Here is a 113,381-nt window from a genome sequence, read left to right as displayed (position 1 = left end):
GCGCCGTCGCCGGACGAGATGATGGTGCTCGGCCTGTCCGCCAAGGAACAGGTCGCGCGCGTCAGCCGGCTGCGCATCGCCGACGGCACACCGCTGGCGATCGAGCGTGCCTCGCTGTCGACGGCGGCTCTGCCCGATCCGATGGCGGTGGGCTCGTCGCTTTATGCCGCGCTGGAAAAGACCGGCAACAGGCCGGTGCGCGCCGTGCAGCGCATTTCGGCGGCCAATCTGGGATCGGTCGACGCGCGCCTGCTCGACGTGCCGACCGGGGTGGCCGGGCTTCATATCGAGCGGATATCCTATCTGGCGACAGGCAAGGTGGTGGAATTCACGCGTTCGATCTATCGCGGCGATACCTATGATTTCGTGGCCGAACTCAGGATCGGCGGTTCAGAAGATGGGGTGAGCCCATGAACGACATGACCCATATGCGCCGCGAGGTCCTGGAGATTCCGGATGCGGCGGCGCGGCTGCTCGACGGCAGCGGCAAGATCCTGGCCGAGGCCGGCGCCGACATCCGCCGCCGCAACCCGCATTTTGTCGTGACGGTGGCGCGCGGTTCGTCCGATCATGCGGCGTCTTTCCTCAAATACGCGATCGAGCTGACAGCCGGCATTCCGGTGGCGTCGGTCGGGCCGTCGATCGCCTCGATCTATGGCGCAAAACTGCGTCTCGCCGGCACGGTCTGCCTGTCGATCTCGCAATCCGGCAAGAGCCCGGACATCGTTGCGATGTCAAAGCAGGCCAGGGCCGGCGGGGCGCTGACGGTGGCGCTGACCAACACGCCGGACTCGCCGCTGGCAAGGTCGGCCGACTATGCGATCGACATCCTCGCCGGGCCGGAACGCAGCGTCGCGGCCACCAAGAGCTTTGTGAACTCGGCGGTGGCCGGACTGGCGCTGATGGCGCATTGCACGGAGGATGACGGGCTGCTGGCCGCGCTGATCCGCTTGCCGGAGCAGTTGCGCGAGGCGGTCGGCTGCGACTGGATGGAGATCGCCGAGGCGCTGGAGGACGAGCAGTCGCTGTTCATCCTCGGGCGCGGGCCTTCCTACGCCATCGCCAGCGAGGCGGCGCTGAAGTTCAAGGAGACCTGCGGCATGCATGCCGAGGCCTATAGCGCCGCGGAGGTCATGCACGGTCCATTGGCGCTGGTCGGACCGGGCTTTCCGGTGCTGGCGCTGGCGGCGCGCGACGCCTCCGAGGCGTCCGTCGCCGAGACGGCCGACGCGCTGGCGGGGAAGGGCGCGGCGACCTTCGCGACCTCGCTGCGCACCGGCCAGGCGCGGAAATTGCCGCATGTCGCGACCGGCCATCCGCTGACCGATCCGCTGCCGCTGATCGTGTCTTTCTACGCCTTCGTCGAAGCCTTCGCCCGCCATCGCGGCCTCAACCCCGACGAGCCGCGCAATTTGCGCAAGGTGACGGAAACCCGTTGATGCAACGCTTCGCGATTTCCGCCCCACGCATTTTCGACGGCGTGATCTGGCATCGCGATGCCGCCATACTGGTACGTGGCGACGGCATCGAGGCGATTGTCCCGAAGGGCGAAGTCCCGGCCGGAGTGACGATTGCAGAGCGGGACGGCATGCTGGTGCCGGGTTTCGTCGACCTGCAGGTCAATGGCGGGGCCGGCGTGATGCTCAACGACCGGCAGGACGTGGACGCCATCCGCACCATCTGTGCCGCGCACGCGCCCTTCGGCACGACTGCGCTGCTGCCGACGCTGATAACCGACACGCCGGAAATCACGGCGCGCACCGTCGAGGCAGGCGTCGCTGCGGCGGAGGCCAAGGTGCCGGGTTTCGCTGGCCTGCATCTGGAAGGGCCACACCTCTCGCTGGCCCGCAAGGGCGCGCACGATCCCAAACTGATCCGGCCGATGGAAGATGCCGACCAGGCATTCCTGATCGCCGCGCGGAAAAAGCTTCCCGCCCTGCTAAGCACGGTCGCGCCGGAATCGGTGACGGCGGCAAGGATGACGGCGCTGTCGGAGGCGGGCGTCGTCGTCAGCCTGGGTCATTCGGACACGAGTTTCGCCACCGCAACCGCCTGCGCCGCCGCCGGCGCCACGATGGCCACGCATCTGTTCAACGCCATGAGCCAGATCGGCAACCGCGAGGCGGGATTGGCCGGCGCGGTCATCGACAATGGCGGCCTGTGGGCCGGGCTGATAGCCGACGGCATCCATGTCGACCCGGCGACGATCGGCATCGCGCTCAGGGCCAAGACCGGGCCGGCGAAAATCTTCCTGGTCACCGACGCCATGTCGACGATTGGCACGGATATGAAGTCGTTCACGCTGAACGGCCGCACCATCCGCCGCGAGAATGGACGGCTGACTTTGGCCGACGGCACGCTCGCGGGAGCCGATCTCGACATGATCTCGGCAGTGCGTTTCATGCATCGCAAGATCGGTCTGGAACTCGGCGAGGCGCTGCGCATGGCCTCGCTCTATCCGGCAGACGCTATGCGCCTTGCCCGCCATGGCAGGCTGAGGGCAGGTTCGCGCGCCGACATGGTGGCGCTTTCCGACAATATCGAGGTGCGCCGCGCCTGGATCGGTGGGGAAGAGGTTTTCTCCGCCGTCGCGTAGTCGCTTCGCGGCTGTCCGGCTGCGAGCCAGGAGGGGGTGTTATGCCGCCTCGTCGGCCGTGCTGCGGATCGCCTCGATGTTGGCGCGGTAGGCCGCCTCGGTCCCGCCCTTGAACACGGCCGAGCCGGCAACCAGTACATTGGCGCCGGCTTTCACCACCAGCGGCGCGGTGTCCGGTGCGATGCCGCCGTCGACCTCGATGTGGATCGGCCGGCTCCCGACCAGCGCTTTCACCCTCGCGATCTTCTCCAGCATTTCCGGAATGAACGCCTGGCCGCCGAAGCCTGGATTGACGGTCATCACCAGGATCAGGTCCAACTGGTCGAGCACGTTCTCGATGGCTGCCACCGGCGTTGCCGGGTTGAGCGACACGCCCGCCTTCTTGCCGAGGTGCTTCACTGTCTGCAGCGAGCGGTGGAGATGCGGGCCGGCCTCGGCATGAACTGTGATGATGTCGGCGCCGGCCTCGGCGAAGGCGGCGAGATAGGGGTTGGCCGGGGAAATCATCAGGTGGCAGTCGAACACCTTGTCGGTGCGGTTGCGGATCGCCTTCACTATCGGAGGACCGAAGGTGATGTTGGGCACGAAATGGCCGTCCATCACGTCGAGATGCACCCAGTCGGCGCCAGCCTTGACGACCGTCTCGACCTCGTCGCCGAGCCGCGAGAAATCGGCCGAAAGAATTGACGGCGCGATGATGACATTGCCAACCAAACATATCTCCTTGCAGGTGCAGTGCACATTCTGGAAATGCGGGCAAAGTTTACCCGGTCGACCTGACAACCCGAAATCGGTGCGGGATGTTAGCGGCCGAGACGGTGCGATGCCGGGGACAGTTTACTTTCTTTCCGCAGAAAGGCTGAAGCGCGCCAGGATTGGTGCGAGCGGAAAAAAGTAAACTGTCCCCTGCACTTAACTCAGTCGATGTCGAACGACACGCCCTGCGCCAGCGGCAGGGCCTTCGAGTAGTTCACCGTGTTGGTGGCGCGGCGCATATAGGCCTTCCAGGCGTCCGAGCCGCTCTCGCGGCCGCCGCCGGTCTCCTTTTCGCCCCCGAACGCCCCGCCGATCTCGGCGCCCGAGGTGCCGATGTTGACGTTGGCGATGCCGCAATCCGAGCCTTCGACCGACAGGAAGCGCTCGGCCTCCATCAGGTCGAGCGTGAAGATCGAGGAGGACAGGCCGGCGCCGACGGCGTTGTGGTCGGCCACCGCCTGGTCGAAGTCGGAATATTTCATCACGTAGAGGATCGGCGCGAACGTCTCCTCCAGCACCGGCCCGCTCTGCTTCGGCATCTCGACCAGCGCCGGGCGCACGTAATACGCCTCGGCATGGCCGTTCTCGATGCGCACGCCGCCGGTGATCTGGCCGCCTTCGGCCTTCGCCGCGTCCAGCGCCTTGGTCATGCCGTCGAAGGCCGCCTTGTCGATCAGCGGGCCGACCAGCGCTGATGTCTCCAGCGGGCTGCCGACCCATACGCTCTCATAAGCCTTGCGCAGGCGCGGCACGAGCGTGTCGTAGACGCTTTCGTGCACGAACAGCCGGCGCAGCGACGTGCAGCGTTGGCCGGCGGTGCCCATGGCGCCGAAGGCGATGGCGCGCACGGCCATGTCGAGATCGGCGGAGGGGCAGACGATGCCGGCATTGTTGCCGCCGAGTTCAAGGATGGCTCGGGCAAAACGCTTGGCCAGCCGCGGGCCGACGTCGCGCCCCATGCGGGTCGAGCCGGTGGCCGAGACCAGGGGAACCTTCGGATGATCGACCAGCACCTCGCCGACGGCGCGGTCGCCGATCAGCACCTTGAGCAGCCCCTCCGGCGCGTCGCCGAACCGCGCCACGGCGCGGGCAAAGATCGCCTCGCAGGCGAGCGCCGTCAGCGGCGTTTTTTCCGAAGGCTTCCAGACGACCGAATTGCCACAGACGAAGGCCAGCGCGGCATTCCACGACCAGACGGCGACCGGGAAGTTAAAAGCTGAGATGACGCCGACGACGCCCAGCGGGTGCCAGGTCTCCATCATGCGGTGGCCGGGGCGCTCGGTGGCGATGGTGAGGCCGTAGAGTTGGCGCGACAGGCCGACGGCGAAGTCGCAAATGTCGATCATCTCCTGCACCTCGCCGAGGCCCTCGGACGGGATTTTTCCGACTTCGATGGAGACAAGCCGGCCGAGATCGGCCTTGTGGGCGCGCAGTTCCTCGCCGAGCAGGCGCACCAGTTCGCCGCGCTTCGGCGCCGGCACGTTGCGCCACGTCCGGAAAGCAGCGTCGGCCTGCTCGATGGCGTTGGCCGCGTCGGCAGCCGAAATGCTCTTCAGCGCCGCGATCTGTTCGCCGGTCACCGGGCTGCGGACGGCGAGGTCGCCGCCGGAGAGGCGCTCGGCGGCGACGCCCATGCGCCCGAGAAGTTCCTGCGTTTCCTGCCTGATGGTCATGATGGGTTCCTTTCCGGCTCTTGTTCTTGAGCGAGTGCGGTCAGGCGGTCGGGCCAAGGCACCGTCCCCCGCTTGCCGCGCGTTCCGATTGCGGCGGCTATATCGCGATAGCGGGCGCGGATTCCACCGGATTCGTCATCGTTCGCCCGCCCTCCCGGCGGATATTGCATGTGCCAGCCTGTGCCGCCGCGGCAGTCGCCCCGTGAGTGGCAACCTTGCGGTGCAATGTTTGGTGGCTTTCCGGGTCAGGGCCGCCGTGGTCTGCTCAGAGATCCGGCCCCACGGGTACGGCAAACCGCAAGGCCATGGGCCGTCCGGCGATCACCCCACCGAAACTTTCGGTGATCGGCAGCGGCAAGGTCTTGTCGAGGGCCTGCAGCACCGAAGCCACGAAGGCGCGGTCGAGGTCGCTGCCGCCTTGCAGCTTGGAATAGGTGGCGCGTGGCTTGCCGATCAGCGTTCCGTCGCGGCGGATGGAGAACGACAGCGTCAGTTCCTTGCCTTCGGTGCCCGCTGGAGGCGACCAGCAGGCGTAGAGCGCCGGCCAGAGTTCGGCCAGCGTGTTGATCGGCTCGCGGCTTGCGCAGGCGCGTTGCTGCGCTGGGGCGGCGGCAGTGCTGCAAAGCAGAGCCGCCAGCGCGGCGATGACAAGGGAGGCTTTGGATCCGTGCCCGATCACGGCACGATCAGCGTGCCGGCGCCGTGCTCGGTGAACAGTTCCAGCAGCACGGCATGCGGCGTCTTGCCGTTGAGGATGACGACGCCCTCGACGCCGCGCTCGATCGCCTCGATGCAGGTCTCGACCTTGGGGATCATGCCGCCGGAGATCGTGCCGTCCTTAATGAGGGCCTTGGCCTGCGCGACCGACAGTTCATCGATCAGCTTCTTGTCGGCGTCGAGCACGCCGGGAACGTCAGTCAGGAACAGCAGGCGTTTTGCTTCCAGCGCGCCGGCGATGGCGCCGGCGAAGGTGTCGGCGTTGATGTTGTAGGTATGGCCGTCGCGTCCGGGCGCGACAGGCGCCAGCACCGGGATCATCTCCGAGCGGGCGAGCAGGTCGAGCAAGGTGCGGTCGACCTCGACCGGTTCGCCGACGAAGCCGAGGTCGAGCACGCGCTCGATGTTGGAATCCGGGTCGATGACAGTCTTCTTCGCTTTCTCGGCGAACACCATGTTGCCGTCCTTGCCGCACAGCCCGATCGCCCATTCGCCCTCGGCGTTGATCAGCGCCACGATCTCCTTGTTGATGGAGCCGGCCAGCACCATCTCGACGATCTCGACGGTGCGCTGGTCGGTGACGCGCAGCCCGCCCTCGAATTTCGATTCGATGCCCATCTTCGCAAGCATGGCGCCGATCTGCGGCCCACCGCCATGCACGACGATCGGGTTGACGCCCGACTGCTTCAGCAGCGCGATGTCGCGGGCGAAGGCCTGGCCGAGCGCCGGGTTGCCCATGGCGTGGCCGCCATATTTCACTACGACGGTCTTGTTCTCATAGCGCTGCATGTAGGGCAGGGCAGCGGAAAGGAGGGCTGCCTGGGCGGCGGCGGTTTCGGCGATGTCCATGGTCTTGGCGGTTCCCGGGGAGCGATGGTTCGGCGGGCGTCTTAGCGGGAAAGCCGGGAGCGGGCAAATGCCGCGACCGCGCTTTGCCGCATCTTAGACAGAATGCCGGATTCAGGCCTTGTACCCGAGCGATGCTGTCAGGAAGATGACGGTTGCGATGAAGCCGAGCGCGGTACGTACGGCGTGCAGGCCGGCCCATTTTTTCAGCAGCGCGCGGCTTTCCGGCCCGGCTTCGTCGGGACCCGTCGCCATCAGCCTGTTGTTCGTCGGCAGGATGCCGAGCATCGTGTAGGGCCAGTTGGCGACGAGCACCACGGCGCCCGCCAGCCATAGCCAGCCGCCGGTCTGCCACCAGGCGAGAAGGCCGAGCAGGAAGCCGACGATCGCCAGCGACGCCTGCATGACGAAGCCTCTGGCGTAGGCGGGTTTCCACTGCGCGAGCGCCGCGCGGTCGTCGAGGCCGAGGCGGGCCGGCTGCTCGACGGCGTTGATGTAGACCGCCGCGCCGGCGAAGATGGCGGCGACGACAAGGGCGAGTTGGCCGGCAATCATCATGATGCACTCCCGTCCGGAGATGTCGTCTAGATGGCCCGCCGGGGCGCGCCGGGCAAGAAGGGCTCAGCCGGGAAAATGACGCCCGGGGAATTTTCCTCTTCGACCCTTGAGGTTTGAAATTCGTCCCGCGGCAAATCCGCGACGGCGTTTCCTGCGTATCCCGGTCATAAATGGTGGCCTGCCTGATCCGCTCCCTGGCGGAACATGCTGAAGGCTGCCCGATTTCGTGGTAGTCTCGCCCAAAGGCATGGAAACGAGCGCATCAGCCATTCCCAATGGCCGTCAGCCCCGGGCAGGGGCGCCGGGGCCGCAGGATATTACAAAACTGATCGTGCGCACCGCGATGAAGGATCGCGCGGCCTTCGACCTTCTCTACAGATATACCAGCGCGAAACTCTTCGGCGTCTGCCTGCGTGTCTTGAACGACCGGGCCGAGGCCGAGGAGGCTTTGCAGGAAGTGTTCGTCAAGATCTGGATGAAGGCCGACCGCTTCGCGATTTCCGACTTAAGCCCGATCTCGTGGCTGGTGGCGGTGGCGCGCAACCATGCGATCGACCGCATCCGCCAGCGCCGGCAGGCTTCGGTGGATATCGATGAGGCGCTCGACATCGCCGATCCGTCGCCAGGCCCTGAAGCCATGGTCGCGGCAAGCGGCGAGGCCCAGCGTATCCATTCGTGCCTCGATGAACTGGAGAAGGATCGGGCCGAGGCGGTGCGCGGCGCCTATCTGCGCGGCGAGAGTTATACCGAACTGGCGGAGCGCTACCGCGTGCCGCTGAATACGATGCGAACCTGGCTGCGCCGCAGCCTGCTGAAACTCAGGGAATGCCTGGAGCGATGAGCGTCGCCGACGACCCTGTGCCGGATGAAGGCGGAGACGATCTCGTCGCCGCCGAATTCGTGCTTGGCGTGCTGTCCGCCGAGGAGCGCGCGGTGGCCGCGCGCCGGGCCGAGACGGAACCGGATTTCGCCCGCGCCGTCGAGCGATGGGAGGGCCATTTCGCGCCGATGGCGTCGGCCTACGCGCCGGTGGAGCCGCCGGCCGCGGTGAAGGCGGCGATCGACCGGCGGCTGTTCGCGCAACCCCCCGCCGTGGCGACGCAATCAGCCGGCATTTGGGCGAGCCTCACCTTCTGGCGTGGCCTCGCGGCGGCTGCGGTCGCGGCCCTGCTGCTGGCGGTGGCGATGCCGTATCTGCGCCCGCCGATCGAGGCGCCGCAGTCGCGTCTGGTCGCTTCGCTCGCCGCCGACGGCAGCGATGTCCGCTACCTCGCGGTTTATGATGCGGCGACCGGAGATGTCGGCCTCAGCCATGTCTCGGGCGAAAGGGCGAGTGGCCACGATTTCGAACTGTGGATGATCGAGGGCAGCAAGCCGCCGGTGTCGATGGGCGTGATACCCGTCGGCAGTTCCACCCACGTAGCGATCTCCGCCGCCGTTCGCGAGAAACTGGCGCAAGGCGCGGTGCTGGCCGTCAGCCTCGAGCCGGCCGGGGGGTCGCCCACCGGACAGCCGACCGGACCGGTCGTTGCTGCGGGCGATCTGCGCGCGATCTGACGGCGCGCCATCCGCACCCGCGTCGATCACGGCCGAACCTTCCTTCCTGGTGCCCAAAGGTCTGATCTCCGAAGCGACGCCGGATCATGACAAGTGAATTTCGCGGGTGGTGAAACTCTCTTCCCGCCTCGCCCGTATCTGTCCTGATGCGCAGGTGGTCGCCGGGAAAAACTCAAAAAAATCTGAAACTTATGCATGATGGTCCGCGTGTCTTCTTCCGCCTCCCGAAACACGGGAACACCCAAGGAGAAACTGACATGCGCAAGTTCACTGCCGCTCTGTTCGCCGGCGCACTCGCTCTCTCGTCCGCCGCCACCGTTGCCTACGCCGACAATCCGATGGTCGGCGGCGCGCCGATGTATGCCGACAAGAACGTCGTCGAGAACGCCGTCAACTCGAAGGACCACACCACGCTGGTTGCCGCAGTCAAGGCCGCCGGCCTGGTCGAGACCTTGCAGGGCGCAGGGCCTTTCACCGTGCTCGCGCCGACCAACGAGGCCTTCGCCGCGCTGCCGGCCGGCACGGTCGAGACGCTGCTGAAGCCCGAGAACAAGGACAAGCTAACCAAGATCCTGACCTGCCACGTGGTTGCCGCCAAGGCGATGTCGGCCGACATCATGAAGATGGTCGACGACGACAAGGGCGCCCATCCGGTCAAGACCGTCGGCGGCTGCACCTGGACCGCAAAATACAAGGGCGACAAGATCATGATCGAGGACGAGAACGGCAACGTCGCCAACGTGACGATCGCCAATGTCGAGCAGTCGAACGGCGTGATCCACGTCATCGACAAGGTGCTTTTGCCGAAAATGTAAGACCGCATCCCGGCCCCCTGAGGCCGGGACCGGAGACCACGCCGTCTCAGGCTATCGGATGCGCGGACCGTTTCCGGCTTTTCACGTCCGCGCATCCATCGAGCGCTCCGCAGCCCAGGGCTGCGGAGCGTTTTCGTCGGGGAAGGGAAATCGCGCCGTCCCGGGCAGAGAGCAAACCAGGGCAGGCCTCTGCCGCTTGCGTTCCGGCGTGCGTGTCGGCTTCCGACTTGAGGCGAACGGAGCGGCGGCCGTCCGCTATGCGAATTCTTCGGCGATCTCTTCGGGTGTTTCACGGACGGCATAGATCTGCCGCCGGTCGCCACCGCCGGAGACGCAGGCAACCGTCGTCGCCACCGCCTTGGGAGTCCGGTAGACGGCAACGACGTGGTCCGAGTTTATGTAGATCGTCGTCGCCGCGGCGTCGTTCAGTGTGAGTTCCAGAAACATCTTGATCTCCTTCTTGGCGCCACCCTTTCATCAACCCCGTCGCCGGGCAAGCCATCCGTAGATAATGCGCGCGGGCGCAACTGCTCGCGGCGGTAATCTTGCGATCGATATTTCACCCTACGGATCGAACACGCCGGCGCTTGGCGAATGCACCTTGTCGAAGACGTCCCGGCCGGCGGCGATCTCCATCATCCCTTCGGACAGCACAGTCTCCGGGTCGGGGCGCAGGATCTTGCCGCCGGCCTCCTCGACGAGCAGCATTCCGGCCAGGCAGTCCCACGCGTTCATGTGCTCCTCGACATAGCCCAGCAGGCGTCCGGCGGCGACATAGGCCAGCATCAGCGCGCCGGATGCATTGCGATAGAAGATGCCGCCCTCGTCGAAGAGCCGGTCGATGATGCTGGTGACGTTGCGCATCTCGCGCCGGTTGGAGAAGCCGATGCCGACGGCGCCCTCCGACAGCGTCCTTAGAGGCCGGCAGTCGGCGCATGCTCCTCGCCGACGATGCCGTCGTCGGGATATGCTGCGGCAAGTTCGCGGCGCACGAACAGTTCAACCTCGCGATCGGCTTCCGAGACCATGTCCTGATGGCCCTTGCTCTCGATTGTCAGCGTGTCGAGGTCCCGGAAAAATCTCATTCCGAGGTCGCCCGCGCGCTGCACGAGATCGGTCGCGCAAATCGCTGCACATGTCCGCTCGCTCTGCGTCATTCCGGTGGCGGTGTCGTACGCCGGACAGGCGATGGAGTTCAATATGAGGCTCAACAAAGGCCTTCTTATTAGTCGGATAATCGGTCGTCCCGAAGACTGGTTGCCGTTACGGAAGGTCGCCCGCAGGAACGGCGCGTATTGTCAGGACGGTTGCGTTCGCCTTGCGAGCATTCGCTGCCAGGAGATTCTGCATTGTACGCCTGCCGGAATCATGCCGGCAAAATTGCATATCTAATTTGCTTGTCATGCAAAATATTCGTCGATAGAAATTCTGTCTCAGGGGCATTCGACTTCCTTCTATCGGGAGTTGAGTTCTGGCCACCGACGGGGTGACGGGCTTCGGCGTGGCCTAACAAAGTCCAACCAAGGATGGGATACCCTATGCCTGTAGAAAACCTCGAATGGATGAACATCGACCAGACGCCGGACAACCCGTTCGGCAAGAGTACTGACTATGAGGCGTTTCTCGACTATCTGGGGGCTCTCAACCGGGATTTGACACCGGAAATGGCCCAGAACCCGATCCGCGTGAACGTGTCGGAGCTGAACAATCATCCCGAATACAAGGCGGCCGCCATCGGCGCCCTGCAGCAATGGTCGGCGACGACGCCGTTGCAATTCGAGATCGTCGACGACCGGCCGTTCGACCCCGATCTGGACTATCTGGAAGTGGTGAGCCCGGAACTGGGCGAGGAAGACGACGGCAGCGCCTATTCGGCCAACCGCTACGTCAGCATCGGACAGCGCTTCCACGACACCGAGCCGAACAAGACCGATCCTGGCGGCTATGTCTTCAACGCCTTCGTCCACGAATTCGGCCACGAATGGGGTCTGAATCATCCGGGCGTGTACAATTACGGCGGGCCGGGCGGCGACCAGATCAATTTCTTCAACGGCGCGACCTGGATCTACGACCAGCAGCGCTATAGCGTCATGTCCTATTTCGACGGCATCGACGTCGGCGGAACGACGCGCTGGACCGCCACGACGCCGATGGTCGGCGACATCGAGGCGGTGATCCGCCATTATTTCTCGACCGTCGACGATGAGGGCGTGCGCACCTACCAGGACATCCAGCTCAACACCGGCGACGACCGCTACGGTTTCGGGAGCAGCAAGCTCGGCTATGCGCTGGAAGCGAATGGAACGGCGCACGACATCGGTTTCGTCATCCACGATACGGGCGGCACCGACACCGTCGACTTCTCCGGTTCGACCGCCGGCACGGTCCTCGACCTCCGCGCAGGCCGCTGGTCGAGCGTCAACGGGCACGAGAACAACGTCATGATCTTCGACGGGCACAACGCCGATGCGACCGAATATTACATCGAACGGGGCATCGGCAGCGCTTTCGCCGACATCATCATCGGCAATGACGGCGACAATTCCATCGTCGGCGGTGACGGCGCCGACAAGATCGCAGGGCTCGGCGGCGACGACAAGATCAACGGCGGCAACCAGACCGACGTGATCTATGGCGGCACCGGCGACGATTACATCATCGGCGGCCTCGACACGCTCGACAGCCGCGACCGCAACAACACGCTGCCACCCGTCACCGGGCCGGAGACCAAGGACGGCAACGACCGGCTCTACGGCGAGGAGGGCAACGACACGATCGACGCAGGCGCCGGCGACGACATACTGGATGGCGGCGACGGCAACGACATCCTGCGCGGCATGGCCGGCGTCGACGTGTTCAAGGGCGGCGCCGGTGTCGATACCGTCGACTTCAGCCGCGAGAGCCCGTTCCAGTTGCTGGTCAACCTCGAACTCAACATCGCCAGCGGCGGCACCGCGACCGGCGACACCTTCTACAGCATTGAGAACCTGATCGGTTCCGACGACCGCATCGACCGCTTCATCGGCACCAAGGACGCCAACTATTTCCGCGGCCTCGGCGGCGGCGACGTCTTCAACGGCGGCGACGGCAACGACGTGCTGGACGGCGCGCGCGATGGTGACGTGCTCTACGGCGAAGGCGGCAACGACAGGATCATCGGCGGCGCCGGACAGGACTACATCAACGGCGGCGCCGGCAGGGACACGGCGGACTATACCACCGGTTCCGACTCCAAGGCCATTTCCGGCGTGACGGTCAACCTTGCCACCGGAGAGGCCAGCGGCGGCGATGCCGAAGGCAACACCACCAATGGCGTGCAGGGCGACGTCCTCGTCTCGATCGAGAACCTGACCGGTTCGAAATTCGCCGACGTGCTGACCGGCGACGACGGCGTCAACATCATCCGTGGCGCGGGCGGCGACGATTCGCTCTCCGGCGGCGGCGGCAAGGACCTGCTCGACGGCGGCGCCGGCATGGACATGGTCGCCTTCTACGACAGCAAGGCCGGCGTGGTCGCCGACCTCACCCAACCCGGCGAGGACACACTGGTCTCGATCGAGGGTTTTGCCGGTTCGGCCTTCAACGACAAGCTGACGGGCGATGCCAACGCCAACGTTCTGGTCGGCCAGGGCGGAAACGACGTGCTGAAGGGCGGCGCCGGTAACGACGTGCTCGACGGCGACTTCACGGCGATCCCGCCCACCGGCATCGGCATCGGAAGCGGCTACGCCACGCTCGGCGCGGGCGCCAAGAACAACTCGCTGGCCGCCGCCTATGACATCACCAACAACTTCACCACGGTGGCCGACCCCGACATATTCGACTCCGACACGGTGCCGCACACCACGGTGAACGCCACCGGCAACGGCCAGTCTGGCTTCTACAAGATTGAGCTGACCAAGGGCGCGACGCTGACGGTCGATATCGACCACATCGCCGATCCCGACGTGCACGACAGCTGGATCCTGCTGATCCGCGACAATGGGGCCGGCGGCGTCCTCGTCGCCAACAATGACGACAATGGCGGCGATCCCGGCTCCGAATCCGGCCGCGACTCCGGTCTGGTCTATACGGTCACGCAGGACGGCATCTACTACGTCCAGGTCGGCGCCTGGGTCGACGGCGCGTCGCCGAGCGGCTTCTCGCCGACGGTGCCGGTCGGCTCCACCTATGAGATCAACGTCTCGGTGGCTCCCGCCGATGTCGGCATGCCCAATGTCGGACCCGCGGGCAACGATACGCTGTTCGGCGGCGACGGCAACGACACGCTGCTGGGCCGCGCCGGCGGCGACGTGCTGAATGGCGGCAATGGCGCGGACACCGCGTCCTATGCCGGTGCCCTGGCCGGCGTGACCGCGAGCCTGTTCAATGCCGCGATCAACACCGGCGATGCGGCAGGCGACAGCTACATCTCGGTCGAGCACCTGACCGGGTCGAGCTTCGACGACATCCTGCATGGGAATGACGGCCGCAACATCCTCATCGGTGGCGCCGGCGACGATGCCATCAAGGGCAATGGCGGCAATGACACGCTGGCCGGCGGCCTTGGGCAGGACACGCTGCACGGCGGTGCCGGGGCGGATTCGTTCCTCTTCGACACAATCCCCGCCGATCCGGGCAATGTCGACCGCATCCTCGACTTCAATGCCGCCGACGACGTGATCTGGCTGGACGACGCGGCCTATACCGCGCTGACCGCGCTGGGCAACCTCGCCGCGTCGGCGTTCAAGGATGTTGCTGCTGCTGCCAAGGATGCCGACGACCGCATCATCTACAATTCGGACACCGGCAATCTCTACTACGATGCTGACGGTTCCGGTGGTGCATTCGCCAACATCCGGATCGCCACATTGTCAGGCACGCCTTTGTTGACGGCGGCGGATTTCGTGGTGGTCTAGGTTTCCATCGATAAGGACCATCGCCCCGCCGGCTCACGCCGGCGGGGCCTTTCGTTCCGGAAAGTCTGGTCGTAATCCAGCCGGCGGCGCGGATGTCGGCGCCAGAGAGCCTTGCGGCAAGCCGCCGGTCACCGAACCTTACCCTTCGTATCGAAGCGGGTCCGTCCGAAGCGGAGCCAGCGCTTCGTCCGGTCGAATAATCCCATGCAACCGAACGGTGGATCGCGCGTTCTGGCGCGGTCAAAATGCTCTTTGGCCATTGGGAGGAATGCATGCAAGGAATCGGTTTCACGCAGCCGGTGTCGATCTTCGTCGGACTGGGGTTCCCCCATGACGTCGGTACGCCGACCGAGGCGTATCGCATCCTGAACGAATGGACGGGTTCGCGCGGGCCAACCCATGCAATGGCGCTCAATGTCTGTCGTCTGGCCATCGCCGGAGAGGTCGACGCCGATACGGCCAGGCTTGCTTTCGAGGCTTTTGCAAGGGTGCGGGGCATTCTGGCGCCCGATGCGATGGTCGAGGTCGCGCGCCGCGTATCCGACGAGTGGCTGGCCGCCTGAGGATTGCCGGATCGACCGGGGTCAGTCGGCGAGGTCGATGGCGTCATGCGGCCACCCGACGGCCTCGAACAGATAGTCCCGCGAGGCCTCGGCAGCGGCGCGCAGCCGCCGGAAGTCGACGTTCACCAGCCTGCCGCGCCATTTGCGGATGCGCCCGCCGATCATCACCGTGTCGACGGAATGGACGTCGGCGCCCTGGACGACGCTGCAGACCGCATTGTTGCGCGGGAAGAGGTGGATGTCGTCCGTGTTGATCATGACGATGTCCGCCTGCTTACCGGGCGTCAGCGAGCCGACCTTGTGGTCCAGCGCGCAGTTTTGGGCGCCGCGGATGGTCGCGGCCTCCAGCATGTCGCGCAGCGTCGCATAATGCGGCGTGGCCCCCTCGCCGCGCATCGCGTCCCGGTGGGCTTTCGCACGCTGGAAGGCGTAGAGCGTTTGCATCTCGCGGAACGTGTCGATGGCGTAGGTGGCGGGATCGTCATTGCTGATCGCCGGCTTGAGCCCGGCCTCGATCCAGGCCTGGTAGGGCACGTCGCCGAAGCGGAACTGCGTCTCGATGCGCGGGCAGACATTGACCGTCGCGCCATGGGCCACGACGGCCGCCATCTTCTCGGGTGAAATGAAGGTGCCGTGATTGATCGTCTCGCGGCCGTCGAGTTCACCGGATGCGTAGAGCTCGACCAGCGGATGGACGCCGATGCCGCTGTCGAAGGTGATCCAGCAGTCGAGCTCGCGCCGGACCTTCAGCACATGCCGCAGTTCGTCTTCCGGGTCGCGGCCCAGCATGAACACGCGCAGCGACGTCAACTGGTCGTCGGAGGAGAAGTAATGCCGTCGCAGCCGGCGCGCGTCTTCCGGGAACTGGCGGTCCCACGGGCCGAAGCGCGGGCGGCCGAACGCATGGATGCCGCGGATGCCGGAATCGACCAGTGCCTGGATCGATGCGTCGGAATGCGTGGCGGATCGCGAATTGTGGGCGTTGTCGCAGACCGTGGTGATGCCGCCATTGATCGCCGAAAGCATCGACATCAGCGTGCCGACATAGGTGTCCTCCGGCCGGTAGGCCGGGCCGAACGTATGATGGAACACCCAGCGGTAGTTACGGGTGCGCGTGGCGGGGTCGACCGTACCCTTCTTCTCGTCCTCGGCGGTGCTCGCGTGGTTGGGAATGATGCGCGGCAGGTTGCCCTGCCAGGCGTGGATGTGCGGATCGCAGAAGCCCGGAATGACGATCATCTCGGAAGCGTCGATGACCGCGGCGTCCGCTTCGATGTTCGGTGCGACCGCGGCGATCTTCGATCCTTCGATCAAAAGGTCGCCGCGTGCGAAGTCGCCAACGGCCGGGTCCATGCTGAGGATGGTGCCGCCCTTCAGAAGGATGCGCCTTCCCGCCTCGGCCGTGATCGGCGCCCTGGCGAAATCCGCCGAAAGCGCGGTCTCGGCGACGTCCGGCGTCTCCACGGCAGGGCCGGCGATGCCGGCGAAAATGCCGTCGAGGAAACCTTGCCGCCCGTCGCTGGCCTGGCATCCGCAGCCCGGTCCGCCGCACATATGTCCACTGCGCGTCATTTGTCGCGTCCTCAATACCCGTCGCCGAAAAGCGGGGCCTGAAGTCCCGATTTTTCGACGACCCGGTCGCGCGCCGCCTCGGCCAGCTGCCTGATATGGCCGACATCGAAATCCAGCAGCTGCCCGGCCCATTTGGCCAGCCTGCCGGCAATCATCACCGTCGAGACGTTGCGGCCGTCGGCGCCCGACACGATGGTGCCGATGGCGTTGTTGAGCGGCAGCGTGTTGATGGCGCCGGCCTCGATCAGGATCAGGTCGGCCTGCTTGCCGGGCGCGAACGAACCGATCCGGTGCTGCATACCCAGCGCCCGCGCGCCCTCGACCGTGGCGAAGCCCAAAACGTCGCGGACCGAAAGGCACGGTACGTCACGGCCGTCGCCGCGCATGCGCCGTTCGTTGGCGGCCGAGCGCTGCAAGGCGAGCATCGCCCGCATCTGGGTGAACATGTCGCCGGGCAACGAGACTTCCACATCGATGCTGAGGCTGGGTCTCAGGCCGAGGTCGAGCGCCCGCTGGATCGGCGGCAGGCCGCCCGCCACGCCCAGCTGCGCGACCGAGGTGGTGGCTATGGACAGGGTGGCGCCGCTGTCGCGGATATGGCTCCAGGCGAGATCGTCCAGCGCGGTGCAGTGGATATAGGTGGTGTCGTCCTTCATCAGCCCCTGGCGATGGATCTCGGCCATCAGTTCCGGCCGGCGCGCCGCGTGGGCGGTGATGCGCAGGCCGAGTTCGCGGGCGATCGGCCAGTGCTGGTGGCGGTCGATGTCGGCGGCGAGGCAGAGCGTCACCAGAGCGTCGTCCGACGGCAGCACGTCGCGCCGCAGCCGTCTGATGTCCTGCGGATACTGGCTGTTAGGATGGCTGCATCGCGACTGGCCAAAACCGTAGACGGCGCGGATGCCGGAGCGCTGCAGGCCTTCGATGGCGGCGTCGGAATGGTCGGGCGAGTTGGAGATGTGCGACCAGTCGAGCAGGGTTGTGACGCCGCTGTCGATGGCACCGAGGCAGGTGAGCAGATTGCCGATCAGCACATCCTCCGGGCTGTAGACGAGTGCCGCCTGATCTGAGGTCTCGCGGTATTTGAGCCAGAGGATGTTGGGGGCGAAGCGGCGAAAAACGTTCTGCCAGCAGTGCCGGTGCGTGTCGATGAAACCGGGGCAGGCGATCATGCCTCGCGCATCGATCGCCTCGCAGTCGGCGTCGATGGACGGGGCGATGGCGGCGATCCGGCTGCCTTCGACGAGGATGTCGCCTCTCGGCAGATCGGTAACATTCGAATCCATGCTGACGATGCAGGCGCCGCGGATGAGCAGGCGTCTCCGCTCGCCGGCGGCGTTGAGGCGGCCTACCCATTCCGGCGTCCGCAGCACGGCACGCGCGGCTGAGCGATCCGGCGAAGGCAGCGGCCCGGCGGGAGCGAAAGACGCCGTCGGCGCACCGGCGGAAAGCGGCATGCAGCCGGGGCAGCGGCAGCCGCCCGGCCCTCCCGCGTCGGCGAAATAGGGTGTGCTGGGGGTCACGGGCATGTCGCGAAACTGCTCTGCGGGAGATTCCATCTCTCTATAGCCTGAGGGCACGCATCGTTACCGGCCGTTTTGGAAATTCTCCTTTGCGTTCCGAAGCCGGCTTGCTGAAAAGATGAATTTCCGAAAAGGCCGATTGTCCGGCGTCCAGCCGGAAGCCAAGGAAGGCAAGCGGACTGGCGCGGCGGAGGGGGGATGACTTTCCGCGCCGGCTCGGATTGTCCACAGGCGAGGCTTTCATGCGACTTCCCGAGATCGACATCGAGGCGATGGACGCCGCTCAGAAGGCGGTCTACGACCACATTGCCGGCGGCGCGCGCGGCAGGGTCGCCGGGCCGTTCCTGGCACTTCTCCACAGCCCGGAACTCGCGGCGCGCGTCGAGCAACTCGGCGTCTTTGTGCGGTTCGAATGCGCGGTGCCGCAGCGCCAGCGGGAACTGGCTATCCTGGCCGTCGCCCGCCACTGGCGGGCCGACTACGAATGGTTCGTCCATGCGCCCATCGCCGAGAAGCAGGGGCTGCCTCGCGATGCGATCGACACACTCGGCATGGGCGGCACGCCGCAATGGCCGACCGAAGAAGATCGTGTCGTCGCGGATTTCTGCGGCGAACTGCTCCGCTCGACACAGGTTTCGGACGCGACCTACGGGCGCGCGACAGAGTTGTTCGGCGTGCGCGGAACCACCGATCTCACCGGCCTGATCGGTTACTATTCGCTGCTGGCGCTGACCATCAACGCGCACCAGGTCGGGGTGCCCGCGGATGCCGACATTCCCTGGAAGCGTGTTCGGATGGCTGATGCCGCGGAGCGCCGGCCGTGAAGGCGACGCTGCCGGATGCACGCACGCTGAGCTACCGGATCGAGGGGCCGCGCGAGGCGCCTTGCATCATGCTGGCGCATGGTGTGGCGCTGGACCTCCGGGTCTGGGATGGCTTCGCCGGCGTAATGGCCAGCGACTATCGCGTGCTTCGATACGACAGCCGTGGCCATGGTGGGTCGCCGGCTGGGTCGGGATCCTTCACCCTGGACGATCTGGCGGACGACGCGGTCGCGCTGATGGATACGGTCGGCCTGGCGAAGGTGCATTTCGTCGGCCTGTCGCTGGGTGGCATGGTCGGCATGGGGCTGGCGCTGGACCACCGCGAGCGGCTGGAGAGCGTCGCCTTCTGCAACGCCCGCGCATCGGCCACGCCGGATTATAGAAAGAACTGGGAGGAGCGTCTCGAGCGCGTCCGGCAGGGCGGCATGGAAGCAATCGCCGACGCCACCGTCAGCCGCTGGTTCACGCCGGAGTTTCCCGTCCGCGATCCACGGGCGATCGCAGCGATCAGGCAGATGGTTCTGGCCACGTCTGTGGACGGATATTGCGCCAGCGCCGAGGCGCTGAAGGGCCTGGACTACGAACGGCGCCTCGAGGGCAGCAGCGTCCGCTCCCTGTTCCTCGCCGGCGAGAAGGACGGCGGCGCGCCGCCTTCCGTCCTGCGCGACCATCAGCGGAAGACGCCGAGTTCGCGCTATGCGGAGCTGCCGGACACCGGCCATATCTCCGTCATCGAAAATCCTGAAGGTTTTGCGGCGGCGATTTTAGGCTTTATCCGTGAAGACGCATAACCCCTCGACACCCGATCGGCGGTCAGTGAGCCGGCTGAAGGGCAGGTGCGGCGATCGACGGCAGTTCCTCGTTCTTCGCCAGCGAGATCAGGAAGTCGATGAATATCCGCACCTTTCTGGGCAGGTGCTTCTTGCCGAGATAGAGCACGGAGATCGGCGCGCCGTCGAGGCTGTAGTCGGAAAGCAGCGGCACGAGCTTTCCCTGGCTCAGATCCTTGCGGACCAGCCAGAGCGTGCCCTGCATGATGCCGAGGCCGGCCACCGCCGCCTCGCGCAGCGCGTCGCCGCTGTTGATGACGGCATTGCCCCGCACCCGCACCATCTTGTTGTGGCCGTTGGAACCGCGGAACTCCCAATTGGGTCCGAAGCGTCCGACGAGGCAGTTGTGATCCTGGAGGTCCTCGGGCGTCCGCGGCTCGCCATGCCTGGCGACATAATCTGGCGAGGCCACCACCAGTTGCGGGCCGCGCGTCAGCAGGCGGATGGTGAGACGCGAATCGCTGACCTGCCCTGTCCGCACGGCCACGTCGAAACCTTCGGCGATCAGGTCGACAGGGCCGTCACTGAAGGCGAGGTCCAACTCGATGTCGGGATAGCGGGCGAAGAAGTCGGGCAGTTCGGGAACCAGCGTCACCCTGCCGAAGGAGATCGGCACGACGGCGCGTACCCGCCCGCGCGCCGTGGCGTTGCGGTTGCGTAACTGGGTTTCGGCATCCTCCAGGTCGGTGAGGATCTGGACGCTGCGTTCGTAGAACTCCTGGCCGTAGTCGGTGGTGCTCAATTGGCGCGTGGTGCGGTGGAAGAGCTGGGTGCCCAGATCGTCCTCCAGCCGGGCGATCGCCTTGGTGACCGCCGACACCGACATGCCGAGCTTGCGGGCGGCGGCCGTGAAGCCGCCGCTCTCGGCCACCTTGGTGAATATGGTCAAGGCCATGAATTTGTTCATGGTGCCTCCTTTCCGGAAGGGAAAGAATGTATTTCATATTTAGGACATTTTCAACATGAGTGCCCGGCTCCTATCTTGCCGCCAGCATGTGCAGGCAAGAGGATCGCCATGAACCAGTGCGTCGATAGCTTTGCCGGCGAGCGGGTCGACCCGCAGGCGTTCCGCGCCGCGATCGGCGCCTTCGCAACCGGCGTGGCCGTCGTCACGGCCAGCGACGCCGGCGCCTGGTTCGGCATGACGATGAACTCGCTTACGTCGGTCTCGCTGGATCCCTGCCTGCTGCTCATCTGCCCGAAAAAGGGCAGCGCCACCGGCAGCGCCATGAAAGCGTCGGGCCAGTTCGGCGTGAGCCTGCTCAACAATTCGCAGAAGGAACTGGCCGGCCGGTTCGTCGGCAGGGCCGCCAGCATGGCCGAACGCTTCGACGGGCTGAACATCGACATCGGCCAGCGCGGCCTGCCGCTGCTGCGCGACGCGCTGTCCAGCTTCGAATGCGTGGTGCGGGATATCCACTCCGGTGGCGACCACGACATCGTGATCGGCGAGGTGATCTCGTGCCGGCGTCTCGACGGCGAGCCGCTCGTCTTCTTTCGCGGCGGTTTTGGCAAATACCAGCACGGTCACTGACGGCCGGTCCCGGCCAATGCGTTGGGGACGAAAGAGGCGGCCGTCACGCGACGGCCGCCTCTTTCGTTTTTCAGAATGCCGAAACGGGTGTGGCCGCTAAGCCTCGACGCTCAGCTTCTCGCGGCGCTGCTTGCGGATGAAGGAGGAGCCGACCAGCAGTAGCATGATGACAGCCAGCGACAGCATGACGGCGGACACCGGCCGCTCGAAAAAGAACATCAGGTCGCCCTTCGACAGGATCATCGCGCGGCGGAAATGCTCCTCCAGCATCGGCCCGAGCACGAAGCCGAGCATGAGAGGCAGCGGGTCGCATTCGAGCTTGCGGAAGATATAGCCGACGAAGCCGAAGACCACGACGAGCACGACGTCGAAAGTCGAGGACTGCACCGAATAGACGCCGACGCAGCAGAACATCAGGATCGCCGGGAAAAGGATCTTGTAGGGAACCTTCAGCAGCCGCACCCACAGGCCGATCAGCGGCAGGTTGAGGATGACCAGCATCAAATTGCCGATCCACATCGACACGATCAGCCCCCAGAACAGGTCCGGGTTCTGGGTCATGACCTGCGGGCCGGGCTGGATGTTGTGGATCATCATCGCGCCGAGCAGCATCGCCATGCTCCCGGTCCCTGGAATGCCCAGGGTCAGCGTTGGGATGAAGGCGGTCTGCGCGGCGGCGTTGTTGGCCGCCTCCGGGCCGGCGACGCCTTCCAGCGCGCCATGCCCCAGTTCGTCGGCGTGGCGGGAGAATTTTCGCTCCAGCGTATAGGCCATGAAGGAGGCGAGCGCCGCGCCGGCGCCGGGCAGGATGCCGACAAGGCTGCCGAGCGCCGTGCCTCGGAACATCGACGGCGTCATGCGCCTGAACTCTGCGCGCGTCGGCCACAGGTTCGAGACCTTCGAAGTTATGCTCTTGGGGCCTTCGGCGTGGGTGAGATTGGCGACGATTTCCGCCGCAGCGAACATGCCGACCGCGACGACGACGAAATCGATGCCATCCCAGAGATCGGAGATCCCGAAAGTGAAGCGGGTGACACCGGAACTCACATCCGTGCCGATCATGCCGAGAAGCACGCCGACTACCAGCATGCACAGCGACAGGATCAGCGAACTCGGCGTCAGCACCACGGCGCCGACAAGGCCGAGCATGAGCAGCGAGAAATATTCGGCCGGTCCGAAGGACAGCGCCACCCTGGTCAGCGGAATGGCGAAAGCCGCCAGGATCAGCGTGCCGACGCAGCCGGCGACGAACGAGCTTATGGCGGCGGTTGCCAGCGCCGTGCCGGCGCGGCCGTCCTGGGCCATCTTGTGGCCGTCGATGACCGTCACCACCGACGAGGTCTCGCCGGGCAGGTTGAGAAGGATCGCCGTGGTCGACCCGCCATATTGCGAGCCGTAGTAGATGCCGGCCAGCATGATCAGCGCCGCGGTCGGATCGAGGCCATATGTGAACGGCAGCAGGATCGCGATGGTGGCGAGGGGGCCGAGGCCCGGCAGGATGCCGATCAGCGTTCCCAGCAGGCAGCCCACGAAGGCGTAGAAAAGGTTCTGCAGCGTGAAGGCCACGCTGGCGCCGAGCGCCAGATGCGAAAGAAGTTCCATGTCAGCGTACCAGGTGCAACAGAGCCTGCGGCGCAAGCGGGATCGGCAAGCCGAGCGCGAAGTCGAAGATCAGATAGGCGAGCACCGCCAGCCCGACGGCGACGGCAATCCGTTCCGTCATCCTGAATTCCGAACTGGCGAAACTTGCCACCAGCGTCATGACCACGACCGACAGGATCATCCCGAGCGGCTTGAGCAGCAGGGCGAAGCAGAGGACCGAGCCGAGCACGAACAGCAACTGCCTCGGCTCGATGCGCGGCCGCCGCTCGTCCGCGGCGGCGAGCAAGGCCTGGACGGCCGCGACGACGCCGAGCCCCGCCAGCAGCAGGCCGAGCCAGAACGGCAGGAAGCCGGGGCCCATATTGTGCAGCGTTCCCATCTTGTAGCGCAGCGACATGATGGTGACGCTCGCGCCCATCAGGGCGAACAGCAGCCCCGCGATAAGGTGTTTCCTCGCCACTAAGGTACTCAAAGCCGCCTCCCGCTCCGCCAAAGTTGATGTCCCATGGCGACCCGCCCGCAGGCCGAGTCCTTCCGCGCCACGGATTTGCACCCATCCTTTATCGCGGGAAGTCGCCAAAGATAGAGACCATTGGGAAATGCTGCTTTTCCGAATCGGACTGTTTCGTCGGGAATGGCGGTCCGGGTCCTCGAAATTCCGGCGCAAACGGAAAAGATTAATTTCCTTTCCGCCCGCTAACCCCGGCCGACGCATCTCCGTAAGTTGGCGCCGCTGCGGACCGGAGACGGCTCGCGCTCAAAAATGCGTTCGCATCGGGCGAATGCCTCGAAATTCCGGCGGCCAAGGCCGTCGAAATCTGCAGGGAGGGAATAGCAGTGCGCAAACTGATAGCGGGAATCGCCCTGGCGGCGGCGTTCTGGGCGGGCAGCCTTGCCGCCGCGTCGGCACAGGCCGCCACCGACTGGCCGACGCAGCCGATAAAGTTCGTCGTGTCCGCCAGCGCCGGTGGCACGTCGGACGGTATCGCACGCTACCTCGCCCAGAAGCTGTCCCAGAAGCTGGGCCAGCCGGTTGTGGTCGAGAACGTTCCGGGCGCGGGCAGCGTCGCGGGCACCAACACTGCCGCCCAGTCCCAGCCGGACGGCTACACGATGGTCATTACTACCAATGCCGCGGTCGCCATCGCGCCGCTGCTGCGCGACGACATGCCCTACACCATGGACGACCTCGCCGCCGTGACGCAGACCAACCAGCAGGTGAACCTCTTGGTGATCAATCCCGACAAGTTCGCCGCGCGCGACCTTGCCGGCGTGCTGAAGGAGATCAAGGACAACCCCGGCAAGTTCAGCTACGGCTCGTCCGGCGTCGGCGCGACCAACCATTTGGCGATGGAATTGCTAAAGTCGGCGGCCGGGCTCGACATAACCCATGTGCCGTTCAAGAGCAGCGGCGACACGATGAACGCCCTTCTCGGCGGCCATATCGACATCGCGCTGGACGGCGCGCCGTCCGTGCTGCCGCATGTCAAGTCGGGCGCGTTGATACCGCTCGCCGTCAGCACGCCGAAGCGCTGGGATGGCATGCCGGAACTGCCGGCGCTGGACGAGACGCTTCCGGGCGTCGAACTCGTCATCTGGCACGGCATCTACGTCAAGGGCGGCACGCCCAAGCCGATCATCGACAAGCTCGGCAACGCGCTGCGTGAGATCATCCACACGCCTGAGACGGTCGCCTTCCTCAAGGAACGTGGCGTCCAGGCCGTCGGTTCGACGCCCGAGGAACTCGAAGACCTCGTCCGCCGCGAGGCGGAAAAGTGGAAGAAGGTGATCGCCGACGCCAAGATCAGCATCGAATAATGCTTGCCTTCACGGCAATGACCATCGGGCTGCCGGGCCTCCCGGCAGCCGCACCCGGCGCGGCATGCGCACCGCAAATTCTTGCAAGGACAAAAATAGAATGAGCCGAGGCATCTGGGCAACCTGGTACGACGTGGCGGACGCCGACCGCGACGTCTTCGCCGAATGGGAACGCACGGTGTACCTGCCGGCGCTGGCCGCCGAGCCCGGCTACAATTGGGTGGCGCGCTACGCCTCCAAGTCGGGCGAGGGGATCGAGACGGGCGTGTTCGGCGAGACGGTGGTCGACGCGGCGAAGGAAGGCATAGGTTCGGCAAGCGAATACCTCGTCCTGGTCGGCGCGGACTCCCCGCACAGGTTTCTCAATCCGCTCGTCCTCGACCGCAACGATGCGCCCTATCCCAGTGCGTCCGAAATGCTCGGCAAGCGCATCAATGCACGCCATGCCGTGCTGCTGGAGGAGGAAAGCGTCATCGGGCCGGACGCGCCTCCGGAGGGACCCGACGTGCCGGCGCTGGCGATCCGCTGCGGCAATTTCTCCATGCGCACGCCGCAGGAGGATTTCGACGCCGGCCGCTGGTATGCGCAGCGTCGCCTCGCAGAAATGGCCGCGAGCCCGGGCTGCGTGCGGACGCGCAAGCTGATGTGCGTTGCCGGCTGGGGCAAACACTGCATCCTCTACGAGTTCACCTCGCCGGAAGCGCGCGCCGACCTGTGGAAGGGTTTCCAGGAGCAGCGCCGGACAGATCCGGCGACGTTCTGGACGATCGGGCCGCAGACGCTGCATGCGCCGGGGTCGCCTTTCCTCGGCCAGAGGACCTGGTCTTCCGTCTAGATTTCTAGCGAATAACCGCGGCGGTTGAGCGAAGACGCGCCACCTACCGCGGTCGATATGCAGAACACCAAAATACCGCCGAAGCAACTCCGGGATGGATTCGCTTCGAACGGGAAATTTATGTCCAAAACTCCGAGACAATATTTCCTTTTGCCCGGCCTGATTTCGGACATGATGTAAACGAGGTTTTTCTACCTTCGGATATTCCTGTCGCAACCCTGCGGTGCGAATATCCGGCAACAGCAAATGACGGTTGTCGGAGCGCATTTTCGCCGAACATCGGCGCCCGGCGCATCCCGACACGAACATGACGAACTTTCTTCGGAGACGATGATGCGACTCGGATATTTCACCATGCCGGTGCATGGCATGCACAGGAACTGGACGCAGACGCTGAAGGAGGATCGCGAGACCGTCATCCTTGCCGACAAGCTCGGTTTCCACGACGCCTTCATCGGCGAGCACCTGACCGACCGGTCGGAGACCATCACCAGCAGCATGCTGTTCCTGGCCACGCTGGTCAGCGACACCAGGACGATAAAGCTGGCGACGGGAACCTCCAACCTCTCGCACGCGCATCCGGTGCTGATCGCCTCGCACGCGGCGATGCTCGACCATATCGCCGAGGGCCGTTTCATTTTCGGCATCAGCCCCGGTGCGCTGACCTCCGACGCCGAGGCGCTGGGCATCCTCGACCAGGACCGCAACAAGATGTTCGCGGAGGCGATCGACGTCATCCTCGAAATCTGGAAGCGCGACGCGCCCTACGACATCGACCTGCCGGACAACCGCTTCAAGGTGTCGACGGCGCGCACCAGCGCCCCCGAACTTGGCGTCGGCCATCTGGCGAAACCCTACCAGTCGCCCCGCCCCGAAATTGTCGGCACGGTGCTGGCGCCGTTCTCGCAAGGCGTGGTGGCGATGGGAAAGCGCGACTTCCATCCGCTTTCCGCCAACTTCCTGCTGTCCAAATGGCTGCCGAGCCATTGGGCGAATTATGCCGAGGGCAAGGCGTCCGTCGGCGAGGTCGCCGATCCGAAAGACTGGCGCGTTGCACGGACCATATTCGTGGCCGACGACGACAAGACGGCTGCCAGCTACGGCCGGCACGACGCCAACAGCCCTTATCTCGCCTATTATCGCCAGATCCTGGCGAAGCTGCACCGCAGCAAGCGGCTCTTCGTCATGAAGGAGGACAAGGACCAGCCGGACAGCGAAGTGACGCTGGACGGCGTCATGGACCAACTCGTCATCCACGGCACGGTCGACAGCGTCGTCGACCAGATCCTGGCGCTGCGCGAGACGACCGGAGACTTCGGCGAGATCGTCTATGCCGGGATGGACTGGGTGGATGGCGACCTCGCCAAACGCTCGATGGTGCTGATGGCCGAGCAGGTCATGCCGAAGGTCCGCGCGGCGATCGGAAAGTCCTGATACAGGTTGCCAAGTCGCAGACCCTCCGGCACTGACCGTCATGACGGCCACGGACCCCACGGCCGGCCGGCCGGCCTCGTGGGCAGTGGCGGCCCGCCGATTGGCCCCGGTTGGCCGCGCGCGCGACAGTTCTGGTCGCATTGTCGGGGCCGCGTCTGCGCCCGGGCGGCGAGACTGGCCCGGTTGAGCGCCGGGGCAGACATTTCCCCGCGACGGCGATAGGCTTCGCCGAACCAAGGGGAACCGCCGATGAAGACCGTCACCCAGTTTCCGCGAAAGATCGTCGAGAACCCGGATGTCGGCATCGAGATGCCGGACGGCTGCGTGCTCTCGGCGCGCATCTGGCTGCCTGCGGATGCGGAAAACGATCCGGTTCCAGCGATCCTCGAACATCTGCCCTATCGCAAGCGCGACGGCACGACGGCGCGCGATTCGCTCACCCATCCCTATTTCGCCGGCCACGGCTACGCCTCGATCCGCGTCGACATGCGGGGAAACGGCGATTCCGAAGGGCTGATGGAGGACGAATATACCGAGCAGGAACTGGAAGACGCGGTGGCCGTCATCGCCTGGGCGGCCTCGCAGCCCTGGTGCAACGGCAAGGTCGGCATGATGGGCATTTCCTGGGGCGGGTTCAACGCGCTGCAGGTGGCGGCCAAGCAGCCGGAGGCGCTGAAGGCGATCATCACGCTCTGCTCCACCGACGACCGCTACGCCGACGACATCCACTACAAGGGCGGCCTGCTGCTCAACGAGAATCTCGGCTGGGGCTCGACAATGCTGTCCTACTCCTCGCGCTCGCCCGATCCGGCGATCGTCGGCGATAGCTGGAAGGAGATGTGGCTGGAACGGCTGGAGAACGAGCCGTTCCTGCCGGCAGTATGGCTGCGCCACCAGCGGCGTGACGACTACTGGAAGCGCGGTTCGGTCTGCGAGGATTTTTCAAAAATCAAGGCGGCGACGCTGGCCGTCGGCGGTTGGGGCGACGGTTACAAGAACGCGGTGGCGCGCCTCGTCGAGGGCATAGGCGGGCCGACCAAAGGAATCATTGGCCCGTGGATCCACAAATATCCGCATTTCGCCGTACCGAAGCCGGCGATCGGCTTCCTGCAGGAAGCATTGCGCTGGTGGGATTTCTGGCTGAAGGGGAAAGAAACCGGCGTCGAGAACGATCCCGCGATGCGGCTCTATTTGATGGATTCTGTGCCGCCGCGCGACTGGTACGAGGAGCGGCCCGGTCGCTGGATCGCCGAACACCAATGGCCGTCGCCCGGCATCGCAACCCGGACGTTCAGCCTCGCTGCCGGTGGAAAACTTTCGGAGGGACCGGCCAAGGTTGTCAACGCGAAAATCAAATCGCCACAGGATTGCGGCATGGATGGCGGCGAATATTGCGCGATCTGGCTCGGGCCGGAGATGCCGGGCAACCAGCGTGAAGACGACGCGAAATCCGCCTGCTTCGACCTGCGGCTCGACGCTTCCATCGACATCGTCGGTGCGCCGGTGGTGCGGCTCACGCTGTTCGCCGACAGGCCGGCCGCCATGGTGGTGGTGCGGCTCTGCGACGTCCATCCGGACGCATCGTCGACGCGCATCACCTATGGCGTCTTCAATCTCTGCCACCGCGACGGGCACGACACGCCAAAGCCGATCAACCCGACGCTGCCGATGACCGTCGCCTTCAAGCTCGACGATATCGCTTATCAGGTCCCGGCCGGCCATACGCTGCGTGTCGCGGTGTCCTCCAGCTATTGGCCGTTGGTATGGCCCTCGCCGGTGCCCGTGACGCTGAACATTCTGACGGGCAGCATAGACATGCCCGAGCGGCAGAGCGGCAACGGTGACGAGGCACGGTTCGAGGAACCCGAAGCGGCGCGGCCATGGAACACGCAGACCATCCGGCCGTCGAGCAACAGCCGCAACGTCGAGCGCGACGACAAGACGGGCGCGGTGACGCTGGCCATCGTCGATGATTTCGGCGAGACCCGTGACGCCGACCACGGGCTGATCCATGGCGGCGTCGCGCGCGAGCGATGGACCATCCATCCGGCCGACCCGCTGTCGGCGCGCGGCGTGACGCACTGGACCGCCGTTCACAAGCGCGACGGCTGGTCGCTGCGCACCGAAACCTTCTCAGCCATGCGCTCGGACGCCACGAGCTTCCACCTGACCGGCCGGATCGAAGCGTATGAGGATGATGTGCTGGTGTATGAAAAGGATTTTCGCGAGGAGGTGCCGCGCGATCACATTTAAACCGATTTGCGCTTTGGGCCAGCGGTGTATTGCAATTTACGCCACGTCATGTCGCAAATCGTCTTGTCCCTTTCCGTCGCATGCGGTCATATCCTCACAACGAAAATTATAAAAACCACGGTCGAACCAGCCGAGTGAGGAACACTGAATGTCGAATGAACTGGACTTCCTGAGCCGCACAGTCATTGGCGGAAAACTTAGCCGGCGCGATTTTCTGGGCCGGGCTGCAGCGCTTGGCGTCACCGCGACCTTCGCGAATTCGCTGCTGTCGTCCGCCGCCAAGGCGCAGACGCCGGTCAAGGGCGGTGTGCTCAAGGCCGGCATGCAGGGCGGTGCTGCCACCGACAGCCTCGACCCGGCGAGCTGGTCCAGTCAGGTGCCGTATTTCTTTGGCCGCCAGTGGGGCGAGCAGCTCGTGCAGATCGACGCCACCGGCGTGCTGCAGCCGGCGCTCGCAACCGAATGGGGCGCCTCCGACGACGGTAAGAAATGGACCTTCAAGATCCGCAAGGGCGTGCAGTTCCACAACGGCAAGGAAATGGCGCCTGCCGACGTGGTCGCCACGATGGAGCGGCATTCGGATGCCAACTCCAAGTCTGGCGCGCTCGGCCTCATGGGCGGCATCGACAACGTCAAGGCCGACGGCGACACGGTGGTGTTCACGCTGAAGGAAGCCAATGCCGACCTGCCGTTCCTGATGGACGACTATCACCTGATGATCCAGCCGAACGGCGGCAAGGACAACCCGACCGAAGGCATCGGCACCGGGCCGTACAAGGTGGCGACCAACGAGCCCGGCGTGCGGCTCGGCGGCGAGAAATTCGCCGGATACTGGCGCGACGACCGCGGCTTCGCCGACCAGATCGAGATCATCGTCATCAACGACCCGACCGCCCGAACCGCCGCCCTTCAGGGCGGACAGGTCAACATGATCAACCGCGTCGAGCCGAAGATCGTCGATCTGATCAAGCGCGTGCCCGGCGTCACCATCCAGAACGTTGCGGGCAAGGGCCATTATGTCTTCATCGCCCATTGCAACGCCGCGCCGTTCGACAACAACGACCTCAGGCTGGCGCTGAAATACGCGCTCGACCGCGAGGAACTGGTGCAGAAAATCCTGTTCGGCTTCGGCTCGGTCGGCGACGACACGCCGATCAACAAGGCTTATCCGCTGTACACCGAGATGGAACAGCGCAAGTTCGATCCGGAAAAGGCGGCCGAGCACTACAAGAAGTCGGGCCACAGCGGCTCGGTGCTGCTGCGTACCTCGGACGTCGCCTTCCCCGGCGCGGTGGACGCCGCTCAGCTCTACCAGCAGAGCGCGGCCAAATGCGGCATCACGCTGGAGATCAAGCGCGAGCCGGGCGACGGCTACTGGTCGGAAGTGTGGAACAAGCAGCCCTTCTCCGCCTCCTACTGGGGCGGGCGGCCGACGCAGGACCAGATGTATTCCACTGCCTACTATTCCAAGGCCGACTGGAACGACACCCGCTTCCAGCGCGAGGACTTCGACAAGATGCTCTTCGCCGCCCGCGGCGAGCTGGACACCGAGAAGCGCAAGAAGATCTATGCCGACATGGGCACGATGGTGAACATGGAAGGCGGCGTGATCACGCCGATGTTCAACGATTTCATCGACGCCACCGGCCCGAATGTCGGCGGCTGGATGCCTGATGGAAACCAGGAGATGATGGGCGGCTACGCGCTGTCCAAGTGCTGGCTGAACGCTTGAGTTCGGCCTTGCGGAGATGTCCTCACCCATCGTGAAGCTTATTGCCCAGCGCGTCGCGCTGGGCATCCTTCTGCTTTTGGCCGTTTCGGTCCTGATCTTCGCCGGCACGCAGATCCTGCCCGGCGACGTCGCGCAATCCATCCTGGGCCAGTCGGCGACGCCCGAGGCGCTTGAGAACCTCCGGCAATCGCTCGGCCTCAACGACCCGGCCTATATCAGATATTTCCGCTGGCTGGGCGGCGTGCTGACCGGCGATCTCGGCACCGCACTATCGAGCGGACAGGATATCGGCACCTCGATCTGGCCGCGCCTCAAGAACACGCTGTTCCTCGCTCTCTGCGCCGCAATCGTCTCGGTGCCGCTCGCCATCATCCTCGGCCTGACGGCTGTCCGCTATCGCAACGGTTTTGTCGACAAGCTGATCTCCGGCATTGCGCTGGCGTCGACGTCGTTTCCGGAATTCTTCATCGGCTACGTGCTGGTGTTCGTCTTCGCCGTGAAGCTGCAATGGTTCCCCGGCATCTCCACCGTCTATGACGGCATGCCTTTCATGGACCGGCTGCAGGCAGTGGTGCTGCCCGCCGCTTCGCTGACCCTCGTTGTGCTGGCGCATATGATGCGGATGACGCGGGCGGCGATCCTCAACGTCATGCAGTCGCCCTATATCGAGACGGCCGAGCTCAAGGGGCTGGGCGCGTTCGAGATCATCCGCAAGCACGCTTTTCCGAACGCAATCGCGCCGGTGATCAACGTGGTCATGCTGAACCTCGCCTATCTGGTGGTCGGCGTCGTCGTCATCGAGATCATCTTCGTTTATCCCGGCATGGGCCAGTATCTGGTCGACCACGTCACCAAGCGCGACGTTCCGGTCGTGCAGGCCGTCGGCCTGATCTTCGCGGCGGTCTACATCAGCCTGAACATCATCGCCGACATCGCCGGCATACTCGCCAATCCCCGTCTGCGGCATCCGAAGTGAGGCGACCATGTTGAGAAACATTCCCTTCACTGCGCTGCTCGGACTGGTCCTCACCGGGATTTTCCTGTTCGCGGCGGCATTCGCTCCGTGGATTTCCCCCTACTCGAACACCGAGATCGTCGGGCAGGTCTGGGAGCCTTCCTCCGCGGCCCATTGGCTCGGCACCGACAACATTGGCCGCGACCTGCTGACCCGTGTGATCTTCGGCGCGCGTACCACCATCATTATCGCCATTCTGGCCACGGCGCTGTCTTTCACGCTGGGTTCCGTGCTCGGCTTCATGGCGGCGGTGCTGGGCGGCTGGTTCGACACGGTCGTCTCGCGCTTCGTCGACCTGCTGATGGCGATCCCCACCCTGATCTTCGCGCTCGTGGTCCTGTCGGTTCTTCCCCGCACGGTCGCCGTGCTGATCCTGGTCATGGGCATCCTGGACGCCACCCGCGTCTATCGCCTGGCGCGTGCCGTCGCCGTCGACATCAACATCATGGACTATGTCGAGGCGGCGCGGCTGCGCGGCGAAGGCACCCGCTGGATCGTGCTCAGGGAAATCCTGCCCAACGCGCTGTCGCCGCTGATCTCGGAACTCGGGCTGCGCTTCATCTACGCGGTGCTGTTCCTGTCGGCGCTGTCGTTCCTCGGCCTCGGCGTGCAGCCGCCGGAATCGGATTGGGGCGGCATGGTCAAGGACAACAAGGACGGCATCGTCTTCGGGATCGGTGCCGCACTGATCCCCGCCGCCGCGATCGCCATCCTGGCCATCTCGGTCAATCTGGTGGCCGACTGGGTGCTGAACCGTACTTCCAGTCTCAAGGGAGGGCGCAGCTAATGGCCGTGGCTGCGAAGACCGCGAAGTCGGACACGCTGCTCGACATCCGCAACCTGCGGATCGAGGCAAAGGTGTTTCCGCCCGGCGAACCGCCGAAGACAATCACGCTGGTGCATGACGTTTCGCTGACGTTGCAGCGCGGCAAGGTGCTGGGGCTGATCGGCGAATCCGGCGCGGGAAAATCGACCATCGGCCTGTCGTCCATGGGTTTTGGGCGCGGCGGGGTGCGCATCACCGGCGGCGAGGTGGTTTTGAATGGCCGAGACATATTGAAGGGCGGATTGGGCGGGCTGCGCAAGCTACGCGGCCGCGAGGTCTGCTACGTCGCGCAATCGGCCGCCGCCTCCTTCAACCCGGCGCACCGGCTGATGGACCAGGTGGTCGAAGCTTCGCTGCTGCACGGCGTGGCGAACCGCGCGGAGGCCGAGAAGCGGGCCATTGCGCTGTTCAAGAAGCTCAGCCTGCCGAACCCCGAGACCATCGGCGAGCGCTATCCGCACCAGGTGTCGGGCGGGCAGCTGCAGCGCGTGATGACGGCGATGGCGCTGTGTTCGGAGCCGGACCTGATCGTCTTCGACGAGCCGACGACGGCGCTGGACGTGACCACGCAGATCGACGTGCTGGCGGCGATCAAGGACGCCATCCATGACACAGGCGTCGCGGCGCTCTACATCACCCACGACCTTGCGGTGGTGGCGCAGGTGTCGGATGAGATCATGGTGTTGCGCCACGGCCGGCTGGTCGAGTGGGGCGGCACGCGGCAGATCATCAAGGAGCCGCGGCAGGAATACACCAACGCGCTGGTCTCGGTACACGAGATCGCGCATCAGGAGCAGAAGCCGGGCGTCACGCCGTTCCTGTCGGTGAAGAACGTCACTGCCTCCTATGGCGGCGGCAAGGTCAAGGTGCTGAAAAACGTCTCGGTCGACATCTTTCCAGGGCAGACTCTTGCCGTGGTCGGCGAATCCGGCTCCGGCAAATCGACGCTGGCGCGCGCCATCACCGGCCTGCTGCCGCCCGAGCAGGGGTCGGTCACCTTCGCCGGCCGCGCGCTCGCCAACCGGCTGGCCGACCGGCCGAAGGAGGATCTCAGGCAGTTGCAGATGATCTACCAGATGGCCGACGTGGCGATGAACCCGCGTCAGACGGTAGGCACCATCATCGGCCGTCCGCTTGAGTTCTATTTCGGCATGCGCGGGCGCGAACGCGACGCCAAGGTTGCCGAACTGCTCGACAAGATCGAGATGGGAAAGGGTTTTGTCGACCGCTACCCTGCCGAACTGTCCGGCGGCCAGAAGCAGCGCGTCTGCATCGCCCGCTCGCTGGCGGCCAAGCCGAAACTGATCATCTGCGACGAGGTCACGTCCGCGCTCGACCCGCTGGTGGCGAACGGCATTTTGAAGCTCTTGCTCGAACTGCAGAAGGAGGAGGAAGTCGCCTACCTGTTCATCACCCACGACCTCGCGACGGTGAAGTCAATCGCCGACTCGATCGCGGTGATGTATCGCGGCGAGGTGGTCCGCTACGGCCCGAAGAGCCAGGTGCTGACGCCACCCTTCGACGCCTACACCGACTTGCTTTTGTCCTCCGTGCCGGAGATGGAGATCGGCTGGCTGGAAAAGGCAATCAAGGGCCGTCGCATGGCCAGCGCCGACAACTGAGCCACCGCATGCCCCTCTCCTCAAAACTCCTGCTGATCATCCTCGACGGCCTGCCGTGGCGGAACTGGAAGCCCTTCATGGGCAATCTGGAAGGCTGGGTGCAGTCGGGGGCGGCGCGCAAATGGCGGATGCGCTCGGTGCTGCCGTCCACCTCCGCCTGCTGCTACGCCTCGATCCACACCGGCGTGCCGCCGCAGGTGCATGGCGTCACCTCCAACGAGTTCCGCATGCGGGTGAGCCAGCCCGACATCTTTTCCGAGGTGACGAAGGCCGGCGGCAGGACCGGCGCGGTGACGCATTCCTACTGGTCGGAGTTCTTCAACCGCTATCCGTTCGACCCGGTGCGCGACATTGAATATGACGAACCCGGCGGCCCGATCACCCACGGCCGCTTCCACACCATGACCGGCTACGGCCACACCAACCAGATGACGCCGAGCGACGTCGACCTGTTCGCGACGCTGACGCGGCTGGCCGAGGTCAAGGGCGTCGATTACGCCATCCTCCACACCTGCACGGTCGATTCCATGGGCCACCGCTATGGCCAGGACTGCGTCGAGATGGACAACGCACTCTATTATCTCGACTCAGCCCTTGCCGGTTTCCTGCCGCGCTGGCGCGACGCCGGCTACGAGGTGATCGTCACCGCCGATCACGGCCAGACGCACCGCGGCCATCACGGCGGCCATGACGAGGAAATGCAGGACGTGGCGCTCTACTATTTCGGTGCAGGCGAAGGGCCGGCAAAGGACGTGCTGCTCGACCAGTTGCAGCTTGCGCCGACCGTTCTGACGCGGCTTGGCCTGCCGGTGCCAGAGACGATGCGGGCAAAGCCGTTCCTGACGTGAATTGAATCGGGCCTGGCTCGCTTGGATGCGCTGTTCGTCCCGGCGCTGGCGTAAGCCGCATGATTTGTGCGGCGAGACCGGAAACCGGCTTTGATGACGAAGCGCCGGCAGGCAAAGGCTGTCATTCGCCTCGCGGAAAGCGCTTGCTCTCCTCCAATATGTTCAGGTCCATATGGTTGCGCATGTAGCGCTCGGAGGCCTTTTGCACAGGCTGGAATTCCCACGGGCAATAGGCGCCGTTGCGTAGGGCGGGATAGACCACCCAGCGCCGCGCCTGGCTCTCGCGGACCGCGGCGTCGAAGGCCGCCATGTCCCAGCGGGCGCGCACCTTCGCCATGAATTCGGCGACAACCGCCGCATGGGCCGGATCGGCGGCGAGATTGGTGCGTTCGTGTGGGTCTGCGTCCAGGTCGAAGAGTTGCGGCGGGTCGATCTCGCAATGCACGAATTTGTAGCGGCCATCGCGGATGGCCACTAGCGGCGCCTGCGAGCCCTCTGCCGCATATTCCATCAGCACCGGCGAGACGCGCCGTTCGCCGTGCATCAGCGGCACCAGGGACTCGCCATCGGTCCACGGCAGGATCCCGCCGATGTCGATGCCGGCCAGGTCGCAGAGCGTCGGCGCGATGTCGAGGTTGGATGTCGGCGTCTCGATCAGGCCTGCCGGAATGCCCGGCCCGGCGATCATCAGCGGCACGCGGGCCGAGCCTTCGTAGAAACACATCTTGAACCACAGGCCGCGCTCGCCGAGCATGTCGCCGTGATCCGAGCAGAATAGCACGATGGTGTCGTCCCGCATCCTCGTGGCTTCCAGCACGGCGAGGATCTCGCCGATCTTCTCGTCGATATAGGAGATCGAGGCGAAATAACCGCGCCGTGCCTTGCGCACGTTCTCGGCGGTGATGTTGAAGCTGCCGTAGTCGCTGGCGTCGTAGAGGCGCTGCGAATGCGCGTCCTGCTCCGCGCGCGGCCTGAAGCCGATCGCCGGTTCGAGTTCGGCGCAGTCCTCGTAGAGGTCCCAGTGCTTGCGGCGCGCCACATAGGGGTCGTGCGGATGCGTGAACGAAACCGTCAGGCACCAGGGGCGGCTGCCCGCGTCGTCGCTCCGGCGCGAATAATCGTAGAGCTTCTGGGCCGCGTGAAAGGCGACCTCGTCGTCATATTCCAGCTGGTTGGTGATCTCGGCGACGCCGGCGCCGGTGATCGAGCCGAGATTGTGATACCACCAGTCGATGCGCTCGCCCGGCTTGCGATAGTCGGGGGTCCAGCCGAAATCGGCCGGGTAGATGTCGGTGGTGAGCCGCTCCTCGAACCCGTGCAACTGGTCCGGGCCGACGAAATGCATCTTGCCGGAAAGGCATGTCGTGTAGCCCGCCGCGCGCAGGTGATGCGCGAAGGTCGGGATCGACGAGGCGAATTCGGCGGCGTTGTCGTAGACGCCGGTGCGCGACGGAAGCTGGCCGCTCATGAACGACGCCCGGCCCGGCGCGCAGAGCGGCGAGGCGGTATAGTTGTTACGCAGCCGCGACGACCGGGCGGCGAGCGCCTTCAGGTTCGGCGCATGCAGGAATTCCGCCGGGCCGTCGGGAAACAGCGTTCCCGCAAGCTGGTCGACCATCAGGATGAGGATGTTGGGACGACGGGTCATGGGGCGACGGCCGCGACACGCAGCCGGGTTTCGGTGTCATCGAGCGGCGCCCGATCGCGTATACCTGCCATTACGACGTTGCGCATCGTTGTCCCTCCGCCAAGCCAAATTATTTTTTATTGACCCATCAATCAACAAAAATTCTGCAAGCGGAATCATGCTTTCGGCGGGGCCAGCGGACAGGTCGCTCGCTCCTCTCCGCGGTCACGGTTTGCCGATCGTCCCCTTCAGTCGATAGAGCGCCTCAAGCGCTTCCTTCGGCGTCATGTCGTCGGGGTTGAGCGCGATCACCGCCTCGCGCAGCCGGTCCGGCTGGGCAGGTTTTGGCGCTGCCTCCCGTCGCGCAGCCACGGAAAACAACGGCAAATCATCGACGAGCCGGTTGGCCTTGCCAGACGTCTCGCCGCTTTCCAGCTGGTGCAGCACGTCGCGGGCGCGATCCACCACCGCACCGGGCAGGCCGGCCAATCTCGCCACCTGGATGCCGTAGGAGCGGTCGGCCGCGCCCTTGCCGATCTCGTGCAGGAAGATCACCTCGCCTTCCCACTCCTTCACCCGCATGGTCACGTTGTGCAGCCGCGCCAGCTTGTCGGCCAGCGCCGTCATTTCGTGGAAATGCGTGGCGAACAGCGCCCGGCAGCGGTTCTTCTCGTGCAGATATTCCACCGCCGCCCAGGCGATCGACAGGCCGTCGAAGGTCGCGGTGCCGCGCCCGATCTCGTCCAGGATGACCAGCGAGCGCTCGCCCGCCTGGTTGAGGATCGCCGCGGTCTCCACCATCTCGACCATGAAGGTCGAGCGGCCCCGCGCCAGGTCGTCGGAGGCGCCGACGCGCGAAAACAGCCGGTCGACCACGCCGATATGGGCGCGCCCCGCCGGAACGAAGGAGCCGGTCTGGGCGAGAATCGCAATCAGCGCGTTCTGGCGCAAGAAGGTCGACTTGCCGCCCATGTTCGGGCCGGTGAGCAGCCAGATCGCACCGAATTTGCCATTATTAGCCGGCGAAAGATCGCAGTCGTTGGCGACGAAAGGCTGGCCGGACGTTTTTCGCAACGACTGCTCGACCACCGGATGGCGGCCGCCGTCGATGTCGAAAGTCAGGCCGTCATCCACCACCGGCCGCGTCCAGTTCTCGTCGATCGCCAGCGTGGCCAGTGACGCCGAAACGTCGAGCACCGCCAGCGCCTGCGCACCGGCGCGGATTTTCTCCGCGTGGCCGACCGCCTCGGTCACTAGATCGTCGAACACGGCGAGTTCGATCTGCAGCGCCCGGTCGGCGGCGTTGACGATCTTCGTCTCAAGATCGGCGAGTTCCGTCGTGGTGAAGCGCATGGCGCTGGCCATGGTCTGGCGGTGGATGAAACGGGCGCGCAGCGCGTCGCTGCCGGTCATCGCCGCCTGGTGGTTGGCCGTCACCTCGATGTAATAACCCAGCACATTGTTGTGCCGGATTTTCAATGACCGCACGCCGGTCTCGTCGATCAGCCCGCGTTCCAGCCCGGCGATCACTTTTCGCGACTCGTCGCGCAGCGCCCGCATCTCGTCGAGTTCGTCGTCCCAGCCGGCACGCACGAAACCGCCGTCGCGCTTGAGCAGAGGCATCTCGTCGGCCATCGCCCGGGCGAGGCGGGTGGCGCAATCGACCGGCAGCGCTCGTATCGCCTCCAGCGCCCCAGCAATTTCGGCCGGCGGCTCGGCCCGCGCCAGCAGGTCGCCGATCTCGGCGGCGGCCTGCAGCCCGGCGCACAGCGCGCCGAGGTCGCGCGGGCCGCCGCGATTCAGCGCCAACCGCGTCAGCGCGCGCGGCATGTCGGCAAGGCCTTTCAGCGCGATGCGCAAGCCGTCGCGCAGGTCTTCCTCTCCGATCAGCCACGCCACCGAATCCAGCCGCGCATTGACCGCGTCGGGTGCCGTCAGCGGCGAGGTCAGCCGGTCGGCGAGAAGCCGGGCGCCCGCTCCCGTCACCGTGCGGTCGATCGCCGAGAGCAACGAGCCGTCACGGCTGCCGGACAGCGTGCGCACCAGTTCCAGATTGGCGCGGGTCGCCGCGTCGATGAACAGCGTCGAGCCCGCCGTCTCGCGCTCGGGGTGTCCGAGCGGCGGCCGTTCCGCCTTCTGCGTCTTCTCGACGAAGGCGATGATGCCGGAGATCGCCGACAGTTCGGCCCGCGAAAAAGTAGCGAAACCGTCGGGTGTCGCCACCTGGTAGAATCGGGCGATGCGGTCGGCCGCGCTTGCGGAGTCGAACAGGCTGGGCGGCTGCGGGCTCGCCATGCGGCCGAGCACGTCGAAGACCGGCTTCAGGTCGGGATCGTAGAACACCGGCTCGGCGACGATCAGCTCGCGCGGGTCGACGCGAAAGATGTCGGCGAGCAGCCGGTCCGGCGCGGTCTCGGCCACCCGGAACAGGCCGGTGGAAAGCTCCAGCCAGGCCAGCGCATGGCCGCCGCCCTTCACCCGCCCCAGCGCCATCAGGAAGCTGGACTCGGCCGGCGAAAGCAGCCGGTCCTCGGTGATGGTGCCCGGCGTCACCAAGCGCACCACGTCACGCTTCACCACCGATTTGCCGCCGCGCTTCTTGGCCTCCGCCGGGTCCTCGATCTGCTCGCACACGGCGACGCGGTGGCCGAGCCCGATCAGTTTCTGAAGGTAATCGTCGGCCGCATGGATCGGCACGCCGCACATCGGGATGTCAAAACCCTGGTGCTTTCCACGCTTGGTGAGAACGATCCCCAAGGCGCGCGACGCCACCTCGGCGTCGTCGAAGAACAGCTCGTAGAAATCGCCCATGCGGTAGAACAGCAGCGAATCCGGGTTCGCCGCCTTGATCTCTATATATTGCTCCATCATCGGCGTGGGGGCGCCGCCGCGCGGCGGCTGGTCCGCCTCGCCTGTCGTCGGTCTGTCGGAATGCCCGGTCATCGTCGTCCCGTCATAAACTGATAAGGCCTGTGCCCGCCACTGCCAGCGCCGCGCCCGCCCATGCGGCGGGCGAGGGCGCCACGCCGGAGCGCAGCCACACCATCGGCAAGATCGCTACCGGTGTCATCGACGACAGCGTGGAGACGATGCCGACATTGCCGGTGGCGAGCGCCGCCATCAGCAGCGACATGCCGAGCCCGGTGCCGAAGAAGGCCGAGCCGACCGCGATGCCGAGGTCGCCGGAGCGGAAACGGTAGGGCTTGTTCAGCGCGGCTATCGGCACCAGCAGCAGCGCGGCGAAGAAAGTCGCCGCGATGCCGGACCGCACCGCCATGGCCGTGAACGGCTCGACGCCCGCCGCCATGGCCGGCCGCGCCAGCAGCGTTCCCACGGCTTGGCCGATCGCCGTGATGACGCCCAGCAAGACGCCGAACGTGAAGGTGCGGGACGGCGCCACCGGCGCGCCGTGCGGCAGCGGCGCGTCGATCGTCACCGACGGCACGCCCTTGCCGGCGCCTCCGTAGCGCCGCGGCCTGCCGATGGCCAGCACAACGCCGGCCAGCACGCAGGCGATGCCGAGCCCCTGCCGCTCCGTGATCGTCTCGCCAAGGAAAAAGTACCCCAGCGCCAGCGCAAAGGGCGACGTGAGCGAAAACAGCAGCGCCGTTACCCGCGGCCCCGCGGCATAGATCGCCGCGAAATAGGTGGTGCTGGCAATGACGATGCCGGCCACGCCCGAGAGCAGCAGCAGCGTCACCTGCCAGCCCTCCAGCGCCCGCCAGCCGCCGAGCACGAGGGAAGCAGCGCCCGTCATCGCAAAAGCGGCCAGCATCTGCCAGCGCGCCAGACGCACCACGTCGACGCGGCCGTTCAGCTCGGCGATCAGCATGCCTGACAGCGCGATGCAGAATGCCGACGCTATGGCAAGGCTCTCGGAGAGGAACACTTTATGTCCAGACTTGGCGCATCTCGCCCCTGCTTGGCGCTTTACTCGCCCGGTGTGTAGCCTTAATCCAAAACACTCCACAAAAAGAAGCGTCGGGCCGTGCCAGCGGCTCACCGGGAAGGAACGTCTCTCACATGGTTGCATCGAAAAAATCCGACAACGGACCCTCCGTCAGCGCGCAGGAGGCGCTCGACTTCCACGCCATGGGGCGGCCCGGCAAGCTGGAGATCGTGCCGACCAAGCCGATGGCGACGCAGCGCGACCTGTCGCTTGCCTATTCGCCCGGCGTTGCCGTTCCCGTGAAGGCCATCGCCGAGGACCCCAGCCGCGCCTTCGACTACACGGCGCGCGGCAACATGGTCGCCGTCATCTCCAACGGCACCGCCATCCTTGGCCTCGGCAATCTCGGCGCGCTGGCCTCAAAACCGGTGATGGAAGGCAAGGCTGTCCTGTTCAAGCGCTTCGCGGATGTCGATTCCATCGATCTCGAGGTCGACACCGAGGACGCCGAGACCTTCATCAACGCCGTGCGTTATCTCGGCCCGTCCTTCGGCGGCATCAACCTCGAGGATATCAGGGCGCCCGACTGCTTCATCATCGAGCAGAAGCTGCGCGAGGTGATGGACATTCCCGTCTTCCACGACGACCAGCACGGCACCGCGATCATCGCCGCCGCCGGCCTCATCAACGCGCTGGAGATCACCGGCCGCGACATGAAGACGGCGAAGCTGGTGTGCAACGGCGCCGGCTCGGCCGGCATCGCCTGCATCGAGCTGATCAAGTCGATGGGTTTCGCCCCGGAGAACATCATCCTCTGCGACACCAAGGGCGTGGTCTACCAGGGCCGCACCGAAGGCATGAACCAGTGGAAATCGGCGCATGCGGCGAAAACCGAGGCACGCAGTCTGGCCGACGCCATGGACGGCGCCGACATCGTCTTCGGCCTCTCCGCCAAGGGCGCCCTGACCACGCCGATGATCCAGTCCATGGCAAAAAACCCGATCATCTTCGCCATGGCCAATCCCGACCCGGAGATCACGCCGGAGGAAGTGGCTGAGATCCGCACCGACGCCATCATGGCGACCGGCCGTTCGGACTATCCGAACCAGGTCAACAACGTGCTCGGCTTCCCTTACATCTTCCGCGGCGCGCTGGATGTGCGGGCGACCACCATCAACGACCAGATGAAGGTCGCGGCGGCCGAGGCGCTGGCGGCCCTCGCCCGCCAGGACGTTCCGGACGACGTCGCCGCCGCCTACCAGGGCATGCGCCCGAAATTCGGCCCGAACTACATCATCCCCGTGCCGTTCGACCCGCGCCTGATCTCGGCCATCCCGATCGCGGTGGCCAAGGCCGCCATGGAGAGCGGCGTGGCGCGCAAACCCATCCTCGACCTCGACCGCTATGCGCAGGAGCTTTCCGCCCGCCGCGACCCGATCGCCTCGACCTTGCAGCGCATCTACGACCGCGTGCGCCGCCAGCCGAAGCGCATCGTCTTCGCCGAGGGCGAGGAGGAGCAGGTGATGCGCGCCGCCGTCGCCTATGTGAACCAGAAGCTCGGCACGGCGATCCTGGTCGGCCGCGACGAGGTGATCAAGGAGAACGCCCGCGCCGCCGGCATCGACCTGAACAAATCCGGCATCGAGATCATCAATGCCCGCCTGTCGCGCCGCAACACCGTCTATGCCGACCATCTCTACGAGCGCATGCAGCGCAAGGGATTCCTGTTCCGCGACTGCCAGCGGCTGATCAACAACGACCGCAACCACTTTGCCGCCTGCATGCTGGCGCTGGGCGACGCTGACGGCGTGGTCACCGGCGTCACCCGCAACTATTCCACCGCGCTCGAAGACATCAGGCGCGTCATCGACGCGAAACCCGGCCATTGCGTCATCGGTGCCTCGATCGTGCTGTCGCGCGGCCGCACGGTGATCGTCGCCGACACCGCTGTCCACGACATGCCCAACGCCGAGGAACTTGCCGACATCGCCGAGGAAACCGCCGGTTTTGCTCGGAGGATGGGATATGAACCCCGCGTGGCCATGCTCGCCTACTCCACCTTCGGCCACCCGCCGGGCGAGCGCTCCGAGCGCGTGCAGGAGGCGGTAAAAATCCTCGACAAGCGCCGGGTCGATTTCGAATATGATGGCGAGATGGCCGCCGACGTGGCGCTCAACCCGCGCCTCATGCAGCAATACCCCTTCTGCCGCCTCTCAGGCCCCGCCAACGTCCTGATCATGCCGGCCTTCCACTCCGCCTCGATCTCGACCCGCATGCTCCAGGAACTCGGCGGCTCCACCGTCATCGGCCCGCTGCTGGTCGGGTTGAACAAGCCGGTGCAGATCGTGAGCCTGAACGCCAAGGATTCGGACATCGTCAACATGGCGGCGATCGCGGCGTATTCGGCGGGGTCGTGAGCGAGGCTAAAAACCTTTTGACGTAGTACTTCCGCGGCACCAGATGAGGACATGATAATGGGTGAGTGGCGAGAAGCTGTCTTGGCCGCAGTGATACGGCTAACGACAAAGAAGGGCGACGCGCATTTTTCCCGGCAGGAGATGATCGAAGAAGAGCTGGGAGATATTGTAACTGAGGTTGGTTCGATAGGCGTGACACCGGAACAGACGTTGAGTCGAGAACTTCAGGAACTCGCCGAAGCTGGAGTGATTTCCTTCGTAGATAGTCGCGGCAGCTATTGTCTGTTGGATGGTAGTGCAGGCGGACACCACCGTCCCATAGTTGCACAATATGCAATCGATGGATTTCGTTCCCTCAGACTTTTCAACGTATCGTTGGAACGCGGTTTGAACGCTCTAGTCGGGCCAAACGGATCGGGAAAAACAAATTTTATCGACTTTTTGGACTTCCTCTCAACTCTAATCTCGCGAGACGCTTCGACTGCCGTTTCAATGGCCGGAGGGGTGGCGAGAGTTTTCAGTCAAGAAAATTCAAAAAAATCTTCACCCAAGGTAACTGCACGTGTCCGCGGCACCGCCGACATGGAGCGTGTTTGGGACGATCCAGATAGGCGCTTCCTCTTTCAATTTGAATATTTTATAGAGGTAAGGTTTAGCAAATCACACTCTGCTATATATATATCAAACGAAAGAATTAAATTTTTTGCGCTTCGAAATAGCAGCGAGAATCAGCACTATAACAAGCATATCGGAACTATATCTTTGAGGCGGAATTCTCCTTCAAGTGAGAGCGAGCCGTCTATCTCAATTGGCCCAAAATTATTTACGGCCAGCGTGCGCAATCCGCTGAGATATGTACGGAGGAGTACGGTTCGCGCGAGCGAACCTCGCTTGCAAGGCAAAGAAGGAGAGGTGTTGCCGCTAGGACCTTCTGCTCCGGACGAAAGTATCCTGGCGGCCCACCCCCTTCGTCCAGCGCTTGAAAGTGTTCGTTCGGCGATTTCTCGTGGAAGAGCATTTAATATGATTCCGTCAAAAGCCCGTGAACCCGACGAGCTTTCGAAGAGTCCAATAATCGGCCAGGATGGGTCAGGTCTTTCCGCGACGCTTTATCATATGCAGCAGGTCAAAAGACAGAGGCCAACCCAACACGAGTTTCGATTTCGTCGATATGGAGTGGAAACGCTAGACACCGTCGTGGATTGGGCACGGCTTGTTCTACCGGAACTACGCGAGCTTTCAGTCTCGTCAGACCCTCACACGGGAAAGTATGTGCCCTTTCTAACGGTGGGAAGTGAAGAGAATTCTCTTAGATTCCCGCTTCAGTCTGCTAGCGACGGTACCATTAAGTGGCTGGCATTGACTTCAATGATGCTGACCCGAGGAAACTCGTATTCGATAGAAGAACCAGAGAATTTTCTTCACCCTAATATGCAAAGATTCCTAGTCGAACTTGTACGTGCGAGCGCTGCCGACGCGGGGGATTTCTCCTATTTTATCTTGTCAACGCATAGCGAGACGATCATAAATCAACTTAATCCACGCGAGCTTATCGTTTTTAGATTCGAAGATGGGGTAACTAAGTGTCGACGGTTAAATAGCCCAGAGTCGGTGGAGCAAGAAATAAATAGTACCGGATTTGGCTTAGGATATTATTATGCCGCAAATGCACTTTCCTAAGATTTTAGCTTTTGTGGAAGGCCATATGGAGAGAATGTTTTTAAATAATAACTTTAAATATGTTACTGTTATTCCTGTGTCAAATGGCGTGAGCTGGACTCTTGCTGCGATGGCAAAACAGATATTAACTCTCTATCGTGCAAAAAACGCTTATCCAGATCATATAATCATTTGGATTGATCGAGAGGGCAGAAAAGAGGCCGCCGAGGAAATATCCTCTTTTCTTCGTGATCGACTTGTCGAGGCCGGCGCTGATGCCAATAAGATTCATACGCTAGTCCCCGACTTAATGACGGAGAATCTAATCCTCTCAGATGAGGCATTAATGCGAGAGTATCTTGCAAATCCAGATTATGCCTATAATTTTGAAGGTGCCCATGGTAAAAGCATACTGAAAGCGCTGATAAATATGGCAGGGAAAAATTATGGAGAAACTAGCACAGGGGTTGATCTATTGAAGAAGATAAGAATATCGGATAGTGTTTTGGTCAGCGCGGCTGCAAGCCGATTCCTAAAGACATTCCAAATGGAATGCTGGTGGCTACAATCGCGGTTTGCCTAGTTGATTACGTACTGTTCTGATCTCCGCTTGCACGGGATTATGACTACGTTCGAGATGATATAAAGAGACGCTTTGTATGCCCACCGCTTCTTCTATAATTCTTAACTGATCCCTGCAACGAGGGCGGCGCTATTCTTGGGCTGCGAGTTGTATTGTCGGTAGACCGATGTAGCGGCGGTCAACGCCACGGTAGTTTAGCCAATTCGTCACATCTCACATTCCCCTCGCTTCCGCACTGCAACAGGCGTAAGACCCCGCCATGGAAAACAATCGCTTCGAAACCCCCGTCACCGTCAAGGCTGCCCAGGGGCCGGACAAATCGCTCAATACCGCCCGTGAGGCGACCGACTATCTGCTGAACTCCTGGCCCGGCAAGCGTGGTCCAAAGCATCGCGAGGCGCTGCAGGCCTGCCACGATGCGCTGGCCGGCACCAAGCCGGCGATGACGGCGCGCCGCGCCTTCGTCGCCGCGGCGCGCGAGGCGTCCGTGCTGGTCACCGACAAGGTGTGAACGGCTACTCGGCCTTCACTTCCTCGGTGCGCGGCTCGGCCTGCGTGTCGGCTTCCTTCTTGGCGGCCTTGGCAGCCAGCTTCTCGGCCTTCTTGGCGGCCTTGATGCGGTCGCGTTCCTTGCGTTCGTGATTGTAGTTCGGCGGGCGCGGCATGGTGGCGTCTCCTTTTCGCTCTGTTGCGCTTGCGTAAGAGCATCGGGCCGCAAACACAACCCTGGGCGCGCCGGACCGGCGATTTGATGCACAATCCGGCTCTTTTTCCGATGGAACGGCCGTTTGACGAAACCGTCCCTCGATTGCCGTCAAAATGGCTTGTGTCACGCCAAAAAACTGCCTGCCGTGAAGTCCGTCACGGTGTTTCCTGCTGACATTGCGCTGAAGCCGTTGTTCTGACACGATATTCAGGACTTCACGCGAAATTTTGTCCGCCGGCGCTAACCCACCGCCTGCCACCAGCGTGCAGGGTAGGAAAACCATTTCGGTTCCGGAACGACTGATGTTTCCGCGCCGCCGGAAGGCCGGAAATCCGGCCCGGCGCACAGCAATGCGGCGCCGATGCTGGTGCCGGTGCTGCCTTTCGAGACGACCACGGGCCGCCCGCTCGCTGTCGCCAACATCTTGATAAAACATCGATTCTGGCCGAATGGCCCCTCGACGACGGTGTCGCCTTGCGCTCCGATCAGGTCGAGGCAGGTCGCCGTCATCATGGCGAGATAGAAGGAGACCGCCGCGAAACGCTCGCCGGGGTGGCGCGGCTCCTGCGGCAGCCATTCCGCCCTGCGGTGCTGGTACGGTCCCGACCCCCGGTCGATGGACGGTGTCAGGAAGGTTGGCATGGCCAGGACCGCCTCGATGTCGGCATCGCTCGGCTCGACCGCCTTATCGCCGATCAGCAGCGAGAATTCGCGGCCGCCCATGAAGCGCGAAGACGGCACCGGGTCGCCGAAGGCGTTGACGTTGATCAGCGTATCGCGTGTGGGATCAAGCACTTGACGCTTGCCGTGGACGGACATGACGATCACCCATGTGCCGGTCGAAACCACCGTGAACGGCTTTTCCCGAGACAGCAGATGCGGGTAGAGCGAGGCGTTGGAATCGTGGATGCCGCAGAACACCGGCGTCTCTGCGGCAAGTCCTGTTTTTTGAGCGATTTCAGGCAGTAAGCATCCCAGCCGGTCGCTCGCCTTGCGCACCGGCGCCATCAGTTTTCGCCACCCCAGCCGGTCGACCATGCTGGAAAAATCCCGCTTTTGCGGATCCCAGAGATCGGTATGTGCCCCCAGCGACGTCGCCTCGTTCGCGGCCACCCCGCAAAGCCGGAACGCCCAGTATTGCGGGTACATCAGGATCGTCGCAACCTTCTGGAATTGCTGCGGAAATGCCTGCGACTGCCAATGGAACTGCGCCCCGGCATTGAGCCCGCCGGGCAGTCTCGGCGCCCCCGTCTCGGCGAAGGCCGGCCGCAGGACGTCATAGTCTGCGCCGGTCGTTTCGGGTCCGGAATGTTCATAGTCCAGCATCGGCATCGCAAGTTTGCCGTCGGCCGCGAGCAATATGCCGGAGCCGCCATGCGCCGTCACCACGATCGCATCGGGCTTTGCCTTCCGGCCAAGCCCGGCCAGTCCGTCGAGGATGAACGCCCACAGGCGGTCCGTATCGAAATGCGGATAAGGTGCTGAATCGACAACAGAATTCGCGGTGCGTGCGATCACTGTCTCGTCCAGCGACGCAAGGTCGACCAGCGCCACCTTGGCGTTGCTTTTGCCGATATCGACGACGGCAACGGTGCGGATCGTCGGCAAGCCGTTCACCTGCCGGTCCTGAGCCCGATCTTATCGACGATCCGTGGTATCGCGATGACGGCGATCAGCAGCGCGCCGATATAGACGCTGACCACCTGCCCCGGGATGTTGTTCAGCGACATGCCGAACGTCACAAGTCCTAGTGTCAGAACGGCGAGGAACACACCAAGGATTGAGCCGACGCCGCCGGCGATCGACACCCCGCCGAGGATGACCATGGTGACGATGTCGAGTTCCCAGCCGATGGCGATGTTGGACCGCATCGAGCCCAGCCGCGCCGTCAGCAGCGCCGCGGCGAGGCCGCAAAGCATGCCGGAGACAACGAACAGCAGGAAGGTCAGCCGGTCGACGGGAATACCGGAGAATCGTGCCGCCATAGGGTTCGAGCCGATGGCGAAGAGTTTGCGGCCGGTCGCGGTCTTGTGCAGGACGATGCCGAAGACGACGGTCAAAGCCAGAAAGATCAGGAAAGACAACGGGATGGGCGGGATGAACAGCCAGGAAACGCCGCTTTCCTTCATCTTGATGAAATAGCTCTGGCCGAGTTCGAGGAACTCCGCCGGATATTTCGTCTTCGCCTGGTCGCCCAAAATCACTTGGGTGATACCGCGAAAAAGCGACATGGTGCCGATGGTGACCACGATCGACGGCAGGCCGGCGTAGGTGACGAGGAAGCCATTGAAAACGCCACACAAAATGCCGATGCCGATACCCGTCGCGAACAGTCCGGCCGGCCCGAATCCGGCCTCGGCGGCATAACCGATGCCCATGGCGGCCAGCGCCACGATCGCCGCTACCGACAGGTCGATCTGGCGAACAAGGATCAAAAGCGCCATGGCCAGCGCAATGATCGCCTTCTCGGAGAAATTGAAAGTGGCGTCGGCGAGATTGAAGACGTCGAGGAAATAGGGCGAGACGATGGTGTTGACCACGATGGTCAGCGCCAGAAGGATGACCAGGATCACTTCCCACCGCAGCAGCACGTCGCGCGCCCGGCGCGGCGCGGCGTCCAGCACCGTGTAGCGGCTCTCGGAAGGCGGCATCGGCGCGTTCATGCCCGCACCCGTCCGATGCGCCGCGCTTCGGGCAGGATGAGCTTTTCAGGCCGCCGCTCCGCCCGCGCGTTGATGACCACGGCGGCGAGGATGACCGCGCCGGAGATCGCCATCTGCCAGAAGGGTGAAATCTGCAGGACGGGCAGGGCGGTCATGACGATGCCGAGGAACAGCGCGCCGAGCAGCGTGCCCGCGACCGAACCGACGCCGCCGCCGATCGACACGCCGCCGATGACGCAGGCGGCGATGACTGTCAGTTCATAGCCGTTGGCGATCTCGGAATAAGCGACGCCATAGCGCGCCACCCAGAGATAGCCGCAGAGACCGGCGACGGCGCCGGAAATCGCGTAGGCGAGCAGTTCCTGCTTGCGCTGGTCGATGCCGCAATAACGCGCTGCGACCGGATTGCCGCCGACGGCGTAGAGGCCTCGCCCGGCGCGCGTCAGGTTGAGGAAGACCCAGAACAGGATGGAGACGCCGATGGCGATCCACACCGGACTGGTCAGGCCAAGCAACATGTGTTTCGGAAAGGCTTGAAATTCCAAGCCCATTTCGGAGGCGTTCACCTGGTCGCCCTTGGCGATGATGATGATCATGCCGCGATAGACGGCGAGCGTGCCAAGCGTCACGACGATCGGCGGGATGCCGAGGAAGGCGATCAGCCCGCCATTGATCAGGCCGAGCAGCAGCCCCGTCAGCACGCCGGCCAGGATCATGAACAGAAGCGGCGTGTCGGGATAATACTGGCTGACGAGGGCGGCGATCATGCCCGACAGCGCGAGGTTGGCGGCGACCGACAGGTCGATGCCGCGCGTCAGGATGACCACCATTTGCGCCAGCGCCATCATGAACAGGACCGAGGTTTCGGTCAGCAGGTCGCCTATGTTTTCCCATTCGAGGAACACCGGCTGGTAGGCGCCGATCGCTGCCACGCCGAGGATCAGGATAAGAGCGAGGATCGCCTCGCGCGATTTGACGATGGCGGTCACGCGGCCTCCTTGGCGGCGCCGGTGGCCGCGCCGACGATCTGCTCTGCGCTCCAGGCGCCGCGCTTGAATTCGTCGACGATCCGGCCTTCCTTCATGACGATGACGCGGTCGGCCAGGCCCATGACTTCCGGCAGTTCCGAGCTGATCAGCACGACGGCGAGCCCGTCCTGCGCCAACTCGCCGATGAAGTCGTGCACCGCCGCCTTGGAGCCGACATCGATGCCCTTCGTCGGCTCGTCGAGCACGATCACTTTCGGCCTTGTGGCCAGCCATTTGGCGATCACCACCTTCTGCTGGTTGCCACCGGAAAGCTCGCCGAGCCGCTGCTCCCAGTTCGCAGCCTTGACCGCCAGCCGGCGTCCGAGCGACCGCGTCGCCTCCTGCTCGGCCGTGCGCGACAGGAACAGGCCGCGCACATATTTCGACAGGTTCGCCAAGGTCACGTTCTCGCGGATGCCGAGCGACAGGATCGCGCCCTGGTCCTGCCGGTCCTCCGGCACGTAGGAAATGCCGGCGGCGATCGCGTCGGACGGGGATTGGATGGAAAGCTGCTTGCCGCCAAGCGAGATCGTGCCGCGCGTCAACGGGGTGATGCCGAACAAGCCTTGCATCGATTCCGTGCGCCCTGCGCCGACCAACCCGTAGAGGCCAAGGATTTCGCCCTTGCGCAGGTCGAAGGAGACATCGGCATATTCGGTGGCGTTCGACAGGCCTTTCACCGACAGGATGACTTCGCCGATCGGCACGTCGCGTTTCGGAAATACCTGGTCGACCGGGCGGCCGACCATCATGCGCACAAGTTGCGCCTCGGTGACGGAAGAGATCGGTCCTTCGCCGACCTTCTCGCCGTCGCGCAGGCAGACGAAATCGTCCGCGATGCGGAAAATCTCATCGAACTTATGACTGATGAAAACGATGGCGCGGCCTTCCGCCTTCAACTGCTCGACGATGCGGAAAAGATCATCGATCTCGTTGGCCGAAAGTGCGGCCGTCGGCTCGTCCATGATGACGACGCGCGCTTCGTGCGACAGCGCGCGGGCGATTTCCACCAGGTGTTTTTGCGCGACCGACAGGCGCTTCAGCTTGAATTCGGGCGGGATGGGCGCGTCGATGCGCTTCAGCAGCTCGGCCGACTTTGCCCGCATCTCGGTCCAGTCGACGAGGTGCGTCGACGCTGTCGGCATGTGGCCCATAAAAATGTTTTCCGCCACCGAGAGTTCGTCGAACATTACCGTTTCCTGGTGGATTGCCGCGATGCCAGCGGCCCAGGAATCGCGCGGCGAGGAAAAGGATTTGGGCTCGCCGCCGACGCGGATCTCACCGGTTTCGAGCCGATAGATGCCGGTCAGAAGCTTGACGATGGTCGACTTGCCGGCGCCGTTCTCGCCGATGATCGCGGTGACGCGGCCAGGCTGGAGCGACAGGCTGATGTCGTGCAGTGCCCGGACGCCTGGAAAGCTTTTCGAGACGCCGGAAAGGGTGAGGATGGGATCGGACACGGTGTGCGCAGACCTCTTACCCTCCCCCTTGTGGGGAGGGTCGATGAGCAGTTGGAGCGCAGCGGAAACTGCGAAGCGGGGTGGGGGTATTGTGACATGAGACCCCCACCCCGCGCCTTCGGCGCGACCCTCCCCACAAGGGGGAGGGTGAAGACCCACGTCCAGATCAGAAGATCTTGGCGAATTCCTCGACGTTGGATTTGTTGAACTCGAAGGGCTCGCCCATGATGCATTCGCCGTCCTTGCCGACGGTGGTCTCGCCCTTCTTGCCCATCGAAAGCTTGTCGCCCTCGGCGGTGGGTTTTCCAGCCAGGATGTCGGCCATGATCATGGTCGAGGAATAGCCGTATTCCACTGGGTTCCAGATGGCGAAGGTGTCGCAGGCGCCCTTGAGCACGTAGTCCTTCATTTCCGAAGGCAGGCCAAGGCCGGTGATGAACACCTTGCCGGTCAGGCCCCCGTCGACGATCGCCTTGGCGCCCGATCGGATGCCGATGGTGGTCGGCGAGATCACGCCCTTGAGGTTCGGATAGGCCTTCACCAGGCCCTGCATCTCGCGGTAGCTCTTGTCGTCCTGGTCGTCGCCATAGACCGTCGCCACTAGCGGCATGTCCTTGTATTCCGGCTTCTTCCACTCTTCCTTCATGGCCTCGATCCAGGAGTTCTGGTTGGTCATGGTGGAAGCGGCGGACAGGATGGCGACCTCGCCCTTGCCGCCGAGCGTCTTGGCGATCATCTGCACCTGCTTGGCGCCGATGAGCGGTGTCGATGAGGCGGAGAGGTGGACGAGGCGGCCGGCCGGCGCGATCGCCGAGTCGAAGCTCATCACCTTGATGCCGCGTTCCATTGCCTTCTTGCCGACCGGAACCAGCGCGTCGGCGTCGTTGGCCGAAACGATGATGCCGTCGACTTTTTGGGCGATCTGTGCGTCGATCACGGCGATCTGCTCTTCCGCCGTCGGCTTGGCCGAGGCGGTGTAGATGATCTCGATGCCGCCGAGTTCCTTGGCCGCTTCCTTGGCGCCGTTGGCGCAGGCGTCGAAATAGCTGTTGCCGAGATTCTTCACGATCATGGCGATGCGCTTGTCGGCAGCATACGCCCGTTTCGTGATGATCGCCGGCGTGGCGAGCACGACTGCCGCTCCCGCGCCAAGCTGCAATAAAGTACGACGTGTGGTCTTCATGGCAATTTCCTCCCTGCCAACCCTGTTTCATAACTTCGGACCGGCGTTTGCCGGCCCGACCGTCCGCCGATCATGCGGCGGAAGCGATCTCCTTGGCAACGGGCGCGATCCTCACATCGAGCCCGGCATTTTCCATCATCGCCAGCGCAACCTCGCTGATGCCGTCATCCGTCACCAGTACGGAGACGCGCGACAGCGGGCACACGACCAAGCTTCCTCTGGGGTCAAACTTGGTCGAATCCGCGAGCACGATCAACCTCTCCGTGCGGCTGAGGAGCTTTGCCTCGGCGCGCGCCACCAGCGGATCGGCCTCGACCACGCCCAGCGGCGTGATGGCCGCAGCACTCATGAACATCGTCGTCGCATGAAGGGTCTGGATCGTGTCGTCCTCGAAGGGCGACAGGATGATGCCTTGCTCGCGATAGACCTCGCCGCCCGGCAGCGTTATGCGGTTCTCGCTGCCGCGGATCAGCGCCTCGGCGATCGGGAAGGAGTTGGTGAGGATGTTCAGACGGCGGTCGCGCAGGAAATCGACCATGGCGAAGGTCGTGGTGCCGGCATTGATGATGATGGATTCGCCGTCCTCGACGAGGCCGCAAGCGAGTGCTGCGATGGCGCGCTTCTTGTCGGCGTTCTTGATGCGCTGCGAGCTGAAGGTCGGTGCCCCGAGCGTCGCCGGCAGTTTCGGGTCGGGCTCGGAGATGCCGCCATGCACGCGCCGCACCAGACCTTCCTCTTCCAGTCTTGCCAGATCCCGGCGCAAGGTCGCGCTGGACGCGCCGGTGAGATCGACCAACTCGCGCACGGGCACGACGGGCCTTCCGGCCATCGCTCCCAGTATTGCCGATCGGCGGTCCATCTCACGCATGTCGATGCGGTTGCCTCGAACAAATTCGATCATCATGAATGCACGCTCGCTCATGATCGTCAAGGATAGTGAGCGTATTGCGGCGCACAAATTCCATTGTGCATTGCAATCGCTCAAATTGAGAGCGAATCACGATTGACCGTGAGCGAATAGGCTCATAACTTCCGCCAAAAATCTCGAAAGGGCGGAAACATGGCCACGCAAGGACTTGCCGATCTCTGGGACGACGCCAAGGCCGGCGGCATGAGCGAGGCTGAATTGCTTGTCTATCGCTCCAACTTGCTCGGGTCGGACAAGCGCATCACCAATTATGGCGGCGGCAACACCTCCGCCAAGGCGATGGAGAAGGATCCGCTGACCGGCGGCCAGGTCGAGGTGCTGTGGGTCAAGGGCTCCGGCGGCGACCTCGGCACCATGAAGATGGACGGGCTGGCCAGCCTCTACATGGACAAGCTGGAGGCGCTGAAGGGCCTTTATCGCGGTCTGGCGCATGAGGACGAGATGGTCGGCTACCTGCCGCACTGCACCTTCAACCTCAATCCCCGCGCGGCCTCGATCGACACGCCACTGCACGCCTTCGTGCCGAGAAAGCACGTCGACCACATGCATCCCGACGCGGTAATCGCCATTGCCGCGGCCAGGGACAGCAAAGCGCTGACCCAGAAGATTTATGGTGACAAGATCGGCTGGCTGCCGTGGAAGCGGCCGGGATTCGAGCTCGGCCTGTGGCTGGAGAGATTCTGCAAGGAGAACCCCAGGGCGCTTGGCGTGGTTCTCGAAAGCCACGGCCTGTTCACCTGGGGCGACACGGCGAGGGAGTGCTACGACGTCACCATCCGCATCATCAACAAGGCGATGTCGTTCTTCGAGGCCGAAGGCAAAGGCAAGGCTGCCTTTGGCGGAGAAGTGCGCAAAACTTTGCCGGCTGAGGAACGCCACGCCATCGCGGCAAAACTGATGCCGGCGCTGCGCGGCATGATCTCCGCCAAGGAGCGCAAGGTCGGGCATTTCGACGACCAGCCGGCCGTGCTGGAGTTCATCGCTGCGCGCGATATGGAAAAGCTGGCGGCGCTCGGCACGAGCTGCCCGGACCATTTCCTGCGCACCAAGATCAGCCCGCTGGTGGTCGATTTCGACCCGACGAACCCGGATATCGAGAACACACTAGCCGGTCTGCCGGCCTCGCTCGAAACCTACCGGCAGGGCCATGCCGCCTACTACGAGCGCTGCAAGCGGCCGGTAAGCCCACCGATGCGCGACCCCAACGCGGTCGTTTATCTCGTGCCCGGCGTCGGCATGATCACCTTCGCCAAGGACAAGGCGACCGCCCGCATCTCCGGCGAATTTTACGTCAACGCCATCAACGTCATGCGTGGCGCCTCGACCGTGTCGGACTATATGGGCCTGCCCGAACAAGAAGCCTTCGACATCGAATATTGGGTGCTGGAGGAAGCAAAGCTGCAGCGCCTGCCGAAGCCGAAGCCGCTTGCCGGCCGTATCGCACTGGTGACAGGCGGGGCGGGCGGCATCGGTCGGGCGATCGCCGACCGACTGATGGCCGACGGCGCCTGCGTGGTGCTGGCCGACATCGATGCCGCGTCGCTGGAAGCCGCCGAAACCGACTTCGCCAAGCGCCATTCGGCTGACGTGGTGCGCGGCGTTAAACTCGATGTCACCAAGGAGGCCGAGGTCGCCGAGACCTTTGCTTTCGCGGCTAAAGAGTTTGGCGGACTCGACATCCTGGTCTCCAACGCCGGCATCTCGTCCGCCTCGCCGGTCGAGGACACGGAACTGTCTTTGTGGACCCGCAACATCGACATCCTGGCCACCGGCTATTTTCTCGTGGCACGGGAGGCGTTCCGGCTGATGAAGCGTCAGAAGGCCGGCGGCAACATCGTCTTCATCGCTTCCAAGAACGGGCTCGCCGCCTCGCCCAATGCGTCCGCCTACTGCACGGCCAAGGCGGCGGAAATCCATCTCGCCCGCTGCCTGGCGCTGGAGGGCGCGGACGCCGGCATCCGCGTCAACACGGTCAATCCGGATGCCGTGCTGCGCGGCTCCAACATCTGGAAGGGCGAATGGCGCGAGCAGCGCGCCGCCGCCTACAACATGCAGCCGGACGAACTGGAGGAGCATTACCGCAAGCGCTCGATGCTGAAGCTCGGCGTGTACCCGGAGGATGTCGCCGAGGCGGTCTGGTTTTTTGCGTCCGACCTGTCGGCGAAGTCGACGGGGAATATTTTGAACGTCGATGCGGGCAACGCGCAGAGTTTTACGCGGTAGTGCAGCCCAACCCTCCCCCTTGCGGGGAGGGTCGGCGCGTAGCGCCGGGGTGGGGGTGGTTCAGCGTTTGACCCCCACCCCGCTCCGCATCGCCGCTGCGCGGCATGCTTCGCGACCCTCCCCGCAAGGGGGAGGGTGGGCGCCCAACTTGGGGAGGACACATGACCGAATCCATCATCGACGCCGACACGGTCGAGGCCCACAACGCCGCGCACGAAAACAACCTGCGCCGCGACTACGACCACCTCGGCGAACAGCTCGACCGGCGCGGCATAAAAATCGAAGCGATCCGGGAGAAGGTGCAAAAATTCGGCATCGCCATCCCCTCCTGGGGTGTCGGCACCGGAGGCACGCGCTTCGCCCGTTTCCCAGGCGAAGGCGAGCCGCGCGACGTGTTCGACAAGATCGAGGACTGCGCCGTTATCCAACAACTCACCCGCGCCACGCCGACGGTGTCGCTGCACATTCCGTGGGACAAGGCCGACCCGAAGCGGCTGAAGCAGGCCGCCTCGCGCTTCGGCCTCGGCTTCGACGCCATGAACTCCAATACCTTTTCCGACGCAAAGGATCAGAAGCTTTCGTACAAATTCGGCTCACTCAGCCATGCCGACGCCGCCGTGCGCCGCCAGGCGGTCGATCACAATCTGGAATGCATCGAGATCGGCAAGACGGTCGGCTCGAAGGCGCTGACGGTGTGGATCGGCGACGGCTCCAATTTTCCAGGTCAGGCGAATTTCACAAAGGCGTTCGAGCGCTATCTCGACGCCATGCGCGAGATCTATGACGCGCTGCCCGATGGCTGGAAGCTTTTCTCCGAGCACAAGATGTACGAGCCAGCCTTCTATTCGACGGTCGTGCAGGACTGGGGCACCAACTATCTGATCGCCCAGGAACTCGGGCCGAACGCCTATTGCCTGGTCGACCTCGGTCACCACGCGCCCAACGTCAACATTGAGATGATCGTGGCGCGGCTGATCCAGTTCGGCAAGTTGGGCGGCTTCCACTTCAACGATTCCAAATATGGTGACGACGACCTCGATGCCGGTTCGATCGATCCCTACCGGCTGTTCCTCGTCTTCAACGAACTGGTCGACGCGGAATTGCGGGGCGCGAAAGGATTCGATCCGGCGCATATGCTCGACCAGAGCCACAACGTCACCGACCCGATCGAGAGCCTCATGCTGTCGGCGGTCGAGGTGCAGCGCGCCTATGCGGCGGCGCTGCTGGTCGACCGCCAGGCGCTGGAGAGCCATCAAACCGACAACGACGCGCTCATGGCCACGCAGACGCTGAAGACGGCGTTCCGGACCGACGTAGAGCCGATCCTTGCCATGGCGCGGCTGAATGCCGGAGGCGCCATAGACCCGGTCGGCGCCTACCGCGCCGCCGGCTACCGGCGGAAGGTGGCGGCTGAGCGGCCGGCCGTCAGCTCGGGCGGCGGCGGCATTGTTTGAGGATTTTAAGGTTGGGGGGTGCGTCCTTCGAGGCTCGCCCGCAGACGTTTCATCTAAATTTTCAACACGTTGCGAGCCCGCACGACGTTGGATATCAAGAGCAAAGCTAAACGGGCGAGCCTCGAAGGACGCACCGGTCAAACCTAAGGCGTCAGCCCAGCCTACAGCGTCGCCCCAAGATGCCAGGGCACGAACTCGTTGTCGCCGTAGCCGAACTCCTCGCTCTTGGTCTTCTTGCCCGACGCCGTCTCGACGATGAGTTCGAAAATCTCGCGGCCCATCTGCGGGATGGTCTTGTCGCCCGAGGCGATGACGCCGCAATTGACGTCCATGTCCTCTTCCATTGAATTGTAGAGCGCCGTGTTGGTGGCGACCTTGATCGACGGGGTCGGATGGCTGCCAAAGCAGGAGCCGCGCCCCGTGGTGAAGACGATGACGTTGGCGCCGCCCGCCACCTGGCCGGTCGCCGACACCGGGTCGTAGCCGGGCGTGTCCATGAAGACGAGGCCATGGCCCGAAACCTTCTCGGCGTAGGCGAAGACACCGTTGAGCGGCGTCTGGCCACCCTTGGCCACGGCGCCCAGCGACTTTTCGAGGATGGTGGTCAGGCCGCCGCGCTTGTTGCCGGGCGACGGGTTGTTGTCGATCGAAGCGCCGTGCTTGGCGGTATGGTCTTCCCACCACTTGATGTAGCCGTCGAGTTTTTCCGCGATCTCCGGCGAGGCGGCGCGGTAGGCGAGCAGGTGTTCCGCGCCGTAGATCTCGGTGGTCTCGGAGAGAATACCGATGCCGCCCGCTGCTGCCAGGATATCGACCGCGGCACCGAGCGCCGGGTTGGCGGTGATGCCGGACATGCCGTCGGAGCCGCCGCATTGCAGGCCGACGACGATCTCGCTGACCGGTATCGGCTCGCGCTGCAGATTGCCGACCTCCTCGCAGATCTCCTCCAGCACGCCCATCGCCTTCTCGACCGATTTGCGCGAGCCCCCGGAATCCTGGATGTTGAAATGCCGCTTGCCGGCGGCCACGCCCTTCCGTCCGTAGAGCGTCAACTGGTTGACCTCGCAGCCGAGGCCGACCATCAGCGCGCCGCCGAAATTCGGATGGCGGGCATAGCCGGCCAGCGTGCGGTGCAGAACCATCATGCCGTCGCCGGTGGCGCTCATGCCGCAGCCCTGGCCGTGGACGATCGGCACAAAACCGTCGATGCCGGGATATTTCGGCTTAAGCCGCTTGTTGGCCTCGTCGGCGATGGCATGGCAGACAGTCGCGGAGCAATTGACGCTGGCGATGACGCCGATGAAATTGCGTGTTCCGGCGCGGCCGTCGGCGCGGCGATAGCCCATGAAGGTGCGGGCGCGCTCTTCTTCGGTCGCCTCGACCGGAGCAGTCGGCGGCACCACCGGCATGCGGCCGGATTCGAAGACGAGGTTGTGCGAATGGACATGCGCGCCGGCCGGAATGTCGGCGGTCGCCTTGCCGATCGCCTGCGCATATTTCACCACCGCTTCTCCTGCCGCGATCGGGCGGATCGCCACCTTGTGCCCCGGATCGATCGCGGCCAGCGCGATGACGCCTCCGGGCAGGGTTTCGCCGGCCTCTATCCGGCCATTGGCGACGGCGACATTGTCGGAGGGTGAAAGAACGATGCTTTTGGCGGCGGTCACGGGTCGTTTCCCTGGCTGTTCGGGATCATGGCTGAGGAGGCTCGCTTGGAGGCAGGACCCCATCCGGCGGTCCCGCTCCGATCGGTCAGGGACGAGGCGCGCGCCAAATAGGATTGACTCCCCCCAAAGGGAACGTATTGTCTTTTATCTTAAAAAAACATTTGAGCGCAATTGGTTTTTGGCCCGTACGGTACCGCCGAGGAGAAATGGGACTCCCCGATGTCGAAGACCAGCACGGTTTTCAAGCAAGCCTATAACCGCTGCCTGAGCCTGCTCGCTGCGCGTGACGGCCTGCCGTCGGAGCCGGAGTTGGGGCTGGCGCTCGGCGTCAGCCGCACGACCGTCCGCGCTATCCTGGCGCGTCTGGCGGAGGCCGGCGTCATCGCCTGGGACAAGCGCAGCAAAGTCAGGCTGCGGGCTCCGGTGGATGCCGATTTCTATCCGTCCGAGGAGACGGATTCGCCGGCCGAAATCATCGAGCGCAGTTTTATGAAGCGCCTGCTGGCCCAGGGCGTTGAGCCGGGCACGCAGATCACCGAGGTCGAACTGGCGCGCGAGATCGGGGTCGGAACCAGCAGCCTGCGCGAATTCCTGATCCGCTTCAGCCGTTTCGGCCTGATCGAGAAACGCCCGAACAGCCGCTGGATGTTCAAGGGGTTTACCCGCGAGTTCGCGCTGGAACTGACCGAGATCCGTGAGATGTTCGAGCTTCGCTCGGCTCTCGCCTTCGTTGAGCTCGGCGAAGCCAGCCCGGCATGGACAGCACTCGACGCCATGGAGGCCGAGCATCACGGTTTCGCCCATGCCATCGCACAGCAATATGTGGATTTTTCCGAGCTCGACGAGCGCTTCCACCGGCTTGTCCACAACGCCTCGCGCAACCGGTTCATCGTCGATTTCTACGACGTGATCGCCATGATCTTCCATTACCACTACCAATGGAACAAGGCGGGCGGGCGCGAGCGCAACGCCGTCGCCGTGATGGAGCATCTCGCCTATATCGAGGCCCTGAAATCCCGTGACCGGGACAGTGTGCAGGAAGCCTGCCGGGCACATCTCGACTCCGCCCGCACCACCTTGCTGAGATCCCTGCCGGGTGGTGTCGCCTGAGCAGTCGATCGGTCGCGGTTCCGAAATTTTTCCCGATGTTATGGAACCTTCGCGACTTTCGATGCGTTGAATGCCGGACTCCCCTTGAATCCGTGGAGGAACGGCATGGACGCGATCATGTTTCGTGTGCCTCTGAGACTGAATGTTGATGGCGCACCAGTTGAAATAGACTCTCTGCAGAATGCGATGGCCTTCCTGCGGGACTGGCCCGGCGCCCGGCGCGGGCCGGTCTATGCCTGCGCTACAAAGAGTTGCGAGGCCGCGCTTGCCGGCTCCGTGAAGGTCGAGGATGCGCGCAAGGCGCTCGAGAGCTTTGCCAGGATCACCGGGATACTCGGAACGCGAGCCTTCACGCCGGACCCGGTAATCGCGGCTCGTATCCCGTCGTCAACGCTCGCTATCCATCGCTGACACGCGTCAGACCGGCGCGCCGGCTACCGAGCCCCTGACCACCAGGTCGACCGGCCACACCTCGCCGCGCGGATCGTCCTCCAGCCCGGAGATGCGGGCGGCAAGGCGTTCTGCAATGCGCGCCCCGGCCAGGCGGATCGACGACCGCGTGGTGGAAAGCGGCACTGGAAAGTTCTCCGGCCTCAGCCACGGGAACACGTCGTCATGGGCGACGAGCGAGATATCTTTCGGTATCGAAAGACCGAGGTCGCGCAGCGCGCGCGCCACGCCCAGCGCCATGATCAGGCTGGAGCAGAGGATGGCGGTCGGCGCCATGTCCTGTTCGAGCAAGCCGCGGGCGGCACGATAGCCGTTCTCCTCGGTCATAACGACGGAACGGATCATTGACGGCGCCAGTTCGATGCCGGAAGCCGCCAGCGCGCGCCGCAGGCCCCGTTCGCGGAAGATCGCAAAAGTCTCGCGGTCGTCGCCGTTGATCAGTCCGATCCGCCGGTGGCCGAGCTGCACCAGCAGGCGGCCGGCCTCGTGAAACGCGCCTTCATTGTCGATGTCGAGATGCGGATATGGGAAATCCAGCCCCTCGGAACGGCCATGCACCAGGAAGGGCAGTCCGAGCTGCCGCAGCAGCATTATGCGGCGGTCCTGCGGCCGCGGCGACGATACGTAGACGGCGTCGACCTGCTTGTTGGCGGCGACGCGCCGATAGGTCGTCTCTTCGTCGCCGGCCTCCGCCGGGCTGAGCACGAGGTCGAGCTCGTGCGAGCGGGCATAGTCTCCAAGGCCGGAGAGGAATTCGACGAAATGCGGATCGATGTCGACGTTGGACCCTGTCGGCAGCACATAGCCGATCATGCCGGCCTTTCCCGTAGCCAGCCGTCGGGCGCTCGGATTTGGCCGATAGCCGTGACGCTTGGCGGCATCCATGACACGGCGGCGCGTTTCCTCACTGACCTCCGGATACCCATTAAGCGCCCGGCTGACCGTCGTCTGCGACAGGTCGAGCATGCGGGCAAGTTGCTTAAGGTTCATCGCGACATTTCCTCAAAGCGCTTTCAAAAATGCCGCCTTCCCGCTCCTGGCGCTTGAGATAGACCGCACGGGCAGATTAGGTTGTCCCAAGGGATTTTTGAAGGAAATCTTGCGCTGCACTGCACCAAAACAGCGTAGGAATGCGAGGGTCTCAAATTTAAATCGATTAGCGAATGAGGTCGCTTGACTTTATCAGCCCTTTGGTGTGTAGATTTGAAATAAGCCAAAGCGCTTTGAATATGCGGCATTCACGCCTGCGCCAGGTGCGCGAATCAAGTGTTGCGTGCCCTGCGTCGTTGGGGCAGTCTTTGGATAGGCTCGGTAAGGCGAGGTGGAGGCTTCGCCGCTGGGTTTACGCTTCTGGGAGGAGTGGCAATGAAGAAATCTCTGTTGTTGGGCGTTGCATTTTTTGTCGCCGCCCTGAGCGCGCCGGCGTCGGCCGAGCTGAAGTTCGCCCCGGGCGAGGATGCCCGTTTCGACTGGGCGAATTACGATGAACTGAAGAAGGTCGACCTGAAGGGCGAGACCCTGTCGGTGTTCGGTCCGTGGCGCGGCCCGGACGAAGCCCTTGTCCAGTCTGTTCTCGAGTATTTCCGCGAAGCGACCGGGGCGACGGTCAACTACTCCTCGTCGGAGAATTATGAGCAGCAGATCGTCATCGATACGCAGGCCGGCAGCCCGCCGAACATCGCGATCCTGCCGCAGCCGGGCTTGATCCAGGACCTGGCGTCGAAAGGTCTGCTGACGCCCCTCGACGACGCCACCGCGGCCTATGTCCGGGATAATTACGGCGCCGGCCAGAGCTGGGTCGATCTCGGCACCTACGCGGACAAGGACGGCACGAAGAAGTTCTTCGCCTTCCCGTACAAGGCCGATCTGAAGTCGCTCGTCTGGTATTCGCCCGAGAATTTCGAGGAGAACGACTATAAGGTTCCCGAGACCTGGGAAGACATGATGAAGCTGTCGGACCAGATCATCGCCGATGGAGGCGTGCCATGGTGCATCGGTCTGGGATCTGGCGGCGCCACCGGCTGGCCGGCGACCGACTGGGTCGAGGACATCATGCTGCGCACGGTGAAGCCTGAGGTCTACGACCAGTGGACCACCAACGCGATCCCGTTCAACGATCCGCAGGTCGTCAACGCGATCGACGTGTTCGCCAAGATCGCCACCAATCCGAAGATGGTCGACGGCGGCACCGCCGCGGTCGCCGCAACCGACTTCCGCGACAGCCCGAAGGGTCTCTTCGACGTTCCGCCGAAGTGCTACATGCACCGCCAGGCGTCCTTCATCCCCTCTTTCTTCCCGGAAGGCACGAAGCTCGGCGAAGATGCCGACTTCTTCTACCTGCCGCCGATGACCGCGCACGCCGATCTCGGCAAGCCGGTGCTGGGCGGCGGCACGCTGGCTCTGATCACCAAGGACTCGAAAGCCGCGCGCGCCTTCATCGAATTCCTCAAGATGCCGCTGGCGCATGAGATCTGGATGGCGCAGTCGGGCTTCCTGACGCCGCTGAAGACCGCCAAGCCGGAGGCCTATGCCGACGATACCTTGCGCCGCGAGGGCGAGGTTCTGGTCAACGCCTCGACCTTCCGCTTCGACGGCTCGGACCTGATGCCCGGCAAGATCGGCGCCGGCGCCTTCTGGACGGGCATGATCGACCTGGTCGGCGGCAAGTCGCCGGAGGATGTCGCGACCGATATCCAGAAGGCCTGGGACGGCCTGAAGTAGCTGCCAGGCAGCTAACGCCGGGCTGGCGGGAGAGCCGCGCCCGGTCATCTTTCCCGACGCCCGGCTGACGTGCGAGTGTTCGGGATCTCGCCAGGACCCTGATCCAGGCATGCGATGCCTGGACATCGACGGCGCACAGCCGCCGTGTGTTGAACGCACTCACGAGTCGCGAGGGGAAAGCGATGCTTTCGCAGATCATTTCCGCCATTGTCGTCATTATCGTCGGCGTCGGCGGCTGCGTCGCCTATTTCTGGGGCGCCAACAAGCTGGTCGACGTCATATTCCCGTCGCGCGGCGTCTCGGGCGCGGCGGCGATCGACAATCTCCGGCGCCAGGGCCTCGTGCGCCCGTGGTTGTTCATCGGGCCGGCGTTGCTGATCCTGATCGTCTACCTGATCTATCCGGTCATCAACACCGTCATCACCTCGTTCCAGGACAAGGCGGGCGAGGGTTTTGTGGGCCTCGCCAACTATCAATGGGCGCTCGGCGATGCGCAGTTCCGCAACTCGATCCTCAACAATCTGCTCTGGCTGCTGGTCGTGCCGGCGGCGTGCACCTTCCTCGGGCTGGTCATCGCCGTGCTCACCGACAAGATCTGGTGGGGCACGATCGCCAAGAGCCTGATCTTCCTGCCGCTGGCGATCTCCTTCGTCGGCGCGAGCGTGATCTGGAAATTCGTCTACGAATATCGCGGCGAGGGGCAGGTCCAGATCGGCCTGCTCAACGCGATCGTCCAGTGGTTCGGCGGAAGTCCGCAGGTCTGGATATCGATGCCGCTCTGGAACAATTTCTTCCTGATGGTCATCCTGATCTGGATCCAGACCGGCTTCGCGATGGTGATCCTTTCCTCGGCCTTGCGCGGCATTCCCGAGGAGACCATCGAAGCCGCCGTCATCGACGGTGCAAATCCGTTCCAGATCTTCTGGAAGATCATGATCCCGCAGATCTGGGGCACCATCATCGTCGTCTGGACGACGATCACCATCCTGGTCCTGAAGGTGTTCGACATCGTGCTGACGATGACCAACGGCCAATGGAACAGCCAGGTGCTCGCCAACCTGATGTTCGACTGGATGTTTCGCGGCGGCGGCGATTTCGGCAAGGGCGCCGCGATCGCGGTGGTCATCATGCTCGCCGTGCTGCCGATCATGATCTGGAACATCCGCCAGGCGAACAAGGAGGGGAAGCTCTGAGATGGCGCAGGCAAGCGGAAAGTCAGCCGGCAAGTCCTCCTTCGGCGCCTGGGGCGTCCACCTCGCGGTCCTGATCTTCGTGGCGATCTGGACACTGCCGACGCTCGGCATCCTTGTCACGTCGCTGCGCGACAAGGACCAGATCATCGCCTCGGGCTGGTGGAACTCGTTCCTGAGTTCAAGCCAGACGGTGGACGGACGCCTTGCCGCGGCGGACAAGCAGACCGAGAAGGACGGCAAGTTCGTAATCGAGGGCAACCTGTTCGAGGGTGCTGCCGCCCGCGAGATCAGCGCTTTCGGCACGAAGAGCCGCGCCCCGACCGAATTTCCCGCTGGCACGGTCGCCGACCTCGGCGACGGCGAGACGTTGCAGATCAACGCCGACGGCAGCTACGTCCATTCCTCGGCCAAGGCCTTCGAGGGCGATCGCGGCCAGCGCGTCTATTTCGCATCGTCGGCGCCGCCGAAATTCACCACCGAGAACTATCGCACGGTGCTCTTCGCCGAAGGCATCGGACGATCGTTCCTGAATTCGCTGACCGTCACCATCCCGGCAACGATCATCCCGATCATGATGGCGGCGTTCGCGGCCTATGCGCTGGCGTGGATGCGCTTCCCCGGGCGGGCGATCCTCATCGCGACCATCATCGGCCTGCTGGTCGTGCCGCTGCAGATGTCGCTGATACCGCTGCTCGAAATCTACAACGGCGTCGGCAATCTCTTCGGCGTGCCGTCAAAGACTTATCTCGGCATCTGGCTGGCGCATACCGGCTTCGGCCTGCCCTTCGCCATCTACCTGCTGCGCAGCTACATGGCCGGCCTGCCGCGCGAACTTATGGAATCGGCGCGCATCGACGGCGCCAGCGACTTCGAGATCTTCATGAAGATCGTACTGCCGTTGTCTTTCCCTGTGCTGGCCTCCTTCGCCATCTTCCAGTTCCTGTGGGTCTGGAACGACCTTCTGGTGGCGATGGTGTTCCTGGGTTCCGGCAACGAGCAACTGGTGCTGACCGGACGCCTCAACGCGCTGCTCGGATCGCGCGGCGGCGACTGGGAAATCCTCACCACCTCCGCGTTCATCACCATCATCGTGCCGCTGATCGTGTTCTTCTCGCTTCAGCGCTATTTCGTCCGAGGCCTGCTCGCGGGCTCGGTAAAGGGAGGTTGATCCGATGCAGTCATCGGTACGCAGGGCCGAGCGCCCGGAGACCGCGCCGCATCGCGACTGGTGGCGCGGCGCGGTGATCTACCAGATCTATCCGCGCAGCTACCAGGACTCCAACGGCGACGGCATCGGCGATCTGAAGGGCATTATCCGCCGCCTGCCGTATATCGCCGGTCTCGGTGCCGACGCGATCTGGATATCGCCCTTCTGCAAGTCGCCGATGAAGGATTTCGGCTACGATGTGTCGGACTATTGCGATGTCGACCCGATGTTCGGCACGCTTTCGGATTTCGATGCACTGGTCGCCGAAGCACACCGGCTCGGCCTCAAGGTGATGATGGACGAGGTGATCTCGCACACCGCCGACGTGCATCCCTGGTTCAAGGAGAGCCGGTCTAGCCGCACCAACCCCAAGGCCGACTGGTATGTGTGGGCCGACGCCAAGCCGGACGGCACGCCGCCCAACAACTGGCTGTCGATCTTCGGCGGTTCGGCCTGGGCATGGGACACCCGCCGCCAGCAGTATTTCATGCACAATTTCCTCTCGGAGCAGCCGGACCTCAACTTCCACAACCGGGAAGTCCAGGACGCTCTGCTCGACGTCACCCGCTTCTGGCTGGAGCGCGGCGTCGACGGTTTCCGGCTGGACACCATCAATTTCTACTTCCACAGCCAGGGGCTGGAGGACAATCCGGCGCTGCCTCCCTCCGAGCGCAACGACCAGACAGCGCCCTCGGTCAATCCCTACAACTACCAGGACCATATCTACGACAAGAGCCAGCCGGAGAATGTCGGCTTCCTCCGGCGTTTCCGCGCCCTGCTCGATGAATATCCGGCGGCAGCGGCGGTCGGCGAGGTCGGCGATTCGCAACGCGGCTTGCAGGTCGTTGCCGACTACACCGGCGGCGGCGACCGCGTGCAGATGTGCTACGCCTTCGATTTCCTGGCGCCGGAAAAGATCAGCGCGCCGAAAGTGAAGACCGTGCTGGAGGATTTCGGCCGCGTCGCCACCGACGGCTGGGCCTGCTGGGCTTTTTCCAACCACGACGTGAAGCGCCATGCTTCCCGCTGGGGCGAGGGCGAGGCGGACCGCACGGCCTATCTCAAGGTGATCTCGGCGCTTCTGATGTCGCTGCGCGGCTCGGTCTGCATCTATCAGGGCGAGGAACTCGGCCTGACCGAGGCCGACCTGGCCTTCGAAGACCTGCAGGACCCCTACGGCATCCGCTTCTGGCCGGAGTTCAAGGGCCGCGACGGCTGCCGCACGCCGATGGTGTGGGATTCGAAGGCGGTGAATGGCGGTTTCTCCACGGAAAAGCCTTGGCTGCCCGTGCCTTCCGAACATATCGGCATGGCGGTCGACACGCAGGCCGGCGATGCGGCGTCGCTGCTCGAGCATTATCGCCGCTTCCTGGCTTTCCGCCGGATCCATCCGGCCTTCGCCAAGGGCGAGATCGAATTCGTCTCCGCCGCCGGCGACGCGGTCGCCTTCAGTCGCCGCTACGGCAACGAGGAGATCGTCTGCGCCTTCAATCTGGGCGCCGCGCCGGCGGCCATCGATCTCGGCGGCGGCCGTGCCGTGCAGGCGCTGGCCGGGCACGGGTTTTCGGGCGCGCTGGACGGCGGAACGGTCCGCCTCGACGGATATGGAGCGTGGTTCGGGCGTCTGGCCTGACCGCGTCTGAGAAAACAAGGGAGGACAACATGGCTGATCTCACCCTCAGGGACGTCAAGAAGGCATATGGCAGCCTCTACACGCTCCACGGCATCGATCTCGACATCCAGTCGGGCGAATTCATCGTCTTCGTCGGTCCTTCCGGCTGCGGAAAGTCGACGCTGCTTCGCACCATTGCCGGGCTGGAGGAGATCACCGCCGGCACGCTGCAGATCGACGGCGAGACGGTCAACGACGTGCCGCCTTCGAAGCGCGGCATCGCCATGGTGTTCCAGTCCTACGCGCTCTACCCGCATATGACCGTCTACGACAACATGGCCTTCTCCATGCGCATCGCGCGCGAGAGCAAGGAGGAGATCGACAAGCGGGTGCGCAACGCCGCCGAGATCCTGCAACTGACGAAATATCTCGACCGCTTGCCCAAGGCGATGTCGGGCGGCCAGCGCCAGCGCGTCGCCATCGGCCGCGCCATCGTGCGCAACCCGAAAGTGTTTCTGTTCGACGAGCCGCTGTCGAACCTGGACGCAGCGCTTCGCGTCGCCACCCGCATCGAGATCGCCAAGCTGAAGGAATCGATGCCCAACACGACGATGATCTACGTCACCCACGACCAGGTCGAGGCGATGACCCTGGCCGACCGCATTGTCGTGCTGAAGGACGGGCGCATCGAGCAGGTCGGCACCCCGATGGAGCTTTACAAGCATCCGGGCAATCTGTTCGTGGCGCAATTCATCGGCTCGCCGGCCATGAACATCCTGCCGGCGACCCTGAGCAAGCCGGGCATGCCGACGCAGGTCGACGTCTTCGGCCGCAAGATTGGCGTGCCGGTTGCCACGCCCGCCGAGAGCGTCGGCTCCACCATCAGCTTCGGTGTCCGCCCCGAGGATCTTTTCCTGGCCAGCGGCGACAACGTGCTGTTCGAAGGGGTTATCGACTACATCGAGCAGCTCGGCGAGGTGCAGCTTGTCTATCTCGACATCGGCCGTCCGAACGAGCCGATCGTGGCAAAACTCCCCGGCAATGCGGAAATCCAGCGCGGTTCGACGCTCAGGCTTTCGGCTGATGCCGGCGACCTGCACATCTTCGATGCCCAGGGCCTGTCTTTCGCGCGCCCGCGCGTCGAGGCGAAGGCCGCCTGACCCCTCCTCCCGTCCGGCGCCTTTGCGGCGGGCTCCCGAGAGGGAGCCCGCCTGCTGTCGGGGCTGCGAAATGGGATCGGAGCCGGGAGAAGGCGTTGCTAGGCCGCGGTCGCCGCGTGCGCGCCAGCGGCCGGCCCGAAGGAATTGACTTCTCCCACCAGGAAGACTTCCATCGCCTCGCCGCGTCCGCGCAGCCGGTGCGTGCCGGACGGGATCGTCTCGAAGCGCTCGTCGAGGCGCGAGGCGGTCTCGGCGGAAATGGCGATCGCCGTCTCGGCTTCGGGCGCCAGCACCTTGCCCAGCTCTTGCAGCCGCTGGCTGACGTTTACCGTGTCTCCGATGATCGTGTAGTTGACGCGGTCGGATGCGCCGATGTTGCCGACGATGACTGGGCCCGTATGGATGCCGATGCGCACCCGCACCGCCTGCCGGCCTTCCGCAGCCGCCAGCCGGTTGTCTTCCTCGAGTTCGTCGCGGATGACGGCGGCAGCGCGAACCGCGGCGGCGGCATGGCCCTTCAGGTGGTCCGGCGCGCCGAAGAACGCCATCATGCCGTCGCCCAGGAACTTGTCGACCGTGCCGCCCTGCTGGTCGACGGCGCGGCACAGGATAGCGAAGTGCCGGTTGAGCAGTTTCGCCGCCTCGGCCGCGCCCATGCGCTCCGACAGCGCGGTGAAGTCGGCGATGTCGGTGAACATGACGGTGACGATCGCCTCGCGCGACTCGACCACGCCGATCTCGCCGCTGCGGACCAGTTTGGCCACCAGCGAACGCGGGATATAGGTCGAGAAGGCGCGCAGGCCGATCAGCATGGCGTTGAAGGCGGAGGCCTGGTCGTCCAGCTCCAGAACCCGGCTGCGCGGCAGCGGCGCCAGGCCGTCGAGATCGAAATCGGCGACGCGGGTCGCCTGTCCGGCGATCGCCTGGATCGGCCGTGACAGCCGCCTGCCGAGCAAAACGGCGACGATGATCGCGGCGGCCATCGCGGCAAGCCCCAGCATCGCCGATCCGATGATGCGCTCGACCTCGTCGCCGATCTGGCTGCCCTTGAAATAGGCGCCGATGGTCCATGGCTGTTCGCCGTAACCGTCGATCTTGCGGGTGATGGCGACATAGCTGTCTTCGCCGTCCCACCAGTCGGACGCTTCGTTGCGGTCACCGATGTCGACTTCGGCGAGTTCGACGTCGCGCGCCCGCCCCGAATCGAACTGGTCCCCCACCTTGCGCGCGGGATAGGCGGCCAGCACCGGATCGCCGAATGTAGCGAGCGGCATGAGCGGCGTGATGCCGTTTTTCATGGAAGCGGGATCGGCGAGCCTTTCATCCGCCAGGACGCGGTCGTCGCCGTCGAGGATGAAGGCGTGCGTGCCGAAGCGCTTGGAAAGCTGTTGCGTGATCTCGGACAATTTGTGGAGTTCGACCGCCGCGATCACCCAGCCCTGCGGGGCAGCGCCGTTGGAGAGCGGCACCGACACCTGCGCGAACAGGCCGTGCTCGTTGGCGACGAAGGCGCCCCAGCGGCGGCCGTTGACCTGGCGGCGCTGCTCCAGCGCCGCCAGCACCTGCGGCGCCTTCTCGGGCTCGGGCTGGAAGCGGCGGATCGAGCCGGGTGCGTCGCCTCCCGTCTGGCGGGCCACGCCGCGGCAGACCATGTCGGGTGTGCAGATCAGCATGGCAGTCGCCTGCTTCGTGGCCGACAGCGCGCCCGCCAGCGCCGCCGCCATCGCGTCCTCGTTGTCGATGCGGAACTGGCCCTGCGCATAAAGCTGCGCGACGCCGTCGACGGCGCTTTCGGTGCGCTCCATCTCCGAGCGCAGCGAATCCTCCATCGCATCGACGAGCAGGGTCGACTGCGCGCCGAGCAGGTCGAAGGTGTTGCGGAGATTGGCGCCGACCGTCAGCGCCAGCACGCCGCCGACGGACAGCAGGATCAGCGTGCCAAAGCTCAGCGCCATGATGACGGAGACCGGGATGCGGCGGCGCCGGTCCGCCGGACGTTGCAGCCGCACCGGCTGTGTCGAGGTGCTCATGCCGCCAATGTCGTCATGAAATGGGCAAATGCAAGTCCGTCGCGCGACGAGCGCGTCGGTCCGGCCGGGTTCATTCGCATCGCCTCGCCAGATGCGGCGATCCGGCAGGCGGTATGGGTGCCCGGCCAAAGGGACAGCTACCGTATGTTTTGACAGCGCGGATCGCCGCCAGGCCGCGGAAATTTCGCGCTGGCGGTCGATGCTTCGCCTTTGGCGTCCGGGGTCGCGCGGTCAGGACGTGTTCGGTTTCTCCATCGCCCACTGCGCCAGCCCGTGAACGACCTCCAGAACGTCCTGAACCTCGTGGGTGGATTTTGGCCGCCAGCCCGGCGGCCGGCCCGGTTTTAGCGGCCATAGGCGGCGAGCCCGCGCCGCTTTGCCGGTTCGCTTGAATGGCGCGATTCCTGCGTCTCGGCGCTGCTTTTCCTTCGCGGCCGCCGCCGCGTTGCGCGCCCGCCAGCGAGCGAAGCGTCTGGCCTGCCCCGGCAAATCGTCGAGGGCGGCGGCCAGCGCCTGCAGCCGCAGGGAAATCCGCGTTGCGTCGACCGGATCGTCGCCGGGGAGGCGGCGGAACGGCATGCCGGACGGCGCGCCGCCGGCCGCCACCGGCCATGGGCGGACACTCCAGGGCCGCAGCGGATCGAACAGCGGCAGGCTGAGCTTTTTCGGGCGGGCGGCGCGGCGTTCGGCGGCACGCCGGGCAGCAGCAGCGCGCCTCAGTTCAGCACGCGACACGGTGACGGCGATGCCGAAGCCGCGCAACAGCGGCTCGATGGGTTTCGGCGTCGATTTTCGCGGACGCGCTGGCGGTAGTATGACCACCACCCCACGCGCCGCCACGATGATCAGCCGCCGCACCGCCGCTTCGGCTGGTCGCAGCAGTTTTGCGATAGCGCGATGCAGGTTTCGGGGAAGGGTAAATGCCGGGGACAGTTTACTTTTTTCGGCCCGCGCGACTTCTGAACTGCTTCGGCCTTCCTGCCGAAAGAAAGTAAAATGTCCCCTAGCGCCAAGCCCGGCCATGGCGACGAGCATGGCCAGCACACGCTTCAGCGCTTCCCGGTTCTTGTCGACTGCCGCAGTCCAGTCCATCGCCGCTTCCTTCCGAGTAAAGGCGGGGAGGATTATCGCTCCGGTCGGAGGGGTGGGGAAAAGACGCGGGAAAATAATCCTGACGGATGCTGACAAGGACGGTGGCTGACTATCTGCTTGAAGAAGCTATCCCGTGCAATTCCAGCGTCTTGCCATGGGCGCTTTGCCTCGACCGTTGGCGCCGCCCCTCACTGTACTGCCGGACATCTCTCCCCGTAAGAACGGGGCGAGAGGGCCAGGCTTCACCGATTTCGCCAACCTTGACCGTTGGAGATTTGCGAAGAAGTTGCGGCAGGCCGTCCTCGCCCCGTTCTTCACGGGGAGAGGGTCCGAAGGACGCAGGCAGGTGAGGGGCGGCGCGGAGGGTCGAAGCACAATCAACGGAAACAGCGGTCGGTGCGGCGCAGGTATTCGGGCACCTGTTTGACGGGTGATGTTGAACTGTACCAGGCACCCGCTGGCGAGAGCGAACCCTAACGACGCTCTCGACCTCGGCCAGACCGCCAGAATGAGGCGATCGGCTGCCACCCCAGGGAGACGGAAAATGCCCTGAGACGGTCCGTCAGCCCACGAATGTGTCGTAGAGCAGCTTCAAATTCAGCGCCACGATGATTGCCGCGACCAGCCAGGCGGTTGCCGACATCCATAGTGGGATGGTGAACGTCCCCATCTTCTTGCGGTCGGCGACGAAATAGACCAGCGGGATAACGGCGAAGGGAAGCTGCATCGACAGGATCACCTGGCTCAGCACCAGCAGATGCGCCGTGCCGCTTTCGCCGTAGAGCGCCGTGACGAACACTACCGGGACGATGGCGATGCCGCGCGTCAACAACCGCCGGGCCAGATGCGGCAGGCGCAGCCGCAAAAAGCCTTCCATAACGATCTGGCCGGCCAGCGTCGCGGTGATCGTCGAATTGAGGCCGGAGGCGAGAAGCGCCACGGCGAACAGGGTCGAGGCGATGCCCAGGCCCAGCATCGGCGACAGAAGCTCGTGCGCCTGGCCGATCTCGGCGATGTCGGTGCGGCCGTTCTCGTGGAACACCGCCGCCGCCACGATCAGGATCGAGGCGTTGATGAACAGCGCCAGCATCAGCGCGATGGTGGAATCGGTGGTCGCCCATTTGATCGCGTCGCGCTTGCCTTCGTCGGTGCGCGGATAGGCGCGGGTCTGCACGATCGAGGAATGCAGATAGAGATTGTGCGGCATGACGGTGGCGCCGAGGATGCCGATGGCGATGTAGAGCATCGCGGGATTGGTGACGACTTCCGTGGACGGGATGAAACCGCGCAGGACGGCGGCGACCGGCGGCGCGGCGGCGACGATCTGGACGAGGAAGCAGACGGCAATGACGATCAGCAGGGCGATGACGAAGGCTTCGAGGTAGCGGAAGCCGCGGTTCATCAGGAGCAGCAGCAGGAACGCGTCGAGCGCCGCGATCAGCGCGCCGCCGATCAGCGGGATGCCGAACAGAAGTTGCAAGGCGATGGCCGTGCCGATGACTTCGGCGAGATCGCAGGCGATGATCGCCAGTTCGCAGGCAAACCACAGCGCGTAGTTGACTGGCCTGGGAAAGCTGTCGCGGCAGGCCTGGGCGAGATCGCGGCCGGTGACGATGCCGAGGCGGGCGGACAGCGCCTGCAGCAGGATCGCCATCAGGTTCGAAATCAGGATGACGCAGAGCAGCGTATAGCCGAACTGCGAACCGCCGGCGAGGTCGGTCGCCCAGTTGCCGGGGTCCATGTAGCCGACCGACACCATGTAGCCGGGGCCGGCGAAGGCCATGAGCTTGCGCATCCACGACCCGCCGATGGGCACGGCGATCGACGAGTTGACCTCCGGCAGGCTCGCCCTGTCCGCAACCCGAGCAAAACTCCATCCGGAGGACGGAAGGAGGTCGTTCTTGGTCGCGATGTCGGTCATTTCAAGCCTTTGCCGCACAGGGTACTCGCCTTGACCCTAATCTGTGCCAGGTCTCAACATTATGCAATAGGCTATATTACATTTATCAGGCTACAAGGCGCCGGTGGAAGACGATCAAAACCCGGGCGCCACCGGCATTCAGGCAGGGCCGGCGCCGTTTTCCAGGCGTCCGGCGCGCAGGCGCGCGAAGACGAAGGCTGCAACGAAGCCGATGCTCATCAGGAGCACGATGGTCGGCGCCGGCGCGGAGTTCAGGAAGAAGCTGAGATAAACGCCGAAAACCGACGCCGCGACAGCGACGGCGACCGCAACCAGCAGCATGCGGTCGAAGCGGCGCGCGAGCAGGAAGGCGATGGCGCCGGGCGCGATCAGCATGGCGATGGCGAGAATGATGCCGACGGCCTTCAGCGCGCCGACGATGGTCAGCGACAGCACCGCCAGCAGGCCGTAGTGCAGCAGCCGCACCGGCAGGCCGATGGCCCGCGCATGCTGCGGGTCGAAGGCGTGCAGCAGGAGATCGCGGCGGAAGACGAGCACAAGCGCGGTCGAAACCAGCGCGATGATGCCGCTCTCCAGCACGTCGCCCCAGGCGAGGCCCAGCATGTCGCCGAACAATATGTGGTCGAGATGCACGTCGGTCTGGATTTTCGTATAGAGCACGATGCCCAGGCCGAACATGCCGGAGAACACGATGCCCATCACCGTGTCCTCCTTGATGCGGCTGTTTTCCCTGAGATAGCCGACCGACAGCGCGCAGGTCATGCCGGCGGCGAAGGCGCCGATGGAAAGCGGTATGCCGGCGATGTAGGCGAGCACCACGCCCGGCAGCACGGCATGGCTGATGGCGTCGCCCATCAGCGACCAGCCCTTCAGCACCAGGAAGCAGGAGAGCAGCGCCATCGGCACGGCGACCAGCAGGGCGATGACGAAGGCCTGCCGCATGAACTCGAAGGCGAAGGGCTGGAGGAGGTCGGTCATGGGGCTTCCCCGTGCAACGCCTGGCGTGCCCGGCGCCGCGCCGCCAGCGTTCCGTGCTTGGGTGCGAAGACGAAGGCGGTGAGAAAGATCAGCGTCTGCGCCACCACGATGATGCCGCCGGTGGCGCCATCGAGGAAATAGCTGAGATAGGCGCCGAAGAAGCTGGTGCCGGCGCCGATGGCGACGCTCAAACCGATCAGCCGGGGAAACCGGTCGGTCAAGAGGTAGGCGGTGGTGCCGGGCGTCACGACCATGGCGATGACCAGGAAGGCGCCGACCGTCTGCAGGGCGGCGACCGTGCACGCTGACAGCAGCGTGAAGAACAGCACCTTCAGCAGGGTGGGATTGAGGCCGATCGAGCGCGCATGGTTCTCGTCGAAGAAGACGACCATCAGGTCCTTCCATTTCGCCAGCAGTACGACGAGCGAGACACCACCGATCAGCACGAGCTGCAGCGTGTCGGCCGGCGTGATGGCCAGTATGTTGCCGAGCATGATGGTCTGGATGTTCACTGAGGTCGGCGACAGCGACACCATGAACAGGCCGAGGCCGAAGAAGGAGGTGAAGATCAGGCCGATGATGGCGTCTTCCCTAAGTTTCGTGCGCTGGTTGAGGAACAGCATGGCGCCGGCGGCGAGCCCGCCGGAAAGGAAGGCGCCGAGCGCGAAGGGCAGGCCGAGCATGTAGGCGCCGGCCACCCCCGGCACGATCGCATGCGAAAGCGCGTCGCCGATCAGCGACCAGCCTTTCAGCATCAGATAGGCCGACAGGAAGGCGCAGACGCCGCCGACCAGCGCCGACACCCACATGGCGTTGACCATGTAGCCGTAGCCGAAGGGCTCGAGCAGCACGGCGGTCACCGGCCGGTCTCCTCGCGGGCCGGCGCGTCGCGCGGCTGGCCGGCGCGGTCGTAGATGACGAAGGGCCGCTCGTCGTCGGTAAGCACCGTCACCTTGCGCGGATCGGCGTCGTCGTGCAGCTCGGCGCCGCCGAGCGTGAACTGGCGCAGGACCCCGCCGAAGGTCTTTTCGAGATTGGCGTGGGTGAAGACTTGCGCCGTCGGCCCGGCGGCGAGCACCGTGCGGTTGACGAGCACGGCGCGGTCGCAGAAGCGCGGCACGCTGCCGAGATTGTGGGTGGAGACCAGCATCACCCGGCCCTCGTCGCGCAGCGCCTGCAGGAGCGCGATGATCGCCTCCTCGGTGCGCACGTCGACGCCGGTGAAGGGTTCGTCGAGCAGGATGATTTTTCCGTCCTGCGCCAGCGCGCGGGCGAGAAAGACGCGCTTCTTCTGGCCGCCGGAGAGTTCGCCGATCTGGCGTTTGCGGAAATCCGCCATGCCGACGCGCGCCAGCGCGGCATCCACCGCATCGCGGTCGGCGGGCCGCTGCATGCGCAGAAAGTTCATGTGGCCATAGCGGCCCATCATGACGACGTCCTCGACCAGCACCGGAAAGTTCCAGTCGACGTCCTCGCTCTGCGGCACATAGGCGACGGCGTTTTTCCTGAGCGCCAGTGCCGCCGGCTCACCCAGGATCGTCACCCGCCCCGTGGCCAGCGGCACGAAACCCATGATCGCCTTGAACAAGGTCGACTTGCCGCTGCCGTTGATGCCGACCAGCGCGGTGATGGTGCCGCGCGGGATGGAAAAGCCGGCATCGCGCAGCGCCGTGTGGCCGTTGCGGTAGGTGACGGTGACATGCTCGACGGCAAGTCCGCCGGCATCGTTGGCCTGTGTGCGCTGCGCGCTGGTCGGGGCGGCATTCATTGCGACAGCGCCTTGGCGATGGTTTCGGAGGTGACGCGCAGCATGTCGAGATAGGTCGGCACCGGGCCGTCCGCCTCGCTGAGCGAGTCGACATAAAGCACCCCGCCGTATCTTGCGCCGGTCTCGCGCGCCACCTGCTCGGCCGGCGCCGGCGAGACGGTGCTCTCCGAAAACACCGCCGGAATGGTGTTGGCGCGCACCGCGTCGATCACCTTGCGCACCTGTTGCGGTGTGCCCTGCTGGTCGGCGTTGATCGGCCAGAGATAGAGTTCCCGGAGGCCGAAATCGCGCGCCAGATAGGAGAAGGCGCCCTCGCTGGTGACCAGCCAGCGCCGCGCGTCGGGGATCGCGGCGAGAACTTTTCGCGACGGCTCGACCGTCGCGCGGATCTTCTCGGCATAGGCCTTGGCGTTCGCCGCATAGGTTTCGGCGTTCTCGGGATCGCGCTCGGCGAAGGCTTTGCGGATGTTCTCGACATAGAGCACGGCCCCCTCCGGCGACATCCAGGCATGCGGATTGGGCTTGCCCGTGTAGGGACCCTCGGAAATGCCCATCGGCTCGATGCCTTCGGAGACCACTGCGCTCGGCACATCCTTCAGGTTGCCGAAGAATTTCTCGAACCAGAGTTCAAGATTGAGACCGTTCCACAGGATCAGATCCGCCTTCTGCGCGGCGATCAGGTCGCCCGGGGTCGGCTGGTAGTTGTGGATCTCGGCGCCGGGCTTGGTGATCGAGGCGACCATGGCGGCGTCGCCGGCGACGTTGCGGGCAATGTCGGCGATGACGGTGAAGGTGGTCGCCACCAGCATCTTCTCGCTTCGATCCTCGGCCTTTCCCTCTTCGGCCGGCGAGCAGGCCACCAGCATGGGCAAGGCCAGAATGGCGGCAAGGAGCATACGGCGGCGCATCATTGATCGATCCTTCGATGGGTGGCGACGTATCGCCGTCGGGCAGGGCTGTCGGACCGTCATCGGGTCCGGTGCCGGGCGATTGAGGGTCGGCCGGCATGCGGCCCGACCCGCTCACCCATGGCGGAACTGCGCTAATCTGTGCCAAGTCTCAACTTTATGCAATATGCTATATTTAATTTATGATGCTATGACGAGGTGCGCGGCTGGGGAAAGATGGCCGGCCGGTCCTATTCCGACAGCAGAAAATCGAAGTCCGTGCTATGATTCAAAATCTTGCTATGGACGCCGATGGAGAACTGACGATTGCTGGGAAAACGCCGCCCGAAACCACGCCAGCAACCGCTGCCGAATGCGGAGGCGCACTCCGAGGGGTTTCGTCAGTCGCGGGAGGCGCGGCGCGCTTCGCTGGTCGAGGACTATGTCGAGCTGATCGCCGACTTGATCGAGGACGGCAATGAGGCCCGGCAGGTCGACATCGCGGCGCGGCTCGGCGTCGCGCAGCCGACGGTCGCAAAAATGCTGGCGCGGCTGACCGCCGACGGGCTGGTGACGCGAAAACCGTATCGCGGCGTGTTCCTGACCGAGGCCGGCCGCAAGATCGCCCAGGACAGCCGCGCCCGCCACGAGACGGTCGAGGCGTTCCTGTGCTCGCTCGGCGTCAGTGCCGAGACGGCGCGCATCGACGCGGAGGGCATCGAGCATTATGTCAGCGCCGAGACGCTGGAAGCGTTTCGCAAGGCGCTCAATTACCGTCGATGAGCGGGCGCCTGCTTTCAGATCATCGAACTGGCGTCGCGCAGCCAGTCATGCACATCCGCAGCACGCCGCATCGATCAATGGCGACTGCATGCCGGCATTCAGGCCACGTGTGAGCTGCCCGGACGGCCGGTCTGCTTTAGGCGCTGCTATATCGGATCATGGCATTGACCAGCGGTAGCCGCCAAGCAGCTCCGGCACGATGAGCGCGATGCTGGGGAATGCCACCAGCAGGACGATCATCAGCATCAGCGTACCCATGAAGGGCAGCGACCCGATGAACACGTCGTTGACGCTGCCGGCGCGACGGATGCCCTGGATCACGAACAGCGTCATGCCGGCGGGCGGCGAGATCATGCCGGTCTGGACGAGCAGGATGACGAGGATGCCGAACCACACAGGGTCGAAGCCGAGCGCGAAGATCACCGGCGCGATGATCGGCACGGTCGCCACCATCATGGGCAGCGTCTCCATGAAGGTGCCGAGCAGGAACAGCAGCAGGATCACGAGAGCCAGCGTGCCGTAGGGACCGAGGCCCAGCGTCTCGACGAAGGCGACGAACTGGCTGTTGAGTCCGATCGAGGCGGTGACGAAATTAAGGAAGTAGGCTGCGATCATGATGGCCATGGTCATGCCGGTGATGCGCATGCAGCTCTCGGCCGCCAGCTTGAACATCTTGACCGAAAGCTGCCCCCGCAGCGCGGCCAGGACGCAGGAGAAGACCAGGCCCAGCGCGGCGGCTTCCGTGGCAGTGGCGAAGCCGGTGTAGATCGAGCCGATGACCACCAGGAAGATTGCCGTGGGTGGCAGGAGGTCGAGCAGGGAGCGGAAACGGGCGCTCCATTCGGCCTTGGCGGGCTTGCCGCCCCATTCGGGCTTCCACAGGCAGGCGAGGACGACGGTAGCCATCATCAGAAGCGCAAGGATGAAACCCGGAAGAAAGCCGGCGAGATAGAGCTGCGGGATCGAGGTCTCGGTCAGCGCGCCGTAGACGATGAGGTTGATCGACGGCGGAATCAGGATGTCGAGCGTGCCGCCGGCGGCGAGCGTGCCGAGGAACAGCCGCTCGTTGTAGTTGTTGCGCTTCATTTCCGGGATGGCGACCGTGCCGATCGTCGCCGCGGTTGCGACGGCCGATCCGGAACTGGCGGAAAAGGCCGCGCAGAAGCCGATATTGGCGTTCATCAGTCCACCCGGCAGCCAGGAGAGCCAGAGCCGCATGGATTCGTACATCCGCTCCGCGATGCCGGAGCGCATCAGCACCTCGCCCATCAAGATGTAGAGCGGGATCGCCATCATGATGGAATCGTTGCTCGCGCCCCAGCCGATCTCGCCAAGCGCCCGCACCAGCGGAAACGACGAATACTGGTAGGCCAGGATGAAGCTGAGGATCGCCATGGAGGCGGCGACCGACACGGCCGCGCCCATGAGGATGGACAGCCAGAAGACGGTGCTGGTGATCATCGGCCGACCTTTCCCGCAGCGGCCTCTTCGTCGAAGGCCGACAGTTCTTCGTTGATCTCCTCCTCCATGCTGCGCGCACCGATAAGCCTGTTCGCCGGTCGGATCTCGCCGAGTATGAGATGGATGCAGGCCCGTGCCAGAAGCAGCGTCGACACGGCAAAGGTCAGCAGCAGGCCGAGCAGCCAGAGCGACTGTGGGACGACCAGCGGCACATGCAGCGGCGTGTTGGAGTGCGCGTTCATCTCCCAGGTGTCGGCCAGCACCCGCATGCCGTACCGCATCAGGAGGCCGAAATAGACCAGCAGCAGCAGGGCGGCGACGACATCGAGGAAAGCCTTCCAGCGGGAGGACAGATAGGCGTGCAGCGTGTCGACCCTGATATGAGCGCGCTCCAGCGAGGCGTAAGCGAAGGCGAAGGTGACCGCGACGGCGAAGCCGTAGCCCGACAATTCGTCCGCGCCGCCGAGCGAGCGCGACAGGAATTTCCGGATCATCACCTCCACCGTGATGATCAGCGCCGACAGGATGAAGATCCCACCCCCGACCCAGGCGCAGGCCTGGCTGAGCCGTCTCGACCATTCGATCAGCGGATCGAGGAGGCCATCACCGAACTGCCGCAAGGTCGAGCGCGACGCTGACATGCCTTCGCCTCCTACGCTTTGCCGGAGGCGGCCAACTGGCCGGCCTTGCCGTTCAGCACGAGCAACTGGCGGGCGGCCGCCTCGACCTTCCCGTCCTTGTCGGCGTAGTTCGACATCAGCGGAAGCGCCGGTCCGCAGTCGGCGATGCCGGCCAGCGTCAGCGCCTCGTGCAGGACCGGAGCAGGGCCGCGGCTGTTGCGCAGATCCTCCAGCGGAATGAACTTTTCCCGCAGCGCCTCGGCGTCGGCCCAGCGCTGGTCGCGTCCGGCCTGCAGCATGGCGGTCGAAAGCGCAGGCGCGACGCAGACCGAACCGGACGTGAAGGCACTCAGGCCGAAATCGCGCATGTGGACGAGGGCCGGAAGCTCGCCCATCCCGCTGACGATGAGGCGACGGTCCACCTTGTCGACCAGTTCGCGAAGATAGGGATCGTCCAACGGGTCACGACGCACGATGGCGTATTTGATCCACGAGATGATGCCCTCGTTCACCAGTTCGGCCGTATCGGCCGGGCTTAGGTAATCGGTCGGCTTCAGATAGAGCACGACCGGCACGCCCAGCCGCTCGGCGAAGTCGCGCACCGCGCGCTTGGAACCTTCCGCGCTATGCATGGCGGAAGGCGGCAGCACCATGACGGTGGAGAAGCCGCGCGCCTTGAGGATGTCCACCTGGTCGCGCAGCCGACCGTATTCGGGGCCGGCCGACGGGATGCAGGTCATATCGCTGCCTGCGATGTCCTTGAGCTGGTCGAGGATCAAGGCGTACTCGTAGAGGCCCATGTTGTAGAAGTTGGCGTTGCCGCCATAGAGCAGCACCGTCACCCCGCCGGCGCGCAGGTGATCGACGACACGCCTGTTCTGTTTGGCGTCGAAGACGAGGTTCAGGTCGCGCGCCAGCGGCGGGACGGAGATGACTGACCGGGAAAGGTCGGAAATGGCGGATTTATCGAGCATTTGATCTCCGTTTCCTCAAGTCCTGCCGGCTTGCGCGCCGGTTTCTGTGATGCTGAAGATGGCTTCCACTTCGACGGCCATGCCGAAGGGCAAGGTGGCGACGCCGACGGCCGAGCGGGCATGGCGGCCGGCATCGCCGAACGCGGTGACCATCAGGTCAGAGGCGCCGTTGAGAACGGCCGGCAGTTCGGTGAAGTCCGGCGCGGCGTTGACGAAGCCCGTCAGCTTCACCACCCGCCGGATGCGGCCGAGGCCGCAATTGCCTTCCACCTGCGCGAGGATGTTGAGCGCGCATTGCCGGGCGGCCGCGTAGCCGTCCTCGACGCTGAGGCCGCCGCCGATCTTGCCGATGTGTTCGAACACGCCGTTGCGCCGCGTCCCCTGGCCTGAAACGAAAAGCAGCGGTCCGTAAACCTCCAGGCACGACACGTAGTTGGCGACCGGGGTGACCGCTCTGGGCACTGCGATGCCGGCCTGTGCCAGCCGGTCGATGACGGACGGGCCGGTCACGGCGCAGCCTCGTAGGCCGACACGACAACGGCCGAGGAATCGCCGGTCTGGATCCGACCCTGGCCGCGCTGGCACCATAGCATGCCGGCGCGCCTGGCAACGACTGGATGCGGCGGCAGTTCGGGGTCCTCGATGCGGTAGATGTCGCCGACCGCATCGCCGGCCGAAACGATGGCGCCGAGCGGCACGCGCGGGCAGTAGATGCCGGATGCCGGCGCGAAGCCGTAGTCGCCGCTGGCCGGGATCACCATGGCTCTGGTCGGCTCCGCGGGGCGTTCGATCTGCCCGTCCGCGATGCCGAGATGGACCAGGGCGTTGACGATTCCGCGCCGCGCGATCGCCAGTCCGTCCAGTGAGACGCGGTTGCAGCCGCCCAGCTCGCTCGACATGGAAATGACGCCCATGCGCTCGGCGGTCGATTGGAAGGTGTGTGCGCCGTCAACCTCGCGGTTCATCACATGCAGCGGCGCGCCGAAGGCTTTCGCAAGCGCGATGGTCCTTTCCAGCACGGCCTTGTCGTCGAGGATGTGCGACATGGTGCTGGGCAGGCAGTCGAGCGAGCGCCCGCCGGAATGCAGGTCGATGTTCACGTCGGCGAGCGGCAGCAGAAAGTTCGTCACGTAGTGCGCCAGCGCCTGCGCGAAGCTGCCCGCGGGATCGCCGGGGAAGGAGCGGTTGATGTCGCGTCCGTCGATGGGCGACAGTCGCTTGCCGACCTGGCAGGCGGGGAAGTGCAAAGCGGGGATTATGATGACGCGGCCCTGGATCTGCTCGGGCCGCAGGGTGCGCGCCAGTTCGAGCAGCGCGATCTGCCCTTCATATTCGTCGCCATGCGTGCCGGCGGTCAGAAGCAAGGTGGGGCCGCTGCCGTTCTTCACAACGACCACCGGTATCGCCACGGCGCCCCAGGCGGAATCATTGTGGCTGTGCGGCATGAAGAGGCGCGACACCTGACGCCCCTCCTTCTCGTAGTCGATATCGCTGATGACTTTGCTGGCGGGAGGTTTGGTCATCTCGCGGACCCGAGGGAGAGGGGAAAGCGCTGCAAGGAGGCAAGGGCGAGATCCGCCAGGTTTTCCGTCGCCTTGGCGTCCCTGACCCTGGACTCGGCGGGCATGGTTTTCGCCGCCTGCACGATCCGTTCGACGCAGCCGATGATGTGGTCCGCCGTCGCCTCGTCGGCGCGCCGCAGATCGACCTGAAGCAGGCCTATGTCGGCCATCAGCGTGCGGACGGCGATGGACGGCTTCTGGTCGGCAAGACGTTTCGAGAGATCGAAGGCGGAAAGCCCTGCCTTCGTCTCGTCGACGGTCAGAAGCAGACGCGAAAAGAGCTTGCTGGTCGAATCCAGCTCGATCTCGACCTTCAGGCCGGGCAGCTTGCCGAGCCGCTCGACGCCGCGGCCCAGGCGCGCATGAAGCGCCTGCGCGACCGCGGCGCGGTCGAGCTTCGCCCAGCGCTCGACGGCAGCGATGGAGGCGATGATTCCCTCTTTGCCGACCTTCATCGGCCGGCCGATGCCCTTTTCCTGATAGAGGCAGGCGCGGATGAGGTCGAGCCTGCCGGCGACCGTCGCGGCGGTCAGCCCGGCGAAGCTCTTGTGCATGCTGGTGATGACGAGGTCGGCGCCGGCCCGCAGGAAGGCGCGCGGCTCCGGCTCGGCCGCGCCGTCGACGATGACCGGCACGCCGCGTTCATGCGCGACCTTGCAGAAGGTCTCGAGATCGATGAGGCCGCTCTGAACCGTGTGGTGCGACACGACGTAGAGCGCGGCGGCCGTATTCTCGTTGAGGGCGTCGGCAAGCTGGTAGGCGCCGCATTCGGTCGCCGCTCCGATCTCCACGATTCTGCCACCGGTGATCGCCACGTTCTGGGTGACGTAGCCGCCATAGGTGATGTTGTGGCCGCGCTGGAGGATGACCTCGGTCTTCAGCCCCGCCGTGTCGGGAAGCCGTTCGACGCGGGCGAGGTTGGACCCGGTCATGCAGGCGGCTACCGCTGTCGAGATTCCGGCGGCGCTGCAATTGACGACGATGCCCGCCTCGCAGCCGAAGGCCTTCCCAATGGTGTGGCAGGCGAGGCTTTGCAGTTCGAGCATGTCCACGCTGTTGGGCACCAGCGCCACCACGGCGTCGATAACCTCCTGGCAGACCGGGCTTGCGCCCTTGGTGGTCTCGGTGCCCGAGGCGTTGATGATGCGCTTGAGGCCGTAGCGTTCGAAGATGTCGGGAGCGGAGGATCGGTCGAGCATCCGTGTCATCCTTGCGGGGGAATACGGTAAAGGCGCGCGGCGTTGCCGCCGAGGATGAGGTCCATCTCGCGCGGGGCCAGGAACTCGCAGTAGCGCCGGACATATTCCAGCGATTGCGGATAGGTGCAGAAACGCTCGACATTGGGCATGTCGGAGCCCCACAGCAGCTTTTCGGCACCGAGCCGGTCGCGCAGGTCTTGGATCAGCGGGTGCGCCTCGCGATACGGATATTCCCAGCGGCCGCCCCAGGTGATCGGGAACATGATCTCGACGTGGAAATCGTCGCGGGCGTAAACCGCCTGCAAGGGCTCGGGAATGTTCCAGCGCTCGCCGTCGCGGAAGAACTGCACGGGAACGCCCATGGCGAGGTGGCATGGAATGCCGGGGAAGCGGTCGAGCACGCGCGCCAGCGCCTGCATGTTGGCGATGTAGGTCGCCGCGTCGTATGTCGGCGCGCCGGAAATCTCCGCGCACAGCACCAGCTTGCGCGCTTGCAGCGCGTGCCAGAGCGGGTCGAGCCTGGGGTCGTCCAGCCTCCACGGAAAGTCGTGGCGGGCGAACCCTTCGTAGTTGAAATAGATGCCCTTCAGGCCGCGGTCGGCGGCGGATTCGAGCTTCCGGATCTCCTCCGGCGAGCCAGCCATCGCCTCGTCCAGATGGATCAGGGCGGTGAATTTCTGGGGGTACTGGGCCTGCGCGAAGGCGTTGTATTCCGTCATCGCGCCATAAGCGCCTCCGGCTTGCAGGATCGAATGATCGACCCCGGCATAGGTCATCTGCGCCAGCATCAGTTCCGGCGACGCTTCCATGTTCTGCATGCCGACCGGCATGTACTGGACATAGTAGTCCTCGCCATCGACGCTGAATTCGAGCTGGCCGTAGCGTCCGATGCGGAAGTCGACGGGCCGAAGGCCTGACCAGCCCTGGTTACCGGGATCGAGAAGCGCGCGCGTGTCGGCGGGGGCGCCGTCCCTGGCGCGATAGCTCTTCGCGACCGTGTAGGCCAGCATGCGCTGGAGGTAGCGGGCGTGGATCGACCGGGCCGGATGGCCGCCGGGCTCGATCCAATTCTGAATGACGTGGGCGTGGCAATCAACGATCAAGATGCACCTGCGTGACGACGGACGGGTTGCGAAGGCTGAGGGAGCCGGCGCATCGCGCGCCGGCCCTGTGAAGAGACCGGTTGGTCTAGTCCTACTTGGCTGCGATCTTCTCGATGCCGACGACCTTGCCGACGGTTTCCAGCCAACGGTCGGCGCAGGCCTCGCCGCAGCGGGTTGCCCAGTTCGGCACGACCGTGGATTCCACCACTGCCTTGGCTGCCGCCAGATCTTCCGCGGAGGGCTCGGCCAGCGTCATCTTGGCCGCGATCCCCATCTTGCAGTCGCCCCTGCCGACCGAGCAGTTGATGCCGTCCTGCTCTTCCTCGGCGACGGTCGCCCACAGACGGTCGCGGAAGCCGGCATACTGTTCGGTCAGGAAGGCCTGAACCTTTGGATCGAGCTTGTTCCAGGTCTCGAGGCTGACGGCGGTGAAGTGCACGGACCAGCCCGAATACAGCGTGTACATCGTGTTGGTGACCTCGAACATCTTGTTCGTGTTGCCCGACAGGGTCCCAGTCACGGCGCAATCGATGACCCCGCGTTCCAGCGAGGTGGTGACCTCGGCGAAGGGCAAGGTCACGGTGGTGGCGCCCAAGCCACCGATCAGATCGGCCATCGAGGCCGTAAAGACGCGCACCTTGAGGCCCTTGAGGTCGGCCGTCGACTTGACCGGTTTCGCGCACCACATCACCTGCGGAGGCGACGGGAACAGCATGAGCAGCCGTGCGCCGTACTGCTTCTCCATTACCTCCTGGAGCACCGGCATGTAGGCGTCGACGACCTTGCGTGTGGTGTCCATGTTCGGCGACACGCCGGCGAGGTCGACGCCGTCGAATTCGGCGCTGTCGCCGGCCATGTAACCGATGACGCCCGACGCGAAGTCGATGACGCCGAGCTTCATCAGCCGCAGGATTTCCGGGCCCTTGAGGCCGTTCAGGTCCTGGGCGGTGATGTCACCCGTCACGGCGCCGTTCGACGCTTTCGGGATGGTTTCTTCCCAGAACGGTTTTTCCCCGCTCTTGAAGCTGTTCAGATGGCTTTGAAGTCCGACGATCTTGAGCTGCGTTCGCGGTAATTCCTGCGAGACGGCGAAGGTCGTCGGCGCCAGAACGCTTGCGGCGAATGCAAGTGTGGCGATGATGCTGCGCATGGCTGCTTCCCTGTTCCCTCTTGTTGGTTTATAGCGGCAGCTCGAAAGTTGGCAGAATTTGTAAAGTTGTCAATAGTCGTAAAATCGAAAACAGATGTTATTCGAGCAGAGAACGCACATGGCGCAGAACGCAGAAGGACGTGAGGCGGGACCCGGCCCAGGCTCGTCGCTGGCGGACGTGGCCTATCAAAACATTCTGGCGCACGTGATCGGCGGGCATTTTCCAGTCAATTCGCGCTTGCCGTCGGAAACGAAGCTGGCGGCTGAGGTCGGCGTTTCCAGGCCTGTCCTGCGAATGGCCCTCAGCCGACTGAAAGCCGATGGGGTGCTGGCCTCGCGCCAGGGGTCAGGCAACTACGTGATCCGGCAACCACATCGCACCGTGCTCGATTTCACGGGGCTCAGCGCGCTGGGCGACGTTCAGAACTGTTTCAAGTTCAGGGTCGGGGTGGAGGGCGAGGCAGCCTATTACGCGGCCCTCAATCATGACCAGGTGGGACGCGAGCGGATTGAACGTGCTTATCAACAACTGCGCGCAGCGGTTGCCGATGGCAGCATCGGTGTCGACGTGGATTTGGAGTTCCATCTTCAGATAGCGGCGGCGAGTGGAAACCAGTTTTTTCTGTCCGCCCTGGAAGCGATCCGCGACCAGATCGCCTTTGGCGTAAGCCTCACTCGACGACTCTCCCTGCGACGCTCACATGAACGGCTGGAAGAGGTGGAGAACGAGCATCAACTCATCCGTCGCTGCATCTTCGAGCGTGAGGCGGAGGCGGCTCGGGAAGCGATGCGAGGGCATCTTGAAAACGCGCGCCGGCGTCTCTTCGAAGGCGATCTGGACAAACTCAAGATCTGACAGCGGCCTCTTGGCACCGTAAAGTTAACCGCTCGCTGAGGAGGGGCGAACTGGGAGGTGGTCCCGGATTTTGAGACAGGGGCATAAGGTGGATCGCTCGATGAAAAGGACGATCCGGCAGGACGACACGCGGAAGGTTCTGGGCCGAGTTCAAGGCCAAGGTTGCGCTTGAAGCGATCCGCGACGAGCGGACGTTTATCGAGTTGGCGACGAAGCACCAGCTTCATCCGAACCACGGCTCTCGATCTGCCGCCAGTGCGAACTGGTCTCGATCTCGCGGGCGTCATCGGTCACCACCGAATGTGCGTCAGAGTCGGTTTTTCAAGCCGTTTGATGGCGATGACGCCGACAGCACTGGCTGCGTTCATCCACGAGCATGGCTGACCGTTCCGATCGATGTCGATAGGCCGGCCGGCCGATACTGGCCACTATGGCATGCGTGGCACACCCAACCTTGTTCTCATCGATCGCGCAGGCAAAGTGCGCCGCCACTCCTTCGTGGCGGAGGCCGATCTCGTCGTCGGTGCGAAAATAGGCCTTCTGATTGCCGGATTCCAACGGCGGGCTCCTGCCGCGACCTGGCTGAATCGGCAAGCCGGATTGAGGCAATATGTCTCTGCGACGCTTTGGGCTGTTGGGATGATGACAAGCGCCTGATAAGTGGTATCTTGAATGCCAGTTAAAAAGGGGTGAGTGATGGTCGATCTTGTGCGGCCACGGCAATCGACGAGGCCGCAAGCGGCGCGAATGAGACGCAGGGCCGGGGAAGCTGTTTTCGCGTTCCTGGCAGCTTCGTGGCTCGGCCTTCTGCTCGGGGTCTCCTTCCTCGCCACGCCTGTGAAGTTCCGGGCGCTGTCGCTCGATCGTCCTATTGCGCTCGACGTCAGACGCGTTAATTTCGCAGTGTTCAGTAAGGTCGAACTGGGCGCGGCGATTTCAGGCTCCGACCATCATCTCTGGTACGTTGCTGGAGAGGTCACGAAGGCCGTGCTGCTACCCGGGCTCGCCGTCGATGCTCTCGGTCGGGTGGCCAGGCCGGCCGTTTCGGAACGGGCCTAGCCGATGCGCATGACGCTTCACACCGACTATGCGCTCAGAATGTTGATCTACGTCTCAATGCGGCAAGATCAGTCCTGTACCGTGAGCGACGTTGCTGGGGCATACGGATTGTCGCGCAATCACCTGCTCAAGGTGGCGCTCAGGCTTCGTAATCTGGGCTTCATCGAGACCACGCGCGGTCGTGCCGGCGGCATCCGCCTGGGGAAGATGCCGGAAAACATCAATATCGGAGCGCTGGTGCGCTCGACCGAGGAGGACTTCGCGTTGGTGGAGTGCATGCAGGGGGGCAACTGCCCCATTTCGCCGGCCTGTCGGCTGAAAGGCATCTTCGGCGAGGCCCTGGGCGCCTATTTGGCGGTCTTTGACAAATATACTTTGGCAGACATCGTTGGTAATAGAAGAGTGCTAGAATTTCTTCTGGACATCGATCTGCGGGCGGCATGAGGTCGAGACATGGTCAAGGTGGTTTCCGGGCTTACAGTCACTGAACGGCAATGTTCCCTCGTCACCCTCTTTCTGCTCGCGGCGATCGGCCTGGCCATGGCGGTTGGCGGGCGCGGCGATGCGCTGGGGGTTCACGGCTTCATCGTGCTTGCCTTCAGCCTCGGCGTGGCCTTCGTGGTGATGGCCGGGTATTATGAACCCGAGCCCGACGAGGGCCGGCTTTCCCGTTATTATGACGATCCGACCAGGGCGGGCATCGTGCTGTCGATGGCCTGGGCGGTCGTCGGCATGTTCTTCGGCGTCTGGGTCGCAGCGCTTCTCGCCTGGCCGGAACTGACCTTCGTCGATCAGGCATGGGCGAGTTTCGGCCGCCTCAGGCCGGTGCATACCAGCGGGGTTATTTTCGGCTTCGGCGGCAACGCCCTGATCGCCACCTCCTTCCATGTGCTGCAGCGGACAACGCGGGCGCGCCTGCCCGACCAGTTCAGCCCATGGTTCGTGCTGATCGGCTACAATTTGTTCTGCGTGCTAGCCGCCAGCGGCTACCTGATGGGGCTGACCCAGTCCAAGGAGTACGCCGAGCCCGAATGGTATGCCGACATCTGGCTCGTCGTTGTCTGGGTCGTGTACTTCCTGATCTACATCCGCACGCTGGCGCGACGGAAGGAACCGCATATCTACGTCGCCAACTGGTACTACATGGCCTTTATCCTGGTCGTGGCGGTTCTGCACATCGTCAACAACCTCGCCGTGCCGGTGTCATTCGGTCATGCCAAGAGCTATTCGCTGTTCTCGGGCGTGCAGGACGCCATGACGCAGTGGTGGTACGGCCACAACGCCGTCGCCTTCTTCCTGACGGCCGGTTTCCTCGGCATGATGTACTACTACCTGCCCAAGCGCGCCGGCCGACCGATCTTCTCCTACCGGCTCTCCATCATCAGCTTCTGGGGCATCACCTTCATGTATATGTGGGCGGGCTCTCACCACCTGCACTACACGGCGCTGCCGCAATGGGTGCAGACGCTCGGCATGACCTTCTCGGTGGTGCTGCTGGTCCCGTCCTGGGCCTCGGCCGGCAACGCGCTCGCCACCCTCAACGGCGCCTGGCACAAGGTGCGCGACGACGCGACGCTGCGCTTCATGATGGTGGCGGCCGTTTTCTACGGGCTGTCGACCTTCGAGGGGTCGTTCATGGCGATCCGGGCAGTCAACTCGCTCTCGCACTATACCGACTGGACGGTCGGCCATGTGCACGCCGGCGCGCTCGGCTGGGTGGCGATGATCACCTTCGGCTCCATCTATGCGCTGGTGCCGTGGATGTGGAAGCAGGAGAGGATGTACTCGCCCAAGCTGGTCGAGGTCCATTTCTGGCTCGCGCTGACCGGTACCATCATCTACGTCTTCGCCATGTGGAACTCCGGCATCATCCAGGGGCTGATGTGGCGGACCTACAATGACAGCGGAACACTCGCCTATTCGTTCATCGACAGCCTGGTCGCGATGCACCCCTACTACATCGCGCGCACGATCGGCGGCCTGTTCTTCCTGATCGGCGCAATCGTCGGCTCGTACAATGTCTGGATGACAATCCGTATGTCGCGGCTAGGGACGACCGCACGCGAGGCCGAGGCGGATCTGCCTGCCGGCGCAGCCGTCCAGCCCGGGGAGTAAACCGTCATGCCCGAATTCCATCGCAAGCTCGAACGCAGCGCCATCGGCTTCGTGCTGGCCATCGTCGGCGTGTCGGCGATTGGCGGCTTCGTCGAGATCGCGCCGCTCTTCACCATACAGGAGACCGTCGAGGAGGCGCCCGACATGCGCCTCTACACGCCGCTCGAACTCGCAGGACGCAACATCTACATCCGTGAGGGCTGCTACGCCTGCCATTCACAGATGATCCGCACGCTGCGCGACGAAGTCGAGCGCTACGGTCCTTACTCGCTGGCGGTCGAGTCGCGCTACGACCACCCGATGTTGTGGGGATCGAAGCGCACCGGCCCGGATCTGGCGCGGCTCGGCAGCAAATATTCCGATGCCTGGCATGTCGCCCATCTCAACAATCCGCGCGATGTGGTCCCGGAATCGATCATGCCGCGCTACGGCTGGCTGGAGCGCAATTCGCTCAGGATCGACGATCTTGGCGAGCATCTCGCCGCGCAGCGCGCGGTTGGGGTCCCCTACACGGAAGAGATGATACAGAACGCGACGTCCGACGCCTTTGGTCAGGCGACGCCGGACAGCGACGCTTCCGGCGGCGTTGCCGAGCGATACGGAGCAGCGACCAACGTCCGCGCCTTCGACGGCGATCCGGGCCGGGTAACCGAGATGGATGCCCTGGTCGCTTATCTCCAGATCCTCGGCAAGCTCACCGACGCGGCGTTCAAACAGACGGCAGCCGCGGGAGAATGAGGCGATGGAACTCGATCATGACTCGATCGTCGGCTTCGCCAAGAGCTGGGGGTTGTTCTACCTCTTGGCGCTGGCCGTCGCCGTTCTGATCTACACGTTCTGGCCTTCGAACAAAAAACGGTTCGACCGCGCCAAAAAGAGCATTCTCGACAAGGACGACAGGCCGGGGGACTAGGTGATGGCAACGGAAAAGCTTGATCCCGTAACGGGCCGGACCACCACCGGGCATGAGTGGAACGGCATCGAGGAACTCAATACGCCGGTGCCTCGTGTCGTGCTCTTTTTTCTGGCGGCCGGAATCCTGTTCGCCATCGGCTACTGGCTGCTGATGCCAGCCTGGCCGCTCGGCTGGACCTACACAAAGGGCCTGCTGGGCATCGACCAGCGGAATGTCGTGACCCGCCAGGTCGAGGAGGCGGCGGCCGAGCGCAACGCGGCCTGGGCGGAAAAGCTGACGGCGACCAGCTATTCCGAGGCGCTCGGCGACGAGGCTCTGATGCACCACGTGCGGGAGACGGGCCGCACCCTGTTTGCGGACAATTGCGCCGCCTGCCACGGCATCAATGCCACCGGGGGTCCCGGGTTCCCCAATCTCGCGGCGAAAAGCTGGCTGTGGGGCGGCGAGCCGGAGACGATCGAAGAGACCGTCCGCCTCGGCATCAATTCCACCAATGACGACACGCGCGTTTCCCAGATGCCCGCCTTCGGGCGCGACGGCATTCTGTCGCGGGATCAGATCGGCAGTGTGGTCGCCTATGTCCGATCTCTTTCGGGCGAAGCCTCGTCCGGCGTGGACGAAGCCGCGCTTTCAAGTGGCCGGGAGGTCTTTGCCGCGAACTGCGCCTCCTGTCATGGCGAGGACGCCAAGGGCAATCGCGAATTCGGGGCGCCGGACCTTACGGACAGTCACTGGATATATGGAGGCAACCTCCAGACCGTCTATTCGACGGTTTATGGCGGTCGCCAGGGCCACATGCCGAATTGGGGCGGCAGGCTGCCTCCCACCGACCTCAAGATACTGACCCTCTACGTCTATTCCCTGGGAGGGGTCACGCCATGATGGCCGGGCAGAAGAACGTGGCGGCGGCTGTGCGTCCCGGCCTGCTGGGCTGGAAGGGCCTTTCGTTGATGGGCGCATTGGCGGCTGGCCTCCTGCTTGCCGCCGCCAACGCCCATCTGGTCTATGTGGCGCTCGTCTCGCAGCCCGATTGCGTGCCGCACCTGAAGGATGCCGGGGCAACCGGGGTGTACCGCGCCGCCAGATCGTCGTGTTGAGGGAGAACGCTCATGGGTACGCTCGACCAGGCTGAAACCGCTCCGGTCCCCCTTGCCGCGCAACGCCGCCGCAACCTGCCGGCAGGCGCCGCGCTCGGCTGGCTGGGAGAAGGCTGGCGCGATCTGTGGAACCGTCCGGCGCCAAGCCTCGTCTACGGACTCGCGGTCTTCGCAGTATCGCTCGCCATCATCTGGGGTCTGTTCGCGCTGGGACTGGACTATATCCTGTTCCCGGCGCTGGCCGGCTTCATGGTTGTCGGGCCGCTCATCGCGATTGGCCTCTACCAGAAGAGCAGGGACATCGAGGCCGGCCAGCCCGTCAGCCTTGGCCGCATGGTGTTCGTCCAGGCGGCTTCCGGCGCGCAGGTCTGGTTCACTGGCGCGATCCTGTGCCTGCTGATGCTGGTGTGGATGCGCGCCGCCGTGATCATCTACGCGCTGTTCTTCGGACTCAGGCCATTTCCGGGACTCGACCGCGTTTTCTCCATGCTGCTGACGACGCCCGAGGGCTGGGGCATGCTCGTCGTCGGCACGGCCGCCGGGGGATTGTTCGCGGCCTTCTCCTTCGCCATCAGCACCTTCGCCGTGCCGATGCTGCTGGACGAGAAGACCGATGCGTTCACCGCCATGGGCACGAGCATCTCGCTCGTATGGAACAATTTGCCGGTGATGCTCGCCTGGGGCGCGATCGTGCTGGCGCTGTTCGTCGTGAGCGTGGCGACGGGGCTTCTTGGCCTGATCGTCGTGTTTCCGCTGCTCGGCCATGCGACATGGCACAGTTGCAGGGCCATCAGGTGACCTGCTGCGCACCCGGCGCGGAGGTTGCTGCCGAGATCGGCAGGCCGCCATCGCGTGAGGAGACTTTTCTCGCCAGCCGCGATCTGGGCGACGGGCTGCGCCAGTCGGACCTCTCCGTTCCCGGTGTTCATTGCGCAGCCTGTATCCGCAACGTGGAGAGCGCGCTCTCGCGCCTGCCCTCAGTCGAACATGCGCGCGTCAACCTCTCCACCAAGCGTGTCGCGGTCAAATGGCGAGGCGACGCAGCGCCGCCGATTGCCGAGACTCTCGCCGGCATAGGCTATCCGGCGCATCTGTTTGACGCCGGCGACGACAAGACGGATCCTGAACTCTCCCGGCTCGTGCGCGCTCTGGCGGTCGCCGGCTTCGCGGCCATGAACATCATGCTTCTGTCCGTGTCGGTCTGGTCGGGGGCCGAAGCCGAGACGCGGCAAGCCTTCCACTGGATCTCGGCGGCGCTCGCCCTGGTCTGCCTGCTCTATTCCGGCCGTATCTTCTTTCTTTCGGCATGGGGTGTGCTTCGTCGCGGGCGCACCAACATGGACGTGCCGATCTCCATCGGTGTCCTGCTCGCCTTCGGCCTCAGCCTCTACGACACGATCCACAATGGCCGGCATGCCTATTTCGACGCGGCGACATCGCTCATTTTCTTCCTTCTCATCGGTCGCACGCTCGATCATCTCATGCGCGAAAAGGCACGCACCGCTGTCCGAGCCCTAGTCCGGCTGGGGCCGCGCGGCGCGGTCGTGCTGCGCGCCAATGGTAGCCGAGACTTCTTGCCGGTGGCCGAGATCGAACCGGGCATGCGGATCGCCCTTTCAGCCGGCGACCGCGTTCCGGTCGACGGCGTCGTCGAGGAGGGGGCGTCCGATCTCGACTGCGCCATCGCCACCGGCGAAAGCGCACCGCAACGCGCCGGCATCGGTTCGACAGTGACCGCCGGCACGCTCAACCTGACCAGCCCGCTGGTGATCGCGGCGACGGCACGCGCCGACGGCTCGTTCCTTGCAGAAATGATCCGTCTCATGGAGGCGGCCGAAGGCGGGCGCGCGCATTACCGGCGGCTGGCCGACCGCGCCGCGCAGCTCTATTCGCCGGTCGTCCACGCCACCGCTTTCCTGACCTTCCTCGGCTGGATTGCGGCGACCGGCGACTGGCACCGCGCCATCACCATCGCTATCGCGGTTCTCATCATCACCTGCCCTTGCGCGCTGGGTCTGGCCGTGCCGATCGTGCAGGTGGTCGCGGCGCGCCGGCTGTTCGAGAACGGTATCATGGTCAAGGACGGGTCGGGCATCGAGCGGCTGGCCGAGATCGATACTGTCGTCTTCGACAAGACGGGAACACTGACGCGGGGCCAGCCGCGTTTGGCCGGTGTGGACAGCGCGGAGCCGGACGCGCTCGCCATCGCCGCTGAGCTTGGCCGTCATTCCAACCATCCCTTGTCTCGCGCTCTTGCATCGGCAAGCGGCGACGCGTCGGCAGCGCGGTTCTCCGATGTCGCCGAGCAGGCGGGATTGGGCATCGAGGCCAGGGCAGGGGACGCAACCTATCGTCTCGGCCGTGCCGAATGGGCCCTGGCCGAGGGCGACATGCAGACCGTGGGTGGCACGGTGCTTTCCCGCGACGGAGAGCTCGTCGCCCGCTTCAGCTTCGAGGATACACCGCGCCGCGATGCGCGGATGGCTGTCGAGGCTCTGCGCGAGGCCGGCTTGAAGATGCTGATCCTGTCCGGCGACGGTATCGGGGCGGTGTCGGAGACAGCGCGGCGGCTCGGCATCGGCGACTTTGCTGCAAGGCTCCTGCCGGCGGACAAGGTCGCTCATCTCGCCGGTCTCTCGGGACGGGGTCATAAGACACTGATGGTTGGTGACGGGCTGAACGACGCTCCCGCGCTCGCTGCCGCCCATGTGTCGATAGCCCCGGCCAGCGCCGCCGATATCGGGCGCAATGCCGCGGACTTCGTGTTCCTGCATGAAAGCCTCGACGCCGTGCCGTTCGCCTACGGAGTGGCGCGTGAAGCGGGCCGGCTCGTGCGGCAGAACTTCGCGCTGGCGATCCTCTACAATGCGATCGCACTTCCCGTCGCCATCGGCGGCTACGTCACGCCGCTGATCGCCGCGCTCGCCATGTCGGTGTCTTCGATCATCGTCGTCGCCAATGCCTTGCGGCTGAAGACGGGCAGGCCACCGGAAAGGACTATTGCCGGAGTTTCACCGCACCCGGTGCCGGCCGAATGAGCAGTCTTGTCTTCCTGGTTCCTCTCGCCCTGCTTCTGGGAGGGGCAGCTCTGGGCGCCTTCCTGTGGAGCTTTCGGAGCGGGCAATATGACGACCTCGAGGGAGCTGCTGAGCGGATATTGCTCGACGACGAGGATAAGGAATAGCGCTGCCAACAAGGTTGAATCAGCGTGAAGCGCGAGCTGGGTCGATATGTTCGCTCAGGCTGAGCAGTTCATCGCCGGTGATGTTATTGCCGCCGTCGATAATCGCACGCCACGCGATTTTGCCGCATCGCACAGTGAGGCGGCACTGTCCCGCGTCGCCGTCAGTTCCCGTTTCGACGAGGCTAGTGACGAGCCCGATGCTCATGCGCCGCTGAAGTTTGCACGGATCGAGGCAAGCCGCCGCGAGAGAACTCGGGATCGACGAAGAGGTTGCCTCTCGGTTCCGTCGCGACTTTCTGTCAAGCTCGTCAGAGGCATGAACGTTCATCCATCTCCGAGGAGTTCTTCTGTTCAAAGGCCGTCATTTCGACCCAATCTGTGATCCTGCTGTGCGTAAGCTGGTATCAGGCTTACAATCTCAGCCCTGCGGGATCTGGAGGAGATGTTGGCCGAACGCGGCATCGGCATCGACCATTCCAACATGCATCGCCGGAAAGTTCACCTTGCTCCGCTGCTTCTCGAGCGGTTCAACCGACGAAACCGCGCGGTCCCCGGCATCTAAGCTCCACGTTTGCGACACAACCTCGTGTCTTCCTCCCGTTGCAGATTTGGTGGTTGCCCGGCGTCCGTCATCCCGAGCCCCGGACATCGATCATGGCCTTGATCAGGCCGTTTTTTTCATGTGCCCAGAGTGCGATGTCGCGCGGGCTGTCGCGCAGTGTCGTGCGATGCGTGACAAGCCGGTCGACCGGTATCTTGCCCGCGCGGATCGAGGCGACGACGTGCTCGAAATCGGCGTTTGTGGCGTTGCGGCTGCCGATCAGCATCATTTCCCGTTTGTGGAATTCCGGGTCCGAGAAGGAGATGTCGTCCTGGACGACGCTGACCATGACCATGACGCCGCCATGCGCGACATAAACGAAGGCAGCCTGCATCGAGCGGCTGTTCCCCGTTGCGTCGTAGACGATGTCGAAACCCGCGCCCGCGGTTGCCTCCGATACTTTTTCGGCAGCGAGCCCCGCAAATCCGTCGATGACCTGGAAACCGAGCTGCCCGGCGGCAAAGGCCAGCCGTTCGGCGCTTACATCCATGATGGTCACCTGCTGCGCCGCGATTCGCGCGAACAGCGCGGTGCCGAGACCTATCGGCCCGGCGCCGACAACCAGCGCACGGCCCTCTCCGATTGCCATCGATCTGCGCACCGCGTGAGCACCTATCGCCAGGAACTCGACCGTCGCCGCCTCGGCCGGCGACAGGCCGTCGGCGGGCAGCAGGTTCGCCACCGGAATCAGTATCTGCTCGCACATCGCCCCGTCGCGATGCACGCCGAGCACCTGGATCGAAACACAGCAATTCGGCTTTCCATTCCGGCATGCCACGCATGTTCCGCAGGACAAATAGGGGTTGATGATGACCTCCTGTCCGACCGAAACGCCGGCGGGTCCGTTGGTCTCGGCAACGGTGCCCGAGACCTCGTGGCCCATGACGCGCGGGTAGGCGAGGAACGGATGCTTGCCTTCGAAGATGTGATAGTCGGTGCCGCAGATCCCGACATGGGCGACGTCGATCAGCGCCCAGCCCTCCTGCGGGCTGCCGGGCGCGGGCCGGGTGGCGAACTCAAGCTCTCCCGGAGCGACGCACCGGACAGATTTCATGTTGGCGTTCATGGAGGCGGAGTCGCTCCTGCGATGCATTGGTTGTCGAGCCAACCGGCCCGGCGGCTGCGGCGCCGGGCCGGTTGGTGAGCTATTCGAAGTCCTTGACGTTGGCCGCCGTCACCAGGCCGGCGCCGGTGTCGACATTGGCCTCCACCTTCTCGCCCCTGATCGCCTTGACGACCGTGTCGATCCCGAGTTCGCCCATCTTGGCGGGGTACTGCGCGACGGTCGCATCCTCGACCCCGGACTTGATCGCCTCCAGCTCTCCGCAGCACGCATCGAAGCCGACGAGTATGAACTTGTCGTTGGCGATGCCGGCGTTGGTGATGGCCTGCGCGGCACCCGCCGCAGGCGGACCGCATGCGGAATAGATCGCCTTGAGGTCGGGATTGGCGGTCAGGATGTCCTCGGCGACCGAGGTGCCGAGTTCCTGCGTGCAGTTCGTGGCGCCCTTGCCGACGATCTCCACCTTCATGCCGCCCAGGCCTTCCTTCATGCCGTTGACGCGGTCGTCGAGCGCCGGAACGCCCGGCACGCCTTCGAGGATGCCGATCTTGTCGCCATCCTTCAGGACGGTCTTCAGATATTCCCCGGCAATGCGACCGCCATTGAGGTTGTTCGTCGACACCAGCGCCGTCTGGCCTTTCCAGCCGGGAATGCTGTTGTCGATCAGCACCACCTTGACGCCCGCCGCGACAGCCTTGTCGAGCGCCGGCGCCACGGTCGGATCGACGGGCGTGATGGCGATGCCCTGCACGCCCTGGGTGACCATAGATTCGATCAGGGCGATCTGCCCCTCGATGTCGGTGGCCGACTGCCCCTGGCCGATGACCAACTCGACATTGTTGTCAGCCGCGTATCTCTTCGCGGCGTCCTCGATCGTCGAAAAGAACGGAACCGGAAACTTCGTAATCAGGCCGACCTTGAGCTTGTCAGCGGCGAATGAAGGCGACGCGAGTGCTATTCCGGCCGCCAAGCCTCCCCAAAATGCATGTCTCAGTTTCATATTCACCTCCCTGGATAATGGCCCGCCTTCCGATGGAAGCCGTGTCGGCCAGTTGCGCGCGCGGACGCGCAATCCCTTCAGGCTCAGGCTCCGACGATCATCGCAACCAGATCCTGCGTGTTGTTGCTGTTCGGTGTGAGTTCGCCGACCTTCCGTCCCTGCCGCAGCACCATGGCGCGGTCGGCGAGTTCGACGACATGTTCCATGTTGTGGGTGATCAGGATCACCGCGTTGCCCTGGTCGCGCAGCGTCGCGACGAGATTGAGCACCTGCCGCGATTCCCGCAGGCCGAGCGCCGCCGTTGGCTCGTCGAGGATCACCACCTTGCGGGCGAATACCGTGGAGCGCGCGACGGCGATCGCCTGGCGCTGGCCGCCCGACATCTTGGCCACCACAACATCCAGCTTGGGCAGCGTCACCTTGAGCCGGCTTATGACCTGCCTGGCCTCGGCATCCATGGTTCGCTTGCTGAGGAAGCGCAGCCCGCGCGGCAGCCATGCCGGGCCAGCGATCTCGCGGCCTGCGAAGAAGTTCTGCGCCGGCGTCAGATTGTCGAAGAGGGCGAGGTCCTGATAGACCGTCTCGATGCCTGCAAACCGGGCGTCGGCGGGCGAGCGTATCGCGGTCTCGAGTCCGTCGAGCTGGATCGAGCCGGAATCCAGATGGTGCAGCCCGCTGATGCATTTGATGAGCGTCGACTTGCCGGCGCCGTTGTCGCCGAGCAGCGCCAGGATCTCGCCGCGCCGCACCTCCAGATCGACGCCGTCGAGGGCGAGCACCGAGCCAAAACGCTTGACGGCGCCGTGCACCGACAGGACCGGCCTTTCGGCCGCGGACGCAAGCTGCTGAGCGGCGGCGCTCATTGCGTCCTCCCCGCCTGGGCGACCCGGACGCGGCCCTCCAGATAGTTGCGCAGCACGTCGGATTCGACTGCGATCACGATGACGACGCCGATGACGATGAGTTGGAAGAAGATGTCGACGTTGAGCAGGTTGAGCGCGTTGCGGATGACGCCGATCATGATGGCGCCGATGACCGCGTGGCCGAGATGGCCACGCCCGCCAAGGAAGCTCGCGCCGCCGATGATGACGGCCGCGATGGTGTCGAGTTCGAGCAGGTTGCCGAACAGCGGCGATCCGGCATCGGTGCGGCCCGCGAGGATGACCGCGCCGATGCCGGCGCAGGTGCCCGAGATCACATAAGTCGACACGAGGACCCAGTTGACCGGGATGCCCATCGCCATGGCCGCTTCCGGCCGCCCGCCAACCGCGTAGATCCAGCGCCCCCATACCATCGTCCTGGTGAGGACCAGGAGCAGCAGGCCGACGCCGATGACCACGAAAACCGAGCCGGGCAGGCCCCAGACGGCGTTGCGGCCGAGCGCCCGAATGGCTTCCGGCATGCCCGGAATGGCGCGGCCGTCGGCGAGTTGCAATGCGATGCCTTTGCAAATGCTAAGCGTCGCCAGCGTGATGATGAATGGATGGGGCAGTCGCCCAAAGACGTAGAAGAGCCCGTTCACCGTGCCGACGAGCGCACCGGATACGATCATCGCGATGATGACGGCGGTCGCGGAGCCGCCAGCCTGAAACAACAGCGCGCCCACGACAGAAGCCAGCGCAAGGTTCGATCCGACGGACAGGTCAATACCGCGCGTCAGGATGACGAGATGCTGGCCCATCGCCACTACGGTGATGACTGCCGTCTGCGCCAGGATGTTGCTGACGTTGCGCGGTGTGAGAAAGACCGGGGACAGAAAGCTCAGAACGATGATCAGGGCGATCAGGATGAGCGCTGGGCCAATCCCAAGCAGCTTCAATCCGAGGTCGAGACCGGAATAGGAGCCATACGCGACACTCCGTGACGGCACGGGCGCCTTCATGCCTGCTCCAGCGCTTTCTCCAGCGTCGGACAAATTCTCTCCCCCGCCGAATCCAAAGGTTTCAGCGCCACAACACGTTTCTTGTCATTGCTTTCTATCGATAAAAGACAACGTTCAAAGTATTTGCGTCAAGTTGTTTTTTATGCATAAAAGTCTTTAGAAAAAGACACCATCGAGTCACCCTTATGAAACCGGATACCGTCTACAAGAGTGCGCTCAACGCGACCTTGCAATTGCTCGGCAACGGCGAGTTTGCTGCCGGACTACCTTCGGAGAATCTGCTGCGGGGCAAGATCGGCGTCAGCCGCACCACGGTGCGCAAGGTGCTGCGAGAACTCACGAGGCGCGGCATTGTTGTTCAAGAGGACGGCACAAACATTCCTGGCCGTCCGGTCGGTAAGGACGATCTCTATAGCGAACCGGAAACGACATCGCGGAATGAGCATGTCGAACAGCAGTTCATGGAGTGGATGCTGCGTGGCGGCATCAAGCCGGGCACACTGATCAACGAGTTGGAGCTTGCCCGACTGTTCGGTGTAGCGACCAATGGCATTCGGGAGTTTCTGATACGATTCAGCCGTTTCGGCCTCGTCGAGAAGAAGAGGAATTCAGGCTGGCTCTTCGAGGGATTTACCGAGGACTTCGCGCTGGAGCTGTTCGAGATACGCGTGATGTTTGAGCTGCGATCCGCGCACCTCTTTGCTGGATTGCCACGGGAATCGCTCCTGTGGGGGCGCCTTGATGCGCTGAAGCACCAGCATATTGACCTGTTGGAGAACATCGAGGTGCGCTACCACGACTTTTCAAGCCTCGATAACCGCTTCCATCGGCTGGTAAACGAAAGCTCGCCAAACCGGTTCATCGACGATTTTTCCGATATCATCACCCTGATCTTCCACTACCACTACCAGTGGAACAAGGCCGATGAGAAGGAGCGCAACAAGGCGGCCATCATGGAGCACCTGGCCTATATTGAAGCGCTCCAGTCCAGAAACCGTCGCTTGATCGAATCCGCGTGCCGAAAGCACTTGCGATCGGCGCGCAACACCCTCTTGCGATCGCTGGCGAAATGATTGGGCGCCAGTTTGGGCGTCCGTGGAGCTTCTTCCAGCACTCAAGTCGATTTGTTCGCGGACCTTCGAGGCTGCAAACTGTCTAAGCGGCCCTTCTAGTCGCTGTCACGGACAACGAGTTCCAGCGGCCAGACCTCGCGTATGATCTTCGTGCCCTCGGGCCCCGCGAAAGCGGGCATGAAGGCAAGGAGCATCTCGCCCATCCGCCGGCCGAGCGGCTCCAGCGCTGGGCGGAAGGCGGTGAGCGGCGGCGAGTAATAGCGGCAGAGTGCTGTGTCGACGATGACGACTACCGCCACGTCCTTGCCTGGCTCCAGCCCCATCTCGACCAGGGCGCGGCAACCGCCGAGCGCCATCGCATCATTGTTGAAAATGATCGCTGTCGGCGGGTTTTTGGCTCGCATGAGGTCTGGCGTCACCGCGTAGCCGCCGGACTCGTTGATGGCACCGGCTGCTGTCAATTGGGAATCAAAATCGATGCCATGCCGCTTCAGCGCCTTGCGGTAGCCCGCCATGAAGAGATAGCCGAAATTCAGATTGTGCGACGGGCGGACGGCTGCGATCCGTGTGTGGCCCCGCGAGGCGAGGCGATCCACCGCATCGGACCCCGCCTTCTCGAAGTCGAGGTCGAGCGACGGATAGGACCGGCCGCCGGACTGGCTGCGACCGAGCGTAGCGAAAGGGAAGCCGACCTCGGTCAAATAGTCGATGCGCTCATCCTCGCGGCGGGTCGCGGCGAGCACGACGGCATCGGCGCGGCGCGTTTCCACCACGCGCCGCAGGCGCTCCTGCTGGTAGTCGCCAGGCGCGCCCATCACGACCATCAGGTCGAGTCCGTGTTCGGCAAGCTTCGCCTGCAAGCCAGTGAGGAACGGAATGAAGAACGGCTCGCCATATTGCTGATCGCCCGGATGCGGCTGCAACATGAAGGCAATCGACTGGGTGGCGCCCCGGCGGAGGTTGCGCCCCGACTGGTTCGGCGAGTAGTTCAACTTGCGCGCAGCATCGAGCACGCGTTGCCGCGTTTCAGCGTTGACATCCGCGCGGCCGTTCAGCGCGCGCGAAACCGTACCGATCGAAATGTTCAGGTGTCGCGCAAGATCGTGAATGCTGGACGCCAAAGGTAAAACTCCTCGGATTCCGGCTATCATTCGCGGAGGTTCCGGCCAAGTCGATTTTATGCGACCGCGCAAAAACCGATTGACATTCTGCGCCATGGGGTGTGTTGTCGTAAACGTTTACGGAAAAACGTTTACGGAACGCCGTGAATGGCGGCCTGGAGGGGCCGCGCGGGAGGAGCGTTGGGATGATGAATGTCGTCCTCGTTGGCTGCGGAGCCATGAGCAAGGCCTGGCTCGATGCCGCCAGAGAAGTTCCCGGAATAGCTGTCGTCGGCTTGGTCGATCTCGACGCCGATCGGGCGGAAGCGCGTGCGCGTGAATATGAACTCGACGGCGTCGTCGTCGGCACGAACCTCGACGCGGTGCTCGACCGGACAAAGCCACAGGCGGTGTTCGATGTGGTCGTGCCAGCGGCGCGGCGCGAAGTGGCGTTCTCAGCGCTCTCGCACAACTGCCACCTTCTCACCGAGAAGCCGCTCGCCGACAGTCCGGAGAACGCCCGCGCCATCGTCGACCGCGCGCGGCAGGCGGGCCGTGTTCACGCCGTCGTGCAGAACCGCCGCTACGTGCCCAATGTCCGGCGTATCCGGCGCTTTCTCGATTCCGGCGCGATTGGCGCGCCGACCAGCATCCATGCCGATTTCTTTGTCGCGCCGCATTTTGGCGGTTTCCGCGAGGAGATGCGCCACGTGCTGCTGCTCGATATGGCGATCCACACCTTCGACGCCGCACGATACATGGTGAACGGCGACCCGAAGCGCGCCTTCTGCCTCGAATGGGAGCCCGCCAATTCCTGGTACACGCAGGGCTCGTCGGCGACCGCTGTTTTCGAGTTCGGCGGCGGCAAGGTTTTCACCTATCGCGGAAGCTGGTGCGCCGACGGTTTTCGCTCGAGCTGGGAGGCCGGCTGGCGCATCATTGGCGAGCGCGGCTGCCTCGTCTGGGACGGTTTCGACGGGTTAAAAGCTGAGGTCGCTACGCGCGAGCGCGAAGGTCTCTTCGACCACCTGGAGCCGATCACCGTGCCGCCGCTCAACGAGAGCGACCGCGTCGGCGGCCATCTCGGTGTGATCCAGGATTTCGCCCGCGCCGTCGAAAGCGGCACCGAGCCCGAAACGCGGGGCGCCGACAACATCAAGAGCCTCGGCATGGTCTTCGCCGCGATCGAAAGTGCGGAGACCGGGCGCCGAGTCGACATTTCTGAGGACATATGACCCATGCCGAACCCGCTTCTCGACATCCGGATCGGCACGATGGTGCGGGCCAATCTCGACGACCCGGCCGCCTATGTGCGACAGATCCTGCCGCTCGGCTTCGAGAGCGTCCAGCCCTTTTTCTGGCAGACGCTTGGCGGCAAGGATTTGTCCCGGCTCGCCGGGGAGCTGCGCGAGGCGATCGGCGATGCCGACGTTATCATCAGCTCCATCGGTGTGTTCGGCAACCCCTTGGAGAACGGCGGCAGCGACCGCGAGGTGCTGGCGGCCTGGGAAACAGTCATCGACAACGCGCATTTGTTCGGCACCGACACCGTCAGCGGCTTCACCGGCCGCGTCCGCGGCAAGCCGCTCACCGACAGCCTGCCACGCTTCCGCGAGGTCTGGGGCAGGCTCGCCAAACGCGCGGCGGACAAAGGCGTGCGGATCGCCTTCGAGAACTGCGCGATGGACGGCAATTGGGCGACCGGCGACTGGAACATCGCGCACAACCCGGACGCCTGGGAACTGATGTTCAACGAACTGCCGGACGACAATCTCGGCCTCGAATGGGAGCCCTGCCATCAACTCGTCTATCTGATCGACCCGATTCCGCAGATCCGCAAATGGGCGCCGAAGTTCTTCCACGTGCACGGCAAGGACGCGACGGTGCGCTGGGACGTGGTGCGCGAGCACGGCGTCTTCGGCAAGCATCCGTTCGTGCAGATGCGCACACCGGGCTTCGGCGATAGCGACTGGACGCGTGTGATCAGCGAACTGAGGCTCGCCGGCTATCGCGGCGAGATCGACATCGAAGGCTGGCACGACCCGGTCTATCGCGGCGATCTCGAGATCACCGGGCAGGTACGGTCGCTGCGCTACCTGAAGGACTGCCGCGGCGGAGGAGAATTCGTGGCCAATCCAGCTTGAGCCCTCGCATGGCGAGGAAGAAAGGGAGGAAATGCAATGAAAATCGGAATGGGAAGGACTTTGCGGCGCCCGGCCTTGGCAGCGGCCGCCATGGGAATCCTCGCCACCCTGGGGACGTTGCCGGCGCAAGCGCTCGACAACAAATGGTGTAAGGACGTGCACATCCGCTTCTTCGTCGGCGGCGCGGAAGGCGATGCGTTCGGCACCATCGTCTACAACGGCGCAAAGCAGGCGGAGGCCGATCTCGGACCGAAGGTCGACTACATCTTCTCCCAATGGGACGTCGAGAAGATGGTGCAGCAACTGCGCGAAGCCGTCGCGGTGAAGCCGCAGGGCATTGCAATGATGGGTCATCCGGGCGACGCCGCCATCATGCCGCTCGCCGAGCAGGCGCATAAGGACGGCATCAAGATGATGTACCAGAACGTGCCGGTGCCTACGGTCGTCGCCGCGTTCGGCGGCGGCTACGTCGGCGCACAGCAGCAGCAGCAGGGTCGCGCGCTGGGCGCGGAGGCATTCAAGCTCGCTGGGCTGAAATCCGGCGACAAGGCAATCATGATCGGCCCGTTCGAGAACGAGAACCGCGGCGCGCGCGAGCGCGGCACTGTCGCGGCGCTCGAGGAAGCCGGCGTCACCGTGATAAAACTCTCCTCGCCGCCAAGTGGCGAATGGGCATCCGACCCCAACCTCGCAATTCCAGTAATCACCGCGGCACTTCTCAACAATCCCGACGTCAAGGCAGTCGGCTATCCAGGCGGACAGATGCTCGGCAACGTGCCGACCTACATGCAGGCGGCCGGCCGCAAGGCGGGCGACATCTTCAATTTCGGCTTCGACACCAGCCCGCAGATCGTAGAAGGTTTCAAGGGCGGCTGGGTGCAGCTTACCGCCGACCAGCAGCCCTTCCTGCAAGGCTATCTGCCGATTGCCAGCCTATGTCAGCAGATCGTGCTGGGCCTCGCGCCGATCAATGTCGATACGGGTGCTGGCTTCGTCACGCCGCAGAACTACGAGATCGTCGCGGAGCTTGCGAAGCAAGCGCTACGCTGATCGCGTCCTCCCAGGCCGGCCGGACAAAATCCCGGCTGGCAGTCTTTCACGAGGTCTGCCATGGGCGAACGACTGATCGAACTGCGTGACATCACCAAGTCCTACGGCAACGTTTACGCGCTTGGCGGTGTCAATCTGACCGTCGACCGTGGCGAGGTGGTCGGCCTGATCGGCGACAATGGCGCCGGCAAGTCGACGCTGATCAAAATCCTGTCGGGCGTGGTCAAGCCGACCAGCGGCGAGATTCTCATCCGCGGCAAGGCCGTGACGGGCTGGAATGCAGCACGCTCGCGCGAGGCCGGCATCGAGACGGTGTTTCAGGACAGGGCGCTCGCCGTCCAGCAGACCATCGTGCGTAATATCTTCATGGGCCGCGAACTCAGCGGCTTCATGGGCTGGCTGAAGGTGCGCAAGGAAATCAGCGAAGCGAGCCGGCTCATGCGCGAGATCGGCTTTACCTCGAAAGTGTTCACACCGCAGTCGATCGTCGGCCAGCTTTCGGGCGGCGAGCGCCAGGGCGTGGCGATAGCGCGCGCCATCTACAAGCAGGCGGATCTGATCGTGCTCGACGAGCCAACGACCGCGCTGTCGCTGACCGAGACCGCCAAGGTGTTCCACTTCGTGCGGCAGGTGAAGACAAGCGGCCGGTCGATCCTGTTCATCGGCCACAACATCCATCACGTCTTCGACATTGCCGACCGTTTTGTCGTGCTCGATCGCGGCAAGGTTGCGCTCGCCGCGGACCGGAAGGAAGTGAAGTCGGCCGAGCAACTGATCCGTTTCATGGAAGACGTCGCGCATCCCGGCGGCCTTGTCGGGTTGCACGATGCACAGAACACGGAGCACGCCGCACCATGAGCAACATCGCCGAATCCGGTCGTCCGGCCAGCCTACCCGTGAACTCTGCTGCCGATGTGGAATGGAAGCATCCATCGGAAAGCCTGTTGCGCGGTTTCGTCCTCGACAATCGCGCCGCACTCGGCACACTCGCGGTCTTCATCGTGATGATGGCGATCTTCATCATTGCCAACCCGACGGTATTCACCACCTGGTATCTCTACAGCTCGGTGCTCACCACCCTGCCCGTCGCGCTTTTCGTCGTCGTGCCGCTGGTGTTCGTCGTCACCTCAGGTGAAATCGACCTGTCGTTTCCGGCGACAATGGGATTTGCGTCATGGGTTTTCGCGCTGGTGGTACAGGCCGGCTACGATCCGTTCCTCGGCATCATCGCGGCGATCGTCACCGGCACAGTGCTCGGCTTCCTCGTCGGCTCGCTGGTCGTCTATGCCGGGTTGTCGTCGCTGATCGCCACGCTCGGCATGAATTTTTTGCTGCGTGGCCTGATTCAGATCATCAATGAAGGCAGGTCGACCGCGCTCACCTCGCTCAATGAGAGCTGGGCCTACACGATCTTCTCAAGCCAGGTCTGGGGAATCCCGGTGCAGATCTTCTGGGAGCTGGCCTTCGTCGTCTTCGGGGCGCTGCTCTTCAACCGCCACCGCTTTGGTGCGCAGGTGAAGATCGTCGGCGACAACCCCGACAGCGCCCAGCAGATGGGCATCGACGTCAAGCGCGTGCGGGTGAAGGTTTTTGTCTTTGTCGGCATAGGTGCCGCCATCGCCGGCACCTTTTCGACGATGATCAACTTCACCTGGTGGCCGACCTCCGGCGACGGCTATCTGCTGCCGGTGCTGGCATCGGTGTTCGTCGGCGGCACGCCGACCTGGGGCGGTGTCGGCACCGTGGTTGGCGGTGCGATCGGCGCGGTCACTGTTTCCTTTATTCAAACCGGCGTCGTGGCTGCGGGCTTGAGTGGCTTCTATGTGCAGTTTTTCAATGGGCTGATCATCATCCTGTCGCTGCTCGGACACAGGTGGAACCAAGCGCGATTTCGCTGAAGAGCATGTATGGAAAACTCGAGTCCTCAACAACGATGGATTTTAGAGGCGCTGATCAGCATTACAATTGCGATTCTGATGTGATGTAGGCCTGCTGCGCGGTGACCTGATGGGCTCGTCGCCAGAGTGACCGGGCGACGATCTTGGCAGGGTGGGTGCTTTTTTACGCCAGTCGTGTGGCGATGCGCCGGATTCCTGGACCGGAAATGCGGCAGGACATCACAAGGTCTCGATCCGTCTGCCGGAGGGAGAGATCACGCCCACCTCGCTCGCCGAACTCGCATCTCAGTTCCGCAAGGCCCATCTCTTTCAGTGCGGCCATAACAATACGGAGGGCCGAATCGAACTCGTCTCGCTCGCGCTCGAAGCCTACGGCCGTATGGGACACACGCGATCTGCGCGCGCAGTTCACTTCGGCGCGTGCCGGTCGCGTCCGTTTCCGCCAACTGGCGAAGACGTATAGTTCCGAAGGCCTGCGAGCCGTTCTGTCCGGCCTGATCGATTGCACGGCGAGGCGCGTGCGCGCCGAACTCGCGAACCTGCCGGGTGGCAGGTAGAGCGCGGAAGGCGCCATCGACGACAACGGGATCACGCCCTGCGCCCGTGTCCGCTATGTCGTCGATGTGACGTTGCAAGGCGACGCAATCACCTTCGACTTTTCTCCTGGCGACAAGCAGATGCCGGGCGGCATGAACATGCCCTGGGCGTCCTTGCGGTCGGCGGTGCAGTACGCAATCACATGCATCCTTCCCAACGACATTCCCGTCAACGAGGGCGTCATGGAGGCGGTGATGATCGTCGCCCCGTGGGCGGGGCGGTGATCCCGCTCATGCCGCGGCTGTCGGCAAGCGCCACATCGCCTGCGAGCGTCTGTGTGACGTGCTCGTCAATGCGATGGGCCAGATCGCACCGGAGCGCGGCTCCCAGAGCCCGTTCAGACTCCCACGAACTCGCCGTACTGCCGATCGTAATAGAGCAACGGCTTCTCATCAGAGCCAGTTGCGACCTGGCTCTCCACCACCTTGCCGAACAGAACCGTATGAGAACCGACTTCGACAGCGCTCTCCAACTCGCAGTCCAGAGCAGACAGAGCGCTCTCCAATACGGGCGCTCCTGTGCCGAGCGTCGTCCAGCCACTCCCGTCGAACCGGCTATCGCGCGTCTCAGACGAGGAGAACTTTCGGGATAGATCGAGATGCCGGTAGCCGAGGAAATTCACGCAGAAGTTGCGGCTTTCGATCAGGTCTTTGTGCATCGTGGCGGTGCGATTAACGCAGACGAGGATTGTCGGTGGGTCGGCCGTCACGGAAGATACTGCCGTCGCAAGCATGCCTTGGCGCCGCCCATCCAATCCCTTCGTAGTCACCAGAGAAACGCCGCTGGCCAGATGCCGCATCGCATCGCGGAACTCGGCTACCGGAGGTGTCGCGTCGATCGGCGCTGCCGTTCGATTACCGGCGACCTTCAGAAACTGCTTCATCGTCAAGCTCCGCAGGAATTGCCTAGCATGAGGAACTCAAACCACCGTCGACGTAGATCACTTGTCCGGTAACGTAGTCGGAGGCACGGGACGCAAGGAAGACGGCAGCGCCGCCGAGATCCTGCGGATCGCCCCATCGCGCTGCCGGAACGCGCGCGACGCGGGCTTGATAGAGCGCGGTATCGTCCATGATCGCGCGGTTCATTTCGGTGACGAAATAACCGGGACCGATGCCATTCACCTGCACATTGTACTTTGCCACCTCGGTAGAGAGCGCCCGCGTCATCATCTTCAGGCCACCACCCTTGGAGGTCGAATAGGGCACGATTAACGGGCGGCCCAGTTCGCCGACGACGGACACGACGTTGATTATCTTGCCAGCACGGCGCTCAATCATCCCGAGAAGCACGGCGCGCGTGGAGAGAAACGGCCCTTTGAGATTTACAGCCATTACTTCGTCCCACGCGGCCTCGCTCACATCGGAGAATTCCGCCCGATGCGAGATACCGGCGTTATTGACGAGGATGTCGATGTGCCCAACAGCATCCATTGTGGCGGCGACAGCGCGTGCATTGGTGATATCGCAGAGTTTGATTGAGGCCGCACTCCCGGCATCCGCGATAGCCTTGCCGGTTTCCTCCAGCGGGTCGCTATTGCGTCCGACAAGGACTATTCGCGCTCCCGCTGCCGACAAGGCCTTCGCGATCGCGGCTCCGAGCCCGCGACCCGCTCCGCTGACGACGGCGGTCTTGCCTTCCTGACTGAACAGGCGGTTCATCCCATCCTCAATGAAAGGTCCGGCCGCCATCGATGGCAAGCGTCGCGCCGGTGACGTAGGATGCGTCCTTCGACAGGAGATAGACGATCGAGGCGGCGATCTCCTCCGGTTTGCCCCAGCGCTTCAGTGCATACCGGTCGAGCGGCACGGGGGGCCGTCTTCGGGCGCCTTTTTCAGCCCCGCGTTCATCGGCGTATCGATCAGGCCCGGACAGATGCAGTTCACGCGTATATCCGGCGCGAGCTCGGCAGCGAGTGCCTTGCTAAGGCTCAGTACGCCGCCCTTGGAGGCAGCATAGGCCGATGAGCCCGCGATCGGCATCAAGGCCTGCGCCGAAGCGATGTTGACGATCGAGGCGTCGGACGTGGCCCGCAGATGAGACACTGCGGCCTGGCTGACCAAGAAGGTACCGGTCAGGTTGACATCGATAACCTTGCGCCATGTGTCGAGCGCCATCTTTGTGATCGGGCCGAGCGCAACGACGCCAGCCGAAGTCACCAGCCCATCGAGCCCGCCAAGCGCCTCTGCAGCCGACTCAAACGCGCGCTTGACACCCTCGGGGTCAGTCACGTCGACCCGCTCCGAATGACCGGTGACCGGCAGGCTTGCAGCCAAAGCCGCGGCACCCTCTCCATCGCGGTCGAAGCAAGCGACTTTCGCCCCCTCAGATGCCGCCAGCCTTGCAACCGCGGCGCCGATGCCCGACGCAGCACCGGTAACGACAATGCGCCGTCCCTCAAGCCTTGCAACCATGATCAAGCCAGCCCGTTCGCGGCGACAGTCTGCTTCCAGCCGTCCAGAATCGGTACGGCGACGTCCTGCATCGCGATCGTATCGACGAAGATGTGCTGCGTGGCCGCGGACATGTCGAGCATGCAACGGCCGAGATCGCTCGGATTGCGCAGGGAGTCCGACCCGCCCATCGTGTAGCAGAAGCGGACGACGTCGGCCGCGACCCTGTGAACGTATATGACGTTCTGGCGGAAGCGCGCGCGCATCGCAGGCGTCAATTCGTTGCCCGCTTCGAGATAGTCCTGCGTCTGATCGTAGAGTTCCATCGTGAAGGCGCGGGCGGCGCGGTAAGCGGCTTCATGGTAGGCAAAGTCGTGACGGAAAACCTGTTGCTCGCCGAGCACCGTTTGGTAGGCCGGGCGCTTCTTGGCGAAGGCAATCTTGGTGATCTCCTCCAGCGCGCGCTTCATCAGGCCGAGCGCGACGCCAGTGTGGCCGGCGCAGGCCAAGCCAGCGATACCTATATCGTAGAGCCGCCAGTCGCGCAGGCCGTGATTTATGCTGCGCTCATGGTGGAACCCTTTGGGGACATCCACATCGGTCAGCGTGTAGTCGACGCTGCCAGTGCCCTGCAGGCCGAGCACATCCCAGTTTACGTCGAACTCCGCTTTCTCCTTCGGCAGCCAGCAGACACAAACCTGCGGGGTTCCGTCCGGGAGCTTTCTGATGAGCTTGTCGTCCAGGACGAACATTCCGGAACCAAGCCAGGTCGCGTGGAGGGATCCGCTCCCAAACCGGTACTTTCCGCTTCCCTTAAGGCCGTCAGACGTTTCGACGCTTGTACCCCCCGGGCCGAGCATGCCGGCCATGATTGGCATCTCCGATCCCCCATAGATCGTTGCCAAAGCCTCGTCGCTCACGAATGCCGTCGCGGCGGCAGTTCCCGTCGCATTAGCCATTAACGACCAACCGGCCGAGGCATCGGCGGAAGAAATCTCCTCCCACGCCTCCATGCATTCGCTTATGCGCGCCTGTGAGCCGCCCAAGCTTTTCGGCACGAGCATCCAGAACATGCCCTGTTCCTTCATCGCCGCGACGACCTTCGGAGTCATCGTGCCGATGCGCTCGGATTCGAGGGCTTCAGCGCGAACCAGTGGCGCGATCCTCCGAGCCCGCTCGGGGATGCTTTCGGTGGCGCTCTTCCAGTCGTTGTTCTGTATGTTCATTGCTCTTCCCTGAACGGCAATTCGCCGGCGCCCATTTGGAACGCCACTTTCTCCTCACCCGTCGCCACAATTTACGGGACAGCTTCTTTCGACGCCAATGCCGTCTGGTCTTGCCGTCGATACCTTCAAAGTATCAAGCTAACCCATGCCCGTTTCGAACAGTTGCTCGACCTGATCGGCATCACCCGACAAACGTTCCACCAGGTCGACGAGCCGCGAAAGGGCGGGGTTCAGGTTGGACTTGAGCCACGCGAGTTCCAGCGCCACCGGCATCGACAGATCTGCGAGCGGGCGCAGGACGACGCCTTGAGTTGGTGGAACGCGACACGACGAATTGACAAAGGAAAGGCCCATTCCGGCGGAAACGAGATTGAGCAACGTGTTCTCGTTGTCGGCGAACTGCGCGACCCGTGGGAAGACGCCCGCCTTCTTCATCGCAGCACACAGCTTCTCGTGCGTCAGCCCGTTGTTGCGAGGATTGGGCATGATCAACGGCTGGCCAGCAAGATCGGCAAGCGTCAGCGTCGGTTTGCGAAGAAGCGAATGTTCCTTCGGAAGCACCAGGACGAAATCGTCCTGCCCCACGATCAACGCTTCGAAATCGCTTCGCTCGCTGGCGTGACGAAAGAGGAAGCCGGCATCAATCTCCGAATTGCGCAACGACTCGACCTGACGCTGGGACATCATGACGTGGAGCTGGAGGTTGATGCCGGGATAGGTTTCGCGGAATTCCTTGAGGAAGCGTGGAAACTCCCGCCTGCGCCCCGCGATCTCGTTGAATGCGAGATGCAGCGTGCCGACTTGACCTTGCGATACCCGCTGTGCTTGCAGGCGCGCAGCCTCCATGCGCTCGAGAATATCGCGGCAGTCCTCGAGAAAGGATCGGCCCGCCGCGGTGAGCGCCAAGCCCCTCGGCTGCCGGTCGAGCAGCGCGACGCCGACCTCTTCCTCGAGATCCCGTATCTGCCGCCACAGTGCTGGCTGGGATATATGCAGCCGATCACTTGCGCGGTGGAAATTAAGTTCCTCCGCGACGGCAACGAAATAGCGCATCTGGCGCGTCTGCAGCATTTAATTCGAACGGCCCAATACCTAACGAGCATCGAACGCTATCATTAAAGGTATTCGCGTGCGGCATCTCCTTCGCGCAATAAGCGACCTACCAAAAATCGCATGCAAGGGAGGAAACATGACCGGGCGATTGGCAGGCAGAAGGATCGTGATCACCGGCGCGGGGTCCGGCATTGGGCGAGCGGCTGCACAGGTGTTCGTACGCGAAGGCGCCAAGCTCGCGCTGTTCGACCGCGACGAAGCGGCTGCGAAAGCTACGGCGGCCGAAACCGGCGGCGCAGCGATACAGGTCGATGTCTCAGACGCGGGGGGTGTCGAGAAGGCGTTGAAGGTAGCGAACGAAGCTCTGGGTGGCATCGACGGTCTGCTCAACTCGGCAGGTATCCTGTCCTCGAAATCATTCGGCTCGATCGAACCGGACCATTGGCGCAAGGTCATCGATGTCAATCTCACGGGCACCTTCCTCGTCTGCCAAGCTGCGCTTCCCTATCTGCGGGAGGCGCCGAACGCGGCCATCGTGAACATCGCGTCGGGACAAGCCTTGTTGCCGTCGCTGACAGGGTCTGCATATGCCGCATCTAAGGCCGGCGTGATGATGTTCACCAAGTGCCTCGCCATGGAACTCGCGCCGGGCATCCGAGCCAATGAGATCTGTCCGGGCGCCACCGCGACGCCGATGACGGACAACGAGGTCCCGCCAGAAGACACCGAGCGCCGTCGGAAGCTCGAAAGCGCTTACGCGATGAAGCGGCTCTGCGTTCCGGAGGATATCGCCAATGGAATCCTATACCTTATGTCGAACGAGGCTTCGGCGGTCACCGGCATTGCGCTCGCCGTGGACAACGGCCGCACCTACCACTGATTGGAATCAGAAGTGCGCGGTCATCCGCGCACTTCTCTCAGCCAATCCACCATAATCCCGTTGAACTCTTCGTCGAACTCGACATTCGGGAAATGATAGCCGTCCTTGATCTCGACATAGCGCGCGCCCTTGATCTTCGAGGCAATCTGCTGGCCGTCGGACGGAGGCGTCGAGAGGTCCTCGGTACCCACCAGCACCAGCGTCGGGATGTCGACGGTCTGTAGCCGGTCCACGACGTCATGCGTCATGCAGGCGTGCATGCAGCCGAAATATCCACCGAGAGACGTGCCGAGGAAGGTATCGCGCAAAGCCTCCCAGCGCTTCGGGCGACGGGCGCGATAATTCGGGCCGTAGCGGCGCTCCATGTTCGCCGCGACGATGCTTTCGAGCGTGCCGGAGGCTTTCACGGTCGCCAAACGGTTGAGCATCAGTTCGGTGTCGCCCTGCCATTTGGCGGCGGTGCAGCAAGCCATCAGTGAGGC

107 protein-coding genes and 1 pseudogene (2 of these 108 running past the window's edge) are annotated in these 113,381 nt (G+C 64.1%); 54 read left to right on the top strand and 54 right to left on the bottom strand.

Annotated elements, in window-relative coordinates:
• The 3 genes in view from ACSBOB_RS33085 to nagA are tightly spaced (each overlapping or abutting the next) and all read left to right on the top strand, a layout consistent with a single transcriptional unit that may run on beyond the window.
• Positions 1-414, top strand: the 3' portion of a protein-coding gene (locus tag ACSBOB_RS33085; RefSeq protein ID WP_442580233.1) for a GntR family transcriptional regulator. Its footprint begins 369 nt before the window's first position; only the last 414 of its 783 coding nucleotides appear in the window; its start codon lies beyond the left edge, outside the window; the stop codon is at positions 412-414.
• Positions 411-1,439, top strand: coding sequence for an SIS domain-containing protein (locus ACSBOB_RS33080; protein ID WP_442580232.1), 1,029 nt, complete (start codon positions 411-413; stop codon positions 1,437-1,439). Before ACSBOB_RS33085 ends, ACSBOB_RS33080 begins: the two co-directional genes overlap by 4 nt.
• The gene (gene nagA / locus ACSBOB_RS33075; RefSeq protein WP_442580231.1) at positions 1,436-2,596 is read left to right on the top strand and encodes an N-acetylglucosamine-6-phosphate deacetylase; all 1,161 of its coding nucleotides are present in this window, start codon (positions 1,436-1,438) and stop codon (positions 2,594-2,596) included. The genes ACSBOB_RS33080 and nagA overlap by 4 nt, the downstream gene beginning before the upstream one ends.
• Before the next feature lie 39 nt (positions 2,597-2,635).
• Here nagA and rpe read toward each other — a convergent pair whose 3' ends face one another.
• The 5 genes from rpe to ACSBOB_RS33050 all read right to left on the bottom strand — a co-directional run bounded on the left by rpe (position 2,636) and on the right by ACSBOB_RS33050 (position 7,143).
• A complete protein-coding gene (gene rpe, locus ACSBOB_RS33070) occupies positions 2,636-3,310 on the bottom strand; it encodes a ribulose-phosphate 3-epimerase (RefSeq protein WP_442580230.1) in 675 nt (224 codons plus the stop codon).
• A 203-nt stretch (positions 3,311-3,513) separates the two neighbouring features.
• Positions 3,514-5,025: an L-piperidine-6-carboxylate dehydrogenase gene (gene amaB / locus ACSBOB_RS33065; protein WP_442580229.1), complete on the bottom strand. Its 1,512-nt coding sequence runs from the start codon at positions 5,023-5,025 to the stop codon at positions 3,514-3,516.
• Between the two features lie 265 nt (positions 5,026-5,290).
• A complete protein-coding gene (locus tag ACSBOB_RS33060) occupies positions 5,291-5,704 on the bottom strand; it encodes a hypothetical protein (RefSeq protein ID WP_442580228.1) in 414 nt (137 codons plus the stop codon).
• On the bottom strand, positions 5,701-6,591 hold the full coding sequence (gene argB / locus ACSBOB_RS33055; protein WP_442580227.1) for an acetylglutamate kinase: 891 nt from the start codon (positions 6,589-6,591) through the stop codon (positions 5,701-5,703). Before argB ends, ACSBOB_RS33060 begins: the two co-directional genes overlap by 4 nt.
• Positions 6,592-6,702: 111 nt before the next feature.
• Positions 6,703-7,143: a DUF1772 domain-containing protein gene (locus ACSBOB_RS33050; protein WP_442583915.1), complete on the bottom strand. Its 441-nt coding sequence runs from the start codon at positions 7,141-7,143 to the stop codon at positions 6,703-6,705.
• 250 nt (positions 7,144-7,393) lie between these two features.
• Between ACSBOB_RS33050 and ACSBOB_RS33045 the strand changes: the two genes are divergently transcribed.
• From ACSBOB_RS33045 to ACSBOB_RS33035, 3 genes are all read left to right on the top strand, one after another.
• Positions 7,394-7,987, top strand: coding sequence for a sigma-70 family RNA polymerase sigma factor (locus ACSBOB_RS33045; RefSeq protein WP_442580226.1), 594 nt, complete (start codon positions 7,394-7,396; stop codon positions 7,985-7,987).
• Entirely contained in the window at positions 7,984-8,703 is a 720-nt protein-coding gene (locus ACSBOB_RS33040; RefSeq protein ID WP_442580225.1) for an anti-sigma factor, read from the top strand. Before ACSBOB_RS33045 ends, ACSBOB_RS33040 begins: the two co-directional genes overlap by 4 nt.
• Before the next feature lie 257 nt (positions 8,704-8,960).
• The gene (locus tag ACSBOB_RS33035; RefSeq protein WP_442580224.1) at positions 8,961-9,518 is read left to right on the top strand and encodes a fasciclin domain-containing protein; all 558 of its coding nucleotides are present in this window, start codon (positions 8,961-8,963) and stop codon (positions 9,516-9,518) included.
• A 255-nt stretch (positions 9,519-9,773) separates the two neighbouring features.
• Here ACSBOB_RS33035 and ACSBOB_RS33030 read toward each other — a convergent pair whose 3' ends face one another.
• From ACSBOB_RS33030 to ACSBOB_RS33020, 3 genes are all read right to left on the bottom strand, one after another.
• Positions 9,774-9,965 (bottom strand): hypothetical protein, encoded by a 192-nt coding sequence (locus tag ACSBOB_RS33030; RefSeq protein ID WP_442580223.1) that lies wholly within the window; start codon positions 9,963-9,965, stop codon positions 9,774-9,776.
• 117 nt (positions 9,966-10,082) lie between these two features.
• Complete coding sequence (locus tag ACSBOB_RS33025; RefSeq protein WP_442580222.1) at positions 10,083-10,382, bottom strand: inositol monophosphatase family protein; 300 nt, start codon at positions 10,380-10,382, stop codon at positions 10,083-10,085.
• A 50-nt stretch (positions 10,383-10,432) separates the two neighbouring features.
• Positions 10,433-10,603 carry a hypothetical protein gene (locus ACSBOB_RS33020; RefSeq protein ID WP_442580221.1) on the bottom strand — a complete coding sequence of 57 codons (171 nt, stop codon included), beginning with the start codon at positions 10,601-10,603 and terminating at the stop codon, positions 10,433-10,435.
• Between the two features lie 453 nt (positions 10,604-11,056).
• On the opposite strand from ACSBOB_RS33020, the gene ACSBOB_RS33015 reads away from it, so the two are divergent.
• Both ACSBOB_RS33015 and ACSBOB_RS33010 read left to right on the top strand, forming a co-directional pair.
• A complete protein-coding gene (locus ACSBOB_RS33015) occupies positions 11,057-14,416 on the top strand; it encodes a M10 family metallopeptidase C-terminal domain-containing protein (RefSeq protein ID WP_442580220.1) in 3,360 nt (1,119 codons plus the stop codon).
• A 272-nt stretch (positions 14,417-14,688) separates the two neighbouring features.
• Positions 14,689-14,979, top strand: coding sequence for a DUF982 domain-containing protein (locus ACSBOB_RS33010; RefSeq protein ID WP_442580219.1), 291 nt, complete (start codon positions 14,689-14,691; stop codon positions 14,977-14,979).
• A 21-nt stretch (positions 14,980-15,000) separates the two neighbouring features.
• Here the strand turns inward: ACSBOB_RS33010 and ACSBOB_RS33005 are convergent, their stop codons facing one another.
• Complete coding sequence (locus tag ACSBOB_RS33005) at positions 15,001-16,551, bottom strand: amidohydrolase family protein (RefSeq protein ID WP_442580218.1); 1,551 nt, start codon at positions 16,549-16,551, stop codon at positions 15,001-15,003.
• Positions 16,552-16,562: 11 nt separating this feature from the next.
• Entirely contained in the window at positions 16,563-18,107 is a 1,545-nt protein-coding gene (locus ACSBOB_RS33000; protein ID WP_442580217.1) for an amidohydrolase family protein, read from the bottom strand.
• A 206-nt stretch (positions 18,108-18,313) separates the two neighbouring features.
• Here ACSBOB_RS33000 and ACSBOB_RS32995 point away from each other — a divergent pair, with 206 nt between their 5' ends.
• A complete protein-coding gene (locus tag ACSBOB_RS32995) occupies positions 18,314-18,895 on the top strand; it encodes a carboxymuconolactone decarboxylase family protein (protein WP_442580216.1) in 582 nt (193 codons plus the stop codon).
• Entirely contained in the window at positions 18,892-19,686 is a 795-nt protein-coding gene (locus ACSBOB_RS32990; RefSeq protein ID WP_442580215.1) for an alpha/beta fold hydrolase, read from the top strand. Before ACSBOB_RS32995 ends, ACSBOB_RS32990 begins: the two co-directional genes overlap by 4 nt.
• 22 nt (positions 19,687-19,708) lie before the next feature.
• Here ACSBOB_RS32990 and ACSBOB_RS32985 read toward each other — a convergent pair whose 3' ends face one another.
• The gene (locus ACSBOB_RS32985; RefSeq protein ID WP_442580214.1) at positions 19,709-20,632 is read right to left on the bottom strand and encodes a LysR family transcriptional regulator; all 924 of its coding nucleotides are present in this window, start codon (positions 20,630-20,632) and stop codon (positions 19,709-19,711) included.
• A gap of 108 nt (positions 20,633-20,740) precedes the next feature.
• Between ACSBOB_RS32985 and ACSBOB_RS32980 the strand changes: the two genes are divergently transcribed.
• Positions 20,741-21,259, top strand: coding sequence for a flavin reductase family protein (locus ACSBOB_RS32980; protein WP_442580213.1), 519 nt, complete (start codon positions 20,741-20,743; stop codon positions 21,257-21,259).
• Positions 21,260-21,355: 96 nt separating this feature from the next.
• On the opposite strand, the gene ACSBOB_RS32975 is transcribed toward ACSBOB_RS32980, so the two are convergent.
• The gene (locus ACSBOB_RS32975) at positions 21,356-22,861 is read right to left on the bottom strand and encodes a tripartite tricarboxylate transporter permease (RefSeq protein ID WP_442580212.1); all 1,506 of its coding nucleotides are present in this window, start codon (positions 22,859-22,861) and stop codon (positions 21,356-21,358) included.
• A gap of 1 nt (position 22,862) precedes the next feature.
• Positions 22,863-23,333: a tripartite tricarboxylate transporter TctB family protein gene (locus tag ACSBOB_RS32970; RefSeq protein ID WP_442580211.1), complete on the bottom strand. Its 471-nt coding sequence runs from the start codon at positions 23,331-23,333 to the stop codon at positions 22,863-22,865.
• 365 nt (positions 23,334-23,698) lie between these two features.
• Here ACSBOB_RS32970 and ACSBOB_RS32965 point away from each other — a divergent pair, with 365 nt between their 5' ends.
• The 9 genes from ACSBOB_RS32965 to ACSBOB_RS32925 all read left to right on the top strand — a co-directional run bounded on the left by ACSBOB_RS32965 (position 23,699) and on the right by ACSBOB_RS32925 (position 35,244).
• A complete protein-coding gene (locus ACSBOB_RS32965) occupies positions 23,699-24,679 on the top strand; it encodes a Bug family tripartite tricarboxylate transporter substrate binding protein (protein ID WP_442580210.1) in 981 nt (326 codons plus the stop codon).
• A 100-nt stretch (positions 24,680-24,779) separates the two neighbouring features.
• The gene (locus ACSBOB_RS32960; RefSeq protein WP_442580209.1) at positions 24,780-25,514 is read left to right on the top strand and encodes a hypothetical protein; all 735 of its coding nucleotides are present in this window, start codon (positions 24,780-24,782) and stop codon (positions 25,512-25,514) included.
• A gap of 333 nt (positions 25,515-25,847) precedes the next feature.
• On the top strand, positions 25,848-26,948 hold the full coding sequence (locus ACSBOB_RS32955; protein WP_442580208.1) for an LLM class flavin-dependent oxidoreductase: 1,101 nt from the start codon (positions 25,848-25,850) through the stop codon (positions 26,946-26,948).
• A 249-nt stretch (positions 26,949-27,197) separates the two neighbouring features.
• The gene (locus ACSBOB_RS32950) at positions 27,198-29,201 is read left to right on the top strand and encodes a CocE/NonD family hydrolase (protein WP_442580207.1); all 2,004 of its coding nucleotides are present in this window, start codon (positions 27,198-27,200) and stop codon (positions 29,199-29,201) included.
• A gap of 148 nt (positions 29,202-29,349) precedes the next feature.
• Positions 29,350-30,933 carry an ABC transporter substrate-binding protein gene (locus tag ACSBOB_RS32945; RefSeq protein ID WP_442580206.1) on the top strand — a complete coding sequence of 528 codons (1,584 nt, stop codon included), beginning with the start codon at positions 29,350-29,352 and terminating at the stop codon, positions 30,931-30,933.
• Between the two features lie 16 nt (positions 30,934-30,949).
• Entirely contained in the window at positions 30,950-31,909 is a 960-nt protein-coding gene (locus tag ACSBOB_RS32940) for an ABC transporter permease (protein WP_442580205.1), read from the top strand.
• Between the two features lie 7 nt (positions 31,910-31,916).
• Positions 31,917-32,735, top strand: coding sequence for an ABC transporter permease (locus tag ACSBOB_RS32935; RefSeq protein WP_442580204.1), 819 nt, complete (start codon positions 31,917-31,919; stop codon positions 32,733-32,735).
• 5 nt (positions 32,736-32,740) lie between these two features.
• Positions 32,741-34,396, top strand: coding sequence for an ABC transporter ATP-binding protein (locus tag ACSBOB_RS32930; protein ID WP_442583914.1), 1,656 nt, complete (start codon positions 32,741-32,743; stop codon positions 34,394-34,396).
• Between the two features lie 8 nt (positions 34,397-34,404).
• Positions 34,405-35,244, top strand: coding sequence for an alkaline phosphatase family protein (locus ACSBOB_RS32925; RefSeq protein ID WP_442580203.1), 840 nt, complete (start codon positions 34,405-34,407; stop codon positions 35,242-35,244).
• Between the two features lie 121 nt (positions 35,245-35,365).
• On the opposite strand, the gene betC is transcribed toward ACSBOB_RS32925, so the two are convergent.
• The 3 genes from betC to ACSBOB_RS32910 form a co-directional block, all read right to left on the bottom strand.
• Positions 35,366-36,892, bottom strand: coding sequence for a choline-sulfatase (betC, locus tag ACSBOB_RS32920; protein ID WP_442580202.1), 1,527 nt, complete (start codon positions 36,890-36,892; stop codon positions 35,366-35,368).
• Between the two features lie 204 nt (positions 36,893-37,096).
• Positions 37,097-39,814, bottom strand: coding sequence for a DNA mismatch repair protein MutS (gene mutS, locus ACSBOB_RS32915; RefSeq protein WP_442580201.1), 2,718 nt, complete (start codon positions 39,812-39,814; stop codon positions 37,097-37,099).
• A 10-nt stretch (positions 39,815-39,824) separates the two neighbouring features.
• Positions 39,825-40,760, bottom strand: coding sequence for a DMT family transporter (locus tag ACSBOB_RS32910; protein WP_442580200.1), 936 nt, complete (start codon positions 40,758-40,760; stop codon positions 39,825-39,827).
• A gap of 134 nt (positions 40,761-40,894) precedes the next feature.
• On the opposite strand from ACSBOB_RS32910, the gene ACSBOB_RS32905 reads away from it, so the two are divergent.
• The 4 genes from ACSBOB_RS32905 to ACSBOB_RS32890 all read left to right on the top strand — a co-directional run bounded on the left by ACSBOB_RS32905 (position 40,895) and on the right by ACSBOB_RS32890 (position 45,930).
• Positions 40,895-43,177, top strand: coding sequence for an NADP-dependent malic enzyme (locus ACSBOB_RS32905; protein WP_442580199.1), 2,283 nt, complete (start codon positions 40,895-40,897; stop codon positions 43,175-43,177).
• A gap of 90 nt (positions 43,178-43,267) precedes the next feature.
• Entirely contained in the window at positions 43,268-44,857 is a 1,590-nt protein-coding gene (locus ACSBOB_RS32900; RefSeq protein WP_442583913.1) for an AAA family ATPase, read from the top strand.
• Positions 44,835-45,419, top strand: a complete 585-nt coding sequence (locus ACSBOB_RS32895) for a hypothetical protein (RefSeq protein ID WP_442580198.1) — start codon at positions 44,835-44,837, stop codon at positions 45,417-45,419. Before ACSBOB_RS32900 ends, ACSBOB_RS32895 begins: the two co-directional genes overlap by 23 nt.
• Before the next feature lie 259 nt (positions 45,420-45,678).
• Complete coding sequence (locus ACSBOB_RS32890) at positions 45,679-45,930, top strand: DUF982 domain-containing protein (protein WP_442580197.1); 252 nt, start codon at positions 45,679-45,681, stop codon at positions 45,928-45,930.
• Between the two features lie 4 nt (positions 45,931-45,934).
• Here ACSBOB_RS32890 and ACSBOB_RS32885 read toward each other — a convergent pair whose 3' ends face one another.
• The 7 genes from ACSBOB_RS32885 to ACSBOB_RS32855 all read right to left on the bottom strand — a co-directional run bounded on the left by ACSBOB_RS32885 (position 45,935) and on the right by ACSBOB_RS32855 (position 53,363).
• Positions 45,935-46,084, bottom strand: a complete 150-nt coding sequence (locus tag ACSBOB_RS32885; protein WP_442580196.1) for a hypothetical protein — start codon at positions 46,082-46,084, stop codon at positions 45,935-45,937.
• 281 nt (positions 46,085-46,365) lie between these two features.
• Complete coding sequence (locus tag ACSBOB_RS32880; protein WP_442583912.1) at positions 46,366-47,733, bottom strand: FGGY-family carbohydrate kinase; 1,368 nt, start codon at positions 47,731-47,733, stop codon at positions 46,366-46,368.
• A 5-nt stretch (positions 47,734-47,738) separates the two neighbouring features.
• Positions 47,739-48,776 (bottom strand): ABC transporter permease, encoded by a 1,038-nt coding sequence (locus ACSBOB_RS32875; protein ID WP_442583911.1) that lies wholly within the window; start codon positions 48,774-48,776, stop codon positions 47,739-47,741.
• Positions 48,777-48,784: 8 nt separating this feature from the next.
• On the bottom strand, positions 48,785-49,777 hold the full coding sequence (locus tag ACSBOB_RS32870) for an ABC transporter permease (protein ID WP_442580195.1): 993 nt from the start codon (positions 49,775-49,777) through the stop codon (positions 48,785-48,787).
• Entirely contained in the window at positions 49,774-51,276 is a 1,503-nt protein-coding gene (locus ACSBOB_RS32865) for a sugar ABC transporter ATP-binding protein (RefSeq protein WP_442580194.1), read from the bottom strand. Before ACSBOB_RS32865 ends, ACSBOB_RS32870 begins: the two co-directional genes overlap by 4 nt.
• A 166-nt stretch (positions 51,277-51,442) precedes the next feature.
• A complete protein-coding gene (rhaS, locus tag ACSBOB_RS32860) occupies positions 51,443-52,459 on the bottom strand; it encodes a rhamnose ABC transporter substrate-binding protein (protein WP_442580193.1) in 1,017 nt (338 codons plus the stop codon).
• Between the two features lie 70 nt (positions 52,460-52,529).
• Entirely contained in the window at positions 52,530-53,363 is an 834-nt protein-coding gene (locus ACSBOB_RS32855) for a DeoR/GlpR family DNA-binding transcription regulator (protein WP_442580192.1), read from the bottom strand.
• 156 nt (positions 53,364-53,519) lie between these two features.
• On the opposite strand from ACSBOB_RS32855, the gene ACSBOB_RS32850 reads away from it, so the two are divergent.
• Together ACSBOB_RS32850 and rhaI are read left to right on the top strand one after the other, a co-directional pair.
• Entirely contained in the window at positions 53,520-55,610 is a 2,091-nt protein-coding gene (locus ACSBOB_RS32850) for a bifunctional rhamnulose-1-phosphate aldolase/short-chain dehydrogenase (protein WP_442580191.1), read from the top strand.
• Positions 55,611-55,771: 161 nt separating this feature from the next.
• Positions 55,772-57,064 carry an L-rhamnose catabolism isomerase gene (gene rhaI / locus ACSBOB_RS32845; RefSeq protein ID WP_442580190.1) on the top strand — a complete coding sequence of 431 codons (1,293 nt, stop codon included), beginning with the start codon at positions 55,772-55,774 and terminating at the stop codon, positions 57,062-57,064.
• 161 nt (positions 57,065-57,225) lie between these two features.
• On the opposite strand, the gene ACSBOB_RS32840 is transcribed toward rhaI, so the two are convergent.
• Positions 57,226-58,731 carry a UxaA family hydrolase gene (locus ACSBOB_RS32840; RefSeq protein WP_442580189.1) on the bottom strand — a complete coding sequence of 502 codons (1,506 nt, stop codon included), beginning with the start codon at positions 58,729-58,731 and terminating at the stop codon, positions 57,226-57,228.
• Positions 58,732-58,950: 219 nt separating this feature from the next.
• Here ACSBOB_RS32840 and ACSBOB_RS32835 point away from each other — a divergent pair, with 219 nt between their 5' ends.
• Positions 58,951-59,841, top strand: coding sequence for a GntR family transcriptional regulator (locus ACSBOB_RS32835; protein WP_442580188.1), 891 nt, complete (start codon positions 58,951-58,953; stop codon positions 59,839-59,841).
• Positions 59,842-59,946: 105 nt separating this feature from the next.
• A complete protein-coding gene (locus ACSBOB_RS32830; protein ID WP_442580187.1) occupies positions 59,947-60,252 on the top strand; it encodes a DUF982 domain-containing protein in 306 nt (101 codons plus the stop codon).
• Between the two features lie 6 nt (positions 60,253-60,258).
• Here the strand turns inward: ACSBOB_RS32830 and ACSBOB_RS32825 are convergent, their stop codons facing one another.
• The gene (locus tag ACSBOB_RS32825) at positions 60,259-61,281 is read right to left on the bottom strand and encodes a substrate-binding domain-containing protein (protein WP_442580186.1); all 1,023 of its coding nucleotides are present in this window, start codon (positions 61,279-61,281) and stop codon (positions 60,259-60,261) included.
• Positions 61,282-61,656: 375 nt separating this feature from the next.
• Between ACSBOB_RS32825 and ACSBOB_RS32820 the strand changes: the two genes are divergently transcribed.
• The 5 genes from ACSBOB_RS32820 to ACSBOB_RS32800 all read left to right on the top strand — a co-directional run bounded on the left by ACSBOB_RS32820 (position 61,657) and on the right by ACSBOB_RS32800 (position 68,184).
• Positions 61,657-63,012, top strand: a complete 1,356-nt coding sequence (locus ACSBOB_RS32820; protein ID WP_442580185.1) for an ABC transporter substrate-binding protein — start codon at positions 61,657-61,659, stop codon at positions 63,010-63,012.
• 182 nt (positions 63,013-63,194) lie between these two features.
• Positions 63,195-64,205, top strand: a complete 1,011-nt coding sequence (locus ACSBOB_RS32815) for a carbohydrate ABC transporter permease (RefSeq protein WP_442580184.1) — start codon at positions 63,195-63,197, stop codon at positions 64,203-64,205.
• Between the two features lies 1 nt (position 64,206).
• Entirely contained in the window at positions 64,207-65,373 is a 1,167-nt protein-coding gene (locus ACSBOB_RS32810; RefSeq protein WP_442580183.1) for a carbohydrate ABC transporter permease, read from the top strand.
• 4 nt (positions 65,374-65,377) lie between these two features.
• Complete coding sequence (gene bglA, locus ACSBOB_RS32805) at positions 65,378-67,045, top strand: beta-galactosidase BglA (protein ID WP_442580182.1); 1,668 nt, start codon at positions 65,378-65,380, stop codon at positions 67,043-67,045.
• Between the two features lie 29 nt (positions 67,046-67,074).
• Positions 67,075-68,184 carry an ABC transporter ATP-binding protein gene (locus tag ACSBOB_RS32800; protein WP_442580181.1) on the top strand — a complete coding sequence of 370 codons (1,110 nt, stop codon included), beginning with the start codon at positions 67,075-67,077 and terminating at the stop codon, positions 68,182-68,184.
• A gap of 98 nt (positions 68,185-68,282) precedes the next feature.
• On the opposite strand, the gene ACSBOB_RS32795 is transcribed toward ACSBOB_RS32800, so the two are convergent.
• The 7 genes from ACSBOB_RS32795 to ACSBOB_RS32765 form a co-directional block, all read right to left on the bottom strand.
• Complete coding sequence (locus ACSBOB_RS32795) at positions 68,283-70,214, bottom strand: adenylate/guanylate cyclase domain-containing protein (RefSeq protein WP_442580180.1); 1,932 nt, start codon at positions 70,212-70,214, stop codon at positions 68,283-68,285.
• A 231-nt stretch (positions 70,215-70,445) separates the two neighbouring features.
• Positions 70,446-71,306 carry a hypothetical protein gene (locus ACSBOB_RS32790; protein WP_442580179.1) on the bottom strand — a complete coding sequence of 287 codons (861 nt, stop codon included), beginning with the start codon at positions 71,304-71,306 and terminating at the stop codon, positions 70,446-70,448.
• A gap of 562 nt (positions 71,307-71,868) precedes the next feature.
• Complete coding sequence (locus ACSBOB_RS32785; RefSeq protein WP_442580178.1) at positions 71,869-73,227, bottom strand: Nramp family divalent metal transporter; 1,359 nt, start codon at positions 73,225-73,227, stop codon at positions 71,869-71,871.
• A 138-nt stretch (positions 73,228-73,365) separates the two neighbouring features.
• Entirely contained in the window at positions 73,366-74,205 is an 840-nt protein-coding gene (locus tag ACSBOB_RS32780; protein ID WP_442580177.1) for a metal ABC transporter permease, read from the bottom strand.
• On the bottom strand, positions 74,202-75,065 hold the full coding sequence (locus ACSBOB_RS32775; RefSeq protein ID WP_442580176.1) for a metal ABC transporter permease: 864 nt from the start codon (positions 75,063-75,065) through the stop codon (positions 74,202-74,204). The genes ACSBOB_RS32780 and ACSBOB_RS32775 overlap by 4 nt, the downstream gene beginning before the upstream one ends.
• Positions 75,062-75,973: a manganese/iron ABC transporter ATP-binding protein gene (locus ACSBOB_RS32770; RefSeq protein WP_442580175.1), complete on the bottom strand. Its 912-nt coding sequence runs from the start codon at positions 75,971-75,973 to the stop codon at positions 75,062-75,064. The genes ACSBOB_RS32775 and ACSBOB_RS32770 overlap by 4 nt, the downstream gene beginning before the upstream one ends.
• On the bottom strand, positions 75,970-76,839 hold the full coding sequence (locus ACSBOB_RS32765) for a metal ABC transporter substrate-binding protein (protein ID WP_442583910.1): 870 nt from the start codon (positions 76,837-76,839) through the stop codon (positions 75,970-75,972). Before ACSBOB_RS32765 ends, ACSBOB_RS32770 begins: the two co-directional genes overlap by 4 nt.
• Positions 76,840-77,190: 351 nt before the next feature.
• On the opposite strand from ACSBOB_RS32765, the gene mntR reads away from it, so the two are divergent.
• Positions 77,191-77,643, top strand: a complete 453-nt coding sequence (mntR, locus tag ACSBOB_RS32760; RefSeq protein WP_442583909.1) for a manganese-binding transcriptional regulator MntR — start codon at positions 77,191-77,193, stop codon at positions 77,641-77,643.
• A gap of 156 nt (positions 77,644-77,799) precedes the next feature.
• Here mntR and ACSBOB_RS32755 read toward each other — a convergent pair whose 3' ends face one another.
• The 8 genes from ACSBOB_RS32755 to ACSBOB_RS32720 form a co-directional block, all read right to left on the bottom strand.
• Positions 77,800-79,104, bottom strand: coding sequence for a TRAP transporter large permease (locus ACSBOB_RS32755; protein ID WP_442580174.1), 1,305 nt, complete (start codon positions 79,102-79,104; stop codon positions 77,800-77,802).
• Positions 79,101-79,745, bottom strand: a complete 645-nt coding sequence (locus tag ACSBOB_RS32750) for a TRAP transporter small permease (protein ID WP_442580173.1) — start codon at positions 79,743-79,745, stop codon at positions 79,101-79,103. The genes ACSBOB_RS32755 and ACSBOB_RS32750 overlap by 4 nt, the downstream gene beginning before the upstream one ends.
• A gap of 11 nt (positions 79,746-79,756) precedes the next feature.
• Positions 79,757-80,698: a dihydrodipicolinate synthase family protein gene (locus tag ACSBOB_RS32745; RefSeq protein WP_442580172.1), complete on the bottom strand. Its 942-nt coding sequence runs from the start codon at positions 80,696-80,698 to the stop codon at positions 79,757-79,759.
• Between the two features lie 15 nt (positions 80,699-80,713).
• Positions 80,714-81,208, bottom strand: a complete 495-nt coding sequence (locus ACSBOB_RS32740; RefSeq protein WP_442580171.1) for a RidA family protein — start codon at positions 81,206-81,208, stop codon at positions 80,714-80,716.
• Positions 81,205-82,221 (bottom strand): succinylglutamate desuccinylase/aspartoacylase family protein, encoded by a 1,017-nt coding sequence (locus ACSBOB_RS32735; RefSeq protein WP_442580170.1) that lies wholly within the window; start codon positions 82,219-82,221, stop codon positions 81,205-81,207. Before ACSBOB_RS32735 ends, ACSBOB_RS32740 begins: the two co-directional genes overlap by 4 nt.
• Positions 82,218-83,459, bottom strand: a complete 1,242-nt coding sequence (locus tag ACSBOB_RS32730; protein WP_442580169.1) for an aminotransferase class V-fold PLP-dependent enzyme — start codon at positions 83,457-83,459, stop codon at positions 82,218-82,220. The genes ACSBOB_RS32735 and ACSBOB_RS32730 overlap by 4 nt, the downstream gene beginning before the upstream one ends.
• A 5-nt stretch (positions 83,460-83,464) precedes the next feature.
• Complete coding sequence (locus ACSBOB_RS32725; protein ID WP_442580168.1) at positions 83,465-84,562, bottom strand: amidohydrolase family protein; 1,098 nt, start codon at positions 84,560-84,562, stop codon at positions 83,465-83,467.
• Positions 84,563-84,653: 91 nt separating this feature from the next.
• Entirely contained in the window at positions 84,654-85,712 is a 1,059-nt protein-coding gene (locus ACSBOB_RS32720; protein WP_442580167.1) for a TRAP transporter substrate-binding protein, read from the bottom strand.
• 118 nt (positions 85,713-85,830) lie between these two features.
• Between ACSBOB_RS32720 and ACSBOB_RS32715 the strand changes: the two genes are divergently transcribed.
• A complete protein-coding gene (locus ACSBOB_RS32715; protein WP_442580166.1) occupies positions 85,831-86,568 on the top strand; it encodes a FadR/GntR family transcriptional regulator in 738 nt (245 codons plus the stop codon).
• A gap of 321 nt (positions 86,569-86,889) precedes the next feature.
• Here ACSBOB_RS32715 and ACSBOB_RS32710 read toward each other — a convergent pair whose 3' ends face one another.
• Positions 86,890-87,126 (bottom strand): hypothetical protein, encoded by a 237-nt coding sequence (locus tag ACSBOB_RS32710; protein ID WP_442580165.1) that lies wholly within the window; start codon positions 87,124-87,126, stop codon positions 86,890-86,892.
• Between the two features lie 189 nt (positions 87,127-87,315).
• On the opposite strand from ACSBOB_RS32710, the gene ACSBOB_RS32705 reads away from it, so the two are divergent.
• From ACSBOB_RS32705 to ccoS, 10 genes are read left to right on the top strand one after another with little or no spacing between them, the layout of a single operon-like run.
• Positions 87,316-87,627, top strand: coding sequence for a hypothetical protein (locus ACSBOB_RS32705; protein ID WP_442580164.1), 312 nt, complete (start codon positions 87,316-87,318; stop codon positions 87,625-87,627).
• A 3-nt stretch (positions 87,628-87,630) separates the two neighbouring features.
• Positions 87,631-88,071: an RrF2 family transcriptional regulator gene (locus ACSBOB_RS32700; RefSeq protein WP_442580163.1), complete on the top strand. Its 441-nt coding sequence runs from the start codon at positions 87,631-87,633 to the stop codon at positions 88,069-88,071.
• A 9-nt stretch (positions 88,072-88,080) separates the two neighbouring features.
• Positions 88,081-89,742: a cytochrome-c oxidase, cbb3-type subunit I gene (gene ccoN, locus ACSBOB_RS32695; protein ID WP_442580162.1), complete on the top strand. Its 1,662-nt coding sequence runs from the start codon at positions 88,081-88,083 to the stop codon at positions 89,740-89,742.
• Positions 89,743-89,748: 6 nt separating this feature from the next.
• Positions 89,749-90,480: a cytochrome-c oxidase, cbb3-type subunit II gene (gene ccoO / locus ACSBOB_RS32690; RefSeq protein WP_442580161.1), complete on the top strand. Its 732-nt coding sequence runs from the start codon at positions 89,749-89,751 to the stop codon at positions 90,478-90,480.
• Between the two features lie 4 nt (positions 90,481-90,484).
• The gene (locus tag ACSBOB_RS32685) at positions 90,485-90,655 is read left to right on the top strand and encodes a cbb3-type cytochrome c oxidase subunit 3 (RefSeq protein ID WP_442580160.1); all 171 of its coding nucleotides are present in this window, start codon (positions 90,485-90,487) and stop codon (positions 90,653-90,655) included.
• A 3-nt stretch (positions 90,656-90,658) separates the two neighbouring features.
• Positions 90,659-91,540 carry a cytochrome-c oxidase, cbb3-type subunit III gene (gene ccoP / locus ACSBOB_RS32680; protein WP_442580159.1) on the top strand — a complete coding sequence of 294 codons (882 nt, stop codon included), beginning with the start codon at positions 90,659-90,661 and terminating at the stop codon, positions 91,538-91,540.
• Positions 91,537-91,755, top strand: a complete 219-nt coding sequence (locus ACSBOB_RS32675) for a hypothetical protein (RefSeq protein WP_442580158.1) — start codon at positions 91,537-91,539, stop codon at positions 91,753-91,755. Before ccoP ends, ACSBOB_RS32675 begins: the two co-directional genes overlap by 4 nt.
• 12 nt (positions 91,756-91,767) lie before the next feature.
• A complete protein-coding gene (locus ACSBOB_RS32670; protein WP_442580157.1) occupies positions 91,768-92,553 on the top strand; it encodes a DUF2189 domain-containing protein in 786 nt (261 codons plus the stop codon).
• Entirely contained in the window at positions 92,550-94,793 is a 2,244-nt protein-coding gene (locus ACSBOB_RS32665) for a cation-translocating P-type ATPase (RefSeq protein WP_442583908.1), read from the top strand. The genes ACSBOB_RS32670 and ACSBOB_RS32665 overlap by 4 nt, the downstream gene beginning before the upstream one ends.
• Entirely contained in the window at positions 94,790-94,939 is a 150-nt protein-coding gene (ccoS, locus tag ACSBOB_RS32660; RefSeq protein ID WP_442580156.1) for a cbb3-type cytochrome oxidase assembly protein CcoS, read from the top strand. Before ACSBOB_RS32665 ends, ccoS begins: the two co-directional genes overlap by 4 nt.
• Before the next feature lie 19 nt (positions 94,940-94,958).
• Here the strand turns inward: ccoS and ACSBOB_RS32655 are convergent, their stop codons facing one another.
• Positions 94,959-95,144: a DUF6522 family protein gene (locus ACSBOB_RS32655; protein WP_442580155.1), complete on the bottom strand. Its 186-nt coding sequence runs from the start codon at positions 95,142-95,144 to the stop codon at positions 94,959-94,961.
• A gap of 142 nt (positions 95,145-95,286) precedes the next feature.
• On the opposite strand from ACSBOB_RS32655, the pseudogene ACSBOB_RS32650 reads away from it, so the two are divergent.
• Positions 95,287-95,495 (top strand): annotated as a pseudogene (locus ACSBOB_RS32650) (IS6 family transposase); the annotation flags it as partial.
• Positions 95,496-95,568: 73 nt separating this feature from the next.
• On the opposite strand, the gene ACSBOB_RS32645 reads toward ACSBOB_RS32650, so the two are convergent.
• The 4 genes from ACSBOB_RS32645 to ACSBOB_RS32630 form a co-directional block, all read right to left on the bottom strand.
• The gene (locus ACSBOB_RS32645) at positions 95,569-96,594 is read right to left on the bottom strand and encodes a zinc-binding alcohol dehydrogenase family protein (protein ID WP_442580154.1); all 1,026 of its coding nucleotides are present in this window, start codon (positions 96,592-96,594) and stop codon (positions 95,569-95,571) included.
• Between the two features lie 91 nt (positions 96,595-96,685).
• Positions 96,686-97,603 (bottom strand): sugar ABC transporter substrate-binding protein, encoded by a 918-nt coding sequence (locus ACSBOB_RS32640; protein ID WP_442580153.1) that lies wholly within the window; start codon positions 97,601-97,603, stop codon positions 96,686-96,688.
• Between the two features lie 83 nt (positions 97,604-97,686).
• Positions 97,687-98,466: an ATP-binding cassette domain-containing protein gene (locus tag ACSBOB_RS32635; RefSeq protein WP_442580152.1), complete on the bottom strand. Its 780-nt coding sequence runs from the start codon at positions 98,464-98,466 to the stop codon at positions 97,687-97,689.
• Positions 98,463-99,485 carry an ABC transporter permease gene (locus tag ACSBOB_RS32630; protein WP_442580151.1) on the bottom strand — a complete coding sequence of 341 codons (1,023 nt, stop codon included), beginning with the start codon at positions 99,483-99,485 and terminating at the stop codon, positions 98,463-98,465. Before ACSBOB_RS32630 ends, ACSBOB_RS32635 begins: the two co-directional genes overlap by 4 nt.
• Positions 99,486-99,670: 185 nt before the next feature.
• Between ACSBOB_RS32630 and ACSBOB_RS32625 the strand changes: the two genes are divergently transcribed.
• On the top strand, positions 99,671-100,558 hold the full coding sequence (locus ACSBOB_RS32625; protein ID WP_442580150.1) for a GntR family transcriptional regulator: 888 nt from the start codon (positions 99,671-99,673) through the stop codon (positions 100,556-100,558).
• 95 nt (positions 100,559-100,653) lie between these two features.
• Here ACSBOB_RS32625 and ACSBOB_RS32620 read toward each other — a convergent pair whose 3' ends face one another.
• Complete coding sequence (locus tag ACSBOB_RS32620; RefSeq protein WP_442580149.1) at positions 100,654-101,679, bottom strand: LacI family DNA-binding transcriptional regulator; 1,026 nt, start codon at positions 101,677-101,679, stop codon at positions 100,654-100,656.
• A 185-nt stretch (positions 101,680-101,864) separates the two neighbouring features.
• On the opposite strand from ACSBOB_RS32620, the gene ACSBOB_RS32615 reads away from it, so the two are divergent.
• From ACSBOB_RS32615 to ACSBOB_RS32590, 6 genes are all read left to right on the top strand, one after another.
• Positions 101,865-102,893, top strand: coding sequence for a Gfo/Idh/MocA family protein (locus ACSBOB_RS32615; RefSeq protein ID WP_442580148.1), 1,029 nt, complete (start codon positions 101,865-101,867; stop codon positions 102,891-102,893).
• Between the two features lie 3 nt (positions 102,894-102,896).
• The gene (locus ACSBOB_RS32610; protein WP_442580147.1) at positions 102,897-103,802 is read left to right on the top strand and encodes a sugar phosphate isomerase/epimerase family protein; all 906 of its coding nucleotides are present in this window, start codon (positions 102,897-102,899) and stop codon (positions 103,800-103,802) included.
• A 36-nt stretch (positions 103,803-103,838) separates the two neighbouring features.
• Positions 103,839-104,852 carry a substrate-binding domain-containing protein gene (locus ACSBOB_RS32605; RefSeq protein ID WP_442580146.1) on the top strand — a complete coding sequence of 338 codons (1,014 nt, stop codon included), beginning with the start codon at positions 103,839-103,841 and terminating at the stop codon, positions 104,850-104,852.
• Positions 104,853-104,912: 60 nt separating this feature from the next.
• Complete coding sequence (locus ACSBOB_RS32600) at positions 104,913-105,710, top strand: ATP-binding cassette domain-containing protein (protein ID WP_442580145.1); 798 nt, start codon at positions 104,913-104,915, stop codon at positions 105,708-105,710.
• Entirely contained in the window at positions 105,707-106,750 is a 1,044-nt protein-coding gene (locus ACSBOB_RS32595; RefSeq protein WP_442580144.1) for an ABC transporter permease, read from the top strand. The genes ACSBOB_RS32600 and ACSBOB_RS32595 overlap by 4 nt, the downstream gene beginning before the upstream one ends.
• 572 nt (positions 106,751-107,322) lie before the next feature.
• The gene (locus ACSBOB_RS32590; protein WP_442583907.1) at positions 107,323-107,571 is read left to right on the top strand and encodes a hydantoinase B/oxoprolinase family protein; all 249 of its coding nucleotides are present in this window, start codon (positions 107,323-107,325) and stop codon (positions 107,569-107,571) included.
• Positions 107,572-107,684: 113 nt separating this feature from the next.
• Here ACSBOB_RS32590 and ACSBOB_RS32585 read toward each other — a convergent pair whose 3' ends face one another.
• The 6 genes from ACSBOB_RS32585 to ACSBOB_RS32560 all read right to left on the bottom strand — a co-directional run bounded on the left by ACSBOB_RS32585 (position 107,685) and on the right by ACSBOB_RS32560 (position 112,019).
• The gene (locus ACSBOB_RS32585) at positions 107,685-108,230 is read right to left on the bottom strand and encodes a flavin reductase family protein (protein WP_442580143.1); all 546 of its coding nucleotides are present in this window, start codon (positions 108,228-108,230) and stop codon (positions 107,685-107,687) included.
• A gap of 22 nt (positions 108,231-108,252) precedes the next feature.
• Positions 108,253-109,008, bottom strand: a complete 756-nt coding sequence (locus ACSBOB_RS32580; protein ID WP_442580142.1) for an SDR family oxidoreductase — start codon at positions 109,006-109,008, stop codon at positions 108,253-108,255.
• A gap of 7 nt (positions 109,009-109,015) precedes the next feature.
• Complete coding sequence (locus tag ACSBOB_RS32575) at positions 109,016-109,156, bottom strand: SDR family oxidoreductase (protein ID WP_442580141.1); 141 nt, start codon at positions 109,154-109,156, stop codon at positions 109,016-109,018.
• Positions 109,132-109,761, bottom strand: a complete 630-nt coding sequence (locus ACSBOB_RS32570) for an SDR family NAD(P)-dependent oxidoreductase (RefSeq protein ID WP_442583906.1) — start codon at positions 109,759-109,761, stop codon at positions 109,132-109,134. Before ACSBOB_RS32570 ends, ACSBOB_RS32575 begins: the two co-directional genes overlap by 25 nt.
• A 2-nt stretch (positions 109,762-109,763) precedes the next feature.
• Positions 109,764-110,852, bottom strand: coding sequence for an acyl-CoA dehydrogenase family protein (locus tag ACSBOB_RS32565; protein WP_442580140.1), 1,089 nt, complete (start codon positions 110,850-110,852; stop codon positions 109,764-109,766).
• 252 nt (positions 110,853-111,104) lie between these two features.
• A complete protein-coding gene (locus tag ACSBOB_RS32560; RefSeq protein ID WP_442580139.1) occupies positions 111,105-112,019 on the bottom strand; it encodes a LysR substrate-binding domain-containing protein in 915 nt (304 codons plus the stop codon).
• Positions 112,020-112,155: 136 nt separating this feature from the next.
• Between ACSBOB_RS32560 and ACSBOB_RS32555 the strand changes: the two genes are divergently transcribed.
• Complete coding sequence (locus ACSBOB_RS32555) at positions 112,156-112,899, top strand: SDR family NAD(P)-dependent oxidoreductase (protein ID WP_442580138.1); 744 nt, start codon at positions 112,156-112,158, stop codon at positions 112,897-112,899.
• A gap of 20 nt (positions 112,900-112,919) precedes the next feature.
• Here ACSBOB_RS32555 and ACSBOB_RS32550 read toward each other — a convergent pair whose 3' ends face one another.
• Positions 112,920-113,381: the 3' portion of an alpha/beta fold hydrolase gene (locus ACSBOB_RS32550; RefSeq protein WP_442580137.1), read on the bottom strand. It continues 339 nt past the right edge of the window; 462 of the gene's 801 nt are visible here — the last part of the coding sequence; its start codon lies off the right edge, out of view; the stop codon is at positions 112,920-112,922.

The sequence above is a fragment of the Mesorhizobium sp. KACC 23794 genome (assembly GCF_052180275.1).
GTDB lineage: Bacteria > Pseudomonadota > Alphaproteobacteria > Rhizobiales > Rhizobiaceae > Kumtagia.
The sequence above is the reverse complement of the archived record's forward strand: the minus strand, read 5'-3'. Positions and strand labels throughout refer to the sequence as shown.

Excerpts from the sequence above, each read along its gene's own strand:
- ACSBOB_RS33080 (WP_442580232.1), top strand. The coding sequence starts at position 411 with ATGAACGACATGACCCATATGCGCCGCGAGGTCCTGGAGATTCCGGAT.
- amaB (WP_442580229.1), bottom strand. The coding sequence starts at position 5,025 with ATGACCATCAGGCAGGAAACGCAGGAACTTCTCGGGCGCATGGGCGTC.
- argB (WP_442580227.1), bottom strand. The coding sequence starts at position 6,591 with ATGGACATCGCCGAAACCGCCGCCGCCCAGGCAGCCCTCCTTTCCGCT.
- ACSBOB_RS33050 (WP_442583915.1), bottom strand. The coding sequence starts at position 7,143 with ATGATTGCCGGCCAACTCGCCCTTGTCGTCGCCGCCATCTTCGCCGGC.
- ACSBOB_RS33045 (WP_442580226.1), top strand. The coding sequence starts at position 7,394 with ATGGAAACGAGCGCATCAGCCATTCCCAATGGCCGTCAGCCCCGGGCA.
- ACSBOB_RS33040 (WP_442580225.1), top strand. The coding sequence starts at position 7,984 with ATGAGCGTCGCCGACGACCCTGTGCCGGATGAAGGCGGAGACGATCTC.
- ACSBOB_RS33035 (WP_442580224.1), top strand. The coding sequence starts at position 8,961 with ATGCGCAAGTTCACTGCCGCTCTGTTCGCCGGCGCACTCGCTCTCTCG.
- ACSBOB_RS33030 (WP_442580223.1), bottom strand. The coding sequence starts at position 9,965 with ATGTTTCTGGAACTCACACTGAACGACGCCGCGGCGACGACGATCTAC.
- ACSBOB_RS33025 (WP_442580222.1), bottom strand. The coding sequence starts at position 10,382 with ATGCGCAACGTCACCAGCATCATCGACCGGCTCTTCGACGAGGGCGGC.
- ACSBOB_RS33020 (WP_442580221.1), bottom strand. The coding sequence starts at position 10,603 with ATGAGATTTTTCCGGGACCTCGACACGCTGACAATCGAGAGCAAGGGC.
- ACSBOB_RS33015 (WP_442580220.1), top strand. The coding sequence starts at position 11,057 with ATGCCTGTAGAAAACCTCGAATGGATGAACATCGACCAGACGCCGGAC.
- ACSBOB_RS33010 (WP_442580219.1), top strand. The coding sequence starts at position 14,689 with ATGCAAGGAATCGGTTTCACGCAGCCGGTGTCGATCTTCGTCGGACTG.
- ACSBOB_RS33005 (WP_442580218.1), bottom strand. The coding sequence starts at position 16,551 with ATGACGCGCAGTGGACATATGTGCGGCGGACCGGGCTGCGGATGCCAG.
- ACSBOB_RS33000 (WP_442580217.1), bottom strand. The coding sequence starts at position 18,107 with ATGGAATCTCCCGCAGAGCAGTTTCGCGACATGCCCGTGACCCCCAGC.
- ACSBOB_RS32995 (WP_442580216.1), top strand. The coding sequence starts at position 18,314 with ATGCGACTTCCCGAGATCGACATCGAGGCGATGGACGCCGCTCAGAAG.
- ACSBOB_RS32985 (WP_442580214.1), bottom strand. The coding sequence starts at position 20,632 with ATGAACAAATTCATGGCCTTGACCATATTCACCAAGGTGGCCGAGAGC.
- ACSBOB_RS32980 (WP_442580213.1), top strand. The coding sequence starts at position 20,741 with ATGAACCAGTGCGTCGATAGCTTTGCCGGCGAGCGGGTCGACCCGCAG.
- ACSBOB_RS32975 (WP_442580212.1), bottom strand. The coding sequence starts at position 22,861 with ATGGAACTTCTTTCGCATCTGGCGCTCGGCGCCAGCGTGGCCTTCACG.
- ACSBOB_RS32960 (WP_442580209.1), top strand. The coding sequence starts at position 24,780 with ATGAGCCGAGGCATCTGGGCAACCTGGTACGACGTGGCGGACGCCGAC.
- ACSBOB_RS32955 (WP_442580208.1), top strand. The coding sequence starts at position 25,848 with ATGCGACTCGGATATTTCACCATGCCGGTGCATGGCATGCACAGGAAC.
- ACSBOB_RS32950 (WP_442580207.1), top strand. The coding sequence starts at position 27,198 with ATGAAGACCGTCACCCAGTTTCCGCGAAAGATCGTCGAGAACCCGGAT.
- ACSBOB_RS32945 (WP_442580206.1), top strand. The coding sequence starts at position 29,350 with ATGTCGAATGAACTGGACTTCCTGAGCCGCACAGTCATTGGCGGAAAA.
- ACSBOB_RS32940 (WP_442580205.1), top strand. The coding sequence starts at position 30,950 with ATGTCCTCACCCATCGTGAAGCTTATTGCCCAGCGCGTCGCGCTGGGC.
- ACSBOB_RS32935 (WP_442580204.1), top strand. The coding sequence starts at position 31,917 with ATGTTGAGAAACATTCCCTTCACTGCGCTGCTCGGACTGGTCCTCACC.
- ACSBOB_RS32925 (WP_442580203.1), top strand. The coding sequence starts at position 34,405 with ATGCCCCTCTCCTCAAAACTCCTGCTGATCATCCTCGACGGCCTGCCG.
- betC (WP_442580202.1), bottom strand. The coding sequence starts at position 36,892 with ATGACCCGTCGTCCCAACATCCTCATCCTGATGGTCGACCAGCTTGCG.
- mutS (WP_442580201.1), bottom strand. The coding sequence starts at position 39,814 with ATGACCGGGCATTCCGACAGACCGACGACAGGCGAGGCGGACCAGCCG.
- ACSBOB_RS32905 (WP_442580199.1), top strand. The coding sequence starts at position 40,895 with ATGGTTGCATCGAAAAAATCCGACAACGGACCCTCCGTCAGCGCGCAG.
- ACSBOB_RS32895 (WP_442580198.1), top strand. The coding sequence starts at position 44,835 with ATGCCGCAAATGCACTTTCCTAAGATTTTAGCTTTTGTGGAAGGCCAT.
- ACSBOB_RS32890 (WP_442580197.1), top strand. The coding sequence starts at position 45,679 with ATGGAAAACAATCGCTTCGAAACCCCCGTCACCGTCAAGGCTGCCCAG.
- ACSBOB_RS32885 (WP_442580196.1), bottom strand. The coding sequence starts at position 46,084 with ATGCCGCGCCCGCCGAACTACAATCACGAACGCAAGGAACGCGACCGC.
- ACSBOB_RS32875 (WP_442583911.1), bottom strand. The coding sequence starts at position 48,776 with ATGCCGCCTTCCGAGAGCCGCTACACGGTGCTGGACGCCGCGCCGCGC.
- rhaS (WP_442580193.1), bottom strand. The coding sequence starts at position 52,459 with ATGAAGACCACACGTCGTACTTTATTGCAGCTTGGCGCGGGAGCGGCA.
- ACSBOB_RS32855 (WP_442580192.1), bottom strand. The coding sequence starts at position 53,363 with ATGATGATCGAATTTGTTCGAGGCAACCGCATCGACATGCGTGAGATG.
- ACSBOB_RS32850 (WP_442580191.1), top strand. The coding sequence starts at position 53,520 with ATGGCCACGCAAGGACTTGCCGATCTCTGGGACGACGCCAAGGCCGGC.
- rhaI (WP_442580190.1), top strand. The coding sequence starts at position 55,772 with ATGACCGAATCCATCATCGACGCCGACACGGTCGAGGCCCACAACGCC.
- ACSBOB_RS32835 (WP_442580188.1), top strand. The coding sequence starts at position 58,951 with ATGTCGAAGACCAGCACGGTTTTCAAGCAAGCCTATAACCGCTGCCTG.
- ACSBOB_RS32830 (WP_442580187.1), top strand. The coding sequence starts at position 59,947 with ATGGACGCGATCATGTTTCGTGTGCCTCTGAGACTGAATGTTGATGGC.
- ACSBOB_RS32825 (WP_442580186.1), bottom strand. The coding sequence starts at position 61,281 with ATGAACCTTAAGCAACTTGCCCGCATGCTCGACCTGTCGCAGACGACG.
- ACSBOB_RS32820 (WP_442580185.1), top strand. The coding sequence starts at position 61,657 with ATGAAGAAATCTCTGTTGTTGGGCGTTGCATTTTTTGTCGCCGCCCTG.
- ACSBOB_RS32815 (WP_442580184.1), top strand. The coding sequence starts at position 63,195 with ATGCTTTCGCAGATCATTTCCGCCATTGTCGTCATTATCGTCGGCGTC.
- ACSBOB_RS32810 (WP_442580183.1), top strand. The coding sequence starts at position 64,207 with ATGGCGCAGGCAAGCGGAAAGTCAGCCGGCAAGTCCTCCTTCGGCGCC.
- bglA (WP_442580182.1), top strand. The coding sequence starts at position 65,378 with ATGCAGTCATCGGTACGCAGGGCCGAGCGCCCGGAGACCGCGCCGCAT.
- ACSBOB_RS32800 (WP_442580181.1), top strand. The coding sequence starts at position 67,075 with ATGGCTGATCTCACCCTCAGGGACGTCAAGAAGGCATATGGCAGCCTC.
- ACSBOB_RS32795 (WP_442580180.1), bottom strand. The coding sequence starts at position 70,214 with ATGAGCACCTCGACACAGCCGGTGCGGCTGCAACGTCCGGCGGACCGG.
- ACSBOB_RS32790 (WP_442580179.1), bottom strand. The coding sequence starts at position 71,306 with ATGGACTGGACTGCGGCAGTCGACAAGAACCGGGAAGCGCTGAAGCGT.
- ACSBOB_RS32785 (WP_442580178.1), bottom strand. The coding sequence starts at position 73,227 with ATGACCGACATCGCGACCAAGAACGACCTCCTTCCGTCCTCCGGATGG.
- ACSBOB_RS32780 (WP_442580177.1), bottom strand. The coding sequence starts at position 74,205 with ATGACCGACCTCCTCCAGCCCTTCGCCTTCGAGTTCATGCGGCAGGCC.
- ACSBOB_RS32770 (WP_442580175.1), bottom strand. The coding sequence starts at position 75,973 with ATGAATGCCGCCCCGACCAGCGCGCAGCGCACACAGGCCAACGATGCC.
- ACSBOB_RS32765 (WP_442583910.1), bottom strand. The coding sequence starts at position 76,839 with ATGCTGGTGGCCTGCTCGCCGGCCGAAGAGGGAAAGGCCGAGGATCGA.
- ACSBOB_RS32755 (WP_442580174.1), bottom strand. The coding sequence starts at position 79,104 with ATGATCACCAGCACCGTCTTCTGGCTGTCCATCCTCATGGGCGCGGCC.
- ACSBOB_RS32750 (WP_442580173.1), bottom strand. The coding sequence starts at position 79,745 with ATGTCAGCGTCGCGCTCGACCTTGCGGCAGTTCGGTGATGGCCTCCTC.
- ACSBOB_RS32745 (WP_442580172.1), bottom strand. The coding sequence starts at position 80,698 with ATGCTCGATAAATCCGCCATTTCCGACCTTTCCCGGTCAGTCATCTCC.
- ACSBOB_RS32735 (WP_442580170.1), bottom strand. The coding sequence starts at position 82,221 with ATGACCAAACCTCCCGCCAGCAAAGTCATCAGCGATATCGACTACGAG.
- ACSBOB_RS32730 (WP_442580169.1), bottom strand. The coding sequence starts at position 83,459 with ATGCTCGACCGATCCTCCGCTCCCGACATCTTCGAACGCTACGGCCTC.
- ACSBOB_RS32720 (WP_442580167.1), bottom strand. The coding sequence starts at position 85,712 with ATGCGCAGCATCATCGCCACACTTGCATTCGCCGCAAGCGTTCTGGCG.
- ACSBOB_RS32715 (WP_442580166.1), top strand. The coding sequence starts at position 85,831 with ATGGCGCAGAACGCAGAAGGACGTGAGGCGGGACCCGGCCCAGGCTCG.
- ACSBOB_RS32705 (WP_442580164.1), top strand. The coding sequence starts at position 87,316 with ATGAGACGCAGGGCCGGGGAAGCTGTTTTCGCGTTCCTGGCAGCTTCG.
- ACSBOB_RS32700 (WP_442580163.1), top strand. The coding sequence starts at position 87,631 with ATGCGCATGACGCTTCACACCGACTATGCGCTCAGAATGTTGATCTAC.
- ccoN (WP_442580162.1), top strand. The coding sequence starts at position 88,081 with ATGGTCAAGGTGGTTTCCGGGCTTACAGTCACTGAACGGCAATGTTCC.
- ccoO (WP_442580161.1), top strand. The coding sequence starts at position 89,749 with ATGCCCGAATTCCATCGCAAGCTCGAACGCAGCGCCATCGGCTTCGTG.
- ACSBOB_RS32685 (WP_442580160.1), top strand. The coding sequence starts at position 90,485 with ATGGAACTCGATCATGACTCGATCGTCGGCTTCGCCAAGAGCTGGGGG.
- ccoP (WP_442580159.1), top strand. The coding sequence starts at position 90,659 with ATGGCAACGGAAAAGCTTGATCCCGTAACGGGCCGGACCACCACCGGG.
- ACSBOB_RS32675 (WP_442580158.1), top strand. The coding sequence starts at position 91,537 with ATGATGGCCGGGCAGAAGAACGTGGCGGCGGCTGTGCGTCCCGGCCTG.
- ACSBOB_RS32670 (WP_442580157.1), top strand. The coding sequence starts at position 91,768 with ATGGGTACGCTCGACCAGGCTGAAACCGCTCCGGTCCCCCTTGCCGCG.
- ccoS (WP_442580156.1), top strand. The coding sequence starts at position 94,790 with ATGAGCAGTCTTGTCTTCCTGGTTCCTCTCGCCCTGCTTCTGGGAGGG.
- ACSBOB_RS32655 (WP_442580155.1), bottom strand. The coding sequence starts at position 95,144 with ATGAGCATCGGGCTCGTCACTAGCCTCGTCGAAACGGGAACTGACGGC.
- ACSBOB_RS32645 (WP_442580154.1), bottom strand. The coding sequence starts at position 96,594 with ATGAAATCTGTCCGGTGCGTCGCTCCGGGAGAGCTTGAGTTCGCCACC.
- ACSBOB_RS32640 (WP_442580153.1), bottom strand. The coding sequence starts at position 97,603 with ATGAAACTGAGACATGCATTTTGGGGAGGCTTGGCGGCCGGAATAGCA.
- ACSBOB_RS32635 (WP_442580152.1), bottom strand. The coding sequence starts at position 98,466 with ATGAGCGCCGCCGCTCAGCAGCTTGCGTCCGCGGCCGAAAGGCCGGTC.
- ACSBOB_RS32630 (WP_442580151.1), bottom strand. The coding sequence starts at position 99,485 with ATGAAGGCGCCCGTGCCGTCACGGAGTGTCGCGTATGGCTCCTATTCC.
- ACSBOB_RS32625 (WP_442580150.1), top strand. The coding sequence starts at position 99,671 with ATGAAACCGGATACCGTCTACAAGAGTGCGCTCAACGCGACCTTGCAA.
- ACSBOB_RS32615 (WP_442580148.1), top strand. The coding sequence starts at position 101,865 with ATGATGAATGTCGTCCTCGTTGGCTGCGGAGCCATGAGCAAGGCCTGG.
- ACSBOB_RS32610 (WP_442580147.1), top strand. The coding sequence starts at position 102,897 with ATGCCGAACCCGCTTCTCGACATCCGGATCGGCACGATGGTGCGGGCC.
- ACSBOB_RS32605 (WP_442580146.1), top strand. The coding sequence starts at position 103,839 with ATGAAAATCGGAATGGGAAGGACTTTGCGGCGCCCGGCCTTGGCAGCG.
- ACSBOB_RS32600 (WP_442580145.1), top strand. The coding sequence starts at position 104,913 with ATGGGCGAACGACTGATCGAACTGCGTGACATCACCAAGTCCTACGGC.
- ACSBOB_RS32595 (WP_442580144.1), top strand. The coding sequence starts at position 105,707 with ATGAGCAACATCGCCGAATCCGGTCGTCCGGCCAGCCTACCCGTGAAC.
- ACSBOB_RS32585 (WP_442580143.1), bottom strand. The coding sequence starts at position 108,230 with ATGAAGCAGTTTCTGAAGGTCGCCGGTAATCGAACGGCAGCGCCGATC.
- ACSBOB_RS32580 (WP_442580142.1), bottom strand. The coding sequence starts at position 109,008 with ATGAACCGCCTGTTCAGTCAGGAAGGCAAGACCGCCGTCGTCAGCGGA.
- ACSBOB_RS32570 (WP_442583906.1), bottom strand. The coding sequence starts at position 109,761 with ATGGTTGCAAGGCTTGAGGGACGGCGCATTGTCGTTACCGGTGCTGCG.
- ACSBOB_RS32565 (WP_442580140.1), bottom strand. The coding sequence starts at position 110,852 with ATGACTCCGAAGGTCGTCGCGGCGATGAAGGAACAGGGCATGTTCTGG.
- ACSBOB_RS32560 (WP_442580139.1), bottom strand. The coding sequence starts at position 112,019 with ATGCGCTATTTCGTTGCCGTCGCGGAGGAACTTAATTTCCACCGCGCA.
- ACSBOB_RS32555 (WP_442580138.1), top strand. The coding sequence starts at position 112,156 with ATGACCGGGCGATTGGCAGGCAGAAGGATCGTGATCACCGGCGCGGGG.